The following is a 115,343-nucleotide window of genomic DNA, read 5'->3' as shown; positions in this document are numbered from 1 at the left end:
GTTGCAAGACCGGCAACGTCAACAGGCACAATCAGTCAATCAATCATTAGCCACTCGACCAAGTAAGCTACGTGATTTTTTAGAGACTGAGGCTTATCAAGAAGAAATTGTGTACGGGACAAAGGTAGGAAAATTGATTTCCATGGGTAGTGTGATGATACCGTCTATTGATGTCTTACTGCCAATTTATGAAGGAACCGGCGATATGCAGCTTTCATTAGGCGCAGGTCATGTTCGCTATTCTTCATATCCAATCGGTGGGAAAAGTACCCATACGGTGATTGCGGCGCATAGTGGTTTAGTTAGTGGCGATTACTTTTTAAACTTACCAAAAGTGAGGGTAGATGATTATTTTTTCATCAAAAACAAGCAAGAAATCTTAGCATATCAAGTGTTTAAAATCAAACAAGTCAAACCACAGCAAATTGAAAATATAAAGATTGTTCCTAACAAAGATTTAGCGACCTTACTTACCTGTGTGCCAATCGGAATTAATAGTGATCGATTGCTAGTCACTGGTAAGCGCGTCTCTATATCTAAAGCAAAACAAGAAATTACAAAGATGCAAAACAAACATAGACTACTCCGTAAGCTTGCAAACACTGCTATTCAAGTTTCACGTCAACAAGTCAGACTCATGTTTACACTTAGCTGGCTGATGCTAGGTTTAGTGATTTATCTTTTAGGTAATCGCTTTATCTTTAAACGATGAATCTTGGATAATGGTGCCTCGTCAAGTTCGTATGGCTAGGAGGAGAGAAAAATGAGAAAGTGGATGAAGAAATTTGCAGTCACGCTCACTATATTACTAGTCATCCTGGGCAATTACGGCTTACCCATCTTTAGTCTAGTTGTACAGGCGGATGACAGTATAAGTTTTACCACAGAAATTATTGAAGATGCACAAACACACGAACAGTCAGTCAGAATTATCGGTATCGAGGGCAATGTCGAGCCAAGTGACCATACTCTGGTGATTCCCGAACAAATAATAGTGGGAGAGACGACGTATGATGTTACAGAAATTGGTGATCAAGCCTTTATCGGTAAGCATTTAACAAATGTGACATTTTTAGGAGAGAAATTAAGGAAAATTGGGAACTACGCCTTTGCGGACAATCAGCTAACTAGTCTTACCTTGCCAGATTCACTAAAAGAAATTGGCGAGTATGCCTTTCGTGATAATGAGCTAGAGCATCTTGCGCTTACTCATGTAACGACTCTAGGCAAGCAGGCCTTTGCCAATAATAAGTTGAAAACCATTCAATTGGGCGAAGTCACAACGATTGGTGACGAAGTATTTACCAATAACCAATTAACTATCGTAGAAATTGGCAATGCCGTCACTAGCTTTGGGACTGGCGTATTTGGCTTTAACAATCGTTTTGTGGAAGTCAAGACGACCAATGCTTTGATTCAAAACGAAGTCGTAGCAAATAACGGCTATGGGCATGTGGTTAATCCAGTAACCGTTACCGTCGAGTTTTTAAAACCAGATGGCACCAAGCTAACGGAAGATCAGACAATCGGTAGTGACTTTTACGATTATAATGGGGTTATCATGCTAGGTAAGGAAAATACCTACAAGCCACAACCAATGCTCGGCTATATGCCCGAGCAAAGCGAAATCAAATACACTCCTGATAGCACGAACTATGTCTTGAAGGTGCGATATATTGAAGCAAAGAACCCAGAAATCACCGCAACGAAAATCTTAAGTATTCGCACAGATGAGACTTTTGATGAAGCAACTTTAAGGACTTACTTTAAAGCTACTGATTATGTAAATCGTGATATTACAAATCAGCTTACTCTCAATCCAACAAGTATCAATGGTGCGGCCCATGCTGTTGGCGATAAAGTCGCGATAACCGCTACAGTTACGGATGCTGAAGGGAGAACGACTAGTAAAGAATTTCAATTTAATGTAGCAGATAGTTTGTTGAATTTTGTTCTTGGAAAAATTGATCCAAATGGCCCAGATACCATAGATAATCAATGGGTTTTAGGAGATTTTGCTTATGAAGATTTACCTAATGGCAAAGAATCAGGAGTTTCGGGAATAATAAGTGATAATAAATGGAATCTATTGAATCAACTAGATTCTGGTAAACTCGAATTGCAAATGATTCTACCACATATCAATCCATATAATGGGAAACCAGTAACAACAGTAGTACCAAATGCGTTTAATACTTCACAGGGTAAGTATCATATAGCTCGAATAGATGATTATGCGGATAATATTACTACTGTAGGATCGGCTGCCTTCATTAATTATAGATTGACTAATTTCACACCGGATATGTTAGCAAATTTGAAAAGAGTTGGTACGGCCGCTTTTGTTTTAGATGCTTCCGCTACACAGTTGAGTCATAATAATATTGAGGAAGTCAATTATCCATCTACCGAACCAACCGCCTATTTTCCTAATAGTGGGCTAACTTTTCCTTTGGATTTTCCAGGTCGATCATTTATCTATCAACCTGACGCTTCATCAACGGGTTTGACTGTGAATTTACCTAATTTGAAAGTACTCCGAGATGAAATCGTTACCTATCGTCCTGAGCATTCTTATACGAGTATTAATGATATGAATATTCATCCGAGTTCGACAAAAAATTATATCTATAATTATGATACTATGACCTATTTAAGGAAAAATATGATTACAGTAACACCGAATACATTTAGTAAAATAGAGAAAATTATTATTGACGAGAATATTCCTGAACTAGGCATGATGCGAATGACTAATACGCAAGAAGGACAAATACCAGCATTTAAAATACCCGATATATTAACAATGAATCGTTTAGAATACATTGATCCGACAGCTTTTGGTGGAACGATTAACCCTAATCGTACAGATAAACGGGTAGTTATTCAAACGAATAATACTAATTTACAATCAGGAGGCCATTACGTTATCAATCCGACTGATGAATCGATTGCAGCTACTCAGCTAACAGAAGAGGACTTTATCTATGATGCGAATAATCCTAAACGTGTGCTTGGATTGAGTGAAACAGGATTAAAAAAATTACAAATAATTAATGATAGTTCTACCCTGACCGCAGAAGAGAAGGTACTACGTTTACCAGAACACATTGAGCAAGTAGCAGTGAATGCTTTTGCCAATCTTAATTATCCTAATCTTCGAGCAATCAGTGGGCCTAAAGTAAAGATAGTTGAAGAAAGAGGGTTTGCAGGATTATTTAATGCCAAACGCCTATCACTAGATTTTCCACAGGTAACTTCTATTGATGAAGATGCTTTTACTTTTGTTGCTCAAGGGGAGATTGATCAGTTTCACTTTCCAAATTTGACAGATTTATACCACCATAATTTTGCTAATATGCGATTTTTACATGCGATTGAATTACCTAAATTAACGCATATGTATAGTGCTAAAAGTCCATTGGCTTATTGGTACTATGGACTTAAGGGAGATTATGATGAATTTTCGAAAGCGGATGTGGGTAGTTTTGCTGGTTCGTCGTTTACCACTGTTGTTGATAAGATTACCTTTCCTTCATTAGAGATTATTGAAGGCTTACATTTTCTATCAGGTCGTAACGTAGAAGTCGGTCAACCTTATTTTTATGCCAAAGAATTGGACTTTCCAAAGCTAAAAAGAATCGATTTAACTAAATATGAAAATGCGAAGAGAAATATATATACAACTTCCGATGGATGGATGGGTGTATTTAATCAAAATTTTATAAGTCGGGCTGTACCCTATTTTGGCAGTAAGGTGGAACGTTTAAATTTGTCTAAGGATTTTGAAGGAATTGTTTGGACTAGTTTGGATGGGCAAAATCAGCGCGATGTATACAATGTTCGTCTGATTTCTCCTGATCCCACAGCTACCAATCAGACATTTGTGTTTTCACCCAATAAAAATAGTACCGGTGAATACGCTAGCATTAATGAAAATGTTATGCCGTTTCCAGATAGTAACGATACAAATAACAGTGCACCGCAACCAATTAATTATCCTAATATTTATGTTAATCCGCGTAAGGTAGTGATTAAATATCAAACTCAATCAGGACAGGAATTGGCAGCACCAACACAATTTTATCTCACAAATTACGAGACGCAGAAGACCATTAAACCTAAAGCAATCGGAGGATACATGCCAGTTTCCGGAGTAGAAAAGAGTATAGTAGGAACTGGGGAAGTATCAACGGATGCTAAAACATTTACAGTTGTAGATGAGAACACCATACACACGTTGCGAGCACCTGATTATTTTGGAACAGACACGCCCACCAATTTGCTGCATAACATTGCTGAAAGTGAGGTTATTTATACTTATAATGTAGATAATGCCCCTAGTGTATCTGGCGTTGAGCTTAAACTTAGTAATGAACAACGTAAGGTCTCAGGAAGTTTACAGACAGTGGATACCTATTTGATTGGCAATGCAATGCTCAGTACGGTGCAAATTGATACGACTACAGTTAACTTAGATCGTGCCACGATTATTTTAAATTATAATCCGGAATATATCGCTTCAGTAAAAGTGGGAACGTATGGAACTGTTGAAAGCTATGAAGTTAACCAAGATTCAGGGGTAGTGACAATAGAATTAGGAAAAATTACAAGTTCGACAAGTATTACTATTCCTATTCAATGGCAATATAAAAAATATGAAACTCCTCAAAATTATGAAATGAGTATCAGTGCACAGCTAAGAGGAGTTATTCAGGGGACAAACGAGGTACAGCGTCTAGCCAAAGATGAGCCAATTACACTAAAAGGATATTATGACCAACCTAATATGTATAAGGTAAGTCCATTAAATCTAACTGATTATGAGTATGGGCTTGCCACCTCGGCTGATGATGGTATGCGCGCATTTGGTCAATATGAAAGAATAAAAAAACCAGATGGTGAGTTTATCTATCGAATTGCTAAAGCGGATAAAGTAGAGTTTGGCTATAGAGTTCGTAGTTTAGATCGCAATATTGCGATGACTCAGATTACAGATACATTGCCTACCTATCAATATGTCGATGAGAATGGAACCACGCGACAAGCTACTGCCGTTTTTATCGCTGAGGAAAATCCTGGTTGGCAACTATCACCAGACGGTCAAACAGTCAGTTATACAAAAACTAACACGAATGAAACGACTTACTTAACTATTGATAAAGTGGAGCATAAAGAAATTTTAGCCAATGCCTTGCCAAAATTATATCTGCATTTTCCACATTTATTATTTGGTTCTAATGTTAAAAATACCGCTCAATTAACCTTAGTTCCAGAAAATCAAGGAATTAGTGAACCAAATATTGTAGTTACAGATAGTATTACCATTTATGAATCTATTTTACCTAAGGTTTGGCCGTTTGGTGGAGAAATCCACTATTTGAAAGATAACGCTAGAAAACCTTGGTCGTATATTGACGAGCAATCAAATGGTAGACAGGCCTTTTTCTATGATGTTGCAGAGGATAGAAAGAAAGAAATGCCGTTTGTTTTACAAACAACAGCTTTAAATGAAACTCTGACACTAAAAAACGTTACCTTAACGGATTATGGTTTAGATGAACGGTTGTATTATTCGAGTGTGGAAGTGTCGACTGATGGCATCATAAGACCGGAATTTCTAAAAACTTCTGTTGTAGGGGTTAATGATGATGCTTCTTTAGAGTCAGTTACTGTTGTTGCATATGGTGACAATGGATCAACTCTGATGGATCCAGCGAGCGATCCGATTTTACAACGCTTGTCTTTACCGATGACCAAAGGAAGTAAGGTGGTATTTGATCCACAGATTGCAAAGCAAATCAAGTATATTCAGATTATTTTACCGAGTGACTATGCGGTGAATAAACACTTACTACGTTTTAATGTCAATACTAAGCTAAGAAATCCTGATGAATCACAGTTTGATGCTACACCGTTATCACAAAAAAATGTTTTTCATAATGAATCATTGCTTGCAGGAGATGTATTTAACAAGGCAACAGGTGCACCAGTAAGTAGCCGTAATCAGTCCTTTAGTACGGTTAACAAGCCTTACCAGTCTGCTTGGGATAAGATTAGTGGGAACTTTTTATGGCATGATGTAGCTCAGATTTTGGTTCGACCCTATTCACCAAGTGTTGAATTGATTAAAACGCAAACAACGAGTGATGCCCAAAATCTAGCTGTAACACCGGGCTCAGCCATTGATTACACGCTAAGTTTGCATTCAAAAATAGGTAATCAAGAATATTATATTTCACCAGTTAATTTTGGTTATCAATTCGATCAGTTTGAATTGGTGGATTTATTGCCTGTCGGATTGACTATCCGAGGAGTTGAGTTGACTGAAGAATTTGCTAAACAAAAAAATGCAACTTATCAGATTGTAAGTAACTATGCTAACACCGGAAAAGATGCGATTATTTTTAAAGCGGATAAGGTAGAATTTGGCTTAAAAGAAGTAGCCAAAATTAAGACAGAAGTTGACGTTACAGTACCTGATGTGCAGACATTAGTAAATGAGGCCTATCTAACCTTTGCTAATAATGCATATTTTGGTGGTAATGGAAAGATTTCCATGGAAGGGACGCGAGCTACGCCTGATGGTACTTATGCGAGAGAATGGGTAAAAGTTACTCGACCAATCGCATTGGTTAAAAATAAAGAGGTAATTGCTCGTAAATATATTCGTAATGTCATTAATCGGGAAATGAATTCATATGGGCCATGGCGGACAGACGTGATTGATACCGATTTTGTGGAAAATTCGGGAGTCCTTGGTGCCGAGTTTGAATATCGATTGGCTATCATTAATGATACTGAAGGGATAAAGAAGAATATTTCTATAGTAGACGTACTGCCATTTTATCAAGATAAAGGAATTCAAGAGCTCAATATCAACACCGGTATACGTGAAGATCGTGGCTCTCAGTTTCATAATTATCTAGATACTACACGGCCAATTACCCTTCAAAAAGGTACGACAACACTATCTCCAGTTAGTCCAATGAGTTATGTAATAACGTATGATAATAGGCAACCATATAGCTATGATTATACAAATATTAAAGATATTCAGCCTGTTTTAGATTCTATAACTTGGTCAGCTACTGCTAACACAAATACAAAAGCAATTAAAATTGACGGTACACAAGCTCTAACGTTAAATCCAGGCGAACGTTTGGAAATTATCATTCCGATGCGTGCCCCTTCAACTCAGGATACGACCCAATCGATTCCGTTAGGTGGAGTTGCATATAACTCATTTATTCGTAAAGATGATTCTACTTTACGCTATATTGAGGCAAACAAAGTAGGAAATCAATTGAATCTTTTGAAGAAAGTAACTTTTACCAAACGCTTAAAAGAAGGCTTACAAGGATCGCTGATACCAGCTAATAATGATGATTTACAAGCAACTTTTGAAATTAGTAATACAGATGGTACCGTAAAACAGATTGCTAAAAGCGATGAAAGTGGCTTGGTTAGTTTTGTTGTACCAGTTCAATATGATTACACCATTAGAGAAATTAGTGCACCTGCCGACTATGATTTACTTGACAGTGAAATATCCATTCCATCTAGTCGGTTCCACAAAGAGGGTGGCGGTTATCAAGATGTGGCATTAACTTCAGCTGAAGAGAATAGTCTCATTAATCATAAATCCTATACAGGTTCGTTAAAAATTAATAAGAGAGATGCTAATGGAAACTCATTGAATGGTATTCGCTTTATCGTGGAGGGCCAAGCACTTTCACCATCGAACCCTATGCAGTCTGTTCCATATAGAGAAGAATTATTCACCGTTAATGGTCAGGCAGCATTGTCTGATATACCAGAAGGTAGCTACACTCTAAGGGAAGTTATTGATGACTCGACGACTAATTTTAATCAAGCGACTGGCTTGCCATTTGACTTTACGATTAGTTCTGATCCAGCGATTCGCAATGCAAATGAGATCGGTGGGATTTCTGACAACGGTAAAGATTTTACCCTTAATTTGACCAATGATAGGGTACATTTATTGATTCAAAAACTAGGGGTTAGTCAGTCAAGTGATTTAGAGAGTGTTGCTACATTAAATGATAATTTCAAGGAAAAATTAGCTGGCTATGAATTTCAATTAGAAGATGTTGATGGACAGACAATAGGTGTTGTAGCCACCGATACAAATGGGGTCACTAAAGTAGATAACTTAACTGTTAATAAGGTATATAAAATAACTGAAATAAGAACTGCTATTTCAGATAGTTCTATGGAAAATAGTGAAAATAAAGGTTATGCCTATAATAATCGCGCATACTATTTTAGAATAAATGCATCTGGTAAACTGGAAGAAGTGGATAATTTTGCTGGAGAAAATCCACGATCGTTTATTCAAAATATTTTGAATTTCCCAAATCTGAAAAAAACGGTTAAGGGATCAATAGAAGCTATAAAAACAGATGATCAGGGGCAACCATTAGTGGGGGTAGTTTTTGGCTTATATCGTAATGAACAGCTTATTGAACAGGCTGTTACAAAAATGGATGAAACAAATACCAAAGCGATAGTTAATTTTAGTAATCTAATGCCAGGAACCTACATTTTGCGTGAATTAAAAGCTCCTCTTGGTTATATTGCTAATCAAAGTGAGCGAATTATCGTCATCCCTGAGATTAAGGATGCTTTTTCACCTAAGGATAACGTTACAGTTACTCAAAATGAGCAAGTCGTTTATTATCATCAAAAGGAAACCTTTATCAATCACAAGTTAAAGGTTCATGTCTATAAAGGTGAGATGATTCTAAGTAATGTAACGTTAGCAGTAGCGCAACAAGCGAAAGAGCAAAATCCAACGTTAATTATTCAAGAATTAGCCAATCAATATGCCAATGTTTATCTACCTTTGACTGGTGTAGAATTCAAATTGTTTGAACAAGATGGGGCTTCTTGGAATGTAATTGGTAGTTATACAACGAATGAAGCTGGAGAAATTGATTTAACCAGCTATCCGTTTGACAGTAACAAGAGTTATCAATTAATAGAAAGCAAGACACTAACAGATTATCGGTTAGACGAAACGCCAATTTTCATCAATCTCCCCGTACTCAGTCGGCAAGCTGATTTTAACGGAGAAATTAATGCATACAAGAATAATCAAAAAATTTTGGGAAGAATCATTGTTTCTAAATATGAAAAATTAGCTGATGGCACTAAACAAGTGCTTTCAGGGGCTATCTTTGATTTGTATGACAATCAAGGAAAGTTGTTGAAATCAGCCACAACAGGTATTGATGGAAATGCTGTCTTTGATCAACTTGCTAATGGTGAGTATGTAGTAAAAGAACGACCAATGGCAGGATATAAACCAAATACCACTGCTAAACAAGTATCCATCAATGAAACGACCAAATTAGTTTCGTTAATATATGATAATGAACCCGAAGAATTCATCTCCATAAGTGTACAGAAAAAATGGCTTGGTCAACCTCGATTTAAAAATATTTCAGATCCAACTGATATAAAAACTATACCAATTTCAGATATATGGTTAACTGTATATTTGTTAGAGCCGGTGATTACTGATGATGGAGAAGAGGTGTATAGGTATATATATGACGAGTATGATGAGGAATATATATATCTTTACTTAAGAGAGAGATATAATTTTTCTGGTACATTTAGATATATTCCAAAGTTAAACGATTCAAATAATCGTAATTATATCATTACTGAATATGAACCTTATCGTAGTGCGTTGGGAGATGAGGCAGATATTTATGCGGAAGTAGGCTATATTGGTGGAAAACAATTTCCAGTATTTCGACCAGAAAATAAATCACTACACGCTACCGGAATGGATGATACAACAACGATATATGATGATAATGATTTGGAAAAAATTGTTGCTCGATATCGTCCAATGCTTACAAGCGATTTTGTAATTGGTAATGTTACAGATGGTTTTAAAATTGTTAACGCTTTTAACAATGTAGTCAGCGTGGGGGACTACGTGTTTATTGATAAGAACAACAATCACTTACAAGATGCTGATGAAAAAGGACTTGCTGGGGTGAAGGTGACCATTACTAACGCAGATGGTAGTAATCCAACTTACTACAATAACGAAGGAACACAAGTGACTGAACCTTACACGACTACAACCAATGAGCAAGGCTACTATCGATTTATTAATTTAAATCCAGGTGAGTACAAGATTCATTTTGAATTGACTCCTGAACAAGTTAATCGTGGGTATGTTCTAGTTGATAAAGGCGATGGTACTAATCCAACAATAGATTCCAATGCTAATTCTGATGGTTGGACCGATGTCTTTAACCTACAACCAAATGCTAATAAAACAGCCAATCCAATGGGCGATTATCTAGATAATCCAACGATTGATGCCGGAGTGAGAGAAAGCACACCATTAGTTAGTCTCGGGGATTATGTCTTTATTGATACTAATGGCAATCACCTTCAAGATAGCACTGACCAACCGCTAGCTGGAGTGAGTGTGCAAGTATTAAAAGCAGATGGTAGCAATCCAGAGTGGTTTAATGGGACTGATTTTGTGACCGATCCATATATCACCACTACAGATGCAACTGGACACTATCAATTTACGAATTTAAAACCAGATACTTATAAGGTGCAATTTACGCTAACCGAAGCGCAAAGTAAACTCTACGCCTATGTTTCCCCAAATGTTGGAGACAATGATGCCCTTGATTCAGATGCAGCTGCTGATCATGTTAATCCAAGTGTTGGCTTAACAGAAGCTAAAGCAGTGAGCGACTTGACTATTCCACAAGACACGGCAAATGCACCAAATCCACTAGGCTTAAATAACCCAACCTTCGATGCTGGGGTAACCTTAAGAGTAGATCAGTTGGTTAGTCTAGGAGATAAAGTCTTTGTCGATATGGATAATAATAATACCCAAACCGAGGGAGATTTACCATTAGCTAATATGAAAGTTAAGGTAGTGAATGCAGATGGTACTTCACCAACCTATGCTCAAAATGGTCGATTAGTCACTCAAGAATATACGACTACCACGGATGAACAGGGGTACTATCATTTTGATCAATTAGTACCAGGTAACTACAAGGTAATTTTTGAATTAACGCCTGAACAGCAACAAATTTATCGCTTTGTTACACCGGATGTTGGGGGCAATGATGCCCTAGACTCTGATGCCAAGGTGGTTAATCCAGCTATCAGTTATGTCGCTGAAACCTCCGCACAAGAGGTACAACCGACAACAAGTCCTCCTGATAGTCCAACTGCACCGAATCCACTTGGCTTAACGAATCCGAGCTTTGATGCGGGTGTTCGTTTGGATGCTGAGCAACTAGTTAGCCTTGGAGATTACGTCTTTATTGATGTGGATGGCAGCCAAGCGCAGACGGCTAGTGATCAACCACTACCAAATGTAAGTGTGGAAGTTCGTACAGCGGATGGCCAATTACCAACTTATCTTAAGAATGGTCAGCTGGTGACAGATGTCTACACCACCACCACTGATTTAAACGGCCGTTATCAATTTAACAATTTATTACCGGGTAGTTATAAGGTTTACTTTACTTTAAATGAAGAACAAAAGAGCAAATATCAATTTATCGCACCAAATGTAGGGGGCGATAAGACTAAGGATTCAGATGCAACGGTCATTGATCCACTTCGACCAGAGCGAGCAGTGACCGCAGCAGATGTAGTAAATAATGATTTAACGATAAGAAATCGTGCAGACAATCCATTCCATTTAGATAATCCAGACTTTGATGCCGGTGTAGCAGTAATCAATCAATTAGTAAGTGTAGGGGATTACGTCTTTATTGACCGTGATGGTAGCAATACTCAAACTCCTGGTGATCGACCATTGCCAAATGTGACGGTAAGTATTGTGAAAGTCAATCCAGACGGCACCACAACGGATCCAACCTATATGAAAAATGGGGAATTAATCACTGCACCATACACAACTAAGACCAATCAAGAAGGGTTGTATAGCTTTGTTGATTTAGTTCCAGGTGATTATCAAGTTATCTTTACTTTAAGTGATGCGCAAAAACAATATTATCACTATGTCACGCCAGAAGTTGGAGGGGCACCATCCCTTGATTCGGATGCACATGTAGATGGCGAGAATAGTGCCATTGGTCGTTCCAAGGTTATTCATCTAGTAGCAGATCCATTTGTTAGAAATGGGGATAATAATCCGCTTCACCTAGATAACCCAACCATTGATGCCGGAGTAGTTGGTCCGGATTATGAGTTACCTGGTGCTGGTAAGATGGAATTATGGTTCTGGTATCTAGCGAGTATGAGTATGTTGTTAATAGGCTTAGCGCTATTCTTTGGCAATCGTAAACGCCAATTGATCGCCATCCAAACAATGCCTGTCTCGACTATGACAAGCAAAGGCTTTACAAACATTCGCCAAGATGAAACCCAATCTGATAAAATGGAAATGGAAAATCAAGTAGCTGAAACAACGGAATCGCTTCGTCATTCTACTGACCAGGTTAGACCAAGTGAGGAGATTGTCTCAGATATGCCAAATGTTGACGCAATCGGTGAAACCGTAGAGAATCGGCTTCATCGATCGGAAAAAATAGTAGATAGTGGAAAAAATAAGTCTTCCGCAGCTGATGTGGAGGTAGACGATCCCCCACCAGAAAGACCACCCCAAAATAAACATCCTTCTAGCGGACCATTCTCTTCGACTTAAAAGGCAATGCTTGAGAGAATGTTAGGAGAAATAAAAAGGTGAAAAGTGGTATAAATAAAAGTAATAAAACGTAGCAAAAATCAAAAAAACGTAGCAAAACGATAAAATAAGGCAACTTTTTACGTCAAACGTAAAATTGCAATAAATGATTGGCTGGTTGATTATGGCCAGTTAACTAGCCAATCTAGTAAGTATTAACATGTTGATGGTTACAAGTTTTTAGGTGTTATGAGTTAAAAGTTGATTCTCTCGATAGCCTATCATACTTTGCTAGCAAGTAGGTAACTATTTAGGGGATTTGCGGATAACTGCTAAAAGGCTAGTCTGCTCTCTGACTGATCATCAAAGAGCAAACATTTGAAATGTTGCACGTGCAAATGATGCTAGTAATTTAGAAAAGAATTTTTGACGGTAACAATGATTTTATACCTGTAAACTTTAGATTAGCAACGAAAATCGCCTTTAGTTAAGTTTTCGTTTTCTAAGCGCAAAAAACGAGCTAGCTGAATACTATTTTCGTAGCGCAATGGTTTGTTGGAAAAGATTTTTCATTCGTTACTTATGTTATTGGCTAAAGGGCTTAAGATTCAATCCTTGTTTAGATAGCTGGTCACTATTTAGGCTAATTAGAATCGTCAGCCTATTTGCCAAATAGTAAGTCTCTTTTAGAACAGTATTGTTGGAATGAAGATAAAGAAAGGGTAGTTAGCCATTATTTTTAGCTGGTCACTAAAAAGAGAGGACTACTAGTCTGCTTTATGTTAAACAATCCAGCAATCAGTAAATAAACAATTAAAAGTTTTGACTAGGGTTACTGCTTGCGATACAAGGATTGTTTGCTTTATTGATGTTGATTGGCTGGTCACTAATCAAATACAATGGAAGGCAAGACTTATTTGAGCGTAATGTGTTTATAGCTGTTGCTTTAGGTAAAAGTTGCCGATTACTTAATGGGCAAAGCCAGCAAGCTGGTCACTTGTTTGCTTGTCCAGAGAGTAATTCAGACCTTTGCCATAGCAAACAATCATAAACAAGCATCACTTCTCAAAAAAGCGAGTAACAAGCTACTGAATTAGCTGGTCACTAATCAAGTAGCCTAGTCCAAAACGAAATCAATAAAAGCTAGCTAGTGAGCAGATAATCCATTAATGGACACGCTCACTAGCTAGCTTATTTTTTGGATAGTCACTTACCAGTTGTAATGATTTAATTGTTTAGAGTTGATTTACTATTGAGGAATTACTGCTTTTTAGCCTGTGGAGTAAGCCATTCATCCGCTTGCTGACTAATCGTTTCGGTTAGCAGCACGGAAAAATTAATGCCCATCCGTTTGCCTAGTTTATCTGCCAAAATAGGAATGGACAAAGTTTTCTTCACCAATTCCTTGTCATTGAGATAGTCAGCGACATTCACGCTAAGTGAACTACTCACCACTTAGCTAAACCTAACGGTTCTTAACGCTTGAAGTGGGAGCTTCTTGGGAATAGAGCATACTTGATAGCTTATTTCTTCACTAACAGCGGTTTCTCTTATTTACCAAGCTATCCCCGTAGTTCCTACGGTTTTTTTGATTGTGCCTAAGCTGAAGTTTGTATTCTTAGACCTTCAATCAATATATTGATACTAGCGTTGATATCACGGTCATGATGAGTATGACAAATAGGGCAAGTCCATTCTCGAATATCGAGCGATTTCTTGCCATCTTTATGTCCGCACTCTGAACAAATCTGACTAGACGGAAACCACGTATCCACTTTGACGATTTCACGTCCATACCAGTCCGCTTTGTATTGCAACTTAGCCACAAAGCTAGACCAAGATACATCAGAAATACTTCTTGCTAATTTATGATTACGCAACATACCTTTTACGTTTAAGTCTTCAATACAGATAATATCGTGATTTTTGATAATTTCTGTACTTAACTTATTCAGAAAATCAGTACGTTGATTCATTACTTTTTCATGCAATCTAGCTACCTTGCGTTTTTGTTTTTGGTAATTTTTAGATTCAGATAAAGGGATACCTTTTTTCTTAGCTAATAAGGCACGTCTAGACAACTTACGTTGTTCACGTTTTAATTTCTTTTCCATTTTGGACGTAAATTTATGATTATCAATTTTTTGTCCATCTGAAAGAATCGCAAAGTCTGTAATACCTAAGTCAATACCAATGGCAGAATTGGTTTTAGGTAACTCGCTAATTTCTTCTTTACATAACAAAGAAATATAGTATTTACCGCTAGAATGGCGTGATATTGTAGCAGATTTAATCATCCCTTTTGGTTGTCTATGAAGCTTAATTCTTACTAATGATTTCAATTTAGGAACTTTTATGAATTTACTATCAATCAAAGCAACTGTACCATTTTGATTATTCGTTGTATAACTCTGAACAGGATTTTTCTTACTTTTGAAACGTGGAAAGCCAACAGATTTATCCCGAAAAAAATTCTTGTATGCTTTATCTAAATGAAGTTGGGCATTGGCCAAAGCGAGGCTATCGACTTCTTTCAGAAATGGAAATTCTTTCTTATATTTAGCCGGTGTTGGAAAAGTCATTTTTTTAGAAGGATCATTTTTAACTTCTTCATATGCTTTTTTTCGGTCATTAAGCATTAGATTGTAGACCTTACGAACGCAGCCGAAAGTTTTGGCAAAGAAGATTTCTTGTTCTTCTGTTGGATAGATTCTGAATTTGTACGCTTTTAGTCGTTCCACAAAGTTCACCTGCTTTCTATTTATGATTGTTTCCTTGATTTTGGATGTATTTCTTTATCACATCAATTGGTGCTCCACCAGTCGTCAACAGACAAAAACTTTTAGACCAAAACATTTCTTTCCAAAGAAACTGTTTGACTCTTGGAAAATCACGTTTTATCAATCTTGAACTAGCGCTTTTATAGGCGTTGATGAATTTTGTCAATTCTGTTTTAGGATGAGCTTTGAACATAATATGAACGTGGTCTTTATCATGATTCCACTCCACTAAAGTAATGTGATACGATTCTGAAATTCTTTCAAAAGTAGCTTTAGCATAATCAGATATGTCATCATCTATCACTTGTCTGCGATATTTCGTTACTAAAATAAGATGGTAATAAAGAAGGAAGACTGAATGGTTATTTGTATCTAATTCCATTTTATATCACTCATTTCTAATATAGACTGATTATAACATAGAACGAAATAAAAAGACCATGTAATGTATTGTCGGTCTTCGAGTTACCAACAGTAACCCTCATACCGAATGGCATTCATCACCCATCTATAGAGGATGGGCGACTTCTGCCTGAATTACGTTAAAATCTGTCTATATGGTGCAGGGACATTATCATAAAGGAATATTCTCATAGATTTTCTACGTAATTCTCCTAATGAACCTATAGAAAACACAGCCATCAATATAACCACAACAAATATTAATGCTTCAAAATATCCTGTTATTCTCCCCAGCAACTCACTGGATGCATATATACCTGTTTCATGCAAAAATAAATAGATTCCCACAGCACAAATCCCAGTTATGCTTAACGTTTTCATTTTCTTAAATATAGTTTCTTTTTCCGCAGTTGCATAATCCGACATTGATTTAGCAATTTCTCGTTCTTCTTTGTTCATAATCTCGCTTTTCCTTTCTCCGTTGATAATCTCCGAAATGCTTACATCATAATAGTCTGCAATATCAACAAGAATACTAATATCTGGCATATTACTTCCCGTTTCCCAACGAGATACAGTTCTGCCTGATACATTAAGTACTTCTGCCAATTGTTCTTGTGTGACATTCTTTTCATTTCGAAGTTCTTTTAGAAAACTACCAATTTTCTTTTGGTCCATTTTGCTTTCCTCCTTTCATCAACAGACTATCCTAATCATCTATTACATAACACGACACAAAGCGAGAAATGTCGTATTTATGCCATTAGACAAGCTTGTCTAATACTATTTCCATTGTTTTAATCACATTAAATTATAATTTGTTATTGTTCACTAAATAAGAATTTAAACTTATCTAAAAACTTATTCGTCACACAGATATCTCCCTATCAATTACTTTTATTATGCTGGAATAAAATCTGTAAATGGTTTTAGAAAAGTTAACAATCTATCGGTTACTTCCTCGGAGCTACATGGCATATCGCTACTAATCCACCACTCTATTACTCCAAGAAGGCCATTAACCAAAAACTGCGATGCAATTTCATAAGAGCTGGCAATTTCTTCAGGCATTACAGCCATAGCAATTGAAACTTGACCTAGCAAAGCATTAGTAAACTTTCTTCTAAATATTCCATACTTATCATTTTCATGAAGTAATTTATACAATTCTATATGTTCCTCCAAATAGGAGAACACCCTTCCCATGGCGTCCTCTTGAAGGTGAATATCTTCGTTATCACTGCACTGTGACAATAGTTCATCCACATATTTATCTATGCATTTTTCGAGGATATCATACTTATCTAAAAAATGAAGATAAACGGTTCCCCTGTTAATGTCTGCCCTATCTGCGATATCATTTACCGTAATCTTTTCAAATCCCTTTTCTCTAAGTAGATCCATGAAAGTCTCTAAAATCAGTTTTCTTGTACGCTTTACTCTTCTATCCATAGCACTCCTGTTAATTAACACTTTTATCAGTTTGTTCAGTTTTCAACATCTGCACACTTTTAACTATTGTTTCGAGTGATTCTTGTCTATATGATTAGAATATCGAACATATGTTGATTATTCAACACTCATACAGTAAAGGAGAACTCAAGTCATGAAGATATTAATTTTTGGAAGAGGTGCCATTGGATCACAATATGGATGGGCATTAGAAAAAGCTGGACATACAGTAGATTTTTACGTAAGAAAAGAACGAAAAGACATCTATGAACAAGGCGTCAATGCCACAATATATGATGGTCGTATCAAAGATTATCTGAAGTTTCACTGGAACATTAATTTGATTGATGAAATCCCAATTAAACACGATTATGATTTGATATTCCTAAGCATTAACCCAGAGCAAGTTTCAATCGCCATCGATTATCTGACTCCCAGAATCGGAAATGCCACCTTGCTTTTCTTCTGCAACTATGGAAGGGATATATCCAAAGCAATTGGTTCAATTCCTGCAAATCATGTAGTATTTGGTTTTCCAGGAGCCGGAGGGGGATATGAGGAAAACGATTTATACGGAATTTTAATGAAATCAGTAGAAATCGGCTGTACAGGCAATAATCCAACCGTTAGGGAAAAAGAAATCATAGAACTATTCAAAGGCGCAGATTTCAAAGTTTCTTTACAAAAAGATATTTCCAGATGGCTCTTCCTGCATTATATAGCAAATGCTGCCATGGAAGGAGCAGCTGCAGAAGTAGGTGGATTTGAAGCGGCAATCTCATCAAGTGAAGCACTCTCCCACATGGTTCTCAACATACGAAAAATGAGTCCATATCTTAAGGCAAAGGGAGTGAAGAAGAACGTCCTTCTAATCGCCATGAGCATAATACCTCCAAAGTTCATGGGTTCAGTTATGAAGAACCTGGTCTACAAGCCGGGAACTCCTATGCATATGGCTCAAAGCCATAACCATTTCAAACCAGGATATGCTGTAGAAGAAATAAAAGCAGATGCAAAGAAACTGGGTATCATTTTAGACATCTAGCCAAATCTATCAATATGCTAAAACTCTCTCTATAGACGATCAAAAACCCGCCTTTGGTGAAATCATTGAAACTTTACGAAAAATGAATCTTGTTTATCTTGGTGGAACGAATTATACACCAGCTTTTGAGCGAACAGATTTAGTTGATGATTTGATGGATACTTTTGGATTTAATGTAGCAAGAAAAATAATTACTCAAAAATATTTGAAAAAATTTTCTCGAGTTGTTCAATCAGAAAAAAGTACGAAAATGAAATAGCATAAATAAACTCCCCTAAACGCTGTAATATCAGGCATTAGGGGAGTTTTATCGTCTTTCAACTGTAAAACTCGAGAACACGTGTTGATACGTGTGTCGATTTTTCTAGCATGGTTCTTCCTATAATTTATGATTCCTTTTCATTATTAACTACGCAAATTTTGAAAATAGCTCCGATAAAGGGTCTCTCTTTCGATTAAGTTATGTGCTATTATAGTGGAAAAGCTTATTAAAGGAGGGGTTTCATGTCACGTTGTTCTTGGGCTGAGAGTAGTCCGTTAATGCAAGCCTATCATGATCACGAATGGGGCAGAGTGGTTACCGATGATCAGCGTTTATTTGAATTTTTAGTATTAGAAATGATGCAAGCAGGGCTAAGCTGGTCGATTGTTTTAAATAAGCGAGCGAGTCTGGCGGAGGCTTTTGCGCAGTTTGATTATCAAAAAATTGCCCAATTTACTGAGGAAAAAGTAGCGACTTTAGTTCAAAATCCTAAAATTATTCGTCATCGCTTAAAGCTTCAAGCAGTGATTCATAATGCCCAATGCTTCATGGCTATCCAGCAGGAGTTTGGCTCTTTTGCGCGTTACTTGTGGCAATTTACTGATGGCAAAATTATCCATCATCATTGGACAAGCTTAGAACAGGTTCCTACGCAAGATAAGTATGCACAAATAATTAGCAAAGACTTAAAAAAGCGTGGGTTTAAATTTGTCGGTCCAGTGACAATCTATTCATATATGCAAGCAATCGGTATGGTAAACGACCATTTGACTAGTTGTGATTGTTACGGTGAATTAGTCCAACAAACTCAGGTCGATTTGTAGTTAGACAGCCTTATTTTCTTGCTTTTCTTGCCTAGCTACTTGACGATTATTCTTAGAGGGGCTAAAATTATAGTTACTGTTAAAATGAAGGGAAGGTACCCAGATGCAGATTCGTTTGGATAACGAATGGCAATTGCAACCATTAAAAGGCGATACAGGCAAAGCATTTATTGGCTTGCGTGCACAAGAAAAAGTCTTTATCAAACGAAATACCACGCCAATGCTAGCGGCTCTGTCTAAAGAAGGCATCACGCCTAAGCTAGTTTGGACGAAGCGTACAGGCAATGGGGATACCCTGACTGCGCAGGAATGGTTGGAAGGACGGCTTTTGCAGGCAGATGAAATAGGGAAACGCAATGATGTGATCGATGTGTTGTATCATCTTCATCACTCACCGTCACTTTATGATATGCTTGCCAAGATTGGTGGAAAGATTTGTTCGCCAAGTGATATGTTAGCCGCTTATGAAGCGAATCTTCCAAAAGAGATTGCCAAAAATTCTTTTTTGAATATGGTCTTGAACTATTTACGCCAAAATATCCCAGCTTTTCAGCCTAAAGATGCGACGGTCGTTCATGGTGATGTGAATTATCGTAATTGGCTCGTTTGCCAAAATTATTTGTATCTGGTCGATTGGGATTCCATCATGTTTGCAGATCCAGCAGTGGATATTGCCACGATTTTAGGTCATTATCTCCCTTTAGGCAATTGGAGTCAGTGGCTATTAAGCTATGGCGTACAGCCTGATGGCGAATACATGGAAAAGCTTTACTGGTATGCTTTATTGAGTATTTTACAAGAAGTAAAGAAAAATGTTTTAAAAAGAGATTTTGTACAAACCAATCGCGAAATTATTCAATTGAAACGAATTTATCGTACATAAAAATAAATCAATGTCGCTAGAGGATAGAAGGGCACTTCTACCCTCTAATTATTTGACTGAGAAAGGAAAACCAATGAGAGTTAGAAAACGTAAAGGTGCAGAAGAATTAATTGCTAGCCACCCAGAATATGTTGTTAACGAAGCCCACACATTTAAAGGACGATGGCATGAACGCTTTGGCAATAATCATCCTATTCATATTGAAATCGGGATGGGAAAAGGTCAGTTCATCACTGGCATGGCTAAAGCCAACCCTGAGATTAATTATATCGGTGTAGAAATCCAGACCAGCGTGGTTTCTTTTGCTTTAGATAAATTATTGGCTGAAGAATTACCGAATGTCCAACTACTTCATGTCGATGGCTCTAGCTTAACTGAGTATTTTGCTGATAATGAAATTGACCGTATTTATCTGAATTTCTCGGATCCATGGCCAAAAACCCGTCACGAAAAACGCCGCCTAACCTATCGCACATTCTTAGAAGTAGACGAGCAAATTTTAAAACCAAATGGCGAAATTCATTTCAAAACCGACAACCAAGGCTTATTTGAATATTCTCTTGCCAGCTTCTCACAATACGGCATGACCTTAAAAAAAGTCTGGCTCGACCTACACAACAGCAACTATGAAGGTAACATCATGACCGAATACGAAGAAAAATTCTCTAGTCGTGGTCAACGTATTTATCGTGTCGAAGCACAGTTTAATAACAAGGATGTGAAGTAGCTTGCTCAGACATGTGAAAATTCGAGTGTTACTCTCCAATGAGAAAATCAAAAAAGAGTTGAGATTTTCTCAATGGAGAGGCGAATTTTCGGCATGTCTAGCTACTGAACACCGTCAACAAAAGGATGTGAAGTAGCTTGCACAGCTACAATCATCCGAAAAAAGTCCCAAGCAACGTTTGCTTGGGACTTTTGGCGTTAGTTTCTGTGTGCGCGCAATGCACTAATAATTGCCACAACATCAATGACTTCTTGGAACATCGCACCGATAAATGCCGGAATAATCCCACTTGAAGCAATAAACATCAAGAGGGTACAAACGATCATGCCAATCCAAACCGATTCTTTGGCGATTCTGACTGTTTGACGAGCGATTTCAATACTTTTACTCACCTTGGATAAATCATCTTGCAAGATCACCACATCGGCTGTTTCACTGGCAGCAGTTGCGCCGTGTGCTCCCATCGCAATACCGATACTTGCACTTGCTAAGGCAGGCGCATCATTAATCCCATCGCCGACCATTGCTGTTAATCCGCTTTGAGCGATGGTTTCTTTGATTTTTTCGATTTTGGTTTCTGGTAGACATTCTGCATACACATCGGCTTGGGCAATGCCCACTTGCTCAGCAATATTTTTGGCAACCGGCCATTTATCCCCAGTTACCATAATAAGATGCTGCAAGCCAAATTGTTTTAAGGTTGCAATGGTTTGTGGGGCTTCTTTACGCAGGGTATCTTTAAAGGTTAAATAGCCGAGAAATTCCCCCTCTTTAGCGACGAATACACTGGTTTGTTGGGGCAGTTGTGCAGGTAGCCCTTTTTGAATAAAGCTTGGTTTACCAATCGCATATGTTTGTTGGTCAATGACGCCTTCAATCCCATGACCACTAATTTCACTGATGGTTTGTACATCTAGTAAAGATAGTTGTCGATGCTTACATTCTGCTACGATACTCCGGGCAAGGATATGGGTAGAATTTTGTTCAAGGCTGGCGACAATTTGCAAAAAGTGTTCGGTGCTAATGGACGGAACATGCTGAATTTCATCAATCAGTAAGATTCCAGAAGTGAGCGTTCCGGTTTTATCAAAGGCGATATTTTGGATCGCTGCCAATTTTTCAATCGCACTACCGTTTTTGACCACAATTCCGTAGCGACTTTCACGACTCATACCAGCGACAAAGGCAATCGGTGCAGCTAAGATTAAAGGACAAGGAGAGGCGACCACCATGACCTCAGCAAATCTGACGGGATCTTTAGATAGATACCAAGCGATTCCACCGATGAGATAAGCAATCAAAGTAAAAGGTAGAGCATAGCGATCGGCTAGACGGACAAAGCTTGCAGGTATTTCGCTAGATTGGGCAACCAATTGAACCAAGCGTTGGTATTGGCTATCACTGGCTAATTTATTGACTTTAAGCTGAATTGTTTGGTCTCCGTTGACCGCCCCAGACAGCAAATTGTCCCCTTGTTTTTTCTCAATTGGCAAGGATTCGCCGGTTAGCGAGGCTTCGTTAATCGTAGCAAATTCGCTGAGTAAAATGCCGTCAATGGGAATCATTTCATTTGGTTTTACCAGAATTTTTTCTCCGATTTTGATTTGGCTTAAATCGACATCGACCATTTGACCGCCTTGTAAAACATGCGCAATTTCTGGCGTTTGGTCAAGCAGACTTTGTAATTCTCGGTTGGCTTGCTTGCTTGCGTAGGCTTCTAGTGATTCTCCACCAGTTAGCATAATCAAGACAACTAAGCTAGCCCAATATTCACCAACAATTAAAGTAGACACAATCGCAGTGATGGCTAAAATATCAACCCCCAAATTGCCTTTTCTTAATGTTTGAATCATTTCAACCAACATACTAAATGCGATGAGACTACTGATAATGCTAACTAACCAACGTGCATAGATGGGCTGATTAAAAATAAATTGAAGAATCAATGCGATGATTCCGATAGTAATGGTAATCAATAATTTTTTTTGATTGGACATCGTTTTCCATCCCCTTTTCAAATAAAGTATACCACCTAAAAATTCTAATTGATAATAAAATAATCTAAATGAGAACGATAATCGTTAATATATGCAATTGATAAAGGTTATCAATTAGAATTATTTTAAAATAGGGCGAAAAGGTTAAGACAAGCTATTTTAAAAAAATTTTGGTAAGATAGGGTTAGAAGCATTTGAATTTAAAAAAATGGAGTGGAGTTATGTTAACAAAATTAAAAAATATTTTTTCCTTATATTTACTTGACTGGCGACGGATTTTTAGCGTACCGACTGCGACATTGTTGTTAATCGCCATGTTTATTTTGCCTTCTTTGTATGCGTGGTTTAATATCAAAGCGCTCTGGGATCCTTATGGTAACACCAGTGATTTGCCGATTGCTGTGTATAGTGCCGATCAAGGCGTGAAGTTGAATCATCAGCAATTGGCTATCGGTAAAAAAGTGATTCAACAGCTCCATCATAATCATCGACTAGGCTGGGTCTTTGTGGATTCTAAGAAGCAATTAACTAATGGCGTACAATCAGGTAAGTATTATGCCGGCATTTATTTACCTAGTCATTTTTCTAAGGATTTAGTCAGTTTTATTGATGGCAAAATTCAAAAGCCGCGCATCGACTATTATTACAATGCCAAAATTAATGCGATTGCGCCAAAAATTACCGATAAAGGTGCCTCAACACTTCAAAGTGAGATTACGGATAATTTTATCGGTACCTCGAGCAAAATTTTAGCTGAAACCATGGACCAAGCCGGCATCTCCTTGGAAAAACATTTCAATGAGATTGAGCGCTTGAGTCAATTAGTGCTGGACACCAATGATCATTTAGCTGAAATGGATAGCTATATTGCTCAGCTCCAAGCGTTAGAGGCCAAATTACCTGATTTATCTGCTAAATTTGCATTCGCACAGTCGTTACCTAATTATTTTCCGCAAGTCAATCAGCTAGCTGATAAGGTCGTTTTGGCGAATCAGCACGTTGATCAAATCAATCAAGCTGGCGAGCTACTATTAGTCTTACAACGCAACTTGCCACAGCTTCAAAGTGTTCAAGGAAAAATGGACCAATTCAATCAAGACTTTGTTCAAGTGAATCAATTAATGCAAAATGGGATTACCTCGTTAACCCAAGCGGTACAAATTGTTCAAAACCTGCAAGCAATTTTACCGCAATTAAGTCAATTGAATCAGCAAGCTCAAAGCTTTTTAGCCAATACCAGTCAATTTGCTAAGGATTTTCAAGCAATTTTACCAGCAATTACGCAAAGTGTGGTCTTAGATTTACAAGCAGCCCAAAGCTTTGGCCATAGCTTTGATCAAGCCTTAGCCCAAATTGCCCGAACCTTAAAAGAAGCGCAGCAAGCCGGCTTAACTGCCGAGCAAAAACAGGTCCTTAGCCAATTATTAGCTAGGATGAATCAGCAGTTAGAGCAGCAAAAAGCGCATCTAGCTACGCAAATCGCCTATTTTGAAGCGTTGCAAAAAAATAGTGGCAAGGATTTTCAGTCTACTATTGCTCGTTTACAACAGGCCGTAAATGTTATGGATCAATTGCAAGCCAAAAGTAATCAGCTAGTTCAAGTGTTGCAATCAGCAGAGGCAAGTATCCCGTTAATGTTGCAAGCAGTGACTGATTTACAACAGCTAAATCAACAAGTCCTAAGCCAGCTACAAGCAATCGATCCTGAGCAAATCGCTAGCCAAATCAACCAAACCTTAACGGATCTTTTACCGCTGCTCCAAAACGGTCAAGATTTATTAGAAAAGGCGCAGCAAGTGAATTGGGCTGACTTTATGAATCAAACCCAGAGAGTTTTACAACAAGGCTTGCAGCTACTAACAAGTTTCCAACAAGATTTGCCTGGCTATCAACAAAAATTCCAAGACCTACAAGTGTTTATGAACCAACACTATCAGGGCTTGGTCCAAGGATTGAATCAAGCGACCCTTTTTTATCAAAAGGATTGGCCAAATGTGCAACAAAAATTAGCGTTGGCGAGTCAATTTGTCCAAAAGGATTTACCTACTTTGGAAAGTGAGTATACACAGACACTTAATCAGCTAAATGCTAAAATGCCTTTGGTGCAAAATGCCTTTAGCCAAATCAATCAATTTATTCAGAATGATTGGCCGATTGTGCGTAAGGGAATCCAAGAATCTGCGCAATCCTTACAAAAGGGCCAACAAATGCTTTCGTTAACGGAATTGATTCGTCTGCTTAGAGTAGATGCTCAAAAAGAAGCCGACTTTTTCAAAGAGCCGGTAGTATTAAAAACCCAAGCCTTTTATCCAATCAAAAATAATGGTTCGGCGAGTGCACCGTTTTATACCGCCCTTTGTCTATGGGTAGGTTCCTTGCTGCTTTCTAGCTTGGCTACGACGAGTGTTTATCTTGAAAAGAAACAAAAGCAACAATTTACTTTAAGAGAACAATTCTTCTCTCGGATGCTCAGCTTTTTAACGATTGCTTTAGTCCAAAGTCTTATTGTCGTTTTCGGTAATCTCTATCTTTTACATGTCTCTGTTAAACAGCCAGTGCTATATGTCTTATTTACGCTGCTCATTGGCCTAGCCTTTATGTCGATGATTTATGTTTTGGTGAGCCTTTTTGGGAACATCGGTAAAGGCATCGGAATTGTAATCTTGGTGCTTTCGATTTCTGGTGGAGGAGGAAATTACCCCATTCAGGTTTCAGGAGCCTTTTTCCAATGGATCAATCCTTGGTTGCCCTTTACCTATGCAGTGAATCTATTAAGAGAAGCAACAGGGGGCATATACTGGCCAAATACGCATGTGGATTATCTGTTTTTACTGATTGTTGCCGGTCTATTTATCATTTTAGGGGCAATCTTCTTCCCAAGAAACAATGCCTGGGTCCAACATTTTAATCAACGGACGAAAAACAGTCATTTCTTCCATTAAGCTAGCAAATTTTTATAAGCTTTCGCTAGCTTAGGACGACTGTTGCTTCATTAGAATAATGAGCCAAAATGTGCTACAATGAAAAGGCAGATTTTTTACAGAAAGTGAGAAGAATAATGTTAACAACGGAAGATTTTGATTTTCATTTGCCAGAAGAATTAATTGCCCAAACTCCCTTGGCTGATCGAACAAGCTCAAGATTATTGGTGCTCAATCGCCAAACTGGAGCAGTAGAGGATAAGCATTTTTACGATATCATCGATGAATTGCAGCCAGGCGATGCTTTGGTGATGAATGATACTCGGGTATTGCCAGCTAGATTGCACGGTGAAAAGGTCGAAACAGGCGCACATTTAGAGCTACTTTTACTGAAAAATACCCAAAATGATGAATGGGAAACGCTGATTAAACCAGCCAAACGTGCGAAGGTGGGCACGGTGATTCGTTTTGGCGATGGTCGCTTACAAGCAGTGGTCAAAGAAGAATTAGATCATGGTGGACGTATTATTGAATTTCAGTATGAGGGCATCTTCTTAGAAATTTTAGAGTCATTAGGTGAAATGCCACTGCCGCCTTATATCAAAGAACGCTTAGAAGATCCTGATCGCTATCAAACAGTCTATGCTAAAGAAAACGGCTCAGCAGCAGCCCCAACAGCCGGCTTGCATTTTACTGAAGAATTATTAGCGAAAATTCAGGAAAAAGGGGTAGAATTAGTCTATTTAACCTTACATGTAGGCTTAGGTACCTTTAGACCAGTGAGTGTGGAAAATATCGCGGATCATGAAATGCACAGTGAATTTTATCGCTTAAGTGAAGAAGCTGCGCAAAAACTAAATGAGGTAAAAGCTAACGGTGGTCGCATTGTCGCAGTAGGTACGACTTCGATCCGGACCTTGGAAACTATCGGCACCAAATTTGCTGGAAAAATTCAAGCTGATAGTGGCTGGACCAATATCTTTATTACGCCAGGCTATGAATTTAAAGTGGTCGATGCTTTTTCAACCAACTTCCACCTACCAAAATCAACCCTGGTCATGTTAGTCAGCGCTTTTGCCGGCCGCGAAAAAGTCTTGGCTGCTTATCAACACGCCATTGAACAAAACTATCGCTTCTTTAGTTTTGGCGACGCCATGTTTGTGAAGTAAGTCTGTCTTAGTTGTTTCATCAACATACAAAGATTAGAAACATTAGCAAATAAAGCATCCAAATAAAATTTTAAAAATGATTATTGATAAAAAATGACCGGAAATTATGTTTAGTCGGAATATTGTCGGGATAAATTTTCGAAAGATGAAAAATATCCCGACACTTTTTTACTAAATTTTAACTACTTATCGCCGACTAGTTGAATGATTATTATCTGTTTAACCAAAAGTGTAAAGCTAAAAAGAAACACACCTTCAATTATTGGCTAGAAGGTGTGTTTCTTTTATTCATTTTAAAATGTTCAATCCAATTTCTTCTATTAGACCAAAGTAAAATGGGAATTTCATAGTTTTTGAACACCGCTTTAAATTTATCTGACAGCTTGTTTTCATCATTGGCAATCACAAGAAAATCTGTATCCGTTCTTAAAGCTTTGGTATCAATGATGCTTAGTAGTGGTAGCTTATACGCATTGCTAATAGGATTGTTGACTATTTTAATCGCACATTGATTCCGATATTTGGTTTTTCCAATCGCAACATCGAAATGAACATCAGCTCCAGATTTTCCTCTAAACAATATATTCTGCGTAATTGGTAAATCCATTTCTAGAAAAAAATTCGCCACTTCTTCTGAAAAAAGATTGATTACTTTATCTCTTGTTGTATAGAATAAATCGGCAACCTGTATAGTACATTGAATCAATCGAGTTTGTATCAATGGAAAGTCATTTAAATCATGAAAGCGAATATATAGTTCTCTTGTTTCTTCATTTAATTTCACTCCGAAATTAAATAAAATTTGATTAAACCAATGCTTTCTTTTTCCGAATTTAATAATAGACGGATTAGTAAGCTCTAATTCGTCAAGGGTATAACCATCGTCAGAAATGATGTAGTCATTTTCTATTTTTTCGACTACTAATTGAATATTGTCATTAAGATTATCTACAAAAGGGGTATTGATAATAACTATGTTTTCTTTAGCTGTAAACTTTATTTTCTGTGTCATCCACTCGTAGTAGATTTTTTGTAAGTCAGTTAGATAAGTAGGCATGTTTCATTCTCCTTTTCACCATTATACCAAATCTTCGGTAAATAAAATATTCCCTGTGATTAATGCGCTTTTTGGATAGAATGCCGAAATTCGTTTTGATTTTTTGCGCAACCTTTCTAAAAAGAAAAATTGCTTTAGTTAATTGTTGACGCTTACAAATAAAAGTGTAAAATAAAAATTGTATTCCTAAACATAACTCAATTAATCGTAAATACATTTTATTTTTTGATAGGATGTCGTGAATTCACAAGGAAAGAAGGGAAAGAAATGCTATCAGTAGTTCAAGCGCAGGATCAGCATTTTGAAACAGTTTATCGTTTAACAAATAACAATGATTTAGAGGTCGTGCTTAGTCCATACGGGGCACGTCTTTTAGCCATTAAGGTACCTTTAACAGAAGGCGTGCGCGATATTGTGGCTTCACCAGTTGATTTGGCTGGCCAAAAAGCAGCGCGCTACTTTGGGGCAACAATTGGTCCGGTAGCCGGTCGCATTAGCCAAAGCTATTTTGAAATTGATGGAGAAAAATTCGTTACTGAAACCAATAATAATGAACATACCTTACATTCTGGCTCCAATGGCTTTGATAATCGTGTGTGGTTAGCTGAAACGTATGAAAAAGATGGTGAGGTTGGGGTGATCTTTAGTTTAACGCATGAAGATGGCGAGGATGGCTTCCCTGGAAAGGTTCAGGCTAAGGTCACCTACAGCTTAGATAATGCAGATAATTTAACCATTCGTTATGATGCGACAACAGATAAGCCAACGCTTTATAATCCAACCAACCATGGTTACTACAACTTAACCGGTAGCGAGTCTAATCCGATTAATAGTCACTTTTTACAAGTCAATGCCAAAGAAGTAGCAACGACTAATCCAGATGTAACCACTACTGGAACGAAAACGGCAGTTGAAGGAACAAAATTTGACTTTAGAGAGCTAAAAACTATTGGTGAAACCCAATTGGACGATCCATTTATGTTAACCCATGAAGCAGATTTTGATTTAGTTTTAGTCAGTCCAGATGAAAAGGTACGTTTACAAATTACGACGGATGCACCCGGGGTAGTGATTTATACTACAGGTACTCACGAAGAAGGAACCTTGATGAAAAATGGTGCGATGGCTGTACGTGGGGCAATCGCTATTGAAACGCAAGGCATTCCAGGTGCGGAAAAATTCGCTCAATATGGCGATATTACCCTACGCCCTGAACAAGCCTTCCATTCAGCAACCACTTATCATATTGATTACTTACAAGTATAAAATCGAAAAATCTCAATCCTCAGTAGCTAGCATTTTCTAGCTTACTGGGGATTTTTTTGATCCAAAAAGGCAGAAAAAAATCGTGTTTTTAGCCAAATTGCAAGCAAATAGCATCCCTGTTTAGACACTTTTTCGTTTTTGTCGTAAGGCTAGTTGCAAAGGAAATAGAAGTGAGTAAAATAGCTTTCGTAGGTAGGATTTTCTTTGTTTATGAAAATTTTATGAAAACGAAGAAAAGCAATCTGTCAATGTTACACAGATTCCTTACTAAAAAGTGTCAATGCTTTTTAGATTGTGGCATAAGCCGATTAGATTCCTTGAAAACTAAATAAAGAAAGTGGTGGAAAACAGTGATTAAAAAAGAACTGAAAAAAATCATGGGCAATAAATTACTGTTTGCAACAGTAATTATTGCTATGTGTTTGCCGGTATTATATGCAGGCATTTTCCTAAAATCAATCTGGGATCCATATGGACGAATCAGTCACTTACCAGTGGCGGTGGTCAATTTGGATCAACCAACCAGCCTTGAAGGCAAAAAAGTCGATGTAGGCAATCAGTTAGTCAGTGAATTAAAGAAAAATGATGACCTAGATTGGCATTTTGTTTCTAGTGAAAAAGCTAAAACGGGCTTGAAAGATCGTAAGTACTATATGATCGTCAAAATTCCGAAGACTTTTTCTAAGAATGCTGCCTCCGTTTTAGATACTGATCCTGAAAAAATGGATTTAACCTATGAAACGAATGGTGGTTTGAACTTCTTAGGTGAAGTAATTAGTGAAAATGCGATGACACAGCTAAAGGCTAAGGTCAGCGAACAAGTCACCAAATCTTATGCAGATGTCATTATTTCGATGGTTAAAACAGTCGGTACTGGCATGAATCAAGCCGCTGATGGTGCGAATCAATTAGCTGATGGTTCAAGCCAAGTAGCCAATGGTTTAGCTACTGTTAAAGACAAGGTGCCTGCTTTAACTAGTGGGGTGAGCCAATTAGCGGATGGTAGCAGTCAGTTAGCTAGCGGAGTCCAACAATATACAGCTGGTGTCGGTACAGCTGGTGGAGGTAGCGCCCAATTAGCAAGTGGCTTGCAAGCACTAAATGGTAAGGTTCCTGCTTTAGTAGGTGGTGTCGATCAATTAGCAGATGGCAGTAAAGTTTTAGCGAATGGGGTCAATCAATATACGGATGGTGTGCACCAAGCTTATGTTGGTAGCAGTCAATTGGCTGATGGCTTGAAGGTTTTAAGCTATAAAGTGCCCGGCTTGTCTGATGGTGTAAACCAATTAGTTGATGGGGGAAATCAGTTTGTCACTGGCTTAAATGCCTATACAAATGGTGTAGCCCAAGCAGGAAATGGTAGTGGTCAATTAGCTAATGGCTTACAGACTTTACAAAGTCAACTACCTGAGCTTGCTGAGGGAATTAATCAATTGGCTGATGGTTCTAAGCTGTTAGCTGACCAATTGAAAGCAGGCACAGATGCATTTGATGAAACGAAAGCTGCTCAATTAAAACAATACGTTAATGGCGTACAACAATATATCACGTCTATTAATCAAGTATTGCCAACGTTAAGTAACTTACCAGTTGCGCAATTAGGCCAATTACAAGCGCAAATGTCAACAGTTGCAAACAATTTGCAAAATGTAGGAGCAAATCTTGAAGGGGCGTATCAAGTACTTTCTGCAAGTCCGCAGCAAGTAGCTACGAATGTAGTAGCACAATTACCAAATGAAAATGGTATGGTGACAGTATCTGCTGAAAACTTAACTACATTGATTGAGCAAGCAGTTGGCACAAGTAATGCTCAAGCAATGCAACAGCTAGGTAATGCTACGCAAAACTTACAAGCTGTTAGTGGACAATTAACACAATTAAGCCAAGTGGTGAGTGCTTTACCAACTATTGATACCACCCAAATTAGTGGTTTAGCTACTGCTACACAACAATTAGCAGCCAATACCAATCAAGCAACGGCTGGTTTAACTTCATTAATTGATGGTACATTGAAAGTTAAGAAGGAAGCTGTTCCTGGTGCAGCTCAAGTTGCTGCTGGTTTAACTCAAGTCCAAGCAAAATTACCAGCATTAAGTAATGGAATCGGTCAATTGGTTGATGGTAGCAAGGCTTTAGATAGTGGTTTAGCTACTTTAAATGGTAAAACTAGTGAATTAACTGGTGGTGCTACTAAGATTGTTGGTGGCATGAAGCAAATGCAAGCTCAATTACCAACCTTAACAGATGGAATTAATCAATTAGCTGCAGGCGGTAACAAGTTAAATAATGGCTTGAATGTGTTGAATAGCAAATCAACTGACTTAGGCTCAGGTGCAGGCAAAATTGCCGGTGGATTAGGTCAAATGCAAGCGCAAATGCCAGCCCTAGCAAGTGGTGCCAGTCAATTAGCTGATGGTAGCAAGCAATTAAACGATGGTATGCAAAAACTAAACGCTAACTCAGCGAAATTAAATAGTGGTGCTTCACAATTACGTGATGGCATTGCTACTTTAAATGGTCAAATCCCAACTTTAGCTGATGGCGTGAATAAGCTAGCTGATGGTTCAAACAAGGTCAAAGATGGCAATGTGCAATTAGCGAACAAGCTAGATGAAGCAGCTAAACGAATCCAAGCCGTTCATTTAAGTGATAAGACTGCTGATATGATTGCTTCACCAGATAAGACAACTCATGAACAATACAGCGAAGTACCAAACTATGGTCATGCTTTAGCACCATACTTTATGAGTGTTTCCTTGTATGTGGGCTGTCTAGTCTTTAACTTTGTTTATCCGATTAGAAAAATTGCTGATCGCAAAAACAGTAACGCTACTCAATGGTTTATGAGTAAATTGACGATTGGCTTCATTGTTTCTACAATGATGGCGTTAATCATCGGTACGATTATGAGAATGATTGGTTTAACCGTAGAACAACCATTTAACTTCTACGCAACCTTATTTATTACTGCATGGTTATTTATGTTTATGATTATGTTCTTGGCGATGACTTTTGATAATCCAGGTCGATTTATTGCAGTATTATTATTAGTCTTCCAATTAGGTTCAGCTGGCGGGGTCTTCCCAATGCCATTAACCAGTCATTTCTATAATGTATTGAATCCATTTATGCCAATGACTTACTCGATTTATGCTTTAAGACAAGCAATTTCAACAGGTCTAGGCGAAACCTTATATCGTCACTCAATGTTAATTTTATTCATCTTGGCAGTTATCTTTGTCATGTTATTAGGCTTAGCGATGCAATATCTATATCGCAAAGGGTTAGCTGGTTACTCACAATTACACGAAAACCAAAAGCTCTTAGATGACGATTATAACGGTAAATATGCCGAAGAAGAAAGCTCATACACTTTATGGTAAAACACAGAAACGCTAGTAGTTGAAAAAAACTACTAGCGTTTTTTTATAGTGTATAGTTGTTTGGTGGTTTGCACAGCTACGAGAAAATAAGTCACTAGCACGACGAGAATACTTAGGGTAAGAAAATTCTTTGTCGTGCTAGCTTATTTTCCGAGTAGCTAACCACAAAACACGGATTCGTATAGTTGTTTGGTGGTTTGCACAGCTACGAGAAAATAAGTCACTAGCACGACGAGAATACTTAGGGTAAGAAAATTCTTTGTCGTGCTAGCTTATTTTCCGAGTAGCTAACCGCAAAACACGGATTCATATAGTTGTGAAGTAGCTTGCCCAGATATGAGAAAATTCGAGGAATATTGGTCCAAGCTAAGCATTCTTTATAAAGACCAATTCGTGTTCAGATGAACGCAAAGGTTGAAAGCAAAAGCCATCAAAAGTAAGTTTCTTAATTTCATCAATTGTCTGTAGTTGTTTTTGAATACAGCAATTGACCAGCTTTCCACGCGCTTTTTTAGAAATCGTAGAGTGAATGCGTTCTTTATCCGCTTTTTTCTCAATAAAAAGACACCGATAGAAATTTTTGCGTATTTCTTTACTGAAGACCTCGTCAAACTCGCTGGAGAGTAAAGAAAGGATAGGTGTTTCATTTTGGACTGCTTCATCATAGTAGGGTTGCCAATTTTGCTTTAACGACTGTTGATTGATTTTGATTCGCTGTTGAAAGTCTAGACGATGCGGCGCAATTCCACTGGTTGCACCAATTACACCATACAGTGCCGAGGTTAGATATAGATGCTTATCCACATAATTGAGTTGTTTATCGGATAAACCTGTTCGTTTGATTTGTCGATACATTAAGCCGTCAAACAATTCCCAGGCTGGGTAATACTGTGCTTGATGGGTTACAATCGCTTGCCACTGCTGATAAACGTCTTGTGCTAGGGATTCTTTGATTTTGTAAATAGCCACTAGTTCTTCAACGGATAGCTTAGCAAAGGCTTGACTAATTTCTTGGGTCAATAGCTTTTGGGACGGTTCAGCTACAGATATAACTTGTGTATTTAATTCTTTAGCTGTGGGTAATAAAATAATCAAGAAAACATCACTCCAAACAATGATAGGTATTTCTATATAAAAAGTGTAGGCATCAAGCGTTATTAATAGCCCATTTGTTCAAAAAAATCAACAATGTCTTGATAAACGCGTTGTTTGTTGGTCTCTTGTAGGACTTCATGCTTCATTTCAGGATAGACGATGTTGGTGATATCGCTATAACCGATAGTACGCAAGGTATCCATAGTCTCTTCCAATCCCTTTTCGCCTCCGGTAATCATAGTATCATCAAAGCCAGTTGCACTTAGAATTTGGAGATGAGGATTTTGACATTGGAATTGCTGAATCTTTTTCAAACGAGCATTGATATCAAACATGGTTAAAATCCCAATATTGGTTAGCCGATGCTGACAAAGTGGATCTTTCGCAATCGCATCAAGGTTTTCTTGGTTATAGCTAATCCAATCTATCTGGTCATTTTTGCCAGGATTGAGTGCGTTTAATAAGGCATTATGTCCATATTTACCAAAATAAAAAACAATGATTCTTGCTAAAAAGACACCGATGGGAGCTAGTGGATAGGCCATGACGGTTCCAGTTAAGGCGAGCTTTTGAATTTCATTATCATGCTTTTGTAAATAATTACGTGCAATCATGGAGCCTAGTGAATGACCGAAAAGATAAAGCTCTTTTTTAGGAAAACGTTGCTTGATATAATGAGAAATCAGAACTTGATCATCCACTAATTCATCGACTAAATCCATAGAAACACGAGGATATTTAGGATTGATCGATTCGCCGTGACCACGTGTATCGCTGATGATTACTGCATAGCCTTGCTTATTTAGATAACGAATGAAGTCTTCATAGCGTCCTTTATGCTCTAATACGCCATGAATCATCTGCACTAAAGCTTTAGGTTGATTGACAGGGTAAAGCTTAGCCGTAAGCACAAAGCTATCAATTGTCGTTAAACGAATAGTTTCCACACCGTCATCAGCTGTATCGATGACCGTTGCGCGAATCTCTTTTTGACGAGTCGCTTGTCTTGTTTTTAGTTTGTTATATTGCTGCTGTTGATTTCGCGCCGCAAATTGTGGAAGTAATATCAATACAAGCAAAATAATTATGAAAATCCAAAAAGGTAGGTTAGTCAAAATAGTTAGTAGAACGAACATTTAAATCCCTCCCAATCATTACAGAAAATGGTTTGATTTCTTAGACTTATTCTAACATAATATAAAAAAATACACCAAAATTATACGAATAAACAGAGGTATTTTTGTTATGGATAGATAAGTTCTTTTGACGGGAATGAAGAAAAGAAAGGGTATTTAGAATTACGAAGAGTAAAAATTTACGCAATGCTTGGTATTGTGCTATAAAGGAATGATAGAGTAGGAAAAAGTCAATTGTCGACAATTTGTCGACAGTTGAAAAAGATGGAGAATGAACAGGTTTAATTATTTCCCTCAACTTTCGCTGTTTCCAAGCGTTAATCCTCAGCTTTTGAGGGTTTGTTATTCATTTTTTAACAAAAACCTTTGCCAAATTAGTTGCTACTGAGCAAATTTGGCGAAGGTTATGGACTTAGTTGTTAATAATGTAAGCTATCTATGCTTAGATGGTAAAGGCATCGGTATGATTACCGGCTTCTTTTTTCAATTCCTCGATGATGGCAATACCTGAGCTAGTGCCGATACGGGTTGCACCGGCAGCAATCATGGCTTTGAAGGTTTTAGCATCGCGAATGCCACCAGCAGCTTTGACTTGGACTTTTTCACCGACATGCTTGACCATTAGCTGAACATCTTCAACGGTAGCACCACCTGTTCCAAATCCGGTTGAAGTTTTGATAAAATCTGGTTCGACTTCTTTGGCGATTTGGCAAAGGGCGATTTTTTCCTCGTCGGTTAAATAGCAATTTTCAAAAATCACTTTACTGATGACTTCATGTTGCCGGCAAATAGCAACAATCGTTTGCATTTCTTTGGTAAGATAGGCCCAGTTATGTGCTTTGGCCTGCGTTAGATTAATGACATAATCGATTTCAGTCGCCCCGTTTTGAATCGCATCTTGCACCTCGAAGGCTTTGGCAGCGATACTAGTTTGACCGAGTGGAAAAGCGATGGCCGCCCCGACATGGATGTCAGTATGAATAAGCTCTTGGGCGCATAATTGGCTTTGGACTTGGTTTATCGCTACCATTTTGAAATGATAGTCCTTTGCTTCTTGGCAGAGCTTTTGCATATCGGCGCTAGTTGCATCCGCGTGAAGATTAGTATGATCAATCATTCGTGCATAATTATCTAAAAGTGTTGGTTCCATTTTTATCACCTCGACTTTATCATACACTTTCCTAAAGCGCTGTCAATGAATGGTTATTCAAAAAATCAAATAATAAAAGGAAGAATATGTTTTGAGATGCTACTAAATTATAAGAAAGCTTAAAGATAATCTAGTTATTTCAAAGCAGGATTGCTAGTAAAAATTATTTTTGGTATCGTTTTCTTGCAGTGGATAGAAGAATTTAGAAAAAAGATAGGAGTGTGAAGATGAAAAAAAGGGTTATTCAAATTTTAATCAGCCTGTGTTTCATTGAATTTATGATGCTGGTATTTCAGTTTGGCAGTCGATATATTGATAATCGAGCATATGAAGAGGTTCGTCAAGAAATTTTGAGTGATATGCAGACCAAGCATTTGCATACTTCCCGTATTTTTCGTGAAATAGGCAGTCCACATGGAGAGAATATACAGATTTGGCAATTGTCCACGCAGGGAAAATTTGCTTTTCTTGATAAATTAAAAATGAAGCAAGTATCCTACGATGAAATAGCTGGAGTGGAGGAGATGTCTATTTTTCATAGGCTGGATGATACTCAGCTAGATTATAATAAAAATTTTGATGTTAAAGCTTTTCTATTTACTTACAATGAACTAAAAAAAGAGGGATCAACTCTTTATTATCGTTATCAGCGTAGTGGTGTGGATAGCTATTATCTAGTGAATCCAGCTTTAAAATTTGGCTTATTGCTTCGTGTAGAGTATTGAATAGTAAATCATTGAAAAAAAGGCTCCTTACAGAATGGTAGTAGCAGTAAGGAGCCTTTTATCTTAAGAATGTGCAGTAAGCTGGTTAACTCCGAACCAAATAGCACTTGAGCTAGTGGAAAAACCGGTAGAGCTTTTACTAGCTCAGGGGCGTTTGAGGGAGCAACTACTTACGAAATATAGATTATGTTATATGACGGATAAGTCATCCTTCATTTATTCAGATACTTCGATTTCTTTTAATAATTCTTTGACATCAAAGGTAGTGTTTAAGAAGTTATCCACCATTGGGAAACCTTGAGTATATTCAGTCATTGTTTGCATGGTGATAATTCCTTTTTCTAATTCGTAGTCCATAATGTGACCACCAAATTGACCATCATCTGATAGAAAATGTAGGTGATAACCCGCAACTGCAGCCCCATGGAATAATTCAGGTGTGTAAAAACCAACAATAGTCCCACTGATATTTTCAGCACGGAATTCAGGTTGAACGATAGCTGAAAATGGACGATAAGGTTTTTGTTGCTTTGGCACTACGCGTACATGCATTTTTTTGAAAGTACCCTTGATTTGAATTGCCGCAAATAAATTCACACTAGTTAAATGAGTGTAAATCAAATCACCAATTTCTTGACTAGATTTATCCTTTACCACAGGGAATTGATATTCAGGATCAAAGTAGGTGACTGCTGCATAAGGGACAGTTTCATTGCCTGAAAGCTTGACGACATCGCCATTTTGACGAGCGTGGAAGGCTTGTCCTTCGATAATCATCAATTCGCCATCAGAACCATCTAACGTACCAATCCCAAAATCACCGTGTTTTAATAAATCGTTAATTGATTTGCTGCCATCCATTGCCCCAGCTAAAAGTGAGCTGAGTGTACCGTATTGATATAATGTATTTTCTGCCATCATAGGTCACCTCTTAATAGAATTGGTCTGGGAGCATTTTTTCTCCTAGCATCTTGTTGTCTGAGTAATCAACTGGTACATCAATTACCACAGGACCGTCAGTATTTAAGCCTTCTTGTAAAGCTTCGGCAAAGCTTTGAGCATCGTGTACACGAATTCCTTTAGCACCAAAGGCTTCAGCATATTTTACAAAATCAACTGGACCAAAGTCAACGCCGGAAGCTCGATTGTATTTCATTTCTTCTTGGAACTCAACCATGTTGTAACGACCGTCATTCCAAATAATATGAATAATGTTTAATTTTTTGCGAACTGCGGTTTCCAAGTCTTGGGCTGAGAATAAGAAACCACCATCACCTGATACAGAAACAATTTGTGTATTTGGTCGAACCAATGCGGCTGAGATTGCCCATGGTAAAGCAACCCCTAGCGTTTGCATCCCATTACTAAAGAGTAATTTACGTGGTTCATAGCTTCTAAAATGACGTGCCATCCAAATATAGTGGCTACCCACATCAACAGTCACCGTCATTGAATCATCAACAAAAGCTTGTAAGGCATCGATGACTTCAAGCGGATGTAACAATTCTGGATGTGTTTCAGAAGGGACCATATCTCGTTCTTTTAATTTTTGTTGTAGCCCTTCTAAGTATTCTAATGAATCAGCTGGTAATTCGTAATCAGCAATAGCTTCACTTAATAGATATAAGGTATCGGTAATGCTACCAATTAATTCACGTTCTGGTTGCATGTATGGATCGATTTCAGCTGGAATTTTATCAATGACGATAATTTTTGCATCTTTTTCAGCGTTCCAGTTGCGTGCTTCATATTCGATTGGATCATAACCGACTGTAATCACTAGGTCACTGCGTTTTAATAGCATATCCCCAGGTTGGTTACGGAAAAGCCCTACTCGACCGAAGAAGGAATCTTCTAATTTGCGAGAAATCACGCCGGCTGCTTGGAAGGTTTCGACAACTGGTAATTTCGCATGGGCTACTAATTTACGAATTGCCATGGTTTCAGCTTCACTAGAACCACGCATCCCAACTAGTAAGACAGGCAATTTAGCTTCTTTAATGCGTTTTACTAGGTAAGCAATATCTTCCTTAGAAGCAGAACCTAGACGTGGTTTACTTAATGGACGAATGCTTTCACCAACAACCTTGCTGTCGACAACGTCTTGAGGGATACTGATGAAGCTAGCTCCTTTTTGACCAGAGCGAGCCATCCGATATGCGTTGGCAAATACTTCAGAAATTGTTTCAGGATCTTGAATTTCTGCACTATATTTCGTAATTGGTTTAAACAAAGCAGCATTATCCATACTTTGGTGAGTTAATTTTAATAAATCACTACGTTTTACTTGACCGGCGATGGCTAAAACTGGATCGCCTTCAGCTGTTGCGGTAACCAAACCAGTCGCTAGGTTACTTGCACCAGGACCACTAGTAGCAATTACTACCCCAGGTTTCCCAGTGATTCTACCGATTGCTTGGGCCATAAATGCCGCATTTTGTTCGTGACGAGTAACGATTAATTCTGGTCCACGATCACTTAATGTATCGAAGACGCGGTCAATTTTCGCACCTGGGATACCAAAAATATAGTCAACTTCATGATTCATTAGGCTATCAACTAGGATATCTGCGCCGTGTTTTTCTTTTTTAGACAACTGTAACACTTCTTTCATTATAAATCTTTTGAATTGTTTTAAAATCAATGTTTCTATGTATGTAACAGATTGTTTTATCTGTTTGACGTACTGCATTATAACATTAGTTTTTGAAAAAAGTAAATGGTTTTGCTTAGAAAATTTCTTGAAAACGGATAAATCTTTGTGAGGGGATACGTTTTTGTCATGACAGGTTATACCTATAATTTATTTAAGGTTATAGAAAACGTTTTACGAATGATAGTTTTTTTTATTATTATTTGATAATGATATGATTATACTAAGTCAGTGGAGCATGATTGCGTAGGAATGATTATATTTTGAGGTTTATTTTATTGTTGACAAAGAACAAAAGTGATGTTATATTTCTTGTGCAAGGTGTTGATGTAATCGTTTTGTCTCAATTATCTTGTATAGTTATGTTAGTTAATACAGTAAGTGGTTTATTATATATATGCCGATATTTTATTACGAAGGTTTACTGTGCTATACGGAGCAACGAATCTATGTTGTCTACTTGTGTATACAAATTATGAATGTTTAAGTAAATTTTATTGTGAAGATAAGCCTAAATTTGAAATTATATTAGTTGAAGTACAGTGATTTAGCTTGTTTTGTTAAGTTTTTGCTTTAACTTCTTATTATTGATGATAAAGGTGTAGCCTTTTTCACAAATTAGCAGTACAATACGAAGTGTACGGTTGAGAGACCGATACCTTAAATGAGTTGTTTCAAGGTTTATATACTATCCTTTCCCATAACACAAAAGCGAGGCTGAGTTTTCAGCCTCGTTTTTGTTTGTATGTAAGGAGATTAAAGGTCATTTTTAGACCTGCACTTGAATAATCTGGATTCCCATCTTTTCTAATGCCGTTAAAACTTTTTCGTCTGCATAGGAATCAGTAATTAAGATATCGATATCTTCTATTTTACCAATAGTGAAATTTGCTTGATGTCCTATTTTGCGATAATCACAGACCACGATTAAGGTAGATGAGTTCTCGATAATTTTTGAATTGATTTTTGCTTCATGAAAAACGGAAGTAGTAATACCTGTAGTTAAATCAACACCATCGCAGCCAATAATACTTATATCAGAACGAGCATGAGCAAAGGAATCGACAGCTATATCACCTGTTAACGCTTGTTTTGAATAGCGAATTTCTCCACCACTAAGAATGATAGAGGAATCAGGATGGTGTTCAATCTTGGCTACAGCTAAATTATTAGTCATCAGGATGATGCTCGTGTCTTTTAGAAATTGCAAGCTTGCGGTCGCTGTAGAGCTTGTATTAATAAAAAGGGTGTCTCCATTTTTTACGTGGCGAGCAGATTCTTTAGCAAGGGCAAGCTTGATTTGTTCTAAGGGATCATTTTTTTGTCCTTCAACTTCTTGATAACATTCCACGATGCCAAAGGATTGAGTAATTTGCCCCATTTCGGCTAATTTTGCACAATCTCGGCGAATGGTCATTTCCGATACTTGAAAGTATTGACTTAGCTTTTTTATTTCAGTTTTACCATTTTCTAGTAAATAATGTAGAATCTCTTCTCTTCGTTGGCGAATTTCCTCATTTGATCGTTTCATTTTTCTCACCACCAGTTAAATTTTGAATTGTTTTTTGATAATTGATTATTCGCTTTGTCTCTTGTTTTTGTTTCGCTACTTTTAGCATAATTTGATAGTGGAGTATTTTTTCTCTTGGATTGAAATGGTGTGTATCAATTGCTTCTAAGGTAGCTAAGCCTTTTTGATTTCGGTTATTTAACAGATACTCAATACCATCAATCTGTTCAAATGAAAAAAGTGGAGATAATTTTTTCTGATTAATCGTTTTGAATTGCTTTAATTTTGCCATTATTACGCGTGCATTTGTCGTCTGATCTAGAAAATAGTAGCACAATAGCTGATGATAATAAAAGATAAATAGGTAATCTAATTTTGCCTTAAAAAAGGCTTCATTCTTTTTTAAATGCTGTAAACAGTTAAGATAATTTTGTTGATCAATTAAGCAAAGAGTATCAAATAAGATTATTGAACCTTTAAATCCATGGAAAAAATCTAATTTTTCTAATTGCTCTTGATATTGTTTTGCCAATGCTAAATCAAGCCTTTGCGTTTGAGCAATAATCATTTTTTGATAGATTTTTTTTAAGTATTCATAATAAATTCCTCCAATGATAATTGAGCTACCCATGATTAGAAAGAAAAATTTTCCACTAATAGAAGGCGTTTTCATTATAACGGATATTAAATATAGACTAAAAATAGCGATGACTGCCCAAATATAATACTGTTTTACAAATAATAAGAGATATTTCGTGGTATTTTTGTTCATTTTTCTCACCTCAAGGGCATATTAACATATAATTGCTTTTATTACCATAAAAAATAAGTTGATTATCATAAAAGTGACTAAATTAACATATAATGTGTTTGTAAACGAATACAAATTCACTATAATGAAAGTGTAAAGCAAAATAAATGATGTTTTGGAGTGAGAATTATGGTAAGTAATGTCAATGAAGTAACAAAAGAAAGTTGGATTTTATCAACATTTCCAGAATGGGGAACTTATTTAAATGAAGAAATTGCTGACACTAAGGTAGAAAAAGATACTGTTGCAATGTGGTGGCTAGGCTGTACAGGTATTTGGTTAAAATCGCATGAAGGAACGAATATTTTATGTGATTTATGGTGTGGTACGGGTAAGCGTAGCCATGGGAATGGTTTGATGAAGGATGGACATCAAATGATGCGCATGAGTGGGGTGAAAAAATTACAGCCTAATTTACGTACACAACCATTTGTGATTGATCCATTTGAAGTCAAGAACGTAGACGCTTTAGTTGTAACGCATATTCATTCTGATCATTTAGATATCAATACTGCCGCAGCCGTTCATAAAAATTGTCCAGAGGCTAAATTTATTGGACCACAAGAGGTAGTGAATACTTGGTTAGGATGGGGGATTCCAAAAGAAAAGACGATTGTTGTTCATCCTAAAGATGAGGTAACGATTAAAGATGTGACTATTGTTGCACTAGAAGCGTTTGACCGTACTGCACTAGTGACTTGTAGCGATCCTAAAATTACTTTAAAAGGTAAATTACCACAGGATATGGATGAAATTGCGGTTAACTATTTATTTAAGACTTCTGGCGGTAATATTTATCATGCTGGGGACTCTCATTATTCAAATCTATTTGCTAAACATGGAAATGAATATGCAATTGATGTTTGCTTAGGCGCCTATGGGGAAAATCCTCGAGGAATTACAGATAAGGTAACTTCCGTAGATATGTTAAGGATGGCTGAATCATTAAATGCGAAAGTAGTCATTCCAGTTCACTATGATATTTGGTCTAACTTCATGGCCGATCCAAAAGAAATTATTGAAATTTGGAAATTTAAAAAAGATCGTTTGCAATATCAATTTAAACCATATATTTGGCAAGTTGGTGGGAAATTTGTCTATCCAACAAATAAAGATGATATGGAATTTAATTTTGATCGAGGATTTTCTGATTGCTTTACGCAAGAAAATGATACTCCATTCCCATCATTCTTATAATCGAAAGGGCTGCGTGTAATGCTGAAATATTTTTATGATAACCAATTAATCAATATAACTGATAAACACCCTAAAAATTGGGAGGAAGCTATTGAAATCAGTGGTGAAATTTTAAAAGAAAGAGGACTAATTACAGATGAATATATTCAATCAGTAATCCGTGATGTCCATGAGTATGGTCCCTATATTGTAATTATTCCCAATGTAGCGATGCCTCATTCATCAGCAAACAATCAGGGGGTACTTGGCACCGGAATTGGCTTTACGATTTTACCAGAAAAAGTCTATTTTGAAGAGGGCAATGAAGAAAAGCAAGCCAAGCTTTTCTTCACCCTGGCTGCCAAAAATGGGGAAGAACACATGAATAATATTGCCAATTTATCTGAGATGTTGATGACTGAAGGATTAGTGGATGATTTAATGACCATTCAAACTATGGATGATTATTTAAAAATTATGGAAAAATACGCAATTTAATGATTAAAGGGGGCGTCTATCAATGGAAAAAGTAGGGAACATATTATTAGTAATTTGGGAGTATTTTGCCAAAAATATTTTGACCCAACCAGCATTTTTAATCGGTTTAATTGTTTTTATAGGTTATGTCCTATTAAAACGTCCACTCTACGAATCTATTTCTGGCTTTTTAAAAGCGACAGTTGGGTATTTGATTTTAACAGTTGGTTCTGGCGGCTTAGTGAATAATTTCAGACCAATTTTAGTTGGCTTAAAGGATCGTTTCCATTTACATGCGATGGTAACCGACCCGTATTTTGGTCAAAATGCGGTGACTGAAGGCATTGAAAAAACATTCGGTCGTACCTTTGGAGATACTATGCTCTTATTATTGATTGCTTTTATTTTCAATATTGTTTTAGTTCGTTTTAGAAAGTACACCAAATTACGTGCCGTATTTACAACTGGTAATGTTCAAGTACAACAAGCAGCAACAGCCTTTTGGTTATTACTATTTTGTTTCCCACAATTAGGTCGAATTGAAGTATTATTAGTTATGGGCTTAATTTTAGGTTGCTATTGGGCAGTTGGTTCAAACCTGACAGTAGATATTTGTCAGGATTTAACTGAAGGAGCCGGTTTTGCGGTAGCTCACCAACAGATGTTTGGAATCTTTATATTTGCTAAATTATCTGAACGCTTTAAAAAGAATAAATCAAATAAACGTTTAGAAGATATTGAGTTACCGGGATTCTTATCTATGTTTAATGAAAATATGGTAGCAACCTCAATTTTAATGCTCTTATTCTTCGGTATTATTTTAGTTGTCTTAGGTCAGGATTATTTGTTAAATGCTGGCTTTATGCAACCAGGTCAAAGTTTCTTATTCTATATTTTGCAAACTTCCTTAATGTTTGCGGTGTATCTAGCTATCTTACAATTAGGGGTACGGACATTCGTAGCAGAATTAACTGACTCGTTTAATGGTATTTCTAATACTTTATTACCGGGTGCTGTACCAGGAATTGATATCGCAGCAACATTTGCCTTTGGTTCATCTAATGCCGTGACAGTTGGTTTCTTATTTGGAGCTTTAGGACAATTTATTATGATTATGTTGTTGATTTTATTGAAATCGCCAACAATTGTTGTAGCCGGTTTTATTCCATTGTTCTTTGACAATGCGGCAATTGCAGTTTTTGCCAATAACCGTGGAGGCATTAAAGCAGCGATGTTGTTCCCATTTATTTCTGGATTAATTCAAGTTGGAGGGTCAGCTTTAATCGCTACTTGGGTAGGACTATCTCAATATGGTGGTTATATTGGCATGTTCGACTGGGCAACGGTTTGGCCAGGAATTACCGTATCGATGAAATTCCTTGGCTTTATCGGTGTGGCTTTAGTTGTGGTGATTTTACTAGTAATCCCACAATTACAATATCGGGCAAATCCAAAAGGGTATTTCTTAATTGTAGATGACTATGATGCGTATGTTGAACAAAAAACACAAAAAGCTTAATGAATTGGAGGAATAAAAAATGCGAGTTTTAGTATCATGTGCCAATGGTTCAGGAACAAGTTTAATGATGATGAGAAGTGTAGAAAAAGCCTTGAAGGCAGAAGGGTTCAAGATTACGAATATTCATCACTGTGCAATTGCAGAAGGCAAAAGTACTGCTAAAAACTATGATGTTGTTTTCACACCAATGAATTTTTTAAATATGTTTGATCATGCGAAGGAAAAAGGTGTGACAGTTATTGGCATTAAAAATGTAATGTCTCCAAAAGAAATTACTGATCGTGTAAGAGAAACAGATTTAGCAGCAAGATTTATTAAATAAATATAGTAGTAAATCATCAAGTAAGCGAGTCTTACTTGATGATTTTATAAAGAAAAGAGGAATAAGAAATGACTAGACCAAATTTACAAATTGCCTGTGATCATTCAGACTTACCTAGCGCTTTAGCAGATATTAAGAATGTTGGCGATGTAGTAGATATTATCGAAGCAGGAACGATCCTTTTGCTACAAACGGGTGATACAACGATTAAGAGTTTTCGAGCTTTATTTCCAGATAAAAAGATTGTAGCGGACACTAAATGTGCGGATGCTGGTACGACTGTTGCTAGAAATTGTGCCAATGCTGGTGCCGATTGGATGACGGTGATTTGTGCAGCAACGATTCCAACCATGAAGGCTGCGGCTAAAGAAATTACAGAGGTTCAAGTTGAATTATATGGTGATTGGACCTATGAACAGGCTCAGCAATGGCTAGATGCCGGAATTAGTCAAGCGATTTATCATCAAAGTCGCGATGCGCTGCTTGCCGGTGAAACTTGGGGTGAAAAGGATTTGACTAAGGTCAAAAAATTAATTGACATGGGCTTTAGAGTATCAGTAACCGGTGGGCTAAGCGTGGATACGTTGAAATTATTTGAAGGTATTGATGTGTATACTTTTATTACAGGTCGTGGTATTACTGCTGCTGAAAACCCACGTCAAGCGGCTTTAGATTTTATGGCAGAAATTAAACGTATTTGGGGTGAGTAATATGGGCCTTTTAGGAATCTATGAAAAAGCCTTGCCTAAGGGGATTTCTTGGTATGAACGTTTAATACTAGCTAAAGATCTAGGTTTTGATTTTGTTGAAATTTCGGTAGATGAAACAGATGATCGTTTGTCGCGTCTAGATTGGACTAAGGAACAACGGCAGGAGGTTAGACAAGCAATTTTTGAGACCCAAATGCCAATATTATCCATGTGCTTAAGTGGTCATCGGCGTTTTCCTTTTGGCTCACATGAGGAAAATATTCGTCAAGAGGCTATGGTGATTATGGATAAGGCTATTCAATTAGCTTTAGATTTAGGAATTCGCAGTATTCAACTAGCTGGTTATGATGTTTATTACGAAGAAAAAGATGTTACTACTAGAGCTTATTTTTTAGAAAATCTACAGCGAGCGGTTTCGATGGCCTCGGCTAAGGGGATTGTTTTATCGATTGAAATTATGGATGATCCATTTATTTCTTCTATCACCAAATTTTTAAAAATTAAGGAACAAATTCCTTCTCCTTATCTACAGGTTTATCCAGATTTAGGCAATTTATCTGCTTGGGGTGAAAATGATGTTGCGTACGAGCTGGAAAAAGGTTTTAGTCATATCAATCAGATTCACCTGAAAGATACTTTAGCAGTAACGAAGGATTTTGCTGGGAAATTTAAGGAAGTTCCATTTGGTGAAGGATGTGTGGATTTTGTCGGTTGCTTTAAGACTTTAAAGCAGCTGCGGTATAATGGACCATTAGTCATTGAAATGTGGAGTGAAACAAGTAATAATCCAGTACAAGAAATTAAAGAGGCAAAATCATTTATCTTAGGAAAAATGCAGGAGGCGAACTATCTTGAACAACGAACAAATCATTCAACAAATGAAAGAGCGTGTGTTTAAGGCTAACTTACAATTACCTAATGAAGGTTTAATTAAACTAACCTGGGGGAATGTTAGTGAAATAAATCGTGATTTAGGGATTATTGTCATCAAGCCAAGTGGGGTAAGCTATGATACGATGCAAGTAAAGGATATGGTGGTGACTGATTTACAAGGTAATCTTTTAGAGCCAGATAGTCTGCGTCCATCCTCTGATTTACCTACGCATGTCGTTTTATATCGTGATTTTCCAGCTATTGGAGCAATTGTTCATACGCATTCAGTTCATGCCGTACAATGGGCACAAGCTAAGCGAGCAATTCCAGCCTATGGAACCACGCATGCGGATACTTTTTATGGCAATGTCCCATGTACCCGCGATTTAACTGAAGAAGAAATCACCAAACGCTATGAAGAGGCAACTGGTGAAGTGATTGTTGAGACTTTTAGAGAAAAAGCCCTTGATCCACTGGCTTGTCCAGCGGTTTTGGTTAGTGGTCATGGTCCGTTTACTTGGGGAGAAAATGTGACCAAAGCGGTCCAAAATAGTGTTGTTTTAGATGAAGTGGCTAAAATGGCGACAGTAACCGAGCAATTAAGTCCTAAAGTTACTCGTATTGATCAATTTTTATTGGATAAACATTATTACCGTAAGCATGGTGAAAATGCTTATTATGGGCAAAATTAAATTTAATAAAATTACTTTGATGAAAAGAGCGGCAGGGGGAGCGGCTCTTTTTAATTTTTTCATAACCATTTTTAAGACAGCTTTAAGTTAAAACGCCTAGTATGAAAGCAACAGGAAAACTTAGAGGTGGTCAGATTGAAGAAAATTATTTATTCATTACTTATTGCTAGTACCACATTAGCTTTATTCAAAACAAGCCCAATTCAAGCTCAAGAACTGTTACATCCGCGTTTATCCAATACAAGTGAAGTGACGGAATCATTTTTATCGTCAGCGATGCTTGAGGAGAATACTATAGACGAAACGCCATATTTAGGTTTAGGCGATTTAGTAGACTATGCCAAATATAAATTATTTACCGATATTGATTTGGCAAGTCTTTCTGATATAACCAATACAACAAATCAAAATCAAGTGCCGAATCAATTGCTGTTAACTACCCCTGGCTTATATCGTTTGTCGGGAACATTGACCAATCAGAGTTTGGTTATTGATTTGGCGAGTGATGAATCCATTGGGTTAATTATGCAGGGAGTAACTATTGCAAATACGCAACAAACTTCTATTGAGATAAAACAAGCCAAAGCAGTCGATTTATTTATCCCAAGTGAACAGTCGTTAACTATTTATCAGCAAGCATCACTGGAATCGACAGCTACTATTCAAGAGGGCACACAAGCAGCTGATGAGATAAGTGCGATTACTACTAGTGCACCTTTACGTATCAATAATCAAGGAGAATTTAACCTAATTAATGAACAAGGAAAGGGCATAGAGGCAACAGCAGCTGTAAACTTAGTTGGTGGCAATTATTATTTGAATACGCAACAAACAGCAATTTCAACAACTAAAGATTTAGCCATTCAACAAGCAAATTTGAATATTCAAACGGAACAAACCGCATTAGTTGCGATGGATGAAAAGCAATCCGGTAATTTAACGATTCAATCTTCTTCACTTGATTTAAATTATGGTCAGTCAGCAATGCAAATTGGCGAATTCTTCTCTATGAATGATACGCAATTAACGACTAAGCAATTGAGCACAAGTGTGGATCAAGTCCAAGAGCAAGATGAATCGATGGATACAGAAAAAGGCAATAATTATTTCACCGTTACCAGTGAAATGAGTATTTAAGGGGTAAGAATTATGATTAGTAAAAAAATGCAAGCAATTCTTTTAGATAGTGGGGCGACATTCTATCAAGATGCACTGGACGTGGCAACTTTGTATGAAAGTCATCCTCTAGATCATGCGTTATTAATTTTATTACGTACACGTTATAGCAAGGTGCCAGTCTTAAATGATTGTGAACAGCTAGTAGGCTTGATTGGGATTGTTGATATTTTAAATTTAGCTGTTGATATTGAAGGCTTAAAACCAGAAAAATTGAAACAACGTCAAGTTTGGGAAGTGATGGAGACGGATTATCCTAAAGTGCTTTTAGGTGAACCTTTGGAAAAAATTTTTCATTTACTAGTCGATCAAAATTTTTTAGCTGTAGTTGATGAGTTTGGCTATTTTTTAGGTATTATTACGCGTAAATCTGTGTTAAAATCAGTTAACCATTTGTTACACACTGTGGAAAAAACATATGATTTACAAGCAAAATAGGTAAATTTTATCGGTAATAAACAAAAATAAAAAAAATCGAACATTTATAAAAAGAAAGTGTTTACAAATAAAAGATAAAGTGCTAAAATAAAAACCGTAAAGCAAAGAACTGAATATCAGTGGATTGTGACTGGAATAAAAGCAGGCAATACCGCAAATGGTTGATGTAGATTTTACGTATTTACATCAGTTGTTTGGGGTATTTTTTTATTTGTAAAAATTAAAGGAGGATAAAGAAGTGAGGTACCGTGTGATAAAACCCTTAAACAACAATGTAGCGATTGTTAGGACCAATCAAGAAGAGCAAGCAATCGTAATGGGGGCTGGCATCGCATTTCAAAAGAAAAAGGGAGATTTAATCTCTAGTGAAAAAGTGGATAAGATTTTTATTTTGAAAAATCAAGAAGCCCAATTAAATTTCTCCACATTGCTTAAAGAAATCCCTTTAGACTTCATTACGACGACTTATGAAATTATCGAAAATGGCATTAAGCGTTATCAATATCAGGTACAAGAATATCTCTATGTTACCTTAACCGATCATATTTATTGGAGCTATCAGCATTTAAAAAATGATGAATATGTTGAAAGTAAACTGCCTTCTATGCAAGCACAATACCCAGTGGAATACGAAATTGCTAAAGAGGCCATTCAAATCATTCAAAAGCGTTTATGGATGAAATTTCCTAAAGATGAACAAACGCGTATTGCCTTACATTTTATTAATGCCAAAAAACAAGGTGATAGTCCAACTGAAATTCATCAAGAAAAGAAGAATGAATTAATTTTAAAGATTAAGGATTTTTTAGAAGATCATCAAGTGATTCGTACTAAGAAGAATCAAAACTTTTATGACCGGCTGATGATTCATTTATCTTATTTTATTGATCGTATTGAGGAAGATTGCCAGCAATCAGATGACTTTATTGAGCAATTAGATCAAAGCTTGAAACAAGATTATCCTACAGCCTATCAATTAAGTAATCAGTTATTTGCTTTAATCCAACATCAATACAATAAAGAATTAAGTAATAATGAAATGATTTATTTAACGATTCATATTCAACGATTGCTTTAAGAAAGAGGGAAAATCAATGAAAACTTTACCAGCTGATTTTATTTTTGGTGGTGCAACAGCCGCCTATCAAGCAGAAGGTGCAACAAAAGAAGGTGGTAAAGGTGAGGTCGCTTGGGATGCCTTTTTAGCTGAACAAGGACGCTTTTCACCAGATCCAGCCAGTGATTTTTATCATCAATATGCAACAGATATTGCTTTGTGTCAAAAGTTTGGGGTGAATGGTTTACGCTTATCGATTGCTTGGAGCCGTATTTTTCCAGAAGGTGTCGGTAAGGTTAATCAAGAAGGGGTAGATTTTTATCATCGTGTTTTTGCGGAGTGTAAAAAGCATGGGGTACTGCCTTTTGTAACGCTGCATCACTTTGATACACCTAAAGCATTATTTGATCAAGGAGATTTTCTAAATCGCAAAACCATCGATGCCTTTGTCGATTATGCGCATTTTTGTTTCGAGGAGTTTCCTGAGGTACGTTATTGGAGTACGTTTAATGAGATTTATCCAGTAGCTACGAATCAATATTTATTGGGCATTTTTCCACCAGGGATTAAATATGATTTATCAAAAGTAATCACTTGCTTACACCAAATGATGTATGCCCATGCGCGAGTGGTCAATCTATTTAAAGAAAATCATTATCCAGGTGAGATTGGAGTCGTTCATTCGCTAGAAACTAAGTATCCTGCCAGCGATTCAAAGGCTGATCAACACGCTGCCTTTTTAGATGATGCTTTATCGATTCGCTTTTTACTAGATGCTACTTATTTAGGCTATTATTCAAAAGAAACGCTTGCGGCTTTAGATGAAATTGCACAGGCGAATCAATTTAGCTATCAATTTGATGAAAACGATTTTATAGAAATGAAAAAGGCAGCTAAACGCAATGATTTCTTGGGAATTAATCATTATCAATGTCATTTTGTGGAGGCCTTTGAAGGAGAAAGTGCGATTCATCATAATGGTACAGGAGAAAAAGGTACTTCGGTTTATCAAGTGAAGGGAATTGGTCGGCGAATTTATAAAGAAGGCATTCCACGCACTGATTGGGATTGGTTGATTTATCCAGAAGGCTTGTATGATTTATTATTACGAATTAAACAGGACTATCCACACTATCAAAAGATTTTTATTACTGAAAATGGAATGGGCTATAAAGATCACTTTGAAGATGGGGTCATTTTAGATGAGCCAAGAATTGAGTATTTGAAGGTTTATTTAGAAGCTTTAAGCGATGCAATTGATGCGGGTGTGAATGTGAAGGGGTATTTCCTATGGTCATTGATGGATTTATTCTCATGGTCAAATGGTTATAACAAACGATATGGTCTATTTTATGTTGATTTTGCTACCCAAAAACGTTATCCAAAAGCCTCGGCTTATTGGTTCAAACGTCTGAGTGAAACAAAACGGATTAATTAATGGCTAGGAGCGAGGATTATGAAAAAAGAAGAATTACAAATGCTAGGTTTTGAGATTGTGGCTTATTCTGGTGATGCAAGAAGTACGTTACTAAATTTGTTAAAGGAGGTTCGATCAGGTAATTTTGACAACGTACAGACGGCATTACAAGATGCGGATAAAAATTTAGCGAAGGCGCATAATGCCCAAACACAAATTTTAGCTCAGGAAGCTTCTGGCGAGGATTTGGAATTAGGCTTTATTTTCATTCATGGACAGGATCATTTAATGACGACCTTATTATTAAAAGAATTAATTATGGATTTTGTGACTTTGTATAAAAAACAAAATGAGCTTTAAGCCTCAAAGAATAATGGAAAATGATGGAAAAGTGGGGCTAGTTTTTTGGCTAGCCCCAAAGAATAGGAGTGAAATAAAATGAATGGACTAATTAAACAAATTGAAAAAGGGAAACCTTTTTTTGAGAAACTTTCACGAAATATTTATCTTGGTGCGGTAAGGGACGGCTTTTTAACAGCGATGCCAGCCATCTTGTTTTCAAGTATTTTTATTTTGATTGCAGCGGTACCTGAAATTTTTGGCTTTACTTGGCCAGCAGCCGTTTCCACTTGGTTATGGAAGGTTTATGGCTATTCGATGGGGGTAGTCGGTTTATTGGTTTCAGCCACGTCTGCACGTTGCTTAGCTGAGTCGATGAATCGTAAATTACCTAAGAACAAGGTGATTAATACGACCTCAGTGATGTTGGCATCAATTGTTAGCTTCTTACTTTTAAGTGTTACGCAAGTGGATGGTAACTTTTCTACTACTTATATGGGCACAAAAGGTTTGTTAGCTTCTTTTGTAGCCGCTTTCGTAACAGTAAATATGTATAAATTCTGTGTATTAAAAGATATCACTATTAAAATGCCTAAAGAAGTACCTGGGACGATTTCTCAAACCTTTAGAGATATTTTTCCATTCTCCTTTGCAGTGATGGCCGCCGTTATTTTAGATTTATTGGTTCATTATTTCTTCAAGATGTCCTTTGCTGAAGCAATCATTACATTATTACAACCTTTATTTACAGCTGCTGATGGTTATTTAGGAATTGCAATTATCTGGGGTGCGATGGCGTTATTCTGGTTTGTGGGTGTTCATGGTCCTTCGATTGTTGAACCAGCGATTGCAGCGATTATTTATGCGAATGTTGAAACCAACTTAAAATTATTCCAAGATGGCCAACATGCAGCGAATGTGTTGACGGTTGGTTTAGGTAACTTTGTAGGTACAATGGGAGGAACGGGTGCGACTTTAGTTGTTCCATATATCTTACTTTTATTTGCTAAATCAAAACAGCTAAAAGCGGTAGGAAAGGCTTCGTTTATTCCAGTGAGCTTTGCGGTTAATGAACCCTTATTGTTTGCAGCCCCAATTATTTTAAACCCTTATTTCTTTGTGCCATTTTTATTGACACCAATGGTTAACGTATGTATTTTTAAATTTTTCGTTGACGTTTTAGGAATGAACAGTTTCATGTACGTCTTACCTTGGGCGACACCTGCACCAATTGGTTTGATTTTAGGGACAGGTATGGGTGTATTATCGATAGTGCTAGCTTTGGTATTAATTGCAGTAGACTTTGTCATTTATTTGCCGTTTTGTAAAGCCTATGATGATTTATTAGTCGAACAAGAAAGTGCACGGGCTAAAGAAGAAGCCGCTCAAGCAACAGCCATAGTTGATACATCAGCTGTCACTCAAAAAGCGCAAGAGCCTACACCTGTGGTAACACCTTCAGCAGTCAGTGAAAAAGAAATTAATGTCTTAGTTTTATGTGCGGGTGCAGGAACTAGTGCAATGTTGGCTAATGCGTTAACTGAAGGCGCAGAAGCTTACCACCAACCCATTCATGCTCAAGCTGGCGCTTATGGTTCTCACTATGATATTATGCAAGATTATGACATGGTTGTTTTAGCTCCACAAGTTAATTCGTATTATGAAGATATTAAGACTGATACCGATCGTTTAGGCATCAAGCTAATCGCAACTAAGGGAGCTGAATATATCGGCTTAACAAGAGATCCTAAGGCAGCTATTGACTTTGTTTTAGCACAATTTTAATGAGTTGTAATTAAAAGATAGGATGGCCAAAATTAAAGAGAGTTTTGCTTTATTCAATGATTGGCTGTCTTATCTTTTTTATATTAATTAAGAAAAGAGGGGTTCGATTGAAAAAGCAAAAATGGCTGATGGCTACCATTCTTGGCGGAGTAGTAACGCTAGGAATGCTAGGCTTTGCCACTAATAAGACCTATGCGCAAGAGGATGATTTTTATGTTAGAAAGGTGGAAGACTTAACTTCTGATTTTATCAAAGGGGTAGATGTCTCTACTTTAATTGCTCAAGAAAATAGTGGGATACACTATTTCGATACTAAGGGTAATCAGCAGGATATTTTTGACATTTTTAAAGCAAACGGTGTGAATTATGTTCGCATTCGGGTGTGGAATAATCCTAAAAATGAGCAAAATCAAGGCTATGGTGCAGGGAATGTTGATTTACAAGTGGCGAAAACAATAGGTCAGCGCGCTACCAAAGCGGGTATGAAGGTATTAATTGATTTCCATTATTCAGATTTTTGGGCTGATCCAGGTAGACAGATTCCACCAAAAGCGTGGCAATCGATGGATTTATCCACTAAATCTCAGGCCTTATACCAATATACCAAAGATAGTTTGACTGAGTTATTAAATGCGGGTGTTGATGTAGGCATGGTACAGGTTGGCAATGAGACGACTAGTAGTGGACTTTGTGGAGAGGCAGGCGAAGGACGATATACTTTGTTTGCACAAGGTTCTAAGGCTATTCGTGAAGTTAGTCAAGATTTTAATCATCCGATGTTAGTTGCCTTACATTTTACTAATCCGGAAAAGACCAGTACAATTTTAAATTATGCACATGAGTTAAGTAATCATCAAATTGATTATGATGTGTTTGCGACAAGTTATTACAGTTTTTGGCATGGAACTTTGGCTAATTTGACCGATATTTTAAAAACGGTTGCTGATCAATATGGGAAAAAAACCATGATTGCTGAGACGAGCTATGCGTATACTTTAGCTGATGGTGATGGTCAGCCAAACGTAATTGATACACCAGAAGAGCTTTATGCCGGTAATTATCCAGCTACCGTTCAAGGGCAAGCCAATGCCTTACGAGATGTCATTGATGCTACAGCTAAGGCCGGTAGTAATGCACTAGGCGTGTTTTATTGGGAGCCAGCTTGGATTTCAGTTGGTAGTCATAACCGGGCAGATAATTTAGCTAAATGGGAGCAATATGGTTCAGGTTGGGCTTCTCAGGCGGCGATTGGCTACGATCCTAATGTTTCGATGAGCAATTATGGTGGTTCAGAATGGGATAATCAAGCTTTGTTTAATCAGCAGGGTCAAGCATTGCCTTCATTATCAGTATTTAAATATGTAAATACTGGCTATGGTGTAGCACCTAAAGAAGATGAGCGCCCACAAATGCCCGGTGATCCTTTAGATGAGCTACTTAAAAATTCATTGCTAACGAATGGCCAATTTGAAAAGGATTTACAAGGTTATCAAATCGATGCAGCTGATTATTTCAATATTGTCACTAGTGATAGTAAGAGCGGTAAAGCGTTACACTATTATCGTCAAGATCAAGCACTTTCTGCTACGATAAGCACTTCTGTAAATTTAACTCCAGGAACTTATCGCTTTTTAGCGAGTGCGCAAGGTTCACAAGATAGCCAAATTCAATTAGTTGCTAAACACAAAGATAATCAACAAATTTTAGCACAAGGGAATCGTACGTCATTAACTGGCTGGATGAACTGGCAAACACCGTCAATTGAATTTGAATTAACACAAAATACGACTGTTGATTTGAATGTTTTGTTAAATGGTGCAGCTGGCTGTTGGGGAACAATGGATAATTGGATTTTGGTCCAAACCAAAGCAGCTACACCAACTAAGCCAAATTCACCAGCTACCCCAGATTCATCGGAAAGTGATACGGGAGAAACGACAGCGCCAATAACGCCAACTCGTGATCAATTGCTTGAAAAACTAGCCCAGCAGCTACAAACAGCCAAACAAATTTCAAGTGCTGATTATCAAGTAGCTAGCTATTTAAATTTGCAGGCTGTCTTACAGCAAATTCCAGATACGACTGTAGATGCCACGCTTACGCAACTAGAACAGCATTTAGCCACGCTAGATGCAGCCTTGGCAGCTTTGACTAAGGTCACTAAGCCATTAGTGGATGTTACGCAAGTCGATCATGGTCAGATTTTTAGATTGTATCATGAGAAAAGTGGTCAGCATCTGTTTACCTTCAGTGTCATGGAACGTGATAGCTTACTTAAATTAGGTTGGCAGCTAGAAGGTACGGCTTGGCAATTGGCTAATGAAGGGCAAGCTATTGTACGCTTGTATAACCCTTTTTCAGGGGAACATTTTTATTCAGCTAATCAAGCAGAAATTACTCAGTTAGTTGCTTTAGGCTGGCAAAATGAAGGCTGTATTGGTGGTTCGGTGGATAAAAGGTTAGGCAAGCCGGTCTATCGTTTTTACTATCGTGCAGCGAATGGGAGTTATACACATTTCTTTACGACTAATCAGCTTGAAGCCAATCTTTTGAAAAAAATAACCACTTATGAAGGAATCGCTTTTTATACCTTGTAGTCACTTAATAAAGTTGAATATATTAAATAGGCTTTAAACTATATCAAAAGCCTCAATGATTAACCTTAGGGGTAGTAAATCATTGAGGCTTTTTGGTCAAGTTTGTTTGATCAATCAGTTAAATGCTGACTTACCTAACGTAGCTTGACTTTTGCTAAATATTTTTAAGTTTAAGCTTTTTAAGCGGAAACTTCGGTTAATTGAAAGGCTTGATGCTTTAATTCGTAAACAACATCACAGGCCTTGGCAACTTCTCGTTCATGGGTAACGAGAATAATACACTTGTTTTGCTGATGGGCAATTTCTTGAAATAACTTCACGATTTCTTGAGAAGTTTTTTCATCAAGATTACCAGTAGGTTCATCAGCGACAATTAAATTGTGTTCACAACATAATGCACGAACGATTGCGACACGCTGTTGTTGGCCGCCAGATAGCTGGGAGACTTTTTTGTAAGCAAGATCTTCGGTAATGCCTACTTTTTCTAAATTAGCTAGCGCATAACTTTTATAATCAGCTTGTTGTGAATGAGCAATCTCCATAGCCGTTAAGACATTATCAAGTGCGGATAAATAAGGTAAAAGGTTATAGGCTTGAAAGACGATGGACACTCCTTGGCGTCGATAATTTTGTAAGCCTAGCTTGGATAAGGCTTGATTTTGATAATAAATCGTGCCTTCCTTGGGACTATCTAGACCAGCGATTAGGGAAAGAAACGTTGTCTTTCCCGAACCACTTGTGCCTAAAATCGCGTAAATTTTACCAGCTTCAAAATTTAAATTTACATCCTGGAATAATGGATTTCCTGTTTGATACCAATATCCAAGTTTTTCTGTTTTCAAAATCATATGATTCACCTCGTTATATTTAATCAATTAATATTTTCTTAGGGTTTAGTCGTAAAATACCGGTGGCGGCAATTAAAATGGAAAGTAAGCTAATTCCCAGACCGATGCCAGCTAGACTAGCGATTTGTTTTGGTTTAACAGAGATATTTAATTTTTTCACTTCACTTGAAGCGCTAAGCATACTTTGCATTTGTTGGCGCATACCGCCTTTGTCACCAGGGCCACCATTTGGCATATTGCTTTGATTATTGGTTGATTGACTATTGGTTTGGCTAGTGGTTTGCTGAGCTAATAATTGGTTGCCGACTGCATTACCCACGAGATTACCGCTAACACCAGCAATTCCTAAAGCAAAAATCATACATACAAGCAATTCAAGGAAGAATTGACCAATAATTTTGAAACGTGCTTCACCTAATGAAAGTAATACACCAATTTCATAGCGACGTTCTCGAATGGACATCATCACTAATAAGGTTAAAATGACAATTCCGGCTACGGCGACTAATAAAACGATATTTTTGGCAAAGCTAGCGACATTGTTTAATGGTTGGAGCATTTGTTGATACATTTGATCGTTGGTTTGTAAGCTAAAGGTATCAGTATCAATTAATTTTTCTGCTTTTTTAACAAAGCTGGACATTTCTTTTGGATCTTCTAAGGTATAGACCGCAGAATCTAAGCTAACTTCTTCGCCATCATCTTTAATGGTAGCGATAAAGGTATAAGAGCTGATAATAGTATTTGATGGGTTCATGAAGTTAAATTGCATGCCCATGCTATCGCCGGTATCAGTCGTTTCGTAAATTCCTTTAATAGTTACCGTTACATCTTCATCATTGGCATTTTTAATTTTAAAGGTATCACCAACACTTAGGTCATTGGCTTCAGCTAGGCTTTTTTCAATTAAGACGTTGTTAGTATTTTCGTCTTCGGCAGTGATGCCACTACCTTTGATTAATTTTGCTGTTCCTGAGCTAAAGCTATCATAATTAGCACTGGTTGAGACACCTTGGATGCGAAAATCGCCTTGTTGCATTTGTTTGTCATCACCTTGATTTTCGCCGCCCATGGATTTACTTGCGGCAGTATTGGCATCTGTACTGCTAGTTGTACTTGAACTTGTTGTAGTTTCTGAGCTAGAAATTGGTTCAATCCCATCACTTTGATTAGCAGAGGTGCTAGCGGTAAAGACATAGGATTTAATACCAGCTAGTTTGGCAATCTTCTGTGCATCAGTTAAGTTGATCGGTGTCCGGCTGAAACTACCAGGATCTGGTTTACTTTCGCTGTCACTGCTGCTTGTAGAGGTACTGCTGCTGGTGCTAGTACTAGTAGTAGTGCTATTTTTAAACATGTTTTCACGATTAACTGTTAGTGTAACCGTTGCGCCAACGCTTTTTTTGGCATTATCAGTAGCAACTTTTGCTGCACTGTAAATGGTTAAGCCTGCTAAAACAAAAATCATAATTGTAGATAATACTGCGATTAACAGTAGGCTTCTTCCTTTTTTTGCCCATAGATATTGTAGGGCTCTTTTCATAAAATTCATGAGAAACTCCTCCTAGGGTTTTGATTTGCCTAAACTATAATTGGCTTAACTTAAAGCATCCTTAAATTCAAATTTGTTGAATAAATAAATTTTTAAGGTAGATTTAGGATAATTTTGATAAAATGACTATAGTAAAATGAGTCGATGGAGGTTTTTAAAAGATGATTAAACTACTAATTATTGAAGATGAACGTACGCTTTCAGATAATATTAAAGAAATTGTTCAAGAGATAGGTTCGGTCATGCAATGTTACGATGGAGAAGAGGGGTTATATGAGGCTGAGAGTAATTTGTATGATTTAATCATTTTAGATTTAATGCTTCCGGGAAAAAATGGCTATCAGCTTCTTGCAGAATTACGAAAAAAACAAATTCAAACGCCTGTCTTAATTTTGACGGCTAAAGATGCATTGGAAGATAAGATTACAGGTTTTCAAAAAGGAGCCGATGATTATTTAACGAAGCCTTTTTATCGCGAAGAATTATTAATGCGTATACGAGCTTTATTAAAACGTTCAATGGGACTTTATAATGAAAATCAGCTACATTTTGGATCAATTAGTTGCCAACTAGATACCAATGAAGTGTATTATAATGGCGAATTATTACCGATTCAGGGGAAAGAATTCGAGCTTTTGGTTTATTTTATTCAAAATAAAGGAGTCATTTTAACCAAAGAGCAAATTTTTGACCGTATTTGGGGCTTTGATTCTGAAACAACGTTGACCGTAGTAGAGGTCTATATGAGTCACTTGCGTAAACATTTGAAACCAAGTGGTGTAGATCAAGCGATTAAAACGTTACGTAATGTAGGTTACATCTTAAAGGAAATGGATGAAGTACAATGAATCAAGAAGTAAATAAAAAGCAGCGTATTCGTTTTTTTGTTATGAATGTGACTGCATTTGCCGCTATTTTTTTGCTTTTAGGATTTATTATTCTACAATTATTGCAGAATTTAGCTTATCAGCAAACCGATCATTCTTTAGAGCAAATGCAAAAAAATACCCATTTAATCGAGATGGAAATTGCACGATATGAGCAAAATGATCCTCTTTTAGTTCAAGAAAGAACGGAAGATAGCGAAAAATTTGAACATAAGGATGAAATGCTACCTAATCGATTTAATACGCAGATTATTCTTTGGTCAAAAGACGGTAAAATTCTTAACAAGGAAATTATCGGTGGGCGATTGACGCAAATTAGTCAATTAAGTTTGGATAAATCAGCATTAAGCAAGATTCAGACGTTAAATGTGGATGATACTACAACCGATACACCGCTAACCTTTCATTCCATTACTTTTAAAAATCCAACAAGTGGCGATGAGGTAGCGTATATTCAGGTGGTAGCCAATACAAACCAAATTAGCGAATCGATGAAAACCTTTAAGACAATCTTGATAGCTTGTATGGTCATTTTTTGGTTAATTTCGATTGCAATCAGCTATTACTTATCAAAGAAAAATATGCAACCGATTCTCTCTGCGTGGCAACGACAGCAAGAATTTGTAGAAAATGCTTCTCATGAATTACGGACTCCTTTAACCATTATTCAAAATAGTTTGCAACGTTTATTTACTAAACCAGATCACACCATTATGGATGAATCTGAAACGATTGCGCAAGCATTAAATGAAACGCGGCGTCTAACCAGTTTAACTGCTGATTTATTAACGATTGCGCGAAGTGATTCTAACCAACTATTGATTGAAGCGACTAGCTTTGATCCGCAAGCTTTTATTGCACAACTAGCTGCCCCTTTTCAAGAAATTGCTGAATTAGAGGAAAAACATTTTACTTTGGAAAACTTCGCTAAAGAAGCTGTTTATGCCGATCAAAAGAAAATTCATCAGGTTTTGGTTATTTTGCTTGATAATGCATTAAAGTATACGCAAGCTGGTGATGAAATTATTTTACAATCAGAGCTCTCCAAAGATGATTGGTTGATTGAGGTGAAAAATTCAGGTCCTTCCATTAGTGATGAGCACAAGCAACGTATTTTTGAACGTTTTTATCGTGAAGATGCCTCACGTTCCAAACAGACGGGTGGTTATGGTTTAGGGCTGACGATTGCCAAACAGATTGTGACCCAGCATCATGGTAAAATTTCGGTGCGTGACCGTTTGCCAAGAGGGGTGATTTTCCAAGTAAAATTACCACGTTATCCTAAGGTGAATGACCGCTAACGGCTTGAGCAGATTTACCCTAAGCAGATGAATCCTAAGCACATGATTTGCCTAAGTGAACAATAAGTCCTAATATATTGAACGATAGCTTTAAGTTAAATTTAAGGTAGCAGACTTAAAATAGAATCAACTAAGAAAGCGTTGTTGATTGTTTTTAAGGGAGTGAATCGTTTGGCTAAATTAAAAAAATATCTTTTTATTTTTCCGTTAGTGGTCATCGTCTTAGCCTTGTTTTCTAAAAATCCAACCTTTTTAATCGATCCTAATGATAAAAAATATCAGGTTTTGGCTAGCGAATTACAAACGAGTATTGCTACGCCGACAATCTTTATTCCAGGAACAAATGGGACGGTTAGTCGCTTTGATGGCCTACTTGATAAATTATCCAAGGCTTACGATGATTTAAGTGTTCAAAAGATTACAGTGCAGACAGATGGCACTTTAAAAATCAATGGCAGACTCAATACCAAAAGTGGGCATCCTGTTTTTGTCATTGCCTTTGAGCAGGCTGATGATGGGATTGATGCTTTAGTACAGCAAGGAAAATGGTTAAAAATTGCCTTGGATTATTTAGCGGATCGTTATGAATTTAGTCAGTATCATTGTGTCGGTCATTCCAATGGTGGTTTGGTTATGACTGAATACTTACAAAATTTTTATAGTACCGATGATCCAACTTTAGTTTCCTTGATGACTTTAGGTACGCCTTATAATGATGTAGAATTAGCTGCTAACAGTGATGCTAATCGCTTGCTTATCACTAACTGGCTGCAACATTACTTAGACAAGCAGGAACAATTACCAACTAATTTACAAATAATCAATGTAGCTGGCCGTACGCTTTCACAGGATACAGATGGGATTGTACCATTAAATAGTGTGTTAGCTGGTAAAAAATTATATGGATTCGTCGATGATTACCAGGAAGTCATCGTTGAAGCAACTCATAGTGAATTACCAGAGAATGCTCAGGTGATGAAATTAATCATCCAAATGATGGATCAAGAACAAACGGATGCAACGGATAGTAATCCAAACGCAAATGTTTAATCAAGTAAAATAAACAAAAAATATAGAAAAATGTCAAATTCAAACATTTTTCTATATTTTTTTGTCTTTTTGTGTTGATTTAAGTGTGCAAATGTTTTATTATGTTTGTGTAATCAAAAATAAATAAACAGAGGTAAACAATTATGAAAGTATTTATTGCTGCGGATAATGATGGTTTTATTTTGAAAAATCGCCTTGTCGACTTTATTCATCAGTCTTTTGCAGGTGATGAGCTAATTGACCTAAATCCCCAACCAGCCAGTGATTTTGTTGAAGGGACATTAAACTTAAGTAAACATCTTCAAACAAATCCAGAGGCTCTAGGTATTATGGTGGATGGTTATGGAGCAGGTAGCTTTATGGTTGCTTGTAAGGTAAAGCAAATGGTAGTCGCTGAGGTTTCTGATGAGCGTTCAGCTTATATGACTAGAGAACACAATAATGCGCGGATGATCACTTTGGGCGCGCAGATTGTGGGCAATAAGTTAGCTGAAAATATTGTAAAAGAATTTTTATCTGCTCATTATGCAGCGGGTCGTCACCAAATTCGTGTAGATATGTTAAATAAAATGGCTTAATAAAATGACTGAAATGGAGGGAATATCAATGAAAATTGCAATCGGCTGTGATCATATTGTGACAGATACAAAGATGGCATTATCTGATTTTTTAAAAGCGAAAGGCTATGAAGTGCTAGATGTAGGCACCTATGATTTTACCCGTACCCACTATCCAATTTTTGGTAAAAAGGTTGGCGAAGCAGTTGCTTCAAAACAGGCTGATCTAGGAGTTTGTATCTGTGGGACAGGTGTTGGGATTAATAATGCGGTGAATAAAGTTAAAGGGATTCGGGGAGCTTTGGTTCGTGACATGACCAGTGCCATTTATGCTAAGGAATTTCTCAATGCCAATGTAATCGGCTTTGGTGGAAAAATTATTGGTGAATTTTTACTTTGCGATATTGTGGAAGCATTTATTCAAACAAAATATCAACCAACTGAAGAAAATCAACGGTTAATTCAAAAAATCGATCGTTTAATTAGCGAGGATAGCAAGCAACAATCACCTGATTTTTTTGACGAATTTCTATTGAAGTGGCAACAAGGGTACTATCATGACTAAAACAAAACCAATTTTAACTGTGACGATGAATCCCTCCGTTGATATTGTCTATCAGCTGGATTCCTTAAAATTAGCTACCACCAATCGAGTGACTAGCGTCTATAAAACAGCTGGGGGAAAAGGCTTAAATGTTTCGCGGGTGTTACACCAATTATCCTGTCCTGTATTAGCGACGGGAATAATTGGGGGAAATTTAGGTGAGTTTGTAACGCAACAATTAGATGCAATTCATTTAGCTCATGATTTTTTATCGACTACTTATCCGACTAGAAACTGTCTAGCGATATTGCATGATGGAAAACAAACAGAGCTTTTAGAACCTGGCCCTACATTAACAGCAGCTGAATCTGTGCATTTTATACAACACTTTGCCAATTTATTACCCAAAACACAATTAGTTTGTATTTCAGGTAGCCTAGCTCAAGGCCTGCCTAGTGATTATTATGTCAAATGCATTCAGCTTTGTCGTGAAAAGAACATTCCTTGTCTATTAGATTGTGCCAATGAAGCCCTAGTCAAGGTGTTACACTCTGCGGCGAAACCAACTCTGATTAAACCAAATCTATCGGAATTAAGTCAAATTGTCCACCAATCCTTTAGCGAAGACCTAGAAAAGAAGCTCATCGATGTTTTGGCTAAGCCACTGTTTGCTGGCATTGAATGGATTGTTGTTTCGTTAGGCTCAGAGGGGGCATTTGCCAAGCATAATGATCATTTTTATCGTGTCTACATTCCATCTATTGAGGTGCGCAATCCAGTAGGCTCAGGTGATGCGACCGTAGCCGGTTTAGCCTATGGACTAGTACAAAATTTATCTGATGAAAAAATTTTAAGCTTAGGGAATGCTTGTGGCATATTGAATGCGCAAGAAAATGAGACGGGCAAAATTAATGTACAAAAATTAGCTGCTTTAAGAGAACAAATTCAAGTAATGAAAATCAAATGAATACGGAGTGAATAATATGCTTACTTCAAAAAAACAAAAACATATGCAAAAGTTAATCAATAAAGATGGAATCATTGCTGCTTTAGCGATTGACCAACGAGGTGCTTTGAAAAAAATGATGGGCAAATGTCAAGAGATGCCCATTGATAAGGAACAAATTGAACAGTTTAAATCCTTGGTATCGGAAGAATTAACGACAGCGGCTTCGTCTATTCTGTTAGATCCAGAGTTTGGCTTGCCAGCTGCCAAACAACGTGCGACCACTGCTGGCTTGCTATTGGCCTATGAAAAAACCGGCTATGATGCGAGTATTCCTGGTCGTTTACCTGATTTATTGGTAGATTGGTCAGCCAAGCGTTTAAAAGAAGAAGGGGCAGATGCGGTTAAATTCTTACTTTATTATGATGTAGATGAAGCAAAAGAAATTAATGAGCAAAAGCATGCTTTTGTCGAACGAATTGGTAGTGAATGCCAAGCAGAGGGCTTACCATTTTATTTGGAATTACTTAGCTATGATGCCCAACTCAATGACAATCAATCGGCTGCATTTGCTAAAATCAAACCGCATAAGGTCATTGAAATGATGCGCGAATTCTCTAATCCTCGATATCAAGTCGATGTATTAAAGGTTGAAGTGCCTATCAATATGCAATATGTTGAAGGCTATGCAATAGATGAGGTTGTTTACACCAAAGAAGAAGCGATGAATTATTTCAAAGCGCAAAGTCAAGCCACTCAATTGCCATTTATCTTCTTGAGTGCAGGAGTAAGTGCTGAGCTGTTCCAAGAAACCTTACGATTAGCTAAACAAGCTGGTTCAACATTTAATGGCGTATTATGTGGACGTGCCACTTGGGCAAATGGGGTAGAGGTATTTATCAAACAAGGGGAACAAGCCGCAAGACAATGGTTACGGACAATTGGCTTACAAAATATCCAAAGCCTCAATGAAATTTTATTACAAACAGCTACCCCACTTGTTCTAGCTTAAGCAATTGCTATCTTGATTGGTCATTTGCCTGCAAAGCAGAAAATAAACGTCAAATTCATCCTTAAGTAGGATAGTATTTTCAGTGAAATTTGTTATACTAAACAAAAATAAAAAAAGGATGAATGATGTTTGATTGAAAAAATTAAAAAACAAAAAAGAGGGGCTGTTTTAGCGTATTATTTGCTCTTTATGATAATATGTCCAGTATTGCTAGAACGAATGTGGATAAAAATGACCATGGGCAATCACGTATTAGCGCAGCACTTATCACTGGCTTACTTTTATTTATCACATTTTATTTTATTTATTGGCGGTATCTGTTGGCTTTATCGAAAGGACTATGCGCACTATCTAAAAAACTGGCGACAACAGCTTTTAAAAAATATCGGCTTTAGCTTATTAGGCTTTTTCTTAATGGTGTTGTTTGCGAATCTTTTAGTGCTGTTTATTCCCCAACAATCAAGTAATCAAGCGATTTTGACGCAATTAGGGCAACATATCTCTGGCATTCAGCTCGTGCTATTTATTGTAGTAACAGTTATCTTGGGGCCGATTAATGAAGAACTAGTTTTTAGAACGGTATTAATCGGACAAACGAAGACTCGCTATCAAAGCGTCCTATTAGTGTTCGTATCGTCGCTATTATTTGGGGCTGTACATGTGCATACTTTAAGTGAGTGGCCAGTTGGCTTGGTATATGCAAGTAGTGGACTAGCTCTTAGCTTAACTTATGTTTGGAGTAAAAATAGTTTAACCAATACGACTGCGCATCTTTTAAATAATAGCTTGGCAATTTTAAGTATTCTTAAATAGTAATGAAACAATGAACGAAGATAAAAATTTTGTTCATTGTTTTTTATTTTGTGAACTTTTGTTTGAAAATAGCTCAAAATAGCGTAAAATGAAATAGATAGGATGAGTAGCCTCGGGTGAAAATCTAGCTTGATACTTGGAAATGGGGTAGTGAGTAAAGTGCTAAAAGAAGAACGACATCTACAAATTTTAAATCTTGTAGATACGAATGGGACGGCTAGAGTGAGTGATATTATGGAACAATTACATGTTTCGGATATGACCATTCGCCGTGATTTAATGGAGCTAGAAGAACAAGGAAAATTAGAACGAGTTCATGGGGGAGCCAAAAGCTTGCATTTATTTCGACCGCATGAATTAACTCACGGGGATAAACAAATTATCAATATTGAACAAAAACAAATGATTGCTAAAAAAGCCTTAACCCTTTTAAAATCAGGGCAGACCATTTTTTTAGGGCCAGGAACGACGATTGAAATCTTTGCCAATATGATTGAAGATGATTCTATTCGAGTGGTAACGAATTGCTTACCTATTTTTGAAAAACTAACCCAACGCTTGCCGAAAATGAAGGTCTATTTGCTAGGTGGTGAAATTCGGCCAACCACGATGGCTTTCTTCGGTGAATTGACGAATAAAATGTTGATGGATATGCATTTTCATCAAGCCTTTATCAGTTCTAACGGTTTAAGAAATAATCAGATTATGACCTCAACCGTAGAAGAAGGCAGTACCCAAGCCTTAGCGTTAGGAAATTCTGTGGAGCGCTATTTATTAATGGATGATTCAAAAATCGGTCAAGAGGATTTCTATGCTTATTATGCCTTGAAAGATTTAACTGCAATGATTACCAACGATACTCAAGCGGATAAAATGGTTGCCTTGGAAAAATTCATTCCGATTTTTTGATAAGAAAACAGATTTAATTTTTTTACGATGAATGGTTATTTACATTTGGTAAGCTTAGTAATAAAATGATACAAATACCAATAATTGGCATTGATTAAAATAAAAGGGGTAGATTAAATGAGTTTAACAGTTCCTTATACGGTGGATCATGTCGGTAGTTTTTTGCGACCTGATCGAATTAAAGCTGCTAGAAAGCAAGTTCAAGCAGGGACTTTGTCTAAGGAGGACTTACGTAAAATTGAAGATGAAGAGATTATTCAGTTGGTTGAAGAACAAAAAAAGGTCGGTATCCTTGGCATTACTGATGGTGAATTTCGTCGTGGCTGGTGGCATATCGACTTTTTAGAAAATTTAGGTGGGATTGAAGGATATGTCCCAGATACTGGCTATAACCAACAGTTTAAAGGAGCACATGTGCCTGCTTACAATATTCGCGTAGTAGATAAACTGTATTTTGATAAAAATCATCCATTTTTACAAGATTTTGTTTTCTTAAAAGAAGTTGTTGGTAATGATGGTAAACATCAAGCGAAAGCGACCATCCCTAGTCCAACCATGGTTTTGCGTCAAGAAGTATTAGCCAATGATGGTAGCTCTAAATTAGCTGAAATCTATCCAAAAATTGAAGATTTTTATGCTGATTTAGCGAAAACCTATGCGGATGCGATTCAAGCCTACTATGAATTAGGGTGTCGCTATTTACAATTTGATGATACCAATTGGGCCTTTTTAGCGGATGCGACCAAACGTGAAGAGCTATTGGCTAAAGGGATTGATCCAGGAAATATTGCGCAAATCTGTACAGAGATTATTAATCAAGCTTTAGCAAACAAGCCAGCAGATATGGTTATTACTACCCATATTTGTCGAGGTAATCATGCTTCTTCTTGGATTTTTTCAGGTGGCTACGAAGTGATTGCTAAAGAATTGTTTGCTACGAATTATGATGGCTTCTTTTTAGAATATGATTCTGATCGTGCGGGTGACTTCCAACCATTGCGCTATTGGAAAAATAAAAATAGTAAAGTCGTTTTAGGCTTGGTAACTTCTAAGTTCCCTGAATTGGAGGATGAAGCCCAAGTAATTGCTCGAATTAAAGAAGCGACTAACTATATTCCATTAGAGAACTTAGCGATTTCTCCACAATGTGGCTTTGCTTCCACTGAAGAAGGTAATAAATTAACGCAAGAACAACAATGGGCAAAAATGGCTCATTTACAAAAAATCGCCCAACAGGTATGGGGATAACTTCAAATATTAGACGCATCGCTACCGATTATTTTATCAGAAGCGATGCGTCTTTATTTTTTATTCAACAAATCAGTAGGTTTTTGTTTCTTCTTTTGATTGGCTAAATACATAAAGAATTGATAGCCAATTAGCAAAACTTCTCTCAAGGCATGTTTTCCTGGAAGATGTCCACAGTTATTTACTAAGGCATATTGCAAATTGGGATTATAGGTATGCTCATAGGTTTGGCGAGCCATTTGTGTCGGTGTGAGTAAATCGTCTTGTCCTTGAATCATAATATAAGGAACTTCAATATTTTGTAAATCACTGGTTAAATCCACTTGCATCATTTCTTTGTTGAGTGATTGATTCTTTCGAGTCCCATTTAAAATGACAGCCAATAAGTCTTTAAAGGTATAATCAGGACTAGATAGCATTATTGCAATAACCGAAAAAAGAGGATATTTTTCAGCTCTTTTTGGTTGATAGCCATTGGTATATTTTTTGATCCAATATTCAATTCTCCGTAAATCAAACGGTGTGTGCTTGGCTTTAGCCTTAATTTTAGCTAGGGCACGTTGGCGAAACTTAGGCATTTGCGCATGTTCTAAAGCGTAATAAACAAATTCGTTGAAGCCAAGGTTACGAACAATTTGACCTAAAGCCATTACACCATTGATTAGATGAGGGACTCGTTTAGTGACTAAGGTTGATAAAATTGATCCCCAAGAATAGCCAAAAAGATATAAATCATTTTTAGGAAACATTTGTTTGAGCTGCTTGACTAAATCTTCGGTCATTGAAACAAAATGCTCAATGGTAAAGTCTTCAGAGATTTGTTTGTCATTTACGCCACAGCCTAATTGATCCCAATAGACCATTAAAAAACGCTCGGTTAGTTCCGGAAACATCCCCCGACAGCCTGCTGAAAAAGGAGCCGGGCTACCTGGACCCCCATGTAAAAAAATCAAAATCGGATTGGTGCGAAAACGACCTTCGATTAATATTTTTTGTTTAAAGCCACTTAAGCGCATAGTCATCAATTCAGAAATTTCATTTTGTGAACTGTTTTTAAAACGCTGCCAAATCATTTGTACACCTACTTTAACAACTTTTATCGACTTTATTATAGCATGATTAGCAAAAAAACAAACAATCAAATCACTTGAACCAAGGCTTAGCTAGGTAAAGAAAAGCCTTTTTGTTGACAATTATTATCGTGTTTTTTAAAATATTTGAAACGTTTGTTATCCTAGTGAATGAAAGAGATTAGGATTATTTGTAGCTGGCCTGATAAAAGATGAAAAAGTACAATGAAAATTGTCAATCGCCTATTTCAAAAATGAGTATTTCAGCATATAATAGAAAAATGAAAAGTAAAAGGGTAAGAAAAAGGAGAGAAAATTATGAGTTTTGAAGCGGTAAGCAAACAAGTCAATCTTGATTTAATCAAGTCATTATCTTGTTTAGATGCCAAAGAACAGGCATTCAAGGATAAACGTGATGCCGAATTAAAAGCAATTATTAAAGGAGAAGATCAACGCTTTTTATTAGTGATTGGTCCGTGTTCAGCTGATAACGAAGAGGCCGTTTTAGATTATGCCAAACGTTTAGCTAAGCTACAAGAAAAGGTGAAGGATAAGATCTTTATCGTTCAACGGGTGTATACAGGCAAACCTAGAACCAACGGCGATGGTTATAAAGGAATGCTGCATCAACAAGACCCATCAGGTGAAACCAACCTTATTCGTGGCATGGTTGCTGTTCGCAAATTACATAAACGTGTCATTGGTGAAGCAGGTTTAACGACAGCTGATGAAATGTTATATCCGGAAAATTTAGTTTTTGTGGATGATTTAGTGAGTTATCATGCCGTCGGTGCGCGTTCGGTGGAAGATCAACAACACCGCTTTGTAGCTAGCGGAATTGATGCACCGACTGGATTAAAAAATCCGACAAGCGGTAATATGAAAGTATTATTCAATTCATTACATGCGGCTCAAAGAAGTCAGGAATTTATTTTCAGTGGTAGTGAGGTTAAAACCACAGGAAATGAATTAGCTCATGTCATTTTACGAGGCGCTTTAAGCGAACAAGGTCAGGTCATTCCAAACTATCATTATGAAGATTTATTAAAAGCTGTCAAAGCCTACAAAGAAGGCAATTATGCTAACCCATTTATTATTATCGATACCAATCATGATAACTCAGGTAAGCAATATCTAGAACAAATGCGTATCGTGAAAGAAGTCTTGATCAACCGTGCTTGGAATCAAGAGATTAAACAAATGGTTCGTGGTTTTATGATTGAAAGCTATATAGAAGATGGTCGCCAAGAACCCGGTGAAGGAACTTACGGCCAATCAATCACCGACCCATGCCTAGGCTGGGAAAAAACCGAAGAACTAGTTCATTATATTTATGAAAATCTTGATTAAACGGCTACGTGCCTATATTGCTTAGCGTTAAACTAAGCAATATAGGCACGTCTTTTTATTAAACAGCCACGAACACGTTTGACTTAAGTCATGAGGAGTTTAAGTTTCTTGTTCCATAATTTCAAATCCATAATCTTTAATGTGTTGTTTTAATAGCTTGAGGTATTTTTTACCAGTAGTACTTAAACTTACTTGGCGATGTCTTAACCACCCTAAAGTCATTGAGTCCTCGACATCTAAGGGAATAGCGATAATCTTATCATCGTTCAAGGCACTACTGATGATGCCTGAGCTAATCGTATAGCCGTTAAGACCGACCATTAAATTAAAAATTGTCGCGCGATCACTCACCTTGATGCTTTTTTTATGATGCAGGGTGCTTAAAATTTCTTCGGAAAAATAAAAAGAATTATTTTCACCTTGTTCATAGGATAAATACGGAAAATCATCTAAATCTTCTAGTTGCACGTGTTTTTGGTTGGCTAATGGATTGCTGCGACTAACAAAAACATGTGGTTTGGCAACAAATAAAGGCGTGAAGATTAAATCGCGCTCTTTAAACAGCTTTTTTAAGACCTGCTCGTTAAAATCATTTAAATAAAGTACACCTAACTCACTTTTAAATTGCGTTAAATCATCTAGAATATTTTGTGTTTCTGTTTCGCGTAAGGTAAATTGGTATTCATTAGCATCTACCGACTTGATTAATTCGACAAAAGCGTGAACGACAAAGGCATAATGTTGAGCTGAAACAGAAAAATTTTGCTTGCGTTTAGGTTGTTGTTGATAGCGTTCCTCAAGTAATTGGACTTGATCAAGAATTTGTCGGGCATAGAGCATAAATTCTCGTCCTTCTTCGGTTAAGCTGACTCCTAGTTTACTGCGAATGAGTAATTGAATGCCTAATTCAGCTTCTAATTCCTTAATCGCATTAGATAGGCTTGGTTGGGTTAAAAATAATTGCTTGGCTGCTTCATTGATCGAGCCAGTCTCTACAATTTTATCTAAGTAGGCTAATTGTTGTATTCGCATAGTGATTCTCCTTATTCTGGTAATGCAAAATCGCGATTGACCTTAGCGATTAGCTTTTGGTAGATATTTTTTTGAATCCACTTTTCGCTGACTTTTTCAGGTAGTTGTTGGACAGCTATCCAACCAATTTGGCTATTTTCACTCGGCTGAATGCGTAGTGGTAGCTTAGGATCTGCCTCTAGTAGATAGGTACAGTTGAAATGAAGATGTGAAGGGACATAACTCCCTCTTTTTTGATGCCCATCCACCGTAAGCACCTCAATGGAAAATAACTCCTCTGATAAAAAATGACTATCAGTCAAACCACTTTCTTCGGCAATTTCCCGTAAAATCACCTTTTTCAAATCGGTCTTTCCATCTGCATGTCCGCCTAACCAAGCCCAAGATTGATAAATATTATGATAGTCCATCAGCACCTGCTGACGATTAGGACTGACAATCCAAGCAGAGACGCTAACGTGCGCGAGTGCACTCTCTCGGGTAAAAAATTTGGGATTGTTTGCTAATTGCTCTAAAAATAATTGCTTATCCTTCGCTTCTTGTTCATTGAATGGTTGATAAGCTTCCATCGCTAAGGTGAATGCCTTCATCCTCGTCAACTCCAATCTTTTTATATTATTTTAAGTAGTGATAACTAAAGTAAATCACTTAGAAATTACTTGCTTCAATGAAACAATGCTTGATTAATCAATTGTTTGTTCTATTTTACATCAGGTTATAGTTTTTGACTATAATAATCCATATATTTTATCAGTTATTAAATATCCTTTAGCTGTGCTAGGATTAGCACAAGTAAAACAAAAGAATAAGTGAGGTTAGAACAATGAAAACAAGTATTGTTGGTTTCCCAAGAATTGGTGAGCATCGAGAATTAAAATTTCAAACGGAAAAATATTTTAGACAGGAAATTAGCGAAGAGGAGTTATTAACTTTTGCTAAAGCATTACGACAAAAACATTGGCAAACAATTAAACAAGCAGGTATTGAGGAAATACCTAGTAATGATTTTTCTTTTTATGATCAAACCCTTGATACCGCCGTATTATTTAATATTATTCCTGAAGAAGTAGCCAAATTACCATTTACTGATTTAGAGCGTTATTTTGCCTTAGCTCGTGGCTATCAAGGCGAAAAAGGTGATGTCAAAGCTCGACCAATGAAAAAATGGTTTAATACCAATTACCATTACCTAGTGCCAAAATTTGAAAAAAATACGCAAGTGAAGCTGACAGGTCGTAAAATTTTTGCAGAATATCAAGAGGCGAAAGCTTTAGGCATTCAGACAAGGCCGGTTTTAGTTGGACCCTTTACTTTACTTAGCTTAGCAGAATATGAAGCAGGTTGTGTTGCCGAGGATTTTGTACCGGACTTAATTCAAAGTTATCGCGAAGTATTACTAGAATTGGCTAAATTAGGCGCGCAGTGGGTCCAATTAGATGAACCAGCTTTAGTGAAAGATTTAGCTGAAAAAGAAAAAGCTCTTCTAACTACCCTTTATCAAGCCTTACTTGAAGAAAATCTTGGCATTAAGGTCTTGGTTCAAACCTATTTTGGTGATGTCCGTGATGTATATGAGATCTTGACCCATTTACCAATTGATGGCTTAGGTTTAGATTTTGTTGAAGGCAAAGAGACTTTACGTTTGGTACAATCAGGTTTTCCTAAAGATAAAATTTTATATGCTGGAATTGTTAACGGTAAGAATATTTGGCGCAATGACTATACCAAGACGGTTGAATTAATCAAGCAATTACCGGTTGAACAGCTAGTGCTTACTACATCTTGTTCGTTATTACATGTACCGTATACAGTGGAAAATGAAACTTTTGCTGCAGACATAACAGCCCATCTAGCCTTTGCTAAAGAAAAATTAGGCGAATTAGTTGATTTAGCGACAATTTTAACAAGTAAGCACCAAATAGAACAATTAATTCAAAATCAAACGCTTTTTGCTAATAATCGGATTGAAAAAAATCTTAAGGTACAACAAGCTGTTGATGCACTACAGCCAAATGATTTTATTCGTCAGCCCGCTTTTGCGCAACGTGAAAAATTACAAAAAGCGAAATTTCAGTTTCCATTATTACCTACAACAACAATTGGTTCCTTCCCGCAGACTAAGGAAGTGAAACAAAAAAGAGCCCAATTCAATCGAGGGGATATCACGGAACAAGCGTATGAGGCATTTGTTCAAGCAAAAATTAATGAATGGTTAGCTTGGCAAAGTGAGATTGGCTTAGATGTTTTGGTGCATGGAGAGTTTGAGCGTAATGACATGGTGGAATATTTTGGTCAAAATTTAGCTGGCTATCTCTTTAGTCAAAATGGTTGGGTCCAATCCTATGGTACCAGAGGCGTGAAACCACCGATTATTTGGGGAGATATTTATCGAAAAGCACCAATTACGGTTAAATGGTCTAGCTATGCCCAACAACAAACCAAGCAATATGTTAAAGGCATGTTAACTGGACCGGTAACCATTTTAAATTGGTCGTTCCCACGAGAAGATATTTCATTAAGAGAATCTACGCTACAACTTGCTTTGGCCATTCAAGAAGAGGTATTAGACTTAGAAGCCAACGGAATTGAAATTATTCAGATTGATGAAGCAGCTTTACGTGAAAAATTACCTTTACGTCAATCAGATTGGTTCAGCGAATATTTAGATTGGGCGATTCCAGCTTTCCGTTTAGTGCATAGTAAAGTCAAGCCGACTACCCAAATTCATACGCATATGTGCTATAGCGAATTTACGGATATTATTGAAGCCATTGATGCCATGGATGCTGACGTTATTTCTTTTGAAGCATCCCGTTCTAACTTAACCATTTTAGATGAATTACAAGCCAAACATTTTCAAACTCAAGTGGGACCTGGTGTGTATGATATTCATTCCCCACGTATTCCATCAGTGGCTGAAATTACTGAGACAATCACTAAAATTTTAAGCAAAGTGCCAAAAGAAAAGGTTTGGATTAATCCAGATTGTGGCTTGAAAACCAGAGGAGAGAAAGAAACGAAAGCTAGTTTACAGCATTTAACACAAGCGGCTCGCTTAGTCAGAGAGGAGTTGACTAGCGATGAGTGAAAAAAGCGCGCATCAGCCGACCTTATCTTTTGAAATTTTTCCGCCTAATACGAAAGTAGGCGAAGAAAAGCTGATTCAGACCTTAAGTGAGCTAAAGGGATTAACTCCTAAGTTCATTAGTGTCACCTGTAGCAATCGCCAACATAATATTGAGCAATCGACTGTTCGCTTGGCTGACTATGTACAAAATCAGCTGCAGATTCCTGCGGTGGCTCACTTGCCAGCTTTATATTTAAGTAAGCAACAGGTAAATCAAATTCTAACAGCCTTAGCACAAAAAGGGATTGATCGGGTTCTAGCTTTGCGTGGAGATAAAATTGCTGGGGTACCAACAAAAGGAGATTTTCAATATGCTAGTGATTTGGTCAGTTATGTGAAAAGTAAAAATCAAGCTTTTACGATTAGTGGGGCTTGCTATCCAGAGGTTCATCCGGATTCAGCTAACCGCGTAGAAGATGTCCTCCATCTTAAACAAAAAGTTGAGGCGGGCTGTACGTATCTAGTGAGTCAATTATTTTTTGATAATCAGAGCTTTTATCAGTTCCAAGAAAATTGTGCCTTAGCGGGCATTAATGTGCCAATACTAGCGGGCATTATGCCAATTGTCAATCGCAATCAGGCGATTCGCTTGATTCAAACGAGCAAAACAAAGGTTCCAGCGAAGTTTAAAGCGATTTTGGAAAAATACGAGCATCGACCACAAGCTTTGCGTGAAGCGGGCTTAGCCTATGCAATTGATCAAATTGTCGATTTAGTTACCCAAAATGTGGATGGAATCCATCTTTACACGATGAATCAAGCCCAAACAGCGCGTGACATTAGTCAAGCAACCCAGGCCCTGTTTGCTTCATAGCCTAATGGCAATTACAGCAAACGAGCTAAATGAAATACTAAAAACAAGCAGAATCAAAAAACGTTCCGTAAAAGACAGTGCCTGATTCAGTCAAGGAATACCTAGGCTGTAATCAAGCTGCTGTCAATTAAGGAACGTTTTTATGTGGTTGGTTGTACTGGCTTATCTGTTGGCTCTTTAGCTAAATGATAGTAGACGATTTCTGGTACTAGACGAAAGCGACTGCTTAAAAAAGAACGTCTAGCCCGATTACAAATCGAGAGGATTGTTTTGGGCGTTAGTGCATATAGTCCATGGGTAAAATACTCCGCCCCTTTAATTGATTTTTTGAAGCGATTCAAAAAACGACGCTTTTGATGGGCGTGACCAGTTAAGACTAAATCATAGTGACTTAAATTCGGTACTTTTAATACTGCGTCTGGTTCATGAACGAGCAGAATTTGCCATTTTGAAAAAGTCTTTTCAAAAGTAAATTGTGGCTTGCCAGCTAGATAATCATCCATTCCACTTACGGTAATCGAGAATTGATCCATTGAACCAAAAATTTCTTCATTTTTTAGTAGCGTAAAGTCCGCTTCACGATAAATATTTTGGACAAAATATTGACCATCATTTTTATAATCATGATTCCCTAAAATAGCAATTTTACCTAAGGGCGCAGAGAAACGCTTGAGCTTATTGATTAATTTTTGACTATGTTTTGGTGACCACTTGGCGTAATCTTCAATCAAATCGCCCGTAAATACGATAATACTTGGTTTCACCCGCTGAGTTGAGCGAATGAGTCGATTGATACGTTTGGGTTGAAAATGTTTGGAAAAATGGGTATCGCTAAAATGAGCGATCGTTACAATAGTATTAAAATCAAAAACATCATAAGCCTTTGAAATATCGACTAGCTCATTTGAATTTTTATGAACAAAGTAATGCTTCTCACTTACTAGATAGGGTGCAATAAAAACAATATAAATATAAAAAATAAGTAGTAGCCCGATGATTCCGAGCAACCAATACATATCTTATCCACCCCCTGACAAAAAAATTCCATGTACTTAGCATAGTTGAAATGCTCAAAAAAAGCAATGAACATCTGAAAAAAATATCCTGTCTTTGCCCAACGCGTTTGTAAGCAAGAATCTATCTTTACTACAGCGAGTTTTCTGCTTTCCTTTCAGAAATATGCTATAATACTAAAGTTAGGAATACCGGTAAATGAAAGGAGGAAGCAGGCTATAATTTTTAGCCTTATATCCATGATGAAAATTTTCGATACCCATACGCATTTGAATGCTGAACAATTTTTAAATGAAGAAGCAGCGACCATTCAACGCGCCCATGAATTAGGGGTAAGTGAGATAGCCGTAGTGGGCTTTGATTATCCAACGATTGACAAATCACTCGCACTTAGCGCAGCTTATCCAGAAATCTATAGTATTATCGGTTGGCACCCCACTGAGGCAGGTAGCTATGATGCACAGGTTGAGGCCTATCTACAAGCACATTTAGAAGAGCAAAAGGTCGTGGCCTTAGGTGAAATTGGTTTAGATTATTATTGGATGGAAGATCCTAAAGACGTACAAGCGAAGGTTTTTCGTCGCCAAATCGACATAGCCAAGGAGCATAAGCTACCAATTAGTATTCATACCCGCGATGCGATGGAAGATACCTATCAAATTCTAAAAGAGGCAGGTGTCCATGAAATTGGGGGAATCATGCATAGCTTTAGTGGCGATGCTACCTGGGCACAGCGCTTTTTGGATTTAGGTATGCATATTTCTTTTAGTGGGGTAGTAACTTTTAAAAAAGCTATTGAAGTGCAGCAAGCAGCTCAAGTTGTGCCGTTAGATCGTCTCTTGGTGGAAACCGACGCTCCTTATCTAGCGCCAGTTCCTTATCGTGGCAAACGCAATGAACCTGGGTATACCCGTTATGTCGTGGAAAAAATTGCTGAATTACGCGAACTGTCAGTAGAAGATTTAGCAAAACACACGAGACAAAATGCGGCTCGTTTATTTAGATTGGATTTGGATGCATGAAACAAACACTAGCAAAAATCAAGATTAATGAAGTGGTTGTCGTAGAAGGACGAGATGATACGCGCCGATTAAAAGAATTTTTTGAGGTGGATACGATTGAAACAATTGGTTCGGCAATCAATCAAGAAACATTAAGCTTAATTGCCCATGCCCAAAAGCAACGGGGCGTGATTGTCTTAACTGATCCGGATCATGCCGGTGAGCGTATTCGCCAGATTATTATGCAACAAGTCCCTGATTGCAAGCATGCTTTTATTACCAAAGAACAAGGCAAAGGCAAAAAACGTTTTGCTAGCCTAGGCGTAGAGCATGCGAGTAAAGAGGCTTTAATTCAAGCCTTTCACCAAGTAAGTCAACCCAAAAAACAAGCGGATTTTGTGCCGATTAGCCAAGAGACGTTAATGGCCTTAGGGTTAATTGCCGGTCCAAAGGCAAAAGGCCTACGTCAAGCAATAGGTGAGCGTCTGGCAATCGGCTATACCAATGGCAAACAGTTAGCCAAACGTTTAGCCATGTTTGAAATTAGTGAAGCAACCCTTAGAAGTACCTTAAAGAAAGTAGAGGAAGAAAGTGAAAGAGTATAGAGAAATTGCCAATCCAACTCACACTAGAGAGATTCTAGCTAGACATGGCTTTACTTTTAAAAAAAGCTTAGGTCAGAATTTTTTAACCGAACCCAATATTTTACGTAAAATTGTCCAAACGGCCGAAATTGACGAGCAGGTCAATGTCATTGAAGTTGGTCCGGGGATTGGTGCATTGACTGAGTATCTGGCTAGACAAGCCAAGCAAGTTTTAGCCTTTGAAATTGATGATCGACTAATTCCGGTTTTAGCGGACACCCTGCAAAGCTATCCGAATGTTACCATCAAGCATCAAGATGTGCTACAAGCGGATTTGTTAAAGGTGACTAGCGAAACGTTTAAAGAGACTTTACCGATTAAAGTAGTCGCTAATTTACCTTACTATATTACGACACCGATTATGATGCACTTTTTAGAATCAGATTTAGTTGTAGATGAAATGGTCGTTATGATGCAAAAAGAAGTGGCCGATCGCATCAGTGCGAAACCAGGTACAAAAGCTTATGGCTCTTTAAGTATTGCCGTTCAATACTATATGGAGGCCTCTTTAGCTTTTATTGTGCCGAAAACAGTCTTTGTCCCACAACCGAATGTCGATTCGGCTATCTTAAAATTGACGCGCCGTCAAAAGCCAGCTGTAGAAGTGATCGATGAAAAAGCCTTCTTTAAATTGACCAAAGCAGCCTTTCAATTAAGAAGAAAGACGTTGTGGAATAATTTGGTGAATAATTATGGTAAGGACGAAAAGACCAAACAATGGCTAAGTCAAGCTTTAGCAGTAACGGGCATTGATCCTAAACGTCGAGGTGAAACTTTAAGCTTACAAGAATTTGCCGATTTAAGCAATCAATTAGTCAAAACATTGCATTAGATATCTAAGCGAAGTTAAATACAATTATCTGACGAGCGTTGTTGCTATTTGAATGGTAAAACGCTCGTTTATCTATTTATAAAAAAACTTTTTATTAATTTCTACCTTTTTTAAAATAACATAACGTTCAATTTTTAATATATTTGCATGCACAAATATACTATTATACTTTACATTTATCACTGGATAAATGTGAGAATAAAAACAAATTTTCTTTACATATTGATGATTTATAGGAGTATGATTACATTTTTGCATACATAATAAAATATAAATAGTTTACATATTTAGAAAAAAGAATATAATATTAGGTGTAGAGGATAATCTACATGCTATGAAGGAGAATTGTGCCAAGCAAATCTTGACTCATCGATGTTTATAGCTGTTGGATAGAACGGAAGCGTTGTTATTCTCAGATAGAGAATTATTGATTAAGGACTTTTTTGATGAGCAATTCGGTTAAAACGATTGCAAATTACTTTTTTTATTTTTGTTTGTGATGACATGATCAAGAATAGAAGGAAGAATATGGGGACTTAAAAAATAATGAATTGTCTTTGAATTAGGTTTACTGCGCCTTAATTCTTGATCATGCATAAACTTCGGCTCTTTGTCAAGTAGTGTTGTTGGCAATTAAGTCGATTAGAGAGAAAGTTATTTTATGAATGCTTTCTCTCTTTTTTTATTTTCTTTTCTTTTTTCAATCGACGCTTATACACGAACAGGTGGCTGGAGCTGTGCAAGGGTGGACTTGTCCACTTGCGTAGCCCTTGCACAGCTGATAAAGCCATCTGTTACAATGTGTGGGCGATTGAGGAAAGGTTTTAAGCAGATTTTCTTCTACATTTTCGTTTCTTTGGTTTTTTTGTTTGCCATTTTTCCTCGTATAAAAAGATTCTTCTTCGCATATTTCCAAAGTTTCTAAATCCAAAAGCAACTCGTTGAAAGACTTTGATTAAATTATTTTTACCTTCTAGTTTTCCGTTTGAATAAGGTAGTTTTAGAGCATTCTTTACATTACGAGTTTGTTTGGTTAAGTATTTAATTGACTTTTTAAATTTTTTATCTAAGTTTTGAGGTAAGTTATAGAGTATATCAAAAAATTCGTTGTATTCCTTGTCCTTGAAGTGTCCAAGCAGACTTTGATAAATCTGATAACATTGCTTGAAGCCTTCGTCAAATGAAAGTAAGGTATCTACAACTTCTGTTTGAGTGACGAATTTTTTGTCGAATAATGGGTACTGTAATCGTTTCTCGTAATTCAGATTATCCTCGTGTGTTAAAACGAATTTCCAATATCTTTTTAATTTCGTATAGTGACGAGATTCCTTATTTTTTTGTTCATTCATTACTTGAATTCGTTTATTATTTAAAGCACGATTCAATTGTTGGACAATATGGAAACGATCAATGATTATTTCTGCATTAGGAAATATTTCTTTGATAGCATAAGGATAAGAGGCATTCATATCCATTACCACATATTTCACACGACACCGATTTTCCAAGCTAAAGCTCAGAAAATAGTCTTTAATCGCAAAATTCCTACGATCATTTAGAATATCAATGATTTTCCCAGTTTCTCCATCACTAAAAATAAAGCATAATTTTGTATGACAATCTTTCGTTCCTTTGAATTCATCAACCAATAGGCATTCAGGTAGTTGGTAGGTATAAGGGTTCACCTCATAAGTGTAGGACTTCAGGATACGTTCAACCGTTTTAGTGGAAACGAAGTAACGATTAGCAATATCGGTCATAGAACATTTCTGCTTTAAATCATTAAGAATAGCGAATTTCAACGCTTTTGAAATGTAGCAATTTTCATCAACGATATCTGTCATAGCGCTGAAAGTATGCTCGCAATCTTTACAACGATATCGCTGCTTGTATAAACGAAGATAAGTGGGAACATTTTGATAAGGAATCATTTGAATTAGGCTAGCTTTAGGCGTATGTTTAATGACAGAACCAACTCCCCCACATTTAGGGCAACAGTATGGATTTTCAGGGTATGAGAGTAAGCCGGAAAAGACTTTAGAAGGAACGCCATGTACTTCCTCTTCAGAAAGTGCATCCGTATAAGTAGGGAAAGTAATATTATCATCTTTAATAGAAAGCAGTTTTTTGATAAAAGTAGTTGTACTTGGACAGTTTTTTTTGATATTATTTAGTAAAGACATCTTGTTTCACTCCTTAATGGTTTTGGTCGACTTAATTATAGAGGAAACAGATGTCTTTTTCTATTATTTTGATGATAAAAAAAGATATTTAGTGTTATCCTCCATTTGAGTAACAACACTAAATATCATAGACCCTAAACTTCTATGTTACCCCTTCCCATTCCCCAATATGACATAGGATTCTATTAATGATCCTTTCTGTTAATTTCCAAAAATTAAGCATAAAGACCTCAGCTTAATATCGACAGTTCTCCTTCTGTTTTTTTGTTATGGGAACTTGGCTATATCGATGGAATATGCCCGCCCGGGTAAAGAGCGCTTGTCAATTCCGCTCTATTTTAAGCGAATGATTTCTCAGATATTCTTTTTAGAATATTTGTGAAATCGTTTCTTTTTTTTTATCATTTATCGCTTTTTACCATCTATCTAGAACATTTATTCAGCTGCCAAATCAATCGGCATCAGTTAGGCCAGCTTCAATATAAATAAGGGAAGATTAGCTATTTCTTTTTTACTGTCTTGACACAAATGAAAAAACGACGTATATTATGTAAGTATATTAAGTGTCTTGACACTAAGAGAGAAGGAAAAATGATGACAAAATCGATTAAAAATTTGACAATAGCCGCTTTGCTAGTAGGGTTGGGGATTTTGATTCCGATGGTAATGCCTAAAATTGTTTTAGGACCAGCTTCTTACACCCTGGGTAGTCATGTGCCATTATTTATTGCGATGTTCTTTTCACCTGTGATGGCGATTGCCGTTGCTTTAGGAACGACCCTAGGCTTCTTTATTAGCTTACCACCTGTGATTGCCTTACGTGCCTTTTCCCATATTGTTTTTGCAACAATTGGGGCAGCCTATTTACAAAAAAATCCACAAATCGTTAAACATCCTGTTCAGCTACAAATATTCAATTTGGTGATTGGTATTATTCATGCTAGCTGTGAAGTATTAGCGGTCTTTTTGTTTGCTTATTTAGGCAATGCAGCAGGGACTAGCTTTGATCGCCAATACTTTTTATTCTTATTTGGCTTTATTGGGCTGGGTGGCTTGATTCACAGTATGATTGATTTCAATATCGCTTATGTTGTTTTAGCTGCGATTGAAAAGAAAGTGAATGTGCCAGTTTTTGCTAAGGAACGTGCTTTAAGCTTAGCAAAAGACTAGTGAAGGTTATAGTTATTGCTAAGAACGAACAATAATAAATGAATATAGTAAAACATGTGTAATTTTCTCGTCATTTTCTGAAATTTTGTTATAATGAAGGTGAGTCTAGCACTCAAAAATATCACAGAGTAGAAAGCAAAGCGTTAAGTGCTGTCCGGATGGGATGTTGCCGGCAGACGAAGAAATTGTTTTCGCGGTTTTGTTTTCGCATTCGCTGCAGATTTTTTGTAGCAGCTCATTAAGGAGATGCACGATGGAAAAATTAACAACAAGAAAGATGGCTATTTTAGCATTATTGGTTGCAGTTGAGGTTGTTTTGACGCACCAATTTGCGATTCAGACACAATTTATTCGGATTGGTTTTAGTTTTATTGTCGTCTTTGTGATGGCTGTATTGTTTGGCCCACTTTGGACCGGAATTGGTGGGGTATTAGCTGATTTAATCGGCATGGCTTTGTTTGCTAAAGGTGCTTTTTTTATAGGCTTTACCTTCAATGCCTTTTTAGGAGGCGTGATTTATGGACTTTTCTTTTACAATAAGAAGCTAACGTGGTTACATTGTTTGGGCGCGGTTGTTTGTAATACCGTGATAATTAACCTAATGTTGACGCCACTTTGGTTGTCAATCATGTATAATATCCCACTTGATAGCTGGGCCATTTGGTCAGTTCGTCTAGTGAAAACAGCAATTATGGTGCCGATTGAGGTCATTATCTTAACGATTATGACTCGTGCTTTACCGATGGCTTATTTTAAACGGCAATTATCATAAAAGCTAGTAAATAAATAATAGCCTCATCCCAGCTATTAGCAAAAGCACCCTGCGCATTGTTTAGTCAAACGATGTGCAGGGTGCTATTTTAATTGAAGGCGTAAAGGAGTAAGTGGCAAAGGGCGTGCCAACAGTAATTGCAGGCTTGGTCTGGCTGCATCGTATACATTTTTTGACAAGCACTAAAATCAAATTGACAATTTGCCAAGAGATTCGGTGCTTTTTTCAGTCTATCTAGCGAATAAGTATTTCCTTTTAAATCGGTTAGTTGCCAACTATGGGTAAGCGAGGTGGACTTTAATTCCGCTAATAGACGTAGTTGATAGCTTTGCAATAAGGCAGAAACGGGTAAGGCCTTTTTTTCGATGAAATGTAAAATACGATAAATACATTGATTAAAGGCTAATTCGTCTACATGCCATCGTTTCCTTTGGCTGTAATCAGTCAGGGTTTCACGTAATTTTAATTCAAGAACCTCTTTTAAAAGTTCACAAGACAATAGCGTGAATAGTTGCTGACTATTTAGCTTTTGAATAGGATAAAACTCTAGAGTGAAAGCCTGGCTGTCGCTTTGTCCAATTTGATGAAAAGCTAGGTTTAAGAATACACCAATTGGCCACTCAACAATTTCGTAATCTTGTTGCTGGTCATTTTGATAGTGTAGGCTAATTCGATAAATAATCCCTAATTCTGCTAAAGGATTGGCTTGCTTTGGCTGATCTAATAGTGATTGTAAAGCGTTTAATTGTTCAACCACCTTGGCATTCCCTTTAAGAACTAATTCACCAAAGGATAGTTGAGTTTTTGCATGCTCAGTTTCACCTTTTAGTCGTACACGAATCAGCTCATCTGCCTGAATACATAGCTCATCAAAGTAGCTGGTTTGTAAATAGATGGCTTTTAATTGCCTGGCTGGCTTAATTGCTGTTGCTTCTTGTAGTAAGCTTTCCAAATTTATTTTTTGTCTTAACGTTTGCTGATAGCTTGCGATAAATGTTTCTATCTCGAGCATTGGATCAGTGTCCGTATCAAGTGGATCAGTTGGTGGTGCCTCAGTTTCGAAAGTCGTTGTTTCAGAAGTTCGCTCTTGATTTTCTTGGCCTAAAAATGAAGCAAAAAGAGGAGCTAAAACGAGCTGAGCTTGAGGAGATTGTAAAATCTGTTCAGCATGGTAAGCAACACATTCACGATTTCGATGCTTTAAAAGATTCTGTTCAAAAGGTGGTAAGCAATCAAAATAATAAACAATCCGATCGTAGTCTTTTTCACGCATAGAAGCGTAGATTGCAAGCTCTAAGGTTGTTTGAAATACGTCGGCTAAATCCTCTTGACTGAACGGACTATTTAAGGTTTCATTTGGAAAGAAAATAAGATTATCGGTTGGTTTCTGTTTATCTGACATAGGATTTCCTCTTTTATCGACTATTTTTTGACTAAGGACCAAAATAAGTCTTTGTTTTGTTCGTAATAATATTCGAGTTGTTGGCTGGCGCTAAGTTGTTTGATGATTAATTCAGCAAATCGAGCAATTGCTTGGCGATCGCAGGCTAGTAGCTTGTCCTGCTCACTTTTAGGTAATAAGTCAAAATCTTGAATAAAGGTACGTTGCTGTTTCGTTCTAAAAGTGTGATATAACGTAATTTCTGTACCAACTTGAATTAAATCTAATATTTCATCAGAAAATACTGGGGGCTGTTGAAAAGGCACCACCTTTTTTTCTTTGGACATGGCATCCACCTCGCGAATAATAGTTAGCTGTTTAGCGCTTACAAAAATGAGAGCTAAAATAAAAGCTTTTATCAATCATACTTAGTAAAACAAATACTAGGATCAACTCTAGTATACTCTTTTTATGATAAAAAGTCGTTAAAATTATTTATTTAAAAGTAAAAGTCTAATGCCTAAGCCAAAGCTAGCACAAGCATTAGACTTTAAAGATTAAAGATAAGTTTACTCATTAGCGTTCGTTTGCGTGAATTGCGCATGATACAATTGAGCATAATAACCATCTTTAGCTAGTAATTCTTGGTGATTGCCTTGTTCCACAATTTTTCCGTAGTCCATCACCAATATTTGGTCTGCATTTTGAATAGTAGCTAAGCGATGGGCGATAACAAAGCTGGTTTTTCCCTGCATCATTGCCAAAAAGGCCGCTTGAATTTTGCGTTCGGTCAAGGTATCTACAGAGCTCGTTGCTTCATCTAAAATGAGCATCGGTGGATTACTAATCATTGTTCTAGCAATCGTTAGTAATTGACGCTGGCCATCTGAAATTTTTAAGCCATGAGAACCAAGGGGGGTGTCCAATTTTTCGGGTAAACGCATAACGAAATCGTACATGTAGGCTTGCTTTAAAGCGGCATAGATTTCTTCATCGGTAGCCTCTTTACGTCCATAGCGTAAATTTTCCCGCAGCGTACTATCAAATAACCAAGTATCCTGTAAAACCATGCCAAATGCTTGTCGTAAGCTATCGCGGCTCAATTGGCGAATATCTTGGTGATCAATCAAAATTTTTCCTTGATCGACATCATAAAAACGCATCAATAAATTGACCAAGGTCGATTTCCCTGCACCCGTTTTACCGACAATCGCAATGGTTTGTCCGGGATTTGCGGTAAAGGAGAAGTGCTCGATTAAAGGTTGATTAGGCAGATAGCTAAAATCGACATCTTGAAAAACTACTTCACCTTGTACATTTTGTAAAACCTGCGCCTCACTATTTTCTTTTTCGATTGGTTCATTCAATAAGGCAAAGGTGCGTTCAATCCCAGCTAGGGCTGTTTGGATTTGAGTGGTTAAACCAGTCAATTCGATAAAAGGCTTGGAAAATTGACTAGAATAAATCGTAAAGCTCGACACCGTACCAATACTTACTAAACTAGGATGGGTGATAGCTAAATAACCCCCAACACACCCAACTGCTACATAGGCTAAATGATCCACAAAGCGTGAGAGCGGATTGGCAATCGCTGAGGAGAACTGCGCTCGATAGCCTTTATAATAGAGTTCTTGATTCAGTGACTCAAAATGTTGTTGATTTCGGTTTTCACGCTGGAAGGCTTTCACGATTTTTTGATTACCAACCATTTCTGTAATGAAGCTAGAAATCTCGCCTAAAATGGCCTGTTGTGCAGCGAAATCCTTTTGTGACATTTTAGCGACTAGCCAACTAGCCAAAAAGATAACTGGTGTCGCAATCAATACGACTAAAGTCAATAATAGGTTCATCTTCAACATAATGACTAAGGCAATAAGGACAATCGTTACCCCTGAAAAGAGTTGGGTATAAATCGCTTGAATCGCTGTAGAAATATTATCCATATCATTGGTAAAGCGACTCATAATATTTCCGTGTGCAGTTTGGTCATAATAACGTAAAGGCAACTGATTAAGATGCTCAAAGGCGTCTTTACGCAGTTGGCTGACGGATAAATAAGCCACCCGATTACCTAGCCGTTGAATCAACCATTGTCCACAAATATTAACGACAACCAAACCGATAAAGGCGTAAATAATTTGTTGTAAGTGAATCAAATCAACTTGGCCTTTGCCAACCATTTGATCGATGGCTAGGCCAATCAAATAAGTTAAAACAACAGAGGCTAAGCCACTTAAAATCCCTAAAACTGTCGCACAAGTATTTTCTAATTTGAAATTGGTTAGATAAGGCACAAATTGGCGAAAAGCTTGGCTATTCATTCTTCTCATGCTAAGGCCTCCTCTTCCTGTTGGGATGCATAAATTTCTTGGTAGATAGCTGAGTGCTTTAATAATTGCTGATGGGTTCCATTAGCGATAAGCTGGCCATTATCCATTACCCAAATTTGATCGGCCTCTTGGATAGAACGTAAGCGCTGCGAAACAATAATCGTGGTACAAGATAATTCGCGTAAGGCTTGGCGCAATTTTAAATCGGTTTGATAGTCTAAAGCACTTAGCGAATCATCTAAAATCAAAACCTCTGCCTGACGAATAAGCGCACGTGCAATAGTTAGACGTTGACGCTGCCCACCAGAAAAGTTTTTTCCCCCTTCAAAAATCGGCGTATCTAAGCCTTGTGGTAATTCACGGACGAAATCTTCGGCCTGAGCGATCCGCAAAGCTTGCCAACATTCATCATCTGTTGCCTCTGCTTTGCCCCATTGGAGATTTTCACGAATACTTCCAGAAAATAAAACGGCCGATTGTAAGACGATGGCACAACGCTTCTTTAAAGCGGCTAAATCCAAATCTTCAACATTTCTACTATTATATAGTAGTTTTCCATCACTCACTGGATAAAAATGGGGAAAGAGCTGGACTAGGGTCGATTTACCGCTACCTGTGGCCCCAGTAATCCCAATAGTTTGTCCGGGGAAAATTTGAGCATTAATCGCTTTTAAGGCCAACCCATAGTCATTTCCGTAACGAAAATCCACATCGACTAATTGAAAAAGGGCTTGATCCTTTCTGGTTTCTGGTAAAGCCTCACATTTATTTGGTTGAGCAATCTCAACAGCTAATACTTCATTGATGCGTTTAGCTGAAGCATGAGCGCGAGTATATAAAACGACGAGATTTGACACAATGATTAGCGCTAAAAGCATTTGATTCATGTAGTTGACTAAGGCTAAGACTTGACCGGCTTGTAATTGGCCGATATTGACCTTAAATCCACCTAGCATAAAAATGCCGATAACTCCTAGATTCATTACTAAGGTCGTACCAGGTGATAATAAAGCAGAAAGATGGGTCACTTTAAGATAAGCTGCCGATAGATCATCAGTCACCTGATCAAACTGCTTGGTTTCATCCTTGCTTCTAGCAAAAGCGCGGATTACTCGCACGCCACTTAAGTTTTGTGCCACAGATTGATTTAAACGATCGAGTTGTGCTTGGACTTTTTGATACAAAGGAAAGCTTCTAGTCATAATAAAATAAAGCAATAGACAAAAAATGGGTAATAAGGCTAAGAAAATCAGTCCAATTTGCCAATCAATAATAAAAGCCATGATGACTGCACCAATACTTAGAAACGGTGCTCTGGAAACTAAACGAATGAGCATGGCCAACGCCCATTGAATTTGTGTGACATCATTGGTTAACCGTGTAATTAAGGTTTCGGTACCAAAATGATTTAAATCCTTAAAGGAAAACTGATTGATTCTTTTCATCAAGACATTGCGCAGTTCTGTGCCTAGTCCTTGTGAAGCGACAGAAGCGTAGTATTGACAAATTAATGCAAAGACCAAACCGACAATTGAAATAAGAATCATTTCAAAAGTGGTTTGCCAAATCATTCCTAGATTGCCTTTACTAATTCCTTGATCGACCAATTTAGCCATATATAATGGAAGAATTAATTCAAAAACAGCCTCTAAAAACTTAAAAATCGGTCCAAGAATGACTTGGCGCTTATAATTTTTAGCATATGCGAATAAACGAAACATAAGTGCCCTCCTTTGAAACGAGATATAAACAGCTTTATTTTACCGTATTATGACAGAGATACAAGTTTTTGCAGAAAAAAATTAAGAAAATTCTCTCGGAAAACGGATTCTAAAAAGTTTTTTAAAAGTTTTGTTACAAAAAGATTACAAGTATTTCTGGCTGAAAAAGCAATATTTTCCCACTTTTTTTAAAAAATATTAAGAAAATGCAAAAAAATTCCCACTTTGGAGGGATTTTTGTAACAAATTGTAAAATAGCTGAAATACAAAGAACCGATTCCTTTTGTATAATAAGATAGTCTAGGAAAAAAGAAAGGTGTTGAAATGTGTGCAATCTAAGAAATTAGTCAAAGCGATTGTCTGTGTAATGGGACTAAGCTTACTGACTTCAGTAGTGCCAAATGTACAAGCTGAATCGCTTGATAAGCTTAATCAACAAGAAACGCAATTACTTCAACAAAGTGATTCGATTAGTACCGAAATTCAAGCAACACTAACAGCGGTTAATGATAAATACGCGCAAGTAGCTTCCTTGCAAAAGCAAATTGATGAGAATCAACAATTACTAGCGAAGACACAACAAGAGATCGTTGATACGCAAAATACAATTGAAAAGCGTAAAGAGGTTGTGGCCAAACGACTACAATCTATTCAAATTAATAATGCAGCCGAGATGGATTTAAAAGCCTTGCTTTCAGCGGATAGTTTCGGTGATTTTGTACGTCGTATGTATGCGATGACTATGTTACAGGGCTTGGAAAAGGAAAAAATTGAAAGCTTAAATGATTCGGTCCAATCCTTACAAGAATTAAATGAAAAAGCAGAATCTACTCAGGCCAAACTAGAAACGGATCGTCAAGAATTAGCTAGTCAAGCCAAAGAATTAGATTCAAGAATTTTGGCTTTACGTCAAAAATTAGATCAAAATAAAGATGCGTTAGCACAGATTGCTGCAGACAAAGAAGTTGAACAGCAACGAGTAGCAGCTGAACAAGCGCGTCAAAAACGTGAACAGGAAGAAGCGGCCAAACAACAAGCTACCGCTCAAAGCACTCAGGCTAGCCAAACGACAACGCCATCAGCTTCAACCTCAACGAGTACCAACCAAAGTGCTTCAACCACAACCGGCACTGCTGGTAAGGTGATGTATATGGAATCTACGGCTTATTCATATGCTGAAGCTGGTGCAAGCTACTTTACGGCAAGCGGAACGGATTTAAGAGCGAATCCGATGGCCGTGGCTGTGGATCCAAGTGTCATTCCATTAGGGACTTTATTAGAAGTGGAAGGCTATGGTGTTGCCTTAGCGTTAGATACAGGTGGCGCGATCAAAGGCAATATTATCGATGTTCACTTTGATAATGTTGCTAAATGTAAACAATGGGGACGCAGACAAGTTAAAGTAACGATTTTAAGTTAATCTTCCAATCATATTTGACTAAAAGACTCAAGATATAAGAGATATCTTGGGTCTTTTTGTGGTGTGCCAAGTATGGTGCAATTCTAACTGGTGAAAGTCCAGTCATGGGTATTTACCGCCAAGTGTAGCGAACCGCAAGCCGATAGCAGTAATGCCTAGGGGGAGAAAGCGGCGTAGCAAAGTCAGCAAGCCTACGAACAGAAACTGGATACAAGGCTAAATGGTGGATGAGATTGCCAAACAAATCGAAGTCCAAAAGGTAAACGTAAAACCAAGACAGTAAATCCAGAGGTTGTGTGACGAAAGAATTGCATCTTACCTTGGGAGGCCCAGATAGCATGAATTACCTCATGTGCGAAAGAAGCTTATATCTGGGAGTCAGCTGAAGTCATAGTACTGATAACAGACGCGTCAGGAAGGACTGAATGTCATTATATTGCAAATCGCTCGAAGTAAAATCTGGATGGTTTGGAATCGAGGATATGCCCAACAAATTGAAACGTATGTCAATGGAGGCAAAAAGTAGAGAGAATTATATTCAGATAGTTTTACAGAGAGACCGAGGAGCAACAAGTGGATTATATAGACAAAGTGGGATGAGCGTCGTCAACTTTCTCCTATCGCCAGAAGTGCTAGAGGAGAAAATAGGGAATAAACCCGCACTAATCAACCACTAAAGTACTATGAGAAACAATGCTTGAGTCTATAATGATGTAGCGCCGTATACGAGACCCGTACGTACGGTGCAATGAGAGGGTGAGGCATAAGAACTCACCCTACTCTATTGAGGTATATTGATTAATTATAAGAAAATTCAGGTAATAACTAACACGAAGAAAAAAAGTTAAGAGATTTTTCAAATCGAAGGGAGAATTTTCGGCATGTTTAGCTACTGAACACCGTCAACAAAGGTTGTGAAGATAATAATTGTCGTGTCTTTTTTAGATTTTTTCGCAATTACTTAGAAAAATTCGAAATAATTGAAGAAAAAATCCGGTTATCCTTTTTTTTCAAAATGTTTTCTGTATAATAGAAAAAGGATGACTATGGATTTTTTACTATTATTCAAAAAAGTGGAATTATTAGTGAGTTTTAAATTGTAAAATAGTATGGTGAAGATAGAGTCGGAAAGTGGTGACAGTAATGATTGACTTACATTGTCATATTTTACCAGGGATTGATGATGGCGCTAGTACAGTAGAAGATAGTCTAGATATGGCACGCTATGCAGTGAAACAAGGAATTACCCATATCTTATGCACGCCTCATCATAACAATGGGAAGTATGAAAATCCTAAAAATCAGATTATTCCGTTAGTGGCACAATTGCAAGAAGCCTTGGATGAAAAACAAATCCCATTGACACTTTTAGAAGGTCAAGAAGTTCGAATCACTGATTTTTTGCTAGAAGAGCTACAGGCTAATCGTTTATTATTTACAGATTTATCCGATACATATTTATTGTTGGAATTACCGAGCAATCGAATTCCAGAATATACTGAATCGATTTGCTATCAGTTACGTTCTTTAGGTAAAATTCCGGTGATTGTTCATCCAGAAAGAAATGCTGGTTTTATTGAAGAGCCAAATAAGTTAATTGATTTTCTAGATATGGGTTGTTTAGCTCAGCTAACTGCGCCAAGCTATGTGGGCGTTTTTGGTAAAAAAATTCAAAAAACAGCTAAGCTAATGGTTGAAAACCATTTAGTTCAAATGGTTGCCTCCGATGCGCATGGAATTCATAAGCGAAATTTTTATTTAAAAGAGGCATATCAAGCAATTGAAAAAGATTTTGGAATCGAATTAGTCCAACAAATGCAACAAGTGGCTAAAGATTTAGTAAATGGGGATATTGTGAGCTTTCCTGATTATCAAGAAATTAAGCAAGGTCGATTTAATTGGTTTCGCCAAAAATAGGCTAAATTTAAGAATATAGGTTATAGGAGGAGAAAGTGTGCGATCTAAAACATTTAAGTATTTTATCTTGCTACTATTAATCGTAGCTTCTATGGCAATTATTTTCTTTGGTCGTCAAATCAGCCAAAAGAAAAACTACGAGCAACGGTTAGAATCCGTAAATGTTACGATGAAAAGTGAAAAGTCAAGACTTAACAATTTACAAGATTCAGTTAATCAGCTATTTGTCAGTCCTGAATCTCACCTTTTAAACAGTGGGGTTACTATGGATCAGCTGGAGGATTTACGTACAAATGTGAATGCAGTTAAAACAACAGCGGACGATTTTCAAATCAAGGAAGTGGATTTTCCTCAAAAAATGGCTAAGGTTCACCAACAAAAGAAAGCTGTTTTAAAAAAGCTGGATGAAGCTCTTGTTGAATGGAATCTCCAAGATAAAATTAACAATCTTTTCCAACCAGAAAATGTTAATTGGCAAACGCTCAATCCTTTAGCAGTAATTCAATTAAATAACCAGCAAGCAGCAATCAATGAGATTAATGAACAATTGGCAGTAATGCCAGCTAATGATTGGTTAGATTTGGCTAAAAATTACCTCAATATTGCCACTGATCAAACCAATCAAATTGCCGGTTCACTTGATTTGTTAAACAAAATAGCGCCTAATGGGCAATTAGCGCCGGATGCGACGAGTGAACAGTATCAACAATTGGTTAATAGCTTATATAGCGTTAATAATGATAACTTAGCTAATCAATTATCACAAAAAGCACGCGAGGTTGCTGATCAACTTCGTGCTGCTGGAAAAATGACATAATTTAAAGGAGTTTTAACAGAATGGAAGTAGAAGAAACACTGGATTTAAAGGATATTTTCCTGATTATTAAAAAGCATTTTTTCACCATTGTTTTATGTATGTTTATTGGTCTGGGCTTAGCAGGAGCGTTAACCTTTTTTGTGATTACACCTAAGTATAGTTCGCAAGCCCAATTAGTAGTGACCTTGCCACAAACTGAAAATACCAATAGTAATGATGTCAATGTGAATTTGCAGATGATTAATACTTATAAGAATTTGATTAAAGGCGACTTGATCTTAAATAAGGTAAAAGATCAAATGGAATCCAATTACAATATCAAATTGTCTGTGAAAGAAATCAATGATGCCATCGATGTAGTTCAAAATGAGAATTCTTTGATGTTCTCATTAGTGGCCAATTCAGATAACGCCTTGACGGCAGAACGTTTAGCCAATACAACGGCTTCAATCTTTAAGGATACGGTCAAAGATGTCTTAGGCGAAAGCGTGGATAAGATTTCAATCATTTCAAATGCGACCGTTCAAAATACACCAGTTTCACCAAACCATATGCGTAATTTAGCCATTGGGGTTTTAGCGGGCATAATTGTCGGAGTTGGATTATCTTTTGCCTTTGAATTGTTGGATCGTACCGTTAAATCAAGTAAATTTGTTCGTGATGAGTTAGAATTAACGATTTTAGGAACCATTCCACAACTTTCTGCGAAGGAATTGCAAGATAATACGCGTAAAGCAGCGCGCATTCCACAAGTACAACCGTCAGCAGCTAGAACAGCTTCGGAAAGTGCGGCGAGTCAACGTCGTTCAAGAAGTCGAGTGTAGGAGGCAATTATGGCTAAAGAAAAAAATAAAAAGAATCAAAATTCAGTAACTAAACCGGTAAATTTGATTACCTTACTTAATCCCAATTCGCCAATTTCTGAACAATATCGTACGATTCGTACTAACTTACAGTTTGCGGTTTCTGGGGATGAGACGTTACGTAGCATTGTGGTGGTTTCAGCTGGCCCAGGTGAAGGAAAATCAACTTCAGCGGCTAATTTAGCTGTTGTTTTTGCCCAAGCAGGTAAACGCGTGCTTTTAGTGGATGCGGATATGCGTAAGCCAACTGTTCATAAAACATTTGGTTTAAGTAATGAAGCGGGCTTAAGTACCTTGATTAGCGGACAATCTCCTGTTCAAGAATTAGTTGCGACGACCGAAATTGATCGGTTATCGGTATTGGTTAGTGGGCCGACACCACCAAATCCAGCTGAATTATTAAACTCTCGTCGGATGAATCAAATTATTGAAGAAATGTATCATTACTTTGATTTAGTTGTTTTTGATTTACCACCAGTTTTAACTGTGGCAGACGGATTGATTATGGCGGCCAAAACAGATGGAACCGTTCTGGTGATTCGTGAAGATAAGACCAGTAAAGAAGGTGCGATTGAAGCGAAACGTCGCTTACAAGGGGCCAAGGTACGGATTTTAGGGGCCATTTATAATGGTGCTTCACAAACTACGGAAAGTGAATATTACTACTATTCTGGGAAATAGAGTTAATAGTTTTGATTATTGTTAAATGTGTTAATAGGAGCTGAGAGCTTTGAAAAGAAAGAAAAGTATTTGGAAAACAATTTTAATCACTGTAGGTGCTTTGTTGCTTGCTTTAGTTGTGATTTCGGGTGGGATTTTAGCCTTTGCCTATCATGATTTTTCTGAAAATGTTCAAAAAACTTATGAACCAGTCAAAAGACAGGAAGATAGTAAAACAAAAGCAGCTAATTTGTCTGATAAACAACCCTTTTCTGTATTACTATTAGGAATCGATACAGGAGCGTTGAATCGTTATGGACAAGGTCGTTCGGATTCAATTATGGTAGTGACGGTTAATCCAACCAAAAAACAAACAACAGTAGTCAGCATTGCTCGTGATACTTATGTGGATATTGTTGGTCATGGAACGCAAGATAAAATCAACCACGCCTATGCTTTTGGTGGAGCTGCGATGTCGATGGACACGGTACAAAAATATCTAGATATCCCCATTCAACATTATGTGACTATGAACATGCGAGCAATTAAAGATTTAGTAGATGTAATTGGTGGCATAGAAGTAGAGAATGATTTAGCTTTTGAAAATAGTGGATTTACTTTTAATCAAGGGAAAATTTCATTGAATGGTGATCAAACATTGGCGTTTACTCGTATGCGCTATGATGATCCGCGTGGAGATTATGGACGCCAAGAGCGCCAACGAATGGTAGTAAAAGCCGTTGCTGAAAAATTCTTGAGTGTCTATGGTGTAAGTAAATATCGCGAAGTTTTACAAGCATTATCAGAAAACATGAAGACAGATTTGGATCAAAATGCTGTTCAACAAATTATGTTGAATTATCGAGACGCATTTAACAATGTAAAGATGGATCAATTACAAGGAACTGGATTTATGAAAGATGGCATCTCTTATCAATCAGTTAGTCCTGAAGAATTACAAAGAGTGCAGCAAGAATTAAAAGATCAATTAGCATAAGACAATGAAGGTCAACCGGACTGATTTAAGTGCACGGTTGACTTTCTTTTTTAAGGGATTGATAAATTGACTAATACGGATTGTTTAAATCGGGTATCTTTTGTTATTTTGTATGCTTTGTGCTACAATCAAGCCAAGTAATGATTGTCAATGATGAGGTGAAGGAAAATGAAAATATGTCCACATTGTGAATATCCAATTGATGAAAATGCACAGGTTTGTCCTTATTGTGGGAAGGAACAAACTGTATCAGAAGAGCACTTAGTAGATGAGAAACTAAATGAAGCAACAATTTCAACAGTAACAGATTCAACGTCTACAGATTCCAGCACTATCTCACAAGAAAATCATCAAGAAGTACTATCAAATGAATCGGAAGGTGAAAATCCAGAGAGGAAAGAGATGATTTCACCAATCAATTCTTCTGAGGCTAAGCAGTCTACTGATGATGCTGATCATCCTCAAATGCAAGAAAAGAAAGTAGAAGCAAGTGACGAGGATGAAATGAGTGACTTTGATTTATTAAAACCACATGTTGCTCACATAAAAGGCTATTTTTCACAGTTAGGTCAAACCATGATTCATCCACCTTTAGAAAAAACAGAGAAAAATCCATGGCTAGGTATCATTAACTTTGTTTTAATTGCCTTGTTTTATGCCTTAGCCCTATCCAGATTTGTTGGTCAGGTCTTTTCTAGCATCTTTAATTCATTTGGACATTATGGTGTGTATTTTGTCCAAGATTTACGACCGTTTCCATTTTTCTTTGGCTTTTTAATTGGGATTGTTTTATTACAATTGGTTGCTGTATTGATCTATTGGGGCTTTGCCTTTGGGATTATGCACGAAGAAATGAATTTTCAACAGGCCTTTAATCGGATTTTTGCACCGTTAAGTTTATTAGTACCGATTAGTTTACTGGCGTTCTTATTTACTTTAATTGGTGGTTTAATCTCAGCTTTCGGCTTTTTACTAATATTGCTACACTTTGCTTTTATCCGTTACAGCTTTCATGCCAATATCTGGTTAGTTGAAAATCCACGTAAACACAACCGCTTTTACATTACTTTAATTCCGGTTGTTTTATATGTCTTTGCATCGATAATCATCATGCAATTTCTCATGCATTTTCTCCTCATGCACGCCCAACTCCAAGACATCCTACAACAAATCTTCAACAGGTATTAACAAGGATGTGAAGCGAGTTGATTAACTCCGAGCAAATAAGCATAGTCTGGCAGAAAAATCCGTAGTTTTAAAGATTTTCCTTGCCAGACAGTCTTATTTGACGAAGGAGTTACTCGCTGAACACAGATTACCCCAAGGATGTCTAGCAAGTTGGTTAACTACGAGAAAATAAGTACTAGCGTGGTGGAATATCAATTATATTTAAAGATATTCTACACCACGCTAGCTTATTTTCCGAGTAGTTACTTGCTAGACACAGATTATTCAAGGATGTGAAGTAGCTCGTTTAGACATGAGAAAATTCGAGTGTTACTCTCCATTGAGAAAATCAGAAAAATGTTGAGATTTTCTCAATGGAGAGGCGAATTTTCGGCATGTCTAGCTACTGAACACAGATTACCCAAGGATGTAAAGTAGTTCGCCCAGTCACGAGCAAATTTAAGTGTTACTTGTCGTTAAAATTAGCTTCCTTAAATTTTTTCATAACCTGCCCCAAATCGATTGCCTAGTTAAGTTGACTAATCTTTTCTATTCAATCGATTTTTTTGCTTAATATTTTTCTATAAATAACCGATAAATTAAGCGATAAAGGGGGAAAAGAATGTGCATAATCAAAAAATAAAGGTAACTTTTTTATTTTTACTTAGCTTGCTGAGTTTTTTCTTTTTGTTTGTCGCAAATAGACAAGCAGATGAATTGGACTTTGTTCAAGATATTACGTTGAAAAATTATTCAACAGATGTGAAGCTACCTTCCTATGATCGTAATGGAACTTTTTCTTTAGAGGTAACTTTAAAAGCTTCTCGAAAAATCACTGCGATTGAGGCAGTCTACGATGTTTCTGGTGCTAAAAAGACGATGTTACTATCACGTCAAGGAAGTAGTGATAGCTATCTTTATCAATCTTCGGTAGCTAATATGTTAGATAATGAAGGTTTTGTCATCGGTGAGTATCACTTGGAACAACTTCGATTATTTAATGGAACAGATCAAACGCCTAATCAAATCATCAAGGTTAGTGATTCTTATCTATTTGTCAATGCGAATTTTATGATTCGCCAAATTGTGAGCGGTAGTCTAGTTAAGGAAATCTATCTAAGCTCGACTAAGCCTGAAATTGGTTCATTATTGAATCTTAAAGTAAAATTGGATGACCAATTTAGAGGAAATTCTATTACGGTGAAGTATCCAATTGCTACCTATGCAGATATTTTTGTTCACTTACCTTACAATCGTCAGACTGGTTATAACCAAGGGGCTTTGAAAATATTAGATATTTTTGGTTTAGGTGACAAAGTGGAGAAAGTTGTATTTCCATTACAAAATATTTTAGTGGACAATAGCTATAATCAAATTGTGATTAATAATCTAGCGGCCTATCCTGGTAATGCAACTTTTGAAATTAAAGCAAATTCATCTAGTCCAATTAGTACCTTCAATATTACGCCCAATAAGGTAATGTATGGAGATGTTGCCCAATTTTCTTTGAGTCCGCGAGTGAAGGAAGATTTTTCAGTTATCTATGTAAATTTCCAATTTACCAATGAATCTACCCCACGTAAAGTAGCGCTCTACTATAATAATTTAACCCAAAAATATATGGGAACTCTACCAATTAATAATAAAATTACGCCAGGAGTCTATCATCCAACATCAATCGTATTTGTAAGTAAGGATCAATCTTGGTCGTTTGATTATCATTATCCTGCCAGCTTGAATCGTTATAATTTAACGATTGCAGAAGATACACAAGCTCCAGCAGCTCCAAAAATTAACCGTCTAGGCAATATTGATACAGTCATTACTGGAACCGCCGAGCCCAAAAGTACGGTTATCGCTTATTTAGGTGAAGATGATACAGATGACAGTAATGAAATTGCTAGAGGACAGGCTGATGCGCTAGGGAAATTTAAAATCTATACTAATCAATTAAATGTTGGCGATGTAGTACGCGTCTACGCTATTGATACTGCTGAAAATCAAAGTGCTCCAGGTAAGACAACGGTTATTGATAATGAACCACCTACCATTAATGGAGTGAAAAATCAAACCTTGCGCATTGATGAAGAATTTGATCCTTTAGAGGGGATTACCGCTTTTGATCCGACTGATGGGGACTTAACTGATCAAATTAAAGTTACTGGTAGTTTTAAAACCAGTCGTGTCGGTAATTATCGTTTGACTTATACTGTTAAGGATAGCAGTGGAAATCGTACAGTAGCTGATCGGACAATAGTTATTCAACCGCAATTAAAAACCTTGATGTTTGATAGTCAAGGAGGAAGTTATGTTGAGAGTATTTCTGTGCCGGCTGGAACTAAGGTTAAGGCACCAACAGATCCAACTCGTATTGGTTATAGTTTTGCTGGTTGGTATACTGATGAAGAATATGCTAAAAGCTATGTATTTAATCAGCCAGTAAATGACACAATAACCTTATATGCGAAATGGATGCCTTTAGCGCCAGATACTAAGAACTATGTCGTGATGTATCGCTTGTATAATCCAAATTCTGGTGAACACTTATATAGTGCAGATTTAGGCGAACGTGCTAATCTTGTCAAAATCGGTTGGAAGGATGAAGGGGTGGCATGGATAGCGCCGACAGAAGGACAAGATGTTTATCGCTTATATAATCCGAATTCTGGCGATCATCACTATACTTTATCTTCTACAGAAAGAGATTATCTCGTCCGCATTGGTTGGCGGTATGAAGGGGTAGGCTGGAAATCTGATCCTGAACAGCGTGTCCCAATCTATCGTGTTTATAATAAATTCCAGAAAAAAGCTGGTAGCCATCATTATACAGTCAGCAAGGACGAACAACAGCAGCTAGTTAAAATTGGCTGGAATGCTGAAGGTGTCGGTTGGTATGCAATTTCCTAATCGATAGATAAACATATTTTAATCATAGGATAAAACAAAATCGAATATGAAGTGCTAGTCAATGATTAGCGCTTTATACTCGATTTTTTATTAAACGAAAAAACACCCATAAAAGAGGGTGCTGAATAGTAAAATTTTATAAGACACCAAGCAAAAAGTAGGATGATTGGATAAAAGCGATTCAAACTAAGCGATTAGTTTGGCTCACTTGGTGCCTTATATAAGCTTTTGCCTATAGATGGAAAGACCATCTTTTTAAAGATTAGCACAAAAAGCTTCCTTTGTAAATAAATATTTATTATTTTAATAGATTTTAATTATGAATGTATCAATATTCATTATTATCAATTATAGTTATTATAATTATTGAAAGCGAAGCCATTAATAACAAAAGTATCAGTAAACATAGAAGATTCAAGCACTGTAAGTAATTTTTGCGATAGATACAAGCTATCACGTACCAAACAACCTATTTGACAGTCGGTGAATCCCTTCTTATAATCAAAGCTACATTATCCATGAACTGGGGAGTGAGGGAAAATGAGTCAATCAATTATAGGCATTGCTGGCAATATGATTCATGATGCTGGGGAAACTCTGTATCATTTGCCAGTTAGTTATATACCACAAGGATACATAGAAGCTGTGCAAAAAGCAGGGGGGATACCTTTGCTTTTACCTATTGGGCAACCAGAATTTGCCAAAACTTACATACAACAAATCGACAAATTAATCTTAGCTGGTGGTCAAGATATCCATCCAAAATATTACGGACAGTCAGAAGAAATCGATAGTAACTACTTAACTTGTCGTGACCAATTTGAGCTTTCATTAGTTGAAGAAGCTGTGCGACAAGAAAAACCGATTTTTGCTGTTTGTCGTGGCATGCAACTGTTAAATGTTTATTTTGGTGGCAGTCTTTATCAAGATATTGAGGATATGACCCCTGTGAATCATATGCAAAACCCAATTCCAAGAGAAGAGCCAACACATGATTTAATGATTGAAAAACAGAGCTTACTTTATCCAATCTATGGAAAACAATCAAAGGTAAATTCGTTTCATCATCAAGCCGTAAAAGAAGTCGGTGAATCCTTGACAGTAACGGCGCAATGTTCAGATGGAATTGTGGAAGCCATTGAAAATTCCAAACGTAGAATTCTAGGGGTTCAGTGGCACCCAGACTTTGCCTATAGCAAACAACCGCAAGAACAAGCGGTCTTTCAATATGTAGTGAATCAATTATAAACAGAGAGGATGTTGACAATTGAAAAAGTTAGTGAGTTTGTTGGCCGTAAGTACCCTTTTATTAGCAGCTTGTGGAACTGGAAATAAAAGTACTTCTACTAGTCAGTCAGGAGCTAAAGAAGTAAAACAAGAAATTTCAGTTTCTACACCAGGTGAGTTATCAACGTTAGATAGCGCGCAATATACGGATGTAAACAGTTCAGATATGATTGGACAAGTGACAGAAGGATTATATCGTCTAGATAAAAATGGTGACCCAGAGTTAGCCATGGCTAAGGAAAAGCCAAAAGTTAGTGAGGATGGTTTAACTTATACCTTTAAATTAAGAGATGCCCAATATAGCGATGGCACCCAAGTAAAAGCGGGCGATTTCGTTTATGCTTTTCAAACAGTCGTTGATCCAGCAACTGCTTCTTCAGCAAGTAGCCGGATGGATATTTTTAAAAATGCAAGTAAAATCCGTAGTGGTGAATTACCCGTTGATCAGTTAGGGGTAGAAGCTAAAGATGACCAAACTTTAGTTATACACTTAGAGAATCCAGCACCCTTCTTACCAGAAATTCTAACAGGAACGCCATTTATGCCAAAACAACAAGCTTTTGCCCAAGAAAAAGGGAAGGCTTATGGTACAAGTGCGGAGAATTTTGTCGGCAACGGACCATTTATCTTAAAGGGTTGGAATGGAAATAATGAAAGCTGGACATTAGAAAAAAATCCGAAATACTGGGATAAAGAAAATGTCCGCTTAGAAAAAATTAACGTACAAGTAGTGAAAGAAATTGCTACTGGAGTGAATTTATTTAACGATGGTCAACTAGACTATACTTTATTATCTGATGTTTATGCGCAAAACAATCAAGATAATCCACTTGCACACTTTGCACCAAAAGCGACAGTTGGGTATATCAGTGCCAACCAAAAACGTACTGTAACTGGCAACGTTCATGTACGTCAAGCGATTTTACAAGCAATCAATAAAGCTAGCTTTACGAAGAATGTCTTGGCCGATGGTTCTAAACCATTAAACGGTTTTGTACCAGCTAACTTTGCCAAAAATCCAGATACTGGTGAAGACTATCGTAAAGAAGCAGGCAATCTTATGAGTTATAATCTAAAGGCAGCGCAAAAGGCTTGGGAAACAGCGAAAAAAGAATTAGGACAAGACCAAATTCATTTAGAATTATTGGCATCTGATACAGCCGTTTCTAAAAAGACAGTGGAATTTTTACAAGGTCAATTACAGCAAAAACTACCTGGCCTAACCATTGAAATCAAAAATGTCCCCTTACAAAATCGTTTGGATTTGCAGACAGCGGGCGATTTTGACTTGGTTTATGGGACTTGGACACCAGACTATGCGGATCCAATCAATTTCTTAGAGTTTTATGAATCAACAGGTGGCTTAAATTCATCAGGTTATGTTAATAAAGACTACGATGCTGGTTTAGTTGAAGCACGTACTACTTTAGCGACGGATCCAGCCAAACGTTGGCAAAAATTAATTGACTTAGAAAAAACATTAATTGAAAAAGATACAGCTGTATTACCATTTTATCAAGGTTCAGTTGCTTATCTACAATCTAAACATCTAAAAGGATTACAAGTCTTCCCATTTGGACGTACGGTTTCTTATCGTTTAGCTTATGTTAGCGAATAATATTTACTCAATAGCAAAAAAAGTGGAAGTCAGATGACTTTCACTTTTTTTCGTGGTGGGCTATGCTTAAAGTGGTGAGTAAAAGCCTCCATGATAACATAGATAGAAAGAAGGATTACTATGCGTTATTACATGATGCCAAGTCGTGATATTCGCGTGAATTTAGCTACTGAAGAATACTTATTAAATCAATATGATTTAGCTGAACCATTATTATTACTCTATATCCAAGCGCCGTGTGTGATTATCGGTCGTAATCAAAATGCCTATGAAGAAATTCATCTTCCCTTTTTAAGGGAGCATAATATTACGCTGACACGTCGAATTTCTGGGGGTGGTGCAGTCTATGATGACCTAGGAAATATTAGTTTTAGCTTTGTTAGTCAAAAAGGTAAGCAAGCCTTTGGAGATTATCAAGGCGTGACTCAACCCATCGTCCAAGCTTTACAAAAAATGGGTGCAATAGCTGTAGAAGCAAGTGGTCGGAATGATTTATATATTGAAGGCAAAAAGTTTTCCGGTAATGCGATGTATACCAAAAATGGGCGCACCTATTCTCATGGTACTTTGATGTATGATGTCGATTTAAGTGTGCTAAGTCAGGTACTAAATGTCTCTAAAGAAAAATTTCAATCCAAAGCTACGCCATCGACTAGAAAGGTCGTGACCAATATTAAACCTTATCTAGCTAGTCAATATCAAGAACTGACCACCGAGCAATTTGGTGAGGCCTTACTTTGTGCCATCTATCAAGTGGATGATCTTAAAGCTATTTCGAGTCAACAAATTGTATTATCCGCCGAAGATCAAGCCGCCATTCAAGACTTGGTCGAAAGAAAATATGCTAATCATGATTGGATTTACGGAGAAACGCCACAATTTGATCTACAACGGCGCACGCGTATTCCGCAAGTCGGCATTATTGATATTAAATTATCTATGAATAAAGGGAAAATTACTAAAGCCCAGATTTTTGGCGACTTTTTTGGTCAAGAACCAATTGAATATCTCACTGAGCAGTTAGTTGGTTTAGCCTTTGAAGCTGAGGTTTTTGAAAACTTTTTAGCAACCTGCCAAGTGAATCACTATATTCACAATTTAACCAATCAACAATTCTTTTCTTTACTTTTTGACTAAGCAACGTTTTGGCGTAGGTTGCAAGAGTAAATAGGGCGAATGACGATGTAAATTTGCTCAACAAATTCTATGTTCAAACGCTAGCGTAAAGAGCAACTTTTTGATACAATGGGAAAGGAACTATTTTCAAATTGATAAAGGAGATATGTAAATGATTTCAGCAAGTGATTTAAGAGCTGGTATGACTTTTGTACAAGATGGTAAATTAATCAAGGTTTTAGAAGCAAGCCATCACAAACCAGGTAAGGGAAACACCGTAATGCGTATGAAACTTCGCGATGTACGTACTGGTGCAACTTATGATACAACTTTCCGTCCAGAAGAAAAATTCGAACGTGCACACATTGACACCAAAACGGTTCAATATCTATACACAATGGATGATACAGCGTACTTCATGGACTTAGAAACTTACGAACAATACGAAATCCCAACTGAAACAGTAGCCGAAGAAATGAAATACATCCTTGAAAACATGGAAGTAAAAATTCAATTCTTTGGAAGCGAAGTAGTAGGTATCCAATTACCAACAACAGTCGTTTTAAAAGTTGAAGAAACACAACCATCAATCAAGGGCGCAACTGTAACAGGTTCAGGCAAACCAGCAACAATGGAAACTGGTTTAGTCGTAAACGTACCGGACTTTATCGAAGCTGGTGAATACTTAGAAATCAACACAGCTGAAGGTACTTACGTAAAACGTGCAACTAAATAAGCGCAAAAAGATGTGGTTAACCCCACATCTTTTTTATTTCAAGGATGTGAAGTAGCTTGCTCAGACATGAGAAAATTCGAGTGCTACTCTCCATTGAGAAAATCAAAAAAGAGTTGAGATTTTCCCAATGGAGAGGCGAATTTTCGGCATGTCTAGCTACTGAACACAGATTTCATTAAAAATGCGAAGTGGATTGATCAGCCTCGAGAAAAAAGAGGATAGAGAACAACTCGCTTAGCTACGAGAAAATTTGAGTGTTACTCGGTGTTTGAAAAAAGGTAGAATGAGAATTTTTTTCAAACGACGAGGCAAATTTTCCGAGTAGCTAGTCGTTATCTACCGTTAATAAGATCCAGAATGGCGAGAAAGTCCTCTAGTTTAAAGACTTTCTGCGACAGGCTGGCTTATTTTCCGAGAGGCTATCCACTAAGCATAGATTATTTCAAGGATGTGAAGCAAGTCGGTCAACTTCGAGCAAATAAGATCTAGTCTGGGAAAAATAATAGGATTATAAAAATTTTTCACCAGACTAGCTTATTTGACGAAGGAGTTACTTGCTGAACACAGATTATTTCAAGCGTGTTTTGTAACTTTCTTAGCTATAAGCGATAAGATTTAGCTTGAGAAAAGTAGCTTGGTAGATTCTTTCAATTTCTATCCGCCTAGCTATTTTGGGGTAGTTTTGTTGGCAATAATGAAAATTAGGGGTGAAAGAAAAATGAAATTACACGGATATTCATTGGAAAAAATCAAGCATGTCGGTTTAGTCCTGATATTGAGTGTAATGATTGGCGTGTTAGTCGGAGCGATGGATGCTGGCTTTGGCATTGTGCTAAATCACTTAGCTAATATTTTTCAAGCCCATCGACTCATCTTATTACCATTTTTACCGTTTGCGGGAATGGCGTTTATTTATTTACAACGTCGCTATGGTAAAGATAGTCATCTAGGAATGGGATTGATTTTTAAGGCTGGTTATGGAGAAATAGCTAGTGTGCCTAAGCGCTTGGTACCATTTGCGATTATGGGTACTTGGCTGACGCATTTGTTTGGTGGTTCAGCAGGGCGCGAAGGGGTAGCTGTGCAAATTGGTGCGACCGTTGCTCATTGGTTTGGTCGTCAATTCAAAGGGATGAATTATAAACGATTTATTGTGATTGGGATGGCTTCAGGGTTTGCTGGCTTATTTCAAACACCGATTGCAGCAATTTTTTTTGCGATGGAAGTATTAGTTGTGGGACATTTGACCTATGATGTGTTGTTACCGACGATGGTGGCAGCTTTTGCAGCTAGCTTTACTTCAGCATTTTTAGGTTTAGATAAATTTAGTTATCAATTAGTAGTGGATGATCGCTTACCTTGGTTTTTAATCATTCGTTTAATTATTTTAGGACTTATTTTTGGATTAGTTGGTTATTTATTTGCTAAAGCGATGCGTTTTACTCGTCTAACCTTAGAAAATCATCTACCTAATCCGGTTTGGCGTATTGGCGTAATTGGTCTGATTTTAAGTATTACACTATGGCTTTTTGATCATGGACGTTACGCAGGTCTGGGAACGAATTTGATTGTTGCTAGTTTTCATGGCGGCACGATTCATACTTATGATTGGTTGTTAAAATTAGTTTTCACTGCATTGACCTTAGCAAGTGGCTTTCTAGGTGGGGAAGTGTTACCAATGTTTGCGATTGGCTCATGTTTAGGGGCAGCTATGGCTCCTTGGTTACATTTACCAGTTGATTTTGTTGCCGCACTAGGTTTTGCCAGCGTTTTTGGCAGTGCAACGAATACCTTCATTGCGCCAATTTTTATCGGTGCAGAGGTCTTTGGCTTTGATGGCATCCCATATTTCTTTATCGTATGTGCCATTGGCTATTTATGTAACGGCAACCGCAGCGTCTACAGCTTACAACGCAGTGAAATATAAGGATGTTCAGTAGCTCGCTCAGACATGTGAAAATTCGCCGTGGTCTTGAAGAACGGATCAAGACAACGGCGAATTTTTACTTTTTCAGCTTTTTCTTCAGTCAGCTGTTTCAGGGAGTTCTAGGGAAACGTGACTAGCAAGATAACGCTCTTTTTGCGCACGATTAAGCTGCTTAAAGGCGGCTTCTTTTTGCATGGCTTCACTTCGGGTAGTAAAACCTTCTGCATGAATCATTTTTAAGGGGCGGCGCTTGGCTAAGCGAGTATACTTAGCACCGATACCTTGATTGTGTTCTTTTAAGCGTCGCGGCAAATCAGTTGTATAGCCGGCATAAAGCGTAGAATCCTTGCATAATAGAACATAAAAATAATGGGTTTTATTCATTGCCATACAACATCCTTTTGATTTCGGGAGTATATTCACCTTGAGCATCATAGGTAAAAAGTGGCGGTAAGACTTTAAAACCGTCTTTTTTGCCGTGTAAAATGCCTTCAACTAAGAGAATATTGGCGGCTTTATCAGCTTTAGGATAAACAAACTGGACCCTTTTGGGCATAATTTGATACTTTTGCATGATTTCGATAATTTCTAAAAAGCGCTCAGGTCGATGGACTAAGGCTAGGCGACCGTTCATTTTTAACAGCTTGGCGCTGGTCTGAATAACGGTTTCTAAATTTGTATGGATTTCATGCCGAGCAATCGCTAAATAAGGATTAGGATTTTTGTGATTCGTTGGTAAATCCTTAAAATAGGGAGGATTACAGACGATTAAATCAATGCAGTCATGACCGATTAATTTAGGTGCTTCCTTTAAGTCGGCTTGAATGACTTGAATTTGCTCTGTTTTTTGATTTAAGGCTACACTGCGCTTAGCCATGTCACTTAATCTAGCTTGTAGCTCGATTTGAGTGATTTTTGCTGGTGTTTTTTGGCTCATAAACAGGCTGACTGCGCCATTTCCTGAACATAAATCAACAATTTGTCCTCTTTTAGGCAATTGAGGAAAGTTAGCTAGTAAAACAGCATCTAAGGAAAAGCTAAACACTTCGCTACTTTGGATAATTTGAATCGCATTCGCATATAATTGATCAATACGTTCATTTTCATATAAGGTTACATTTTCATTCATATGAAGCTCCTTGTTATTTATGTGTTTATAAAGTTATTTTTATCAAAAATCGTCAATAAAACAAAAGGTAATTGAGAAATCTTTAGACGGTTAAAACGAATTGTTTGGATAAAAGTTATTTATTTGTTATTTTGGTTATCAAATAAATGCGTGCTTTTTTCAAGTGCCATTATACTATGAAACTTTCAAACAAAAAAGTAAAAATTACTTGTCAAACGTTGAAAAATCTAGCATACTGAAGTTTAGAGATAATGAAAGGATGGAAGAAATGTTTTTCACATTTATGCGCGGCGTTGTCCGTTTTTTGTTTTTTATTGTGAATGGGAATTTAGAAATTCAAAATAAAGAAGTCTTGCCTAAGGATGAGAATTATATTTTGGTGGCACCGCATAGAACCTGGTGGGATCCGTTGTATTTAGCGGTAGCAGCTCGGCCAAAGAAGTTTGCTTTTATGGCTAAGGAAGAATTATTTAAAAATCCCTTCATCCGTTTTATTTTGGTTCATGCCAACGCTTTTCCGGTAAATCGGAAAAATCCTGGTCCAAGTGTCATTAAAACACCGGTGAAGCTATTAAAGTCTACTGATTTGAGTTTAATCATGTTTCCAACCGGTAGTCGTTATTCCAATGAATTGAAAGGTGGAATGACCGTTATTGCGAGAATGGCGAAGGTTAGGATTGTTCCTTGTGTCTATCAAGGGCCGCTAAGCTTTAAAGATTTACTGAAACGTAAAAAGGTGACCATTCGCTTTGGGGAGCCAATTGATGTGAGCGATATTAAAAAGACGGATAAAGCAAGTCTAGCGATAGTGGATGCACGCTTAACCCAAGCTTTTAATCAATTGGATGCGGAAGTCAATCCTAATTTTGTTTACGTCATCCCTGAGAAAAAAGAAAAATAGCCAAAGAAAAAAGCCCTCAAATCTGAGAGCTTTTTTTGGCATTTTACTTTAAATAATGTTCATTACTATTCCTTCCCATATGGATATTGTCAATTCCCTTAGCGAATGATTTCTTTTTTAACTATAGTTGATAATGAAGTTACTGTTTTTCTCGTATATTACTAGCGAGGCACACTAACAACCAAATTGGGGGGAGTTGATTAGTGTGTAAAGTAGTGGGGTAAAACTGTTGACATGATTATAAACAATAACTATGAGGAACAAAGTTAAAAAATAATAAAATGTTGTCTTTGCATTAATGAACGTAACAGTAAAATACGAATTAAATTATAACGTATCTAATGTAAATGCAAAGATTTTTTTCCTAAAAGGTCATTGAAAATACCTGAAAAGCAATTAAACCTTCTGAATGATTAATTCTTGGGTAAAAAAGTCTTGGTTGACTGTAGTCATTAATTCATAATGTGAATAATATTTAATTGCTTGGTGGACGAAGGTCAAGCCAAGGCCATGCTTTTTTTTATCCTTTTTACTTGTAAAATATTTTTGATGAAATTGTTCTAAGGGTAGACTATCTTTGTCGTAGGTATTTTGTAAAACTAGCTTCACGCTCGCTTCATCTTGCGTAATTAATAAGCAGATGGCTGGCTTCTCATTTTTCAGGCTATTTTCTATGGCATTATCTAATAAAATAGCTAAAATACGGATAAAAATAAGCAAATTAGGAATACAATCAAAGCAAATATCTTCTGTAATCACGATTGAAAAATCGATTTTTTGGGCTGCTGCTTGCCTTAGCTTAGCGTTCAGTAAGCTTTTGATTTCCATGCTTTTGACACGTTTTAACACTTCGATTTGCTGTTGCGTATCTAATAGCAGTTGCTGACTAGGGACCAGAATTTCTCGATAGATTCGCTTGATTTCCTCCACTTCACCTTTTTGGATGGCTAATTCTAGGCTGTACAGGATGTTTAAGGAATCATGACGAAACATATTCAATTCTTCGTTTAATTGTTCAATTTCTTGAGTATAGTTTTTGATACTACGCAAATGTGCATTGGTTTGTGAGCGCCATTTCGCGTTGGTATAAAAAATCATCCATAAAATCAAACCGAAAATGAAAACTGTAAAGGCTAAGTAAAACAGCGTCATATCATTGAAAAATAATTGCATAAACCAAGACTGTGGATGGCGAAATAAAAATAATTGTGAAGCTGCAACAATTAATAAAAATAAAATGACGTTTAATATTGGAATTAGCTGGCTTTGTGTGGCAAAGAAGTAGATTTCTTCAAAACCACGACTAGGTGCTTTGGAAGCTAAAAAAAGATTGACCACACTAGAAATAAAGTAGCACGATAAATGAATGAACATTATTTCATACTTGCCTTGAGTCAGCCATCGTGCCACTAGCTCTTCTAATTCGTTGGTAAAGCTATAGATAATTACGGTATAGCAGCTTAGAAAAAAGAGACTACTCATAGTTAGGCGACTTTCGTAGAGTTTTTTATAAAGTAGGCTAAGTAACAATAATAAGAGCACAATAGCTGGATATAAAATAAAGCGCAAATGAAAACTAATCCCCAATGCGAGCACTCCAGCAATGACTCCGATGGTGAAAAATTGATGCTTTGAGGCAATATTTCTCGTTTGGGTAATTTTGCAAAACATCGTAAAAAATGCCCAACTATTGAATAAAAAGATGGCTGTTTTTAAGCCAATCATTAAGCTGCTATCCATAAAAATTCGCTTCCAATCTATTTAATACATTTAACCCATTTGCTCCAAGACGGTCTTTAAATTTTTTCTTGAAATAGGGAGCTCGACCTGTTTTTTCGTAAGTAGCGTCCGCTTTGTTCGATTCACCTCAATAATTGCTTGCCGATTGACTAAAAACGAACGATGGATTCGCACTAAATTAGGGTGTAGGGTTTCTAACTCATTTAACGAGCTATAAAAATTCTTATAAAGCTGATCACCAATCATGGCGATTCGATGCATCCCAATACTTTCAAAGTAGTGAATATGGGCTAAGTTTACTTTAAAAACCGCATTTTTCGATTCAATGGTCAAATATTCTTCCTCGATAAATTGATTTTTACAGGTAAAATAATTATCCAAGCATTTTTTGACCGATGCCTTAAAATTACTTAATGCATCGTTTTTATTGATGAAGGTTAGCGCATTGACAAAATATTTATATGATTGCAAAGCCAAATCAGTATGGCTAGAGACAAAGACAATAATTCCTTGATTATCGAGATTACGAATTTTTTGCGCAGTTAATAAGCCACCTTCTGTTTCGTTTTTAAGATGAATATCCAAAAAATAAATATGAAAGCCAGACGTTAAGGCCACTTGGTTTAATAATTCTTCTGGTTTATGAAAAATATAAAGTGATTCATGTTGTGCATTCGATTCTCTTTTAATCAAATCAAATAGATATTTTGAATGAAGCTTATTATCTTCTAATATAAAAATCGCCATGGCCGCCCTCTTTTCCTCGGAAAACTATATAATTTAAAATAAAAATGATTTATTTCACAAAAATAGCTAAATACTAAGCTGAACTCATTTACGAAAAATTAAACAAACGGATGATTAACTTTTGATATAACTATCTGCTAAAATCATAGCACAGATTGTTTAAAAAGATTAGTCTAATTTTAATTTAAAAACACATTTTAGTTATCGACCATTCATTAAATTTACTTAAGTTAGGATCATTTAAATTGAAAAACTTTTGGCAATTCTCATTTAGCCTTTAAAAAAAGTGTTATAATGGAGGGAAGAAGTTTTTCCACAAAGCTTATGATTGAGTAGGAAAAATATTTGGCAAAGGAATCGATAGAATGAAAATCTTACATACTGCAGATTGGCATATTGGCAAGAAATTATTTGGCTATGATTTATTAGCCGAACAACAAGCGATTTTACAACAGATCCTAGCGATTGCTAAAAAAGAAAAGGTGGAGGCAATCATTATTGCTGGAGATGTTTATGACCGTCAATTACCTGATCAACAAAGTGTATCCTTAGTGAATGCTACTTTTCAAGAGTGGAATTTAACTGAGCAAATTCCGCTTTTGGTTATTTCCGGCAATCACGATTCGGCTGTGCGCCTGGCTACGGGTAATCCTTGGTATCAACAGAGCCAGTTCTTTTTGCATACCACTTTAGCTCAAGCCATTCAACCAATTACGTTAGCGGATTGTCAATTTTATCTACTACCTTATGTAGAGCCTTATCAAATCAAGCAATTTTTTCAAGAAACGAATCCTAAGCATCCCTTAGCCCAAAACGTTCCCAGCTTAGAAGCTGGCATAGCCGCAATAATTGACTTGATGAAGGCAAGCTTTGATTTAGAGAAAAAACAAATTCTAGTCAGTCATTTCTTTGTGGCTGGCAGCCAGCGCCAAGAGTCAGAAACGCCACTAGAAGTAGGGGGATTGGCGAGTGTAGCCGCGGATCTTTTTGGCGATTTTGCCTATGTAGCGTTAGGTCACTTGCATTCACCAAAAGCGCTGACAAAGGGCAATATCCGTTATAGTGGGGCACCATTAAAATATGCAATTGGTGAAAGCCAAGATACCAAAGGCGTCTATTTGCTTGATACTGATTATTTAACTAATCAGTATCAAGCTAAGCAAAGTTCTCAAGCCGTGCAAGCGCCGACTGGATTGACTGAAGCGGCTTTGCGTTTTATTCCGCTAACACCTTTACATGAATTAAGAGCGTTGACTACTAATTTTGGGCAGTTGCTTCATCCAGATGACGCCTTAAAGAAAATCAGTGAGGACTATTTGGCCATTACCTTGACGGATCATGAGCCGATTTTAAATGTTATGGCCCAGCTACGCAGTCAATATCCGCGTCTGTTAAGTGTAACGCGTCAGCAAATCGCCTTGCAACAGACCGATAATCAGTTATCTTATCAAGAAGTACAAAATGAATTATCACCTGAAGAATTAGTTCAAGCCTTTTTTAAGCAGCTAACCAATCAAGAACTTTCCAAGCTACAAACGACCTGGCTCAATCAAGGATTACAGGCAATTCAATCTACAGAGACAAAGGATGATTAGATGTTACCGCAAAAATTAATTTTAGAAAATATCGGCCCTTTTATTGATGAAACGATTGATTTTAGTGAATTTTTAGCCCACGGTCTTTTCTTAATTACCGGTAAAACGGGAGCAGGGAAGAGTACCATTTTAGATGCGATGAGTTTTGCCTTATTTGGCGAGCCGATTGGGAATTCACGCCAATCAAAGGAGCTGCGTTCTAATTTTGCCTTACCGACCAGTCTGTGTCAGGTAACCCTTGAATTTAGTCATCAAGATCGTCTGTATCGTATTACGCGTAGTCCTTTGCAGCAAATTGCCAAAAAAAGAGGAACAGGCTTTCGCGAGCATAAGCCTCAAGCTTTCTTAGAGGTGTTTGATCTGAGTGGCAAGGAAATTGATGCGGTAAGTGGCTTGCAAAAGGTGAATATGTATATTGCTGATTTATTACAGTTAAATCGTCAACAATTTACTCAGATTATGCTCTTGCCTCAAGGCGAATTTCGGCGCTTTTTATTAGCTGATAGTGAGGACAAGACCAAGCTATTGCGTACCTTGTTTGCCACCATGGACTACCAACGCCTGACCGATTGGTTTAAAGAGCAGCTTGCCAATAAACGCCAAGGCTTAACGCGCCAGTTTGAACAGTTCAGTCAATTAAAAACGCAATTTCAATGGACAAACGAATTAACAGAAGAACAGCAACAAGTACTAAATAAAGATTTAGTGACCTTCATTACTGAAGCAACGAGTGATTTAGCTGAGCAAGAGACGACCATCCAAGAGAAAAAGCACCAATTAAGTCAGCTAAAAGCCCAACTAAAAGCTTTCCATCAGCAAATTGAAGCCGGTCAATTATTGCATCATCAGCAAAAGCAATACGAAGAAGCCTTTAACCAACACGCCGCTTATCAAAAAAAGGCGGCTGATTATGCACAATTGGCACAAAAAATAACGGAGCTTGAGTGGCTTAAAGATCAGGCAAATTTATGGCAGCAAGCAATAGAAGAGCAACAGCAATATCAAAAAACACAACAAGCCTATCAGCAAGCCCAGCTCGATTTAAAGCAAGCCAACCTTGATTGGCAAAACTGGCAAGCCGGTCAAGCATTACGCCAAGCTAATGAACAAGCAGCCGAGCAAATCCAAAATGAGCTGCTGCAAGTAACCCAACGCTTACCCTTAGCTGAATTATTGACGCAAAAGCAAGCCACTTGGCAAAAAAATCAAGTGGAGCTTAATCAATTGCGCCAACAAATAGCTGCCAAAAACCAACACCTTGAACAAAGTCAGGCCAATTTAGCTGCCAATAGCCAAGAATATGAAAGGCTCCAACAGCAACAAGCTCAACAAGCGCTTTGGCAACTAGCGCCAACTGATCAGTTTCAGCTCACACAGCTACTACCTCAAATTCAGGGGCTGTTTCAAAATATCGAACAGGCACTCACGTTAAGAAAAAGCTATGTCGCTGAGCAAGCGATTATCGCTGAAGAAAAAACGAAATTACTAGCGCAGCTAACCGTAAGCCAACAGGAAAATATTGAACTATTAAAGCTTAGATTGCAGCTAACTCTTGAACAAGGCCAAGCTTGTCCAATTTGTGGTTCATTGGAGCATCCGGCATTAGCTAATGAGCACCAAGCCCAACAGCTTAACCAACAATCGCTTCTAGCCAGTGAGGAGAAATTACAGCAATTAAATCAGCAAAACGAGCAGCTACTCTCTCGCCAAAGTCAGCTAGCCACCCAAATGACACAGGCCAATCAGCAAATTCTAAGTGATTATGAACGGTTTGTGCAGCAATTACAAGCCTATCTAGTTCTTTTGCAACAGGTACAACAGTTTATCCCGGATGCGCAAGCCCATTTTTCTGATGCGATGCGGGCACTTGCTAATCAGCTCCAAGGACAAACGAATCAATTAGTCCAGCAAGTAAACAACTGGCTTGGTGAATGGCCAAAAGAAACAATCGCCAAAGAATTAAATCAAGAAAATGCTACACTAGCATCAGTCATGCTGACAATGAGCGCACAATTACCGCCAATATTAGCGGATTTGGCCGCAAGCTATACGTTGTTTGATCAATTTTATACAGCCCTAACGACGAGCCAGACTAAGCTAGCTAGCCAATTAGCGACTTGCCTTGAACAACAGCAAGTCCTACAAGCTGAAGTCCAAGAGTTCAGTCAGCTATTACAAGAGCAACAGCAGCATCTGCAAGCTCAAGAACTACAGGCAGAAAAGCTAGCTGGTGAATTGGCGAGCCTACAAGGACAATTAGCCCCATTTACCCTAGCTGAGTTAACGACGAAAAAAGCTGAATTAACACAAAAACTGGCCACACTTAACGCAAAAATTGCCGCCGATAAATCCCAGGAGCAAACCCTAGCACAAGCACGTATTCGCCTAGAAGAAGCCATCCGGATTTTATCTGAGCAAAGGATAGTTCAAAACACGCAATTACAGGCTAGATTCCAGCAGATTTTCCCAACGATTAAACAACTGCAGGCTAGTCAATTAGCCAGTCAGGACGACCAGCAATTAGCCCAATTACTTGAGGGCCTTGCCTTATGTATCGAACAAACGACTCCCGAGGCCTTTGATACTCAGCTAGCTGATTTGACATTCACGCATTTGTTGACTTATCTTCCATTTGTTGAGCAATTACCAGCATTAAAAGAAAAGTATCAAACGTATCAACAACAGGTGCAAATGCTTGAACAACGCTTGCAAGAGCTTTTACCGGCAAGTAAGCAACCAAAAGTCGATTTAAGCCAATTACAAGACAAGGTCCAGCAATTGCAGGATGAAGCAGACGAAAATCAGCGCCAAATCGCGACTTTAGCGTTAAGAAGTACACAAAATCAGCAAGTTCTAGCGAATTATCAAGCCTTACTTTCAACTAACCAACAGACGATGGAAGAGGTCAGTGCTTTTGCGCAACTAAGTGATGTCGTCGCAGGGAAGAATCAGCAAAACCTAAGCTTAGAGCGTTATGTCTTGCAGGTTTACTTCAATGAAATTTTAAAGGTTGCCAATAAACGCTTATTACAATTAACGAAGGGTCGCTATACCTTATTGATTGATCAAAATAAGGGTAGCTACGTTCGAGCAACTGGTTTAGAATTATTAATTTACGATGCACATAGTGGGGAAAATCGTCGGGTCCAAACACTATCAGGGGGCGAAAGCTTTATTGTCGCCTTA

General features: G+C 37.2%; 88 protein-coding genes, 2 pseudogenes and 1 riboswitch (2 of these 91 cut by a window edge). Of the genes and pseudogenes, 61 read left to right on the top strand and 29 right to left on the bottom strand.

What is annotated here, in order from left to right:
- Both RK02_RS07065 and RK02_RS07060 read left to right on the top strand, forming a co-directional pair.
- Positions 1–712, top strand: partial view of a class C sortase gene (locus RK02_RS07065; RefSeq protein ID WP_016183570.1) — the 3' portion only. 164 nt of this gene lie to the left of the window's left edge; the window shows 712 of its 876 coding nt (coding positions 165–876); its start codon lies beyond the left edge, outside the window; it ends in the stop codon at positions 710–712.
- 51 nt (positions 713–763) lie between these two features.
- Positions 764–12,700 carry an SdrD B-like domain-containing protein gene (locus RK02_RS07060; RefSeq protein WP_016183569.1) on the top strand — a complete coding sequence of 3,979 codons (11,937 nt, stop codon included), beginning with the start codon at positions 764–766 and terminating at the stop codon, positions 12,698–12,700.
- A gap of 1,239 nt (positions 12,701–13,939) precedes the next feature.
- Here RK02_RS07060 and RK02_RS07055 read toward each other — a convergent pair.
- The 5 genes from RK02_RS07055 to RK02_RS07035 all read right to left on the bottom strand — a co-directional run bounded on the left by RK02_RS07055 (position 13,940) and on the right by RK02_RS07035 (position 17,313).
- Entirely contained in the window at positions 13,940–14,131 is a 192-nt protein-coding gene (locus RK02_RS07055; protein WP_143139382.1) for an antitoxin HicB, read from the bottom strand.
- A 146-nt stretch (positions 14,132–14,277) separates the two neighbouring features.
- Positions 14,278–15,420, bottom strand: coding sequence for an IS200/IS605 family element RNA-guided endonuclease TnpB (tnpB, locus tag RK02_RS07050; RefSeq protein ID WP_016183568.1), 1,143 nt, complete (start codon positions 15,418–15,420; stop codon positions 14,278–14,280).
- A gap of 16 nt (positions 15,421–15,436) precedes the next feature.
- Entirely contained in the window at positions 15,437–15,841 is a 405-nt protein-coding gene (gene tnpA / locus RK02_RS07045; protein ID WP_016183100.1) for an IS200/IS605 family transposase, read from the bottom strand.
- Between the two features lie 155 nt (positions 15,842–15,996).
- Complete coding sequence (locus RK02_RS07040) at positions 15,997–16,539, bottom strand: helix-turn-helix domain-containing protein (protein ID WP_016183567.1); 543 nt, start codon at positions 16,537–16,539, stop codon at positions 15,997–15,999.
- Between the two features lie 222 nt (positions 16,540–16,761).
- The gene (locus RK02_RS07035) at positions 16,762–17,313 is read right to left on the bottom strand and encodes a TetR/AcrR family transcriptional regulator (RefSeq protein ID WP_016183566.1); all 552 of its coding nucleotides are present in this window, start codon (positions 17,311–17,313) and stop codon (positions 16,762–16,764) included.
- Positions 17,314–17,467: 154 nt separating this feature from the next.
- On the opposite strand from RK02_RS07035, the gene RK02_RS07030 reads away from it, so the two are divergent.
- From RK02_RS07030 to trmB, 5 genes and pseudogenes are all read left to right on the top strand, one after another.
- On the top strand, positions 17,468–18,358 hold the full coding sequence (locus RK02_RS07030) for a ketopantoate reductase family protein (protein WP_016183565.1): 891 nt from the start codon (positions 17,468–17,470) through the stop codon (positions 18,356–18,358).
- Between the two features lie 58 nt (positions 18,359–18,416).
- Positions 18,417–18,617 (top strand): annotated as a pseudogene (locus tag RK02_RS12365) (IS1634 family transposase); the annotation flags it as partial.
- Positions 18,618–18,862: 245 nt separating this feature from the next.
- Positions 18,863–19,444: a DNA-3-methyladenine glycosylase I gene (locus RK02_RS07025; RefSeq protein ID WP_016183564.1), complete on the top strand. Its 582-nt coding sequence runs from the start codon at positions 18,863–18,865 to the stop codon at positions 19,442–19,444.
- A gap of 103 nt (positions 19,445–19,547) precedes the next feature.
- Positions 19,548–20,327 carry a phosphotransferase family protein gene (locus tag RK02_RS07020; protein WP_016183563.1) on the top strand — a complete coding sequence of 260 codons (780 nt, stop codon included), beginning with the start codon at positions 19,548–19,550 and terminating at the stop codon, positions 20,325–20,327.
- Positions 20,328–20,400: 73 nt separating this feature from the next.
- On the top strand, positions 20,401–21,054 hold the full coding sequence (trmB, locus tag RK02_RS07015) for a tRNA (guanosine(46)-N7)-methyltransferase TrmB (protein ID WP_016183562.1): 654 nt from the start codon (positions 20,401–20,403) through the stop codon (positions 21,052–21,054).
- Positions 21,055–21,251: 197 nt separating this feature from the next.
- Here the strand turns inward: trmB and RK02_RS07010 are convergent, their stop codons facing one another.
- Positions 21,252–23,051, bottom strand: coding sequence for a heavy metal translocating P-type ATPase (locus tag RK02_RS07010; protein ID WP_016183561.1), 1,800 nt, complete (start codon positions 23,049–23,051; stop codon positions 21,252–21,254).
- Between the two features lie 221 nt (positions 23,052–23,272).
- On the opposite strand from RK02_RS07010, the gene RK02_RS07005 reads away from it, so the two are divergent.
- Together RK02_RS07005 and queA are read left to right on the top strand one after the other, a co-directional pair.
- Positions 23,273–25,993 carry a YhgE/Pip domain-containing protein gene (locus RK02_RS07005; RefSeq protein ID WP_016183560.1) on the top strand — a complete coding sequence of 907 codons (2,721 nt, stop codon included), beginning with the start codon at positions 23,273–23,275 and terminating at the stop codon, positions 25,991–25,993.
- A 116-nt stretch (positions 25,994–26,109) separates the two neighbouring features.
- Positions 26,110–27,141, top strand: coding sequence for a tRNA preQ1(34) S-adenosylmethionine ribosyltransferase-isomerase QueA (gene queA / locus RK02_RS07000; protein ID WP_016183559.1), 1,032 nt, complete (start codon positions 26,110–26,112; stop codon positions 27,139–27,141).
- Between the two features lie 259 nt (positions 27,142–27,400).
- On the opposite strand, the gene RK02_RS06995 is transcribed toward queA, so the two are convergent.
- Positions 27,401–28,198: a DUF1828 domain-containing protein gene (locus RK02_RS06995; RefSeq protein WP_016183558.1), complete on the bottom strand. Its 798-nt coding sequence runs from the start codon at positions 28,196–28,198 to the stop codon at positions 27,401–27,403.
- 267 nt (positions 28,199–28,465) lie between these two features.
- Between RK02_RS06995 and RK02_RS06990 the strand changes: the two genes are divergently transcribed.
- Positions 28,466–29,464 carry an aldose epimerase family protein gene (locus tag RK02_RS06990; RefSeq protein WP_016183557.1) on the top strand — a complete coding sequence of 333 codons (999 nt, stop codon included), beginning with the start codon at positions 28,466–28,468 and terminating at the stop codon, positions 29,462–29,464.
- Between the two features lie 350 nt (positions 29,465–29,814).
- Complete coding sequence (locus RK02_RS06985) at positions 29,815–32,847, top strand: YhgE/Pip domain-containing protein (RefSeq protein ID WP_016183556.1); 3,033 nt, start codon at positions 29,815–29,817, stop codon at positions 32,845–32,847.
- Positions 32,848–33,213: 366 nt separating this feature from the next.
- Here RK02_RS06985 and yaaA read toward each other — a convergent pair whose 3' ends face one another.
- From yaaA to deoC, 3 genes are all read right to left on the bottom strand, one after another.
- Positions 33,214–33,942 carry a peroxide stress protein YaaA gene (gene yaaA / locus RK02_RS06980; RefSeq protein WP_016183555.1) on the bottom strand — a complete coding sequence of 243 codons (729 nt, stop codon included), beginning with the start codon at positions 33,940–33,942 and terminating at the stop codon, positions 33,214–33,216.
- A gap of 62 nt (positions 33,943–34,004) precedes the next feature.
- Entirely contained in the window at positions 34,005–35,078 is a 1,074-nt protein-coding gene (locus RK02_RS06975; RefSeq protein ID WP_016183554.1) for an alpha/beta fold hydrolase, read from the bottom strand.
- Positions 35,079–35,520: 442 nt separating this feature from the next.
- Positions 35,521–36,228 carry a deoxyribose-phosphate aldolase gene (gene deoC / locus RK02_RS06970; protein ID WP_016183553.1) on the bottom strand — a complete coding sequence of 236 codons (708 nt, stop codon included), beginning with the start codon at positions 36,226–36,228 and terminating at the stop codon, positions 35,521–35,523.
- A 227-nt stretch (positions 36,229–36,455) separates the two neighbouring features.
- Between deoC and RK02_RS06965 the strand changes: the two genes are divergently transcribed.
- On the top strand, positions 36,456–36,953 hold the full coding sequence (locus tag RK02_RS06965; RefSeq protein WP_016183552.1) for a hypothetical protein: 498 nt from the start codon (positions 36,456–36,458) through the stop codon (positions 36,951–36,953).
- Between the two features lie 216 nt (positions 36,954–37,169).
- Here the strand turns inward: RK02_RS06965 and budA are convergent, their stop codons facing one another.
- The 4 genes from budA to RK02_RS06945 form a co-directional block, all read right to left on the bottom strand.
- Positions 37,170–37,871, bottom strand: coding sequence for an acetolactate decarboxylase (gene budA, locus RK02_RS06960; RefSeq protein WP_016183551.1), 702 nt, complete (start codon positions 37,869–37,871; stop codon positions 37,170–37,172).
- Positions 37,872–37,884: 13 nt separating this feature from the next.
- Complete coding sequence (alsS, locus tag RK02_RS06955; protein ID WP_016183550.1) at positions 37,885–39,567, bottom strand: acetolactate synthase AlsS; 1,683 nt, start codon at positions 39,565–39,567, stop codon at positions 37,885–37,887.
- Between the two features lie 808 nt (positions 39,568–40,375).
- Complete coding sequence (locus RK02_RS06950; RefSeq protein ID WP_016183549.1) at positions 40,376–41,137, bottom strand: DeoR/GlpR family DNA-binding transcription regulator; 762 nt, start codon at positions 41,135–41,137, stop codon at positions 40,376–40,378.
- Positions 41,121–41,888 carry a hypothetical protein gene (locus tag RK02_RS06945; protein WP_016183548.1) on the bottom strand — a complete coding sequence of 256 codons (768 nt, stop codon included), beginning with the start codon at positions 41,886–41,888 and terminating at the stop codon, positions 41,121–41,123. The genes RK02_RS06950 and RK02_RS06945 overlap by 17 nt, the downstream gene beginning before the upstream one ends.
- Before the next feature lie 168 nt (positions 41,889–42,056).
- Here RK02_RS06945 and ulaG point away from each other — a divergent pair, with 168 nt between their 5' ends.
- The 15 genes and pseudogenes from ulaG to RK02_RS06875 all read left to right on the top strand — a co-directional run bounded on the left by ulaG (position 42,057) and on the right by RK02_RS06875 (position 56,505).
- Positions 42,057–43,124 carry an L-ascorbate 6-phosphate lactonase gene (ulaG, locus tag RK02_RS06940; RefSeq protein WP_016183547.1) on the top strand — a complete coding sequence of 356 codons (1,068 nt, stop codon included), beginning with the start codon at positions 42,057–42,059 and terminating at the stop codon, positions 43,122–43,124.
- An 18-nt stretch (positions 43,125–43,142) separates the two neighbouring features.
- Positions 43,143–43,601 carry a PTS sugar transporter subunit IIA gene (locus RK02_RS06935; RefSeq protein WP_016183546.1) on the top strand — a complete coding sequence of 153 codons (459 nt, stop codon included), beginning with the start codon at positions 43,143–43,145 and terminating at the stop codon, positions 43,599–43,601.
- 22 nt (positions 43,602–43,623) lie between these two features.
- Entirely contained in the window at positions 43,624–45,099 is a 1,476-nt protein-coding gene (ulaA, locus tag RK02_RS06930) for a PTS ascorbate transporter subunit IIC (RefSeq protein ID WP_016183545.1), read from the top strand.
- A gap of 19 nt (positions 45,100–45,118) precedes the next feature.
- Positions 45,119–45,421 carry a PTS sugar transporter subunit IIB gene (locus tag RK02_RS06925; RefSeq protein ID WP_016183544.1) on the top strand — a complete coding sequence of 101 codons (303 nt, stop codon included), beginning with the start codon at positions 45,119–45,121 and terminating at the stop codon, positions 45,419–45,421.
- Positions 45,422–45,489: 68 nt separating this feature from the next.
- Positions 45,490–46,131 carry a 3-keto-L-gulonate-6-phosphate decarboxylase UlaD gene (locus RK02_RS06920; RefSeq protein WP_016183543.1) on the top strand — a complete coding sequence of 214 codons (642 nt, stop codon included), beginning with the start codon at positions 45,490–45,492 and terminating at the stop codon, positions 46,129–46,131.
- A gap of 1 nt (position 46,132) precedes the next feature.
- On the top strand, positions 46,133–47,029 hold the full coding sequence (locus tag RK02_RS06915) for an L-ribulose-5-phosphate 3-epimerase (RefSeq protein WP_016183542.1): 897 nt from the start codon (positions 46,133–46,135) through the stop codon (positions 47,027–47,029).
- The gene (locus RK02_RS06910; RefSeq protein WP_016183541.1) at positions 46,983–47,696 is read left to right on the top strand and encodes an L-ribulose-5-phosphate 4-epimerase; all 714 of its coding nucleotides are present in this window, start codon (positions 46,983–46,985) and stop codon (positions 47,694–47,696) included. The genes RK02_RS06915 and RK02_RS06910 overlap by 47 nt, the downstream gene beginning before the upstream one ends.
- A 135-nt stretch (positions 47,697–47,831) precedes the next feature.
- Positions 47,832–48,833 carry a carbohydrate-binding domain-containing protein gene (locus RK02_RS06905; RefSeq protein WP_016183540.1) on the top strand — a complete coding sequence of 334 codons (1,002 nt, stop codon included), beginning with the start codon at positions 47,832–47,834 and terminating at the stop codon, positions 48,831–48,833.
- Between the two features lie 12 nt (positions 48,834–48,845).
- Positions 48,846–49,310 (top strand): cyclic-di-AMP-binding protein CbpB, encoded by a 465-nt coding sequence (gene cbpB, locus RK02_RS06900; protein ID WP_016183539.1) that lies wholly within the window; start codon positions 48,846–48,848, stop codon positions 49,308–49,310.
- A 238-nt stretch (positions 49,311–49,548) separates the two neighbouring features.
- Complete coding sequence (locus RK02_RS06895) at positions 49,549–50,388, top strand: PRD domain-containing protein (RefSeq protein WP_016183538.1); 840 nt, start codon at positions 49,549–49,551, stop codon at positions 50,386–50,388.
- A 16-nt stretch (positions 50,389–50,404) separates the two neighbouring features.
- Positions 50,405–51,805, top strand: a complete 1,401-nt coding sequence (gene lacG, locus RK02_RS06890) for a 6-phospho-beta-galactosidase (RefSeq protein WP_016183537.1) — start codon at positions 50,405–50,407, stop codon at positions 51,803–51,805.
- A gap of 18 nt (positions 51,806–51,823) precedes the next feature.
- Entirely contained in the window at positions 51,824–52,144 is a 321-nt protein-coding gene (locus RK02_RS06885; RefSeq protein WP_016183536.1) for a PTS lactose/cellobiose transporter subunit IIA, read from the top strand.
- A 78-nt stretch (positions 52,145–52,222) separates the two neighbouring features.
- A pseudogene (locus RK02_RS06880) lies at positions 52,223–53,486 on the top strand (PTS transporter subunit EIIC); the annotation flags it as partial.
- A gap of 35 nt (positions 53,487–53,521) precedes the next feature.
- A complete protein-coding gene (locus RK02_RS12595; protein WP_425387167.1) occupies positions 53,522–53,908 on the top strand; it encodes a lactose/cellobiose PTS transporter subunit IIB in 387 nt (128 codons plus the stop codon).
- Positions 53,909–54,015: 107 nt separating this feature from the next.
- On the top strand, positions 54,016–56,505 hold the full coding sequence (locus RK02_RS06875; RefSeq protein WP_016183534.1) for a glycosyl hydrolase 53 family protein: 2,490 nt from the start codon (positions 54,016–54,018) through the stop codon (positions 56,503–56,505).
- A 179-nt stretch (positions 56,506–56,684) separates the two neighbouring features.
- Here the strand turns inward: RK02_RS06875 and RK02_RS06870 are convergent, their stop codons facing one another.
- Together RK02_RS06870 and RK02_RS06865 are read right to left on the bottom strand one after the other, a co-directional pair.
- Positions 56,685–57,353, bottom strand: a complete 669-nt coding sequence (locus tag RK02_RS06870) for an ABC transporter ATP-binding protein (RefSeq protein ID WP_016183533.1) — start codon at positions 57,351–57,353, stop codon at positions 56,685–56,687.
- Positions 57,354–57,372: 19 nt separating this feature from the next.
- Entirely contained in the window at positions 57,373–58,905 is a 1,533-nt protein-coding gene (locus tag RK02_RS06865) for an ABC transporter permease (RefSeq protein WP_016183532.1), read from the bottom strand.
- Positions 58,906–59,066: 161 nt separating this feature from the next.
- On the opposite strand from RK02_RS06865, the gene RK02_RS06860 reads away from it, so the two are divergent.
- The 10 genes from RK02_RS06860 to RK02_RS06815 all read left to right on the top strand — a co-directional run bounded on the left by RK02_RS06860 (position 59,067) and on the right by RK02_RS06815 (position 68,172).
- Positions 59,067–59,753 carry a response regulator transcription factor gene (locus RK02_RS06860; protein WP_016183531.1) on the top strand — a complete coding sequence of 229 codons (687 nt, stop codon included), beginning with the start codon at positions 59,067–59,069 and terminating at the stop codon, positions 59,751–59,753.
- Entirely contained in the window at positions 59,750–61,093 is a 1,344-nt protein-coding gene (locus RK02_RS06855) for a sensor histidine kinase (protein WP_016183530.1), read from the top strand. Before RK02_RS06860 ends, RK02_RS06855 begins: the two co-directional genes overlap by 4 nt.
- 171 nt (positions 61,094–61,264) lie before the next feature.
- Positions 61,265–62,143 carry an alpha/beta hydrolase gene (locus RK02_RS06850; protein ID WP_016183529.1) on the top strand — a complete coding sequence of 293 codons (879 nt, stop codon included), beginning with the start codon at positions 61,265–61,267 and terminating at the stop codon, positions 62,141–62,143.
- 143 nt (positions 62,144–62,286) lie between these two features.
- Positions 62,287–62,721, top strand: coding sequence for a galactose-6-phosphate isomerase subunit LacA (lacA, locus tag RK02_RS06845; protein ID WP_016183528.1), 435 nt, complete (start codon positions 62,287–62,289; stop codon positions 62,719–62,721).
- Between the two features lie 28 nt (positions 62,722–62,749).
- Entirely contained in the window at positions 62,750–63,265 is a 516-nt protein-coding gene (gene lacB, locus RK02_RS06840; RefSeq protein ID WP_016183527.1) for a galactose-6-phosphate isomerase subunit LacB, read from the top strand.
- On the top strand, positions 63,258–64,211 hold the full coding sequence (lacC, locus tag RK02_RS06835; protein ID WP_016183526.1) for a tagatose-6-phosphate kinase: 954 nt from the start codon (positions 63,258–63,260) through the stop codon (positions 64,209–64,211). Before lacB ends, lacC begins: the two co-directional genes overlap by 8 nt.
- Before the next feature lie 16 nt (positions 64,212–64,227).
- Complete coding sequence (gene lacD, locus RK02_RS06830) at positions 64,228–65,202, top strand: tagatose-bisphosphate aldolase (RefSeq protein ID WP_016183525.1); 975 nt, start codon at positions 64,228–64,230, stop codon at positions 65,200–65,202.
- A 129-nt stretch (positions 65,203–65,331) separates the two neighbouring features.
- On the top strand, positions 65,332–66,015 hold the full coding sequence (locus RK02_RS06825) for a CPBP family intramembrane glutamic endopeptidase (RefSeq protein WP_016183524.1): 684 nt from the start codon (positions 65,332–65,334) through the stop codon (positions 66,013–66,015).
- A gap of 159 nt (positions 66,016–66,174) precedes the next feature.
- Positions 66,175–66,924, top strand: a complete 750-nt coding sequence (locus RK02_RS06820) for a DeoR family transcriptional regulator (protein WP_026231392.1) — start codon at positions 66,175–66,177, stop codon at positions 66,922–66,924.
- Positions 66,925–67,041: 117 nt separating this feature from the next.
- Positions 67,042–68,172 (top strand): 5-methyltetrahydropteroyltriglutamate--homocysteine S-methyltransferase, encoded by a 1,131-nt coding sequence (locus RK02_RS06815; RefSeq protein WP_016183522.1) that lies wholly within the window; start codon positions 67,042–67,044, stop codon positions 68,170–68,172.
- A gap of 53 nt (positions 68,173–68,225) precedes the next feature.
- On the opposite strand, the gene RK02_RS06810 is transcribed toward RK02_RS06815, so the two are convergent.
- Positions 68,226–69,245 carry an alpha/beta fold hydrolase gene (locus RK02_RS06810; RefSeq protein ID WP_016183521.1) on the bottom strand — a complete coding sequence of 340 codons (1,020 nt, stop codon included), beginning with the start codon at positions 69,243–69,245 and terminating at the stop codon, positions 68,226–68,228.
- A gap of 315 nt (positions 69,246–69,560) precedes the next feature.
- Here RK02_RS06810 and RK02_RS06805 point away from each other — a divergent pair, with 315 nt between their 5' ends.
- On the top strand, positions 69,561–70,592 hold the full coding sequence (locus tag RK02_RS06805) for a 3-deoxy-7-phosphoheptulonate synthase (protein ID WP_016183520.1): 1,032 nt from the start codon (positions 69,561–69,563) through the stop codon (positions 70,590–70,592).
- A 99-nt stretch (positions 70,593–70,691) separates the two neighbouring features.
- On the opposite strand, the gene RK02_RS06800 is transcribed toward RK02_RS06805, so the two are convergent.
- Together RK02_RS06800 and RK02_RS06795 are read right to left on the bottom strand one after the other, a co-directional pair.
- The gene (locus tag RK02_RS06800) at positions 70,692–71,624 is read right to left on the bottom strand and encodes a LysR family transcriptional regulator (RefSeq protein ID WP_016183519.1); all 933 of its coding nucleotides are present in this window, start codon (positions 71,622–71,624) and stop codon (positions 70,692–70,694) included.
- Between the two features lie 11 nt (positions 71,625–71,635).
- Positions 71,636–72,214 (bottom strand): NUDIX hydrolase, encoded by a 579-nt coding sequence (locus tag RK02_RS06795; RefSeq protein ID WP_016183518.1) that lies wholly within the window; start codon positions 72,212–72,214, stop codon positions 71,636–71,638.
- Between the two features lie 233 nt (positions 72,215–72,447).
- On the opposite strand from RK02_RS06795, the gene metE reads away from it, so the two are divergent.
- Together metE and metF are read left to right on the top strand one after the other, a co-directional pair.
- Positions 72,448–74,712 (top strand): 5-methyltetrahydropteroyltriglutamate--homocysteine S-methyltransferase, encoded by a 2,265-nt coding sequence (metE, locus tag RK02_RS06790; protein WP_016183517.1) that lies wholly within the window; start codon positions 72,448–72,450, stop codon positions 74,710–74,712.
- Positions 74,705–75,565, top strand: coding sequence for a methylenetetrahydrofolate reductase [NAD(P)H] (metF, locus tag RK02_RS06785; RefSeq protein ID WP_016183516.1), 861 nt, complete (start codon positions 74,705–74,707; stop codon positions 75,563–75,565). The genes metE and metF overlap by 8 nt, the downstream gene beginning before the upstream one ends.
- 140 nt (positions 75,566–75,705) lie before the next feature.
- Here metF and RK02_RS06780 read toward each other — a convergent pair whose 3' ends face one another.
- Positions 75,706–76,581 carry a metallophosphoesterase gene (locus RK02_RS06780; protein ID WP_016183515.1) on the bottom strand — a complete coding sequence of 292 codons (876 nt, stop codon included), beginning with the start codon at positions 76,579–76,581 and terminating at the stop codon, positions 75,706–75,708.
- A 240-nt stretch (positions 76,582–76,821) separates the two neighbouring features.
- Here RK02_RS06780 and RK02_RS06775 point away from each other — a divergent pair, with 240 nt between their 5' ends.
- The 3 genes from RK02_RS06775 to rsmA are packed head-to-tail and all read left to right on the top strand — an operon-like array spanning position 76,822 to position 79,056.
- A complete protein-coding gene (locus RK02_RS06775) occupies positions 76,822–77,601 on the top strand; it encodes a TatD family hydrolase (protein WP_016183514.1) in 780 nt (259 codons plus the stop codon).
- Complete coding sequence (gene rnmV / locus RK02_RS06770) at positions 77,598–78,185, top strand: ribonuclease M5 (RefSeq protein WP_016183513.1); 588 nt, start codon at positions 77,598–77,600, stop codon at positions 78,183–78,185. The genes RK02_RS06775 and rnmV overlap by 4 nt, the downstream gene beginning before the upstream one ends.
- Positions 78,172–79,056, top strand: coding sequence for a 16S rRNA (adenine(1518)-N(6)/adenine(1519)-N(6))-dimethyltransferase RsmA (rsmA, locus tag RK02_RS06765; RefSeq protein WP_016183512.1), 885 nt, complete (start codon positions 78,172–78,174; stop codon positions 79,054–79,056). Before rnmV ends, rsmA begins: the two co-directional genes overlap by 14 nt.
- Positions 79,057–79,880: 824 nt before the next feature.
- Here rsmA and RK02_RS06760 read toward each other — a convergent pair.
- Positions 79,881–81,239 carry an ISL3 family transposase gene (locus RK02_RS06760; RefSeq protein WP_016183446.1) on the bottom strand — a complete coding sequence of 453 codons (1,359 nt, stop codon included), beginning with the start codon at positions 81,237–81,239 and terminating at the stop codon, positions 79,881–79,883.
- A 591-nt stretch (positions 81,240–81,830) separates the two neighbouring features.
- Between RK02_RS06760 and RK02_RS06755 the strand changes: the two genes are divergently transcribed.
- A complete protein-coding gene (locus RK02_RS06755; RefSeq protein ID WP_026231393.1) occupies positions 81,831–82,409 on the top strand; it encodes a hypothetical protein in 579 nt (192 codons plus the stop codon).
- Between the two features lie 122 nt (positions 82,410–82,531).
- Positions 82,532–82,628: riboswitch (THF riboswitch) on the top strand.
- 34 nt (positions 82,629–82,662) lie between these two features.
- Complete coding sequence (locus tag RK02_RS06750) at positions 82,663–83,181, top strand: folate family ECF transporter S component (RefSeq protein ID WP_016183510.1); 519 nt, start codon at positions 82,663–82,665, stop codon at positions 83,179–83,181.
- An 88-nt stretch (positions 83,182–83,269) separates the two neighbouring features.
- Here RK02_RS06750 and RK02_RS06745 read toward each other — a convergent pair whose 3' ends face one another.
- The 4 genes from RK02_RS06745 to RK02_RS06730 all read right to left on the bottom strand — a co-directional run bounded on the left by RK02_RS06745 (position 83,270) and on the right by RK02_RS06730 (position 88,613).
- A complete protein-coding gene (locus tag RK02_RS06745; protein WP_016183509.1) occupies positions 83,270–84,583 on the bottom strand; it encodes a hypothetical protein in 1,314 nt (437 codons plus the stop codon).
- Positions 84,584–84,603: 20 nt separating this feature from the next.
- Positions 84,604–84,909, bottom strand: coding sequence for a hypothetical protein (locus tag RK02_RS06740; RefSeq protein ID WP_016183508.1), 306 nt, complete (start codon positions 84,907–84,909; stop codon positions 84,604–84,606).
- Between the two features lie 222 nt (positions 84,910–85,131).
- Positions 85,132–86,892, bottom strand: coding sequence for an ABC transporter ATP-binding protein (locus tag RK02_RS06735; RefSeq protein WP_016183507.1), 1,761 nt, complete (start codon positions 86,890–86,892; stop codon positions 85,132–85,134).
- On the bottom strand, positions 86,889–88,613 hold the full coding sequence (locus tag RK02_RS06730; RefSeq protein ID WP_016183506.1) for an ABC transporter ATP-binding protein: 1,725 nt from the start codon (positions 88,611–88,613) through the stop codon (positions 86,889–86,891). Before RK02_RS06730 ends, RK02_RS06735 begins: the two co-directional genes overlap by 4 nt.
- Positions 88,614–88,941: 328 nt before the next feature.
- On the opposite strand from RK02_RS06730, the gene RK02_RS06725 reads away from it, so the two are divergent.
- From RK02_RS06725 to RK02_RS06660, 13 genes are all read left to right on the top strand, one after another.
- Positions 88,942–90,033: a 3D domain-containing protein gene (locus RK02_RS06725; RefSeq protein WP_018451771.1), complete on the top strand. Its 1,092-nt coding sequence runs from the start codon at positions 88,942–88,944 to the stop codon at positions 90,031–90,033.
- 1,143 nt (positions 90,034–91,176) lie between these two features.
- The gene (locus RK02_RS06715; protein WP_016183503.1) at positions 91,177–91,950 is read left to right on the top strand and encodes a tyrosine-protein phosphatase; all 774 of its coding nucleotides are present in this window, start codon (positions 91,177–91,179) and stop codon (positions 91,948–91,950) included.
- 37 nt (positions 91,951–91,987) lie between these two features.
- Complete coding sequence (locus RK02_RS06710; RefSeq protein ID WP_016183502.1) at positions 91,988–92,767, top strand: hypothetical protein; 780 nt, start codon at positions 91,988–91,990, stop codon at positions 92,765–92,767.
- A 20-nt stretch (positions 92,768–92,787) separates the two neighbouring features.
- On the top strand, positions 92,788–93,591 hold the full coding sequence (locus tag RK02_RS06705; RefSeq protein ID WP_016183501.1) for a YveK family protein: 804 nt from the start codon (positions 92,788–92,790) through the stop codon (positions 93,589–93,591).
- A 9-nt stretch (positions 93,592–93,600) separates the two neighbouring features.
- Complete coding sequence (locus RK02_RS06700) at positions 93,601–94,311, top strand: CpsD/CapB family tyrosine-protein kinase (RefSeq protein WP_016183500.1); 711 nt, start codon at positions 93,601–93,603, stop codon at positions 94,309–94,311.
- Positions 94,312–94,360: 49 nt separating this feature from the next.
- Positions 94,361–95,287, top strand: a complete 927-nt coding sequence (locus RK02_RS06695; RefSeq protein WP_016183499.1) for an LCP family glycopolymer transferase — start codon at positions 94,361–94,363, stop codon at positions 95,285–95,287.
- A gap of 168 nt (positions 95,288–95,455) precedes the next feature.
- Positions 95,456–96,475: a zinc-ribbon domain-containing protein gene (locus RK02_RS06690; RefSeq protein ID WP_016183498.1), complete on the top strand. Its 1,020-nt coding sequence runs from the start codon at positions 95,456–95,458 to the stop codon at positions 96,473–96,475.
- 603 nt (positions 96,476–97,078) lie between these two features.
- Positions 97,079–99,361: an immunoglobulin-like domain-containing protein gene (locus RK02_RS06685; protein WP_016183497.1), complete on the top strand. Its 2,283-nt coding sequence runs from the start codon at positions 97,079–97,081 to the stop codon at positions 99,359–99,361.
- Positions 99,362–99,901: 540 nt separating this feature from the next.
- Positions 99,902–100,609: a gamma-glutamyl-gamma-aminobutyrate hydrolase family protein gene (locus tag RK02_RS06680; protein ID WP_016183496.1), complete on the top strand. Its 708-nt coding sequence runs from the start codon at positions 99,902–99,904 to the stop codon at positions 100,607–100,609.
- A 19-nt stretch (positions 100,610–100,628) separates the two neighbouring features.
- Positions 100,629–102,266 carry a peptide ABC transporter substrate-binding protein gene (locus RK02_RS06675; protein ID WP_016183495.1) on the top strand — a complete coding sequence of 546 codons (1,638 nt, stop codon included), beginning with the start codon at positions 100,629–100,631 and terminating at the stop codon, positions 102,264–102,266.
- Positions 102,267–102,386: 120 nt separating this feature from the next.
- Positions 102,387–103,403: a lipoate--protein ligase gene (gene lplA, locus RK02_RS06670; RefSeq protein WP_016183494.1), complete on the top strand. Its 1,017-nt coding sequence runs from the start codon at positions 102,387–102,389 to the stop codon at positions 103,401–103,403.
- A 151-nt stretch (positions 103,404–103,554) separates the two neighbouring features.
- Positions 103,555–104,118, top strand: a complete 564-nt coding sequence (gene efp, locus RK02_RS06665; RefSeq protein ID WP_016183493.1) for an elongation factor P — start codon at positions 103,555–103,557, stop codon at positions 104,116–104,118.
- Positions 104,119–104,836: 718 nt separating this feature from the next.
- Positions 104,837–106,045 carry a chloride channel protein gene (locus RK02_RS06660; protein ID WP_016183492.1) on the top strand — a complete coding sequence of 403 codons (1,209 nt, stop codon included), beginning with the start codon at positions 104,837–104,839 and terminating at the stop codon, positions 106,043–106,045.
- Positions 106,046–106,141: 96 nt separating this feature from the next.
- Here the strand turns inward: RK02_RS06660 and RK02_RS06655 are convergent, their stop codons facing one another.
- Together RK02_RS06655 and RK02_RS06650 are read right to left on the bottom strand one after the other, a co-directional pair.
- Positions 106,142–106,429: a GIY-YIG nuclease family protein gene (locus tag RK02_RS06655; protein WP_018451772.1), complete on the bottom strand. Its 288-nt coding sequence runs from the start codon at positions 106,427–106,429 to the stop codon at positions 106,142–106,144.
- Complete coding sequence (locus RK02_RS06650) at positions 106,422–107,174, bottom strand: tRNA1(Val) (adenine(37)-N6)-methyltransferase (protein ID WP_016183490.1); 753 nt, start codon at positions 107,172–107,174, stop codon at positions 106,422–106,424. Before RK02_RS06650 ends, RK02_RS06655 begins: the two co-directional genes overlap by 8 nt.
- Positions 107,175–107,442: 268 nt before the next feature.
- Here RK02_RS06650 and RK02_RS06645 point away from each other — a divergent pair, with 268 nt between their 5' ends.
- The gene (locus RK02_RS06645; RefSeq protein ID WP_016183489.1) at positions 107,443–108,075 is read left to right on the top strand and encodes a lysophospholipid acyltransferase family protein; all 633 of its coding nucleotides are present in this window, start codon (positions 107,443–107,445) and stop codon (positions 108,073–108,075) included.
- Positions 108,076–108,471: 396 nt separating this feature from the next.
- Here RK02_RS06645 and RK02_RS06640 read toward each other — a convergent pair whose 3' ends face one another.
- Together RK02_RS06640 and RK02_RS06635 are read right to left on the bottom strand one after the other, a co-directional pair.
- On the bottom strand, positions 108,472–109,815 hold the full coding sequence (locus RK02_RS06640; protein WP_018451773.1) for a GHKL domain-containing protein: 1,344 nt from the start codon (positions 109,813–109,815) through the stop codon (positions 108,472–108,474).
- A gap of 30 nt (positions 109,816–109,845) precedes the next feature.
- A complete protein-coding gene (locus RK02_RS06635) occupies positions 109,846–110,562 on the bottom strand; it encodes a LytR/AlgR family response regulator transcription factor (RefSeq protein ID WP_016183487.1) in 717 nt (238 codons plus the stop codon).
- Between the two features lie 365 nt (positions 110,563–110,927).
- Between RK02_RS06635 and RK02_RS06630 the strand changes: the two genes are divergently transcribed.
- Both RK02_RS06630 and RK02_RS06625 read left to right on the top strand, forming a co-directional pair.
- Positions 110,928–112,157, top strand: a complete 1,230-nt coding sequence (locus tag RK02_RS06630) for an exonuclease SbcCD subunit D (RefSeq protein ID WP_016183486.1) — start codon at positions 110,928–110,930, stop codon at positions 112,155–112,157.
- Positions 112,158–115,343, top strand: partial view of an AAA family ATPase gene (locus RK02_RS06625; protein WP_016183485.1) — the 5' portion only. The gene runs 273 nt beyond the window's last position; 3,186 of the gene's 3,459 nt are visible here — the first part of the coding sequence; its start codon is at positions 112,158–112,160; its stop codon lies off the right edge, out of view.

Source organism: Enterococcus columbae DSM 7374 = ATCC 51263 (assembly GCF_000406925.1).
Lineage (GTDB): Bacteria > Bacillota > Bacilli > Lactobacillales > Enterococcaceae > Enterococcus_E > Enterococcus_E columbae.
This window is presented reverse-complemented; position numbering and strand designations above follow the sequence as displayed.

Excerpts from the sequence above, each read along its gene's own strand:
- RK02_RS07060 (WP_016183569.1), top strand. The coding sequence starts at position 764 with ATGAGAAAGTGGATGAAGAAATTTGCAGTCACGCTCACTATATTACTA.
- tnpA (WP_016183100.1), bottom strand. The coding sequence starts at position 15,841 with ATGGAATTAGATACAAATAACCATTCAGTCTTCCTTCTTTATTACCAT.
- RK02_RS07040 (WP_016183567.1), bottom strand. The coding sequence starts at position 16,539 with ATGGACCAAAAGAAAATTGGTAGTTTTCTAAAAGAACTTCGAAATGAA.
- RK02_RS07035 (WP_016183566.1), bottom strand. The coding sequence starts at position 17,313 with ATGGATAGAAGAGTAAAGCGTACAAGAAAACTGATTTTAGAGACTTTC.
- RK02_RS07030 (WP_016183565.1), top strand. The coding sequence starts at position 17,468 with ATGAAGATATTAATTTTTGGAAGAGGTGCCATTGGATCACAATATGGA.
- RK02_RS07025 (WP_016183564.1), top strand. The coding sequence starts at position 18,863 with ATGTCACGTTGTTCTTGGGCTGAGAGTAGTCCGTTAATGCAAGCCTAT.
- RK02_RS07020 (WP_016183563.1), top strand. The coding sequence starts at position 19,548 with ATGCAGATTCGTTTGGATAACGAATGGCAATTGCAACCATTAAAAGGC.
- trmB (WP_016183562.1), top strand. The coding sequence starts at position 20,401 with ATGAGAGTTAGAAAACGTAAAGGTGCAGAAGAATTAATTGCTAGCCAC.
- RK02_RS07010 (WP_016183561.1), bottom strand. The coding sequence starts at position 23,051 with ATGTCCAATCAAAAAAAATTATTGATTACCATTACTATCGGAATCATC.
- RK02_RS07005 (WP_016183560.1), top strand. The coding sequence starts at position 23,273 with ATGTTAACAAAATTAAAAAATATTTTTTCCTTATATTTACTTGACTGG.
- queA (WP_016183559.1), top strand. The coding sequence starts at position 26,110 with ATGTTAACAACGGAAGATTTTGATTTTCATTTGCCAGAAGAATTAATT.
- RK02_RS06995 (WP_016183558.1), bottom strand. The coding sequence starts at position 28,198 with ATGCCTACTTATCTAACTGACTTACAAAAAATCTACTACGAGTGGATG.
- RK02_RS06990 (WP_016183557.1), top strand. The coding sequence starts at position 28,466 with ATGCTATCAGTAGTTCAAGCGCAGGATCAGCATTTTGAAACAGTTTAT.
- RK02_RS06975 (WP_016183554.1), bottom strand. The coding sequence starts at position 35,078 with ATGTTCGTTCTACTAACTATTTTGACTAACCTACCTTTTTGGATTTTC.
- deoC (WP_016183553.1), bottom strand. The coding sequence starts at position 36,228 with ATGGAACCAACACTTTTAGATAATTATGCACGAATGATTGATCATACT.
- RK02_RS06965 (WP_016183552.1), top strand. The coding sequence starts at position 36,456 with ATGAAAAAAAGGGTTATTCAAATTTTAATCAGCCTGTGTTTCATTGAA.
- budA (WP_016183551.1), bottom strand. The coding sequence starts at position 37,871 with ATGGCAGAAAATACATTATATCAATACGGTACACTCAGCTCACTTTTA.
- alsS (WP_016183550.1), bottom strand. The coding sequence starts at position 39,567 with ATGAAAGAAGTGTTACAGTTGTCTAAAAAAGAAAAACACGGCGCAGAT.
- RK02_RS06950 (WP_016183549.1), bottom strand. The coding sequence starts at position 41,137 with ATGAAACGATCAAATGAGGAAATTCGCCAACGAAGAGAAGAGATTCTA.
- RK02_RS06945 (WP_016183548.1), bottom strand. The coding sequence starts at position 41,888 with ATGAACAAAAATACCACGAAATATCTCTTATTATTTGTAAAACAGTAT.
- ulaG (WP_016183547.1), top strand. The coding sequence starts at position 42,057 with ATGGTAAGTAATGTCAATGAAGTAACAAAAGAAAGTTGGATTTTATCA.
- RK02_RS06935 (WP_016183546.1), top strand. The coding sequence starts at position 43,143 with ATGCTGAAATATTTTTATGATAACCAATTAATCAATATAACTGATAAA.
- ulaA (WP_016183545.1), top strand. The coding sequence starts at position 43,624 with ATGGAAAAAGTAGGGAACATATTATTAGTAATTTGGGAGTATTTTGCC.
- RK02_RS06925 (WP_016183544.1), top strand. The coding sequence starts at position 45,119 with ATGCGAGTTTTAGTATCATGTGCCAATGGTTCAGGAACAAGTTTAATG.
- RK02_RS06920 (WP_016183543.1), top strand. The coding sequence starts at position 45,490 with ATGACTAGACCAAATTTACAAATTGCCTGTGATCATTCAGACTTACCT.
- RK02_RS06915 (WP_016183542.1), top strand. The coding sequence starts at position 46,133 with ATGGGCCTTTTAGGAATCTATGAAAAAGCCTTGCCTAAGGGGATTTCT.
- cbpB (WP_016183539.1), top strand. The coding sequence starts at position 48,846 with ATGATTAGTAAAAAAATGCAAGCAATTCTTTTAGATAGTGGGGCGACA.
- lacG (WP_016183537.1), top strand. The coding sequence starts at position 50,405 with ATGAAAACTTTACCAGCTGATTTTATTTTTGGTGGTGCAACAGCCGCC.
- RK02_RS06885 (WP_016183536.1), top strand. The coding sequence starts at position 51,824 with ATGAAAAAAGAAGAATTACAAATGCTAGGTTTTGAGATTGTGGCTTAT.
- RK02_RS06870 (WP_016183533.1), bottom strand. The coding sequence starts at position 57,353 with ATGATTTTGAAAACAGAAAAACTTGGATATTGGTATCAAACAGGAAAT.
- RK02_RS06865 (WP_016183532.1), bottom strand. The coding sequence starts at position 58,905 with ATGAATTTTATGAAAAGAGCCCTACAATATCTATGGGCAAAAAAAGGA.
- RK02_RS06860 (WP_016183531.1), top strand. The coding sequence starts at position 59,067 with ATGATTAAACTACTAATTATTGAAGATGAACGTACGCTTTCAGATAAT.
- RK02_RS06855 (WP_016183530.1), top strand. The coding sequence starts at position 59,750 with ATGAATCAAGAAGTAAATAAAAAGCAGCGTATTCGTTTTTTTGTTATG.
- lacA (WP_016183528.1), top strand. The coding sequence starts at position 62,287 with ATGAAAGTATTTATTGCTGCGGATAATGATGGTTTTATTTTGAAAAAT.
- lacB (WP_016183527.1), top strand. The coding sequence starts at position 62,750 with ATGAAAATTGCAATCGGCTGTGATCATATTGTGACAGATACAAAGATG.
- lacC (WP_016183526.1), top strand. The coding sequence starts at position 63,258 with ATGACTAAAACAAAACCAATTTTAACTGTGACGATGAATCCCTCCGTT.
- lacD (WP_016183525.1), top strand. The coding sequence starts at position 64,228 with ATGCTTACTTCAAAAAAACAAAAACATATGCAAAAGTTAATCAATAAA.
- RK02_RS06815 (WP_016183522.1), top strand. The coding sequence starts at position 67,042 with ATGAGTTTAACAGTTCCTTATACGGTGGATCATGTCGGTAGTTTTTTG.
- RK02_RS06810 (WP_016183521.1), bottom strand. The coding sequence starts at position 69,245 with ATGATTTGGCAGCGTTTTAAAAACAGTTCACAAAATGAAATTTCTGAA.
- RK02_RS06805 (WP_016183520.1), top strand. The coding sequence starts at position 69,561 with ATGAGTTTTGAAGCGGTAAGCAAACAAGTCAATCTTGATTTAATCAAG.
- RK02_RS06800 (WP_016183519.1), bottom strand. The coding sequence starts at position 71,624 with ATGCGAATACAACAATTAGCCTACTTAGATAAAATTGTAGAGACTGGC.
- RK02_RS06795 (WP_016183518.1), bottom strand. The coding sequence starts at position 72,214 with ATGAAGGCATTCACCTTAGCGATGGAAGCTTATCAACCATTCAATGAA.
- metE (WP_016183517.1), top strand. The coding sequence starts at position 72,448 with ATGAAAACAAGTATTGTTGGTTTCCCAAGAATTGGTGAGCATCGAGAA.
- metF (WP_016183516.1), top strand. The coding sequence starts at position 74,705 with ATGAGTGAAAAAAGCGCGCATCAGCCGACCTTATCTTTTGAAATTTTT.
- RK02_RS06780 (WP_016183515.1), bottom strand. The coding sequence starts at position 76,581 with ATGTATTGGTTGCTCGGAATCATCGGGCTACTACTTATTTTTTATATT.
- RK02_RS06775 (WP_016183514.1), top strand. The coding sequence starts at position 76,822 with ATGAAAATTTTCGATACCCATACGCATTTGAATGCTGAACAATTTTTA.
- rnmV (WP_016183513.1), top strand. The coding sequence starts at position 77,598 with ATGAAACAAACACTAGCAAAAATCAAGATTAATGAAGTGGTTGTCGTA.
- RK02_RS06760 (WP_016183446.1), bottom strand. The coding sequence starts at position 81,239 with ATGTCTTTACTAAATAATATCAAAAAAAACTGTCCAAGTACAACTACT.
- RK02_RS06755 (WP_026231393.1), top strand. The coding sequence starts at position 81,831 with ATGATGACAAAATCGATTAAAAATTTGACAATAGCCGCTTTGCTAGTA.
- RK02_RS06750 (WP_016183510.1), top strand. The coding sequence starts at position 82,663 with ATGGAAAAATTAACAACAAGAAAGATGGCTATTTTAGCATTATTGGTT.
- RK02_RS06745 (WP_016183509.1), bottom strand. The coding sequence starts at position 84,583 with ATGTCAGATAAACAGAAACCAACCGATAATCTTATTTTCTTTCCAAAT.
- RK02_RS06740 (WP_016183508.1), bottom strand. The coding sequence starts at position 84,909 with ATGTCCAAAGAAAAAAAGGTGGTGCCTTTTCAACAGCCCCCAGTATTT.
- RK02_RS06735 (WP_016183507.1), bottom strand. The coding sequence starts at position 86,892 with ATGAGAAGAATGAATAGCCAAGCTTTTCGCCAATTTGTGCCTTATCTA.
- RK02_RS06730 (WP_016183506.1), bottom strand. The coding sequence starts at position 88,613 with ATGTTTCGTTTATTCGCATATGCTAAAAATTATAAGCGCCAAGTCATT.
- RK02_RS06715 (WP_016183503.1), top strand. The coding sequence starts at position 91,177 with ATGATTGACTTACATTGTCATATTTTACCAGGGATTGATGATGGCGCT.
- RK02_RS06705 (WP_016183501.1), top strand. The coding sequence starts at position 92,788 with ATGGAAGTAGAAGAAACACTGGATTTAAAGGATATTTTCCTGATTATT.
- RK02_RS06700 (WP_016183500.1), top strand. The coding sequence starts at position 93,601 with ATGGCTAAAGAAAAAAATAAAAAGAATCAAAATTCAGTAACTAAACCG.
- RK02_RS06690 (WP_016183498.1), top strand. The coding sequence starts at position 95,456 with ATGAAAATATGTCCACATTGTGAATATCCAATTGATGAAAATGCACAG.
- RK02_RS06680 (WP_016183496.1), top strand. The coding sequence starts at position 99,902 with ATGAGTCAATCAATTATAGGCATTGCTGGCAATATGATTCATGATGCT.
- lplA (WP_016183494.1), top strand. The coding sequence starts at position 102,387 with ATGCGTTATTACATGATGCCAAGTCGTGATATTCGCGTGAATTTAGCT.
- efp (WP_016183493.1), top strand. The coding sequence starts at position 103,555 with ATGATTTCAGCAAGTGATTTAAGAGCTGGTATGACTTTTGTACAAGAT.
- RK02_RS06660 (WP_016183492.1), top strand. The coding sequence starts at position 104,837 with ATGAAATTACACGGATATTCATTGGAAAAAATCAAGCATGTCGGTTTA.
- RK02_RS06655 (WP_018451772.1), bottom strand. The coding sequence starts at position 106,429 with ATGAATAAAACCCATTATTTTTATGTTCTATTATGCAAGGATTCTACG.
- RK02_RS06650 (WP_016183490.1), bottom strand. The coding sequence starts at position 107,174 with ATGAATGAAAATGTAACCTTATATGAAAATGAACGTATTGATCAATTA.
- RK02_RS06645 (WP_016183489.1), top strand. The coding sequence starts at position 107,443 with ATGTTTTTCACATTTATGCGCGGCGTTGTCCGTTTTTTGTTTTTTATT.
- RK02_RS06640 (WP_018451773.1), bottom strand. The coding sequence starts at position 109,815 with ATGGATAGCAGCTTAATGATTGGCTTAAAAACAGCCATCTTTTTATTC.
- RK02_RS06635 (WP_016183487.1), bottom strand. The coding sequence starts at position 110,562 with ATGGCGATTTTTATATTAGAAGATAATAAGCTTCATTCAAAATATCTA.
- RK02_RS06630 (WP_016183486.1), top strand. The coding sequence starts at position 110,928 with ATGAAAATCTTACATACTGCAGATTGGCATATTGGCAAGAAATTATTT.